Raw genomic sequence first — 86,379 nt, forward strand, 5'->3', positions numbered from 1 at the left:
TTCACCGAGCGATACGGGAACCATCCAGGTGGACAGGCTGAATATCTGCGTGTACCATACGGAAACTTTATGCCTCTCGTCATTCCGGATTCTGTGGAACTAGAAGACGAAGCGCTTTTGTTTATGTCAGATGTACTTCCGACAGCTTACTGGAGCATTGAGAATGCCGGAGTGAAAAAAGGTGATACAGTTGCCGTTCTGGGCTGTGGGCCAATCGGATTAATGGCTCAAAAGTTTGCCTGGATGAAAGGCGCTAAACGTGTAATAGCTGTAGATAATCTTCCATACCGTCTGGAACGCGCCAAAAAAATGAACAATGTCGAGATCTTTAATTTCGAAGAATTTAATGAAATGGGACTTCACATTAAAGAAATAACAAATGGCGGTGTAGATGCAGTTATTGATTGTGTTGGAATGGATGGCAAGAAGTCACTTCCTGAGGAAATTGGGCAAAAGCTTAAACTTCAGGGGGGAACATTGAGTGCAATTGACATCGGCATTGACGCGGTTCGAAAATTTGGAACGATTCAATTAACCGGGGTCTATGGATCAAAATACAACGGATTCCCGCTTGGCAACATTTTTGAACGAAATGTTGAGCTCAAAATGGGACAGGCACCTGTTATTCACTACATGCCTAAATTATTTGAAATGATCAAGGCAGGCGAGTTTGATCCTACAGAGATTGTATCTCACAAAATGAGTTTAGATCAGGCAAGTGAAGCGTATAAAATATTTAATGATCACGAAGATGAATGCGTTAAAGTGGTCTTAAAACCTTGATAACAAATTAGCATGAGAATGAGCGGAAGGCGGCGAGTTAAGCATCAGCAGAGTTTGAAGACGAGCTGAGAATTTCGATAGCACCAGGCCTCAGATAAAATTAAGCGCCATCTTTGAGGAGCTCCGCCTTAATAGCAATGAGCCGGTCTAAGGGCCTGAGACACTTTTGTCTCAGGCCCTTTTTAAATGGTGCCACACAGTAGAAGTAGTTGCTGGTAAGTCTTAAGTAAATGGGAGAAGTGTATTCAACGGTCCAGTGTCTGTAATTAGATCCTTTATATCCCAAATTGGAATAGGGAAATAGGGAAATCCGGCTACGTAGGGAGAAATTTCATATTGCTGAAAGTAAATGACAAGACTGTGATCTGCAAGATAAAAATCCTGATCTCTTCGAATGGATGTAAAATCGCCTATTAAAGGAATGTCCCATTTCTTGATTTTTTCGCTAATTATATCGGACAGTCTTTCCACAAAAGGAGCCCCCGGTTTAAACAATTCATAAAGTAAATACATTTTCCCAGTGTCAGCATTGAACGTGAGCGATTTAATCAGAGTTAAACCATGCGCACCCCCGGTATACGAATACACAATTAATGATAAGCTCAATATTCTACGTTCATTTGTTTTTATTTCATAATAGCCAATCATCTCCTGCAGGTTAGGATCGTGATACCCTAAATCCAGCAGCATTCTATTTAACGTTTCTACGATTTTAACGTTGATATTCATTTGTACAGAAGGATTGTACAGCTCTGTTACTTCAGGATACAGTATCTTTATGTTTAGTGCAGGATTGTTGAGAGATTTCGTTTTTATGGTGACTGGAAGGTCCATTGGTGCCATCATCCTCTCACATACAGATAGTAGTACTCTATGTCAGCGGGATGTGAAATATAGCTGTAAAATAAAAAAAGCTTTTCACTCTGCGGGAGCGAAAAACTTTTTTTGCTATCTAAAATAAATAACCTTGATGTTATCGTTGTAATATCTTATATTGCAGGTAATATTTATCTCTTTTTCTTTATGCCGGATTCTGACTTCCTGGTAACCCTGGAGCTCCCTTGAAAGAACGGAGCGCTCAAGTTCTGCAAGAATTTCTGCGATATCCTGCCGTTGGTTCCCATTGGCAATGGTAAGCTTGTCATCAAAAGTTGGAATAGACTTGTACATAATGGTTAAACTTTTAATTTGCTCATTAATTGATTTATATCTTCTGTCAAAAAGTTCCGAGCGGTTAAATACAACGTTTGAATCAATTTGATTTGAATACAGCTCTTGACGGTTCATTTGATCTTTTATTGAACTTTCAGGTAACCCAAGGATGGAGGCAGCAGCTTCAATTCCGTAGACATAGTTATGAACTTGATTTGTCATAACGGATCCCTCCTAACTACTTAACCTAAATTGTAGCATAAAACCGCAAAAAAATCCAGAGCGCCTATTAAAAGAACACATATTTGAGGTGATTGTCTGCTTTAGGTAAAATAAACAGCATATATAAACAGGAGGATTGGTTTTCGTTATGAGTCGAATCATCATTATAGGTGCGGGTATACTCGGGGCATCTGCTGCTTATCACTTATCTAAAAAAGGAGAAGACGTACTAATCATCGACAGAAAAGATAAGGGGCAGGCAACGGATGCTGCTGCAGGTATTGTCTGTCCGTGGCTTTCACAGAGAAGAAATAAGGCCTGGTATGAACTTGCAAAAAACGGGGCGAAGTATTATGAATCCCTTATTCCAATGCTTGAAGAGGATGGAGAGAGTGAGACAGGCTATAAAAAAGTAGGGGCCCTTAGTCTGCATCGTGATGAGGATAAGCTAAATAAAATGGAAGTCCGTGCAAAAGAGAAAAGAGCAGCAGCACCTGAAATCGGGGAAATCAGAAAATTGCAGGCAAGACAGGCGAGGGAATACTTTCCCGAATTATCAAGCGATTATCAAGCGCTTTTCGTTGCAGGCGCTGCACGGGTTGATGGAAGAGCACTTCGAGATGCCCTGCTGAACGGAGCCCGCAATAATGGAGCGACACTTGTTGAAGGAAGTGCGAGTCTGCTTTATGAAGGAAAAAAAGTTACGGGGGCAGCAGTGAATGACCGGAAAATTGCGGGTGAAAAAGTGATCATTACTGCTGGTGCATGGGCAGCAGATCTTTTAAAGCCGCTTGGGATAAATCTCACTGTCAGTTCCCAAAAAGCTCAAATCATTCATCTTGAAAGAGAGCATGCAAATAATTGCGATGATCAACCTGTCATTATGCCGCCTAATGATCAATACATTGTCCCGAGTTCGACAACAAGAGTTATTATAGGAGCTACTCATGAAAATGATGCTGGTATAGACTTTCGGGTAACAGCAGGAGGAATGGCAGAAATTTTAGATAAAGCACTGAAAACAGCTCCAGGCCTGACAAATTATGAAATAAAGGAAACCAGAGTAGGGTTTCGTCCATTTACTCCCGGCTTTCTCCCTGTAATAGGAGAAGTACCGAACGTTACGGGTGTATACATTGCAAATGGCTTGGGTGCTTCCGGCCTTACGACGGGGCCTTATCTGGGGTACCAATTATCTAAACTGCTTTGTGGGGAAAAAACAGACATTGATTTAGCTCAATACCCAGTTTCTGGTGCAATTACTGAATAGTAAGATCAAAAAAACTGCCGGGATTAACCCGGCAGTTTAAAATAGTATCCCATTGTGATACTATTTTATGCAAAATAACGAATGGTTTTATACGTCATGATCCTGATCTTTGACAAACACCTCATTTACATGAAAATGATTTGACAAATAAATAGTCCGATGATCGTCCAAAGCCCTCACCCCGTTTGGAGTATTTCGTTCCTTGCCTTAGTTAGAATGCTCATTAAGTAAAAAAAAATTCAAGGTAAAATATCCCATAAGTAAAAAAATACCTGCACTAAAATATCGGCTTTTTCTCATACTAAGAGTGCACGGTTTTAACGTGTAAAATTAAGTTGGGGGAATGGACTATGGGAAAAGGAAGCAAATCAAAGCGATTTACTCAGCAAGGCAAAAATGCTGTAACTCAGCACGATCAGCGCATCCCTTACCACTCTACGTATGCTGAAACCGCTAATGGGCGTTCAGCTGCAGATCCCGATGCAATAAAAGATCCGACACTTGGCGGTTTTTGAGCATGAAAAACCAGCTATATCAGCAAGCAAGGGAATTTGTCAGTCAGGCGCAATTTTCAAAAAAGCCAGAGGATATCGCGAAGGCTAAAAACGGTCTCTCCTCTGCTTTTGCGAATTCTACATTGGCCGAACAGGAACAGCTGAGAGGAATGCAGGAACAGATCAGTCATCTTGAGGATACCCTGTAATAAAACCGAAAGAAAGCGGTTTTTCCAGCTTTCTTTCGGTTTATACATAAAGTACTTTACGGAATTTATAGCCTAATTCTCAGGAGTATGATACGATAAATTCTTATATTAGATGAGGACGTGAAACGATGATTACAATTGAAATGCCAGCGATAGATGTCAGCATTACCGAAAGAAAGCAATCATTTTCAGAAGGAGAACCTGCAATAAAATCCATATACGGTTTTATTGACTTCCATGAAATCCCCCGCGATAAAGGCGGCATATTCATGTTTTACAATGTAAATGATGAACTGTTATTTGTAGGGAAGGCACGAAAACTGCGTCAGCGGATTAAAAAACACTTTGAAGATCAAGTTTCGCCCGTAAAAAACCACCGGGATGAAATTTACCGGATAGACGTAAGTGTTGTTGACCATCCAATGGAACGTGATATTTACGAAACCTTTATTATCAATGAGTTTCAGTCGAAATACAATATCGAAAAAGTATTTTATAAATAATCTGTCGTATGATTGCGGATCTTTTTTATTGCATTTGCGAAGGGGTTATTATATGATTTATCAACAGGCTGCGTTGTTCGTACTAACTAAGTAAGTTTTAACCTTTAAGCTGTAATAGGGAGTTTTAAATAAAAACGGAATTGGCAAGCCTCCGTCTATAAGACAAGGAGGACATACATGAATGTTTTTGCGAACACCCACTTTGAGGAGTGGTGGTTTAAAACTTTCTTAATCCATACGGCAAAGGCGGCCGACAAAGTAAAAAAGCCGGATCCATTTATGGAACGGCTTTTTTGCTATTTTAAAAAAGTGCTGTCAGCCTTAAAGATTTGTTCGCAGTTCCCATAATTCCGGGAAAAAACGCTGATCCAGTACTTTTTTTAAATAGTGAACCCCGGAGGAACCCCCTGTTCCTTGTTTAAACCCGATAATTCTCTCCACGGTTTTCATATGTCTGAATTTCCACTGCTGCATTCCATCTTCAATGTCTACCAGTTTTTCTGCCAGCTGATATAGATCCCAATTTTCCTCTTTATTCTTGTATACAGAAAGCCATGCCTGCAGGACAGATTTATTTTCAGTATATGGTTCAGTCATATTGCGGGCTAAGACGTTGTGGTCAATTGGAAAGCCAGCCCGGCTTAGTGCCTGAATAGCTGAATCATATAGACTAGGGGCATGCAGTGCTTCGTGCAAGGTCTGTGAAAGCTTTTGATCTTTTTCATATATTTTAAGTATATGAGCTGTTTTATATCCAAGAGCAAACTCAATCATACGGTACTGAAATGACTGGAAGCCGCTGGCATTTCCCAGCGATTCCCTGAACTCACTGTATTCAGCAGGAGTAAGAGTAGAGAGTACATCCCATGCCTGGATAATTTGAGCCTGAATTCTGGACACGCGAGCCAGTTTTTTAAAAGAAGCATCCAGTTGATTATTTTGGACCGCTTTAATAGAGGCAGTTAATTCATGTAAAATTAATTTCATCCAAAGCTCATTTACTTGATGAATAACGATAAAGAGCATTTCGTCGTGATGGTCTGATAATCTGTTTTGAGCATCCAGCAAATGATCAAGACTCAAATATTCACCGTAGGTCATCGCATCCTTAAAATCCATTCGAATGTTTTTTTCGCCGTGTTTTGACCGATCATGATCTAGTGTCATGTTTTCCCCCTTATTTACACATCAAAATTTGTCACATCCCCGTTTATCGTTTATTGTAACGTGATAAATATATGATAAACAATACTAGCCGGCTAAAGTAAACAAGCAGCGTGGCATTAAGAAGAGGTGCAATAATGAGGTTTGGTTATGCCTGCATTAATTTAACGATCCCCACTAAATTTAGAACCTGCCGCCTGAAAACGGCAGAAGAAAAAGGAATCGACTATATTAAGGAGCTGACGCTAAGTAATTTCAGTCAGACCCTGGAGGCTGTAAAATGGAACCTTCAGAACGATATTTATTTTTACCGCTTCAGCAGTGATCTGGTGCCATTTGCCACCCATCAAATTAATGACTGGGAGTGGTGGACAGATGAAGATGTATTGGAAATTACAAATGAAATAAAAGCACTCCAGCAAAACTATTCCATGCGTTTCAGCTGTCATCCGGGTCAATACAATGTATTAAACTCAAAAAATCCGGCTGTTGTCACCAATACAATAAACGATTTAACCTACCATGAACGAATGATGAATGCAGTCAATGGCCAGGATATGATCCTGCACATTGGCGGGGTTTACGGTGATAAGGAAGCAGCCATTGAAAGGTTTGCCCAAAATTACAAACGGCTGCCGGATGGGATTAAATCCCTCCTCAGAATTGAAAATGATGATAAATCTTTTACGTTGGAGGATGTGGTAAAGGTGCATCAAAAAACAGGTGCGCCTATATGCTTTGATATTCATCACCACAACTGCAATCCAGGGGAAGAGGAACTAAAGCCTTTACTGAATGAAGTGTGGAAGAGCTGGGGAGACAAAAAGCCAAAATGTCACATCAGCAGCGGAAAAACACACTCAACTGACCGCAGCCATCATGATCTGATTTTAGAAGAAGATCTGGATGCTTTTTTGGGACTGCTGGATGGAGTGGATGCAGATATCATGTTCGAAGCTAAACTAAAGGAACAATCCGTTCTGCCGCATCTTCATAAAGAAAGAGGATAGGCATCAAAAATTGTAATCCCAAAGTATTTTCCATTCTTCATTAAGCTCAGTAATGTACAGGTACTGAACCATTTCCATTTTCCCGTATACACTGTTATATCTGATCGTTGCTTCAACTTGATAAACAGGCAGGGGGGTCGCTTCGTTGGTCATTTGCCAGCTGTCTATCTTTTCAGGAGAGCCCAGGGAATAAGAAAAAGAGTCAGATTGAAAATGCTCATTCAATAATGCTGAACGGTCAATAATATACTGATCCTTTGAAAACCTTTTTTGCAAATCCGGATGAAGATAATCCCAGGAAGAGGATGCTTCACCCTGCTGTTCAAGGGTATAAAATTCTTCTGCAGCTTCTATTACCTGATCTTTTTCAGAAGGAAAAAAGAGGACAATTAAAATGATCACCCCTGCGATCGATAAAAGCAGCACGGGTATAAAGGATAAATTTCTTTTTCTCATCGTACCCCCTCATTTCTTAAAGTGTCTACTTCATACGTATTCAAAAGCGTTTACTATCTTTACCTTTTTGAAAAGATTTGAAAAAAATATATTTTTATTTGCTATCAGAAAGAGCTTGGGACACAAAGTAGCCCGGGCTCTTTCATCTGTTCATTGACCTTCGGATGCTTTCCGCAGGGAAGGCACTGAGCTTTTTACAGGTCCTGCCCTTTAAAATATGAGCTTGCCGTCATATCCTACAGTCACCGCCTTCTGCTTCATTCACCTACATATAAAAAATTTCATTTTAAAACTTTTTTCAGTAGTGACGCAACACCTTCTCTTTTTACTAGGCAACAAAACAACTAAAGAATGATCAGACATTGACTAGAGAAGCTGTTTTCAAAATTGAACACAGATAAATCCTCTATATGTTTTTGTTAAATTCTGAAAATTATATTGACAAAGCATGACGATATTATATAATTACGTTAAAATAACGTCATATAAAAAGGTGGTAGTATGATCAATTTAGAATCGTTAGAGGATAAGAACATCAGGTTTATGGAGCGCATTGAGGCAGGAGAAAAAATTGAAGCAGATGACTGGATGCCGGATGAGTACCGAAATGTTTTGATTAAGCTTATTTCCATGCATGGAATTAGCGAAATCATGGGTGCACTGCCTGAAAAAGAGTGGGTCCCCAAAGCCCCTACACTGAAAAGAAAGCTCGGCATCATGGCAAAAGTACAGGATGAGATGGGTCATGGACAGCTTTTGTTAAGAGTAACGGAAGATCTGATAAAACCATTGGGAAGAACAAGGGAAGACATCATGGAAGATCTTTTCACGGGCAGGTTGAAATTTCACAACGTTTTTCATATGGAAGCGCCAACCTGGGGAGATGCCGGTTTAATTGGCTGGCTCATTGATGGTGCTGCTATTATTACACAAACGAATATGCTGAATGCCTCTTATGGACCATATGCCCGTGCCTTAAAACGGATTTGTGCCGAAGAGGTGTTTCACGCACAGCATGGAGAGGCGATCATACTGGCACTCGCGGAAGGAACCGACGATCAGAAAAAAATGGTGCAGGAGGCAGTCGACCGCTGGTGGGAGCCGCTGCTGATGTTTTTTGGGCCTGGAGATGCCAAAGCTACTGGTTCATCAAAACAGGATGTTACGGCAAAATACAGAATCCGGTCAAAGTCGAATGAGGAGCTGCGTCAGGATTTTTTCACAAAATATGTCCCAAGGATCTTGTCGATTGGTCTGACTATTCCTGATTCAACCATGCTGTATGATCAAAAACAGGATAAGTGGGTGTATCAGCAGCCGGACTGGGAAAAGTTCAAAGAAATTGTGAAGAATAAAGGGCCAAAATCTCAAGAACGCTTAAGATTGAGAGAGCTTTCCTATGAAAACAATGAATGGGTAAGGGAAGCCCTAGCTCAATCAGAGGAAGCAATATAGAAAGGTGGGGCTTATTTGAACTCAAAGACAGCTGGTTTTTTTCAGGAATATGAGGTGTTCAGTAAAAGAACGGCTACTTCACCAATGCAATATCAATTTAGCCTGCTTGCTCCAAACGAAGAAATGGCACTCGTTCTTGCTCAGGAAAATTTTATGAGACGTGAGCCGGTTGCAGATATATGGGTGATGAAACGGTCATCAATAAAAAAAATGACACCGGAAGAAAGACTGTCATTGCTAAGGATTGACAATAAAGATTACAGAAACACAAAAGGATATGGCTATCTTCAAAAAAAATGGCGGCAGTATGAACAGGAAATGCTCGATGAAAAAGAGATTTTTTCGTGGGGAGGGAAATTGAAGAAATGACAGAATTGGGGACGCCATCTTTTAAAAAAACAGTGGTAGAACTTCTCTATCAGCTCGCAGATGATGATTTTATTCTGGCCTGCCGCGGTTCAGAATGGCTTGGTCTTGCTCCTCATATTGAAGAGGACGTTGCTTTTTCTTCCATCAGTCAGGACACAATGGGGCATGCAGCAATGTTCTATGGCCTGCTGGAGCAGCTGGGTGAGGGCAATATGGATGAGCTTTCCCATGCAAGGGAAGGAAGTCAGCGTAAAAATGCGGTTCTGTGCGAGATTCCAAATGGTACAGGTCATTATTTAAAGGAACCTCGCTATGATTGGGCTTTTACAGTGGTCAGGCAATTTTATTACTCTATCGCAAAAAAAATAAAACTGGAATCGTTAAAGCAATCAGCCTACGAACCTTTGGCTCATGCAGCTGTAAAGATAAACATGGAGCTGCACTACCATATTCTGCACTGGACGGTGTGGTTTAAACAGCTGATACTTTCAGGGGGAGAGGCAAAGCAAAGAATGCTTGAAGCCATAATCCGTGTTGAACAGGAATTTGGGGATGTCTGCTCATTAGGTCCTTTATCAGCTGAGATGGCAAACCTCAAGCTAATTGATAAAGAGGATGTATTACTCGAGAGATTTCATAATAGTGTAAAACCGGTATTTCACACATTATCTATTCCCTATAAAGGCAGCTTTGGGTACCGTTCAGGAAGAGGAAGATTTGGTGAACATACACAGGAACTTCAGCATGCACTAACAACTTTAACTGAGGTCTACCGAACAGATCCAGCAGCAGCCTGGTGAAAAAGAAAGGAGGCAGCTTCTTTTGACATGGCATGACGGTTTAAACGTTGAAGAAAAAATCAGAATCAATCAAGTACTTCAGTCAGTAAAAGATCCGGAGATAGATTCAATCAGTATTTTGGAACTGGGTATGGTGGAGCGGGCAGAGTTGCAAGATGGTACGCTGACCCTTTTTCTTCTACCAACCTTTATGGGGTGTCCTGCCCTTGATATTATTAAAACCTCAATTTTGAAAGCGTTTACAAAAGTAAAAGAGGTTAAGCAGATGGATGTTCACTTTATTTATCATCCGCCCTGGACGTCGGACCGGATCAGTGAAGAAGGAAAACTCAGATTGAAAGAGTTTGGAATCGCTCCGCCTATGAAAGAAGCAGGCACCACGGGTGAGTGGCAGGCAGCCTGCCCCTATTGCGATTCTCTTTATACAACTTTAGATAATCTGTTTGGGCCTACAGCCTGCCGCAGCATTTTATACTGCAAAAGCTGTAAAAATCCTTTTGAGGCCATGAAGCCGGTCTCTAACTGGATGTAATCAAGTAATAGAAACAGATTTCCCAAAAACAAAATAGGAGTTGAATTTTACAATGATGAAATTGATCGCACTTTACAAACAGCCGGAAAACAAAAAAGCATTTGATGAGCACTATTTTGGAACCCACGGACCTATTACAGCATCCATTCCAGGACTTCAAAAGATGACGGTAACAAAAATGTCTGGGAGTCCAATGGGAGGAGAAGCTCCCTATTACTTGATGTGTGAAATGGTATACGAGAGTAATGATGCGTTTAAAAAAGCCATGAAAACGGATGAAGCAAAAGCTTCAGGAAAAGATGTCATGTCGTTTGCGGGAGATCTTGTCACATTAATGGTCGGTGAAGAGGTTCATGAATAATCAGTGGTCGCACATTCAGACAGAGATCGTAAAAAACGCAGGAACGATCACGTTAAATCGTCCCGAGGTTCTGAATGCATTGAATACAATGATGGTTTCAGAAATCGTTCAGGCGATGGAGAATTTTGATCAGGACCAAACCGTTAAGGTAATCGTGCTAAAAGGTGCTGGCAGGGCTTTTGCTGCCGGTGCTGATATCGATGAGATGCTCGATAAAAATGCGATCGAATTAGAGCTCCTTAATCAATTCAGTGATTGGGACCGAATTGCCAGAATTAAAAAACCGATTATTGGGGCAGTTCATGGGTTTGTTTTAGGCGGAGGATTCGAGTTAGCGCTATGCTGTGACATTTTACTTGCGAGTCAATACACCGAATTTGGGTTTCCGGAAGCAGGGCTTGGTATTATGCCGGGAGCAGGGGGGACGCAGCGGCTGACAAAGCTGATTGGACATGCGAGGGCAATGAAATGGCTGTTGACCGGTGAGCGCTTTTCGGCTGAAGATGCATGGCAATATGGCATCGTCTCAAGCATCGTTCCCGATCAGCTTCTAGTGGAAGAAACAGAAAAAATGGCAGAAGCTATCGCAAAAAAACCGCCGCTTTCCGTCAGGCTTATTAAAGAGTCCGTACATAAAGCGAATGAGTTATCTCTCGCTGAAGGAATGCAGCAGGAAAGAAAAAATTTCTATTTACTATTTTCTTCCGAGGATCAAAAAGAAGGACTGCGTGCTTTTAAAGAAAAGAGAAAAGCTGATTTTAAAGGCAGATAATCAGGAGGCTGTTTCGATGTTTGAAACCATTTTCTATGAAGAAAATCATGGCGTGGCAACGATCACATTGAATAGGAAAGATAAATTAAATGCCTTTACTGAAGGGATGCACCAGGAACTGATGATTGCGCTTAAAAAAGCAGCGCAAGAACCAACTGTACGCTGCCTCGTGATTACAGGCAGCGGAAAGGCTTTTTCTGCTGGTGAAGATTTGGATGGTGTAACAGAAGAACTGGATCATGGTGAAGTCATCAGAACTCGATATATGCCTGTGATGCTCCAGATAGCATCTCTTAATAAGCCTGTAGTAGCAGCAATAAATGGCGCAGCAGCAGGGTCTGGCTTGAGTTTGGCGCTAGCCTGTGATTTCAGGCTCATGCACGAAAAAGCGAAACTGGTGCAAGCGTTTATCCACGTAGGATTAATTCCTGATTCCGCTAATCTGTTTTATCTGCCTAAATTGATTGGACATGCAAAGGCAATGGAACTTGCTGTTTTTGGAGAAAAGATTACCGCTCAAGAAGCTAAAGAGTCCGGACTCGTAACACGGGTCGTGAATGATGAAAACTGGGAGAAGGAGGTAGCGCAATTTGCCGCAATGCTTGCTCAGAAACCCACAGTGGCAGTCGGCCTTATTAAACGCCTTCTTCAAAAAAGCTGGGGTGAAAATCTTCAATCGTATTTGCTTGAAGAAAGCTATAGTCAGAGAATAGCAGGCAAGTCTCCCGATCACATGGAAGGTCTTGCAGCATTTAAAGAAAAAAGAACCCCGGATTTTAAAGGGGAATAAGAAGGGATGATAAATATGTCAACCATGAAAGAGCAGCCTATGGAGCAGATGGTTATGAAGAGAAGTATTTATCAATTGATTATTAACGGAGAGCGAAGAGAATCGTTAAGCGGAGAAACCTTTACAACGGTCAACCCGGCTACAGGGGAAGAAATAGCCCGTGTTTCAAAGGGAACCATTGAGGATGCAGAACTGGCGGTTGAAGCAGCAAGACAAGCTTTTGATCATGGTAAATGGAGACATTTTCCTGTCAACAAGCGATCTCGGATCCTGAATAAAATTGCTGGAATTATGAGAGCACGCTTTAACGAACTTGTTGAACTGGAAATATTGGACACCGGAAAATCTCTGGCTGCGGCGCAGGGTCAGGTTATGCAGGCGATTGAGGATTTTGAATTTTATGCTGGGGCGATTGTCAGCCACAGAGGAAGTGTAAATGCGATGCCTGGTGCTTTTCAAAACCACACAGAACATGAACCGATAGGGGTTTGTGCACAGATTATTCCATGGAACTATCCGTTGATGATGGCGGCGTGGAAGGTGGCACCGGCTATTGCAGTTGGCTGTTCGATCATTGTTAAGCCTGCTTCCCTGACTCCACTGACAGCTATTGTTCTAGGGGAAATTTGTTTAGAGGCTGGTGTACCTGCTGGTGTGGTCAATATTGTACCCGGCTCCGGTCAGGATGTGGGCAACTATTTAGTGGAACATAAAAAAGTAAACAAGGTTGCCTTCACGGGCTCAACCCCTGTCGGCAGAAAAATTATGGAAAAAGCCTCGAGTACGCTAAAAAGAGTCACATTAGAACTTGGAGGCAAATCACCGAGTCTTGTATTTGCGGACGCGGACTTAGAAGCAGCTGTAGATGGGTCTTTATTTGGAATATTTTATAATTCGGGACAATCCTGTGAAGCTAGATCCAGATTGTATGTGCAGGATAACATCTATGATGACTTTATGAGAATGTTTATAGAGAAAACAAAAAAACTAAAGCTTGGCAACCCATTTCTTAAAGAAACACATGTTGGGGCAATTATTAATGAGGATCAGCTTAACGTCATAGATGGATTTGTAAAATCTGCCTTAAGAGAAGGGGCTACAGTTGAAACGGGCGGACAGAAGGCGGCTGTTTCCGGTTATGAAAATGGCTACTGGTATGAACCTACGATTCTGACAAATGTCACGCAGGATATGGAAGCGGTGAAAGAAGAAATATTTGGTCCCGTAGTGACTGTCATGAAATTTAAGGATGAAAAAGAAGCGATTCGACTTGCCAATGACAGCGAGTACGGATTGGGTTCAGCGATTTGGACAAAAGATCATGCGAGAGCAACAAGGGTGTCCAAACAAATTCAGGCAGGCATTGTCATGGTCAACTGTCCATTTTCAGCTTTTCCAGGGACACCGTTTGGCGGGTACAAGCAGTCAGGTTTTGGCCGGGAGCTCTGTGTTGAAACGCTGGATCTGTATTGTGAAACCAAAAGTATTGTTGCGTATTATGGCAACAAGCCATTAAACCCGCTTGGTGTATAAGGAAAAAATTCATTCACGGAGCATAAACCTCTCCGTGAGTGATTTTGATCAGGGGAGGGTGAATTTCCTATGGAGAGAATTACAGTTGCAGGTGCCGGAGTTATGGGAAGGGAAATTGCTTACATAGCCGGCCTGAATAAACTAAAGGTTACGCTTGCTGACATAAGTCAGGAGCAGCTGAAAAAGGCTGAACAAACGATCAGCGGTCTTTTGCATAAAGGGGTGGAAAAAAATAAGATTGAGCCGGAAGAAGCAGTAAGAGTAAGTGAAAATATCAGCTATACAACGGACCTTCCTGCAGCTTTTAGCCAGGCAGACTTTATTATTGAAGCCGTAACGGAAAAGATGGAAATCAAAAAACAGGTATTTAAACTAATGGATCTTCACTCAGGTGCTGACACCATTTTGTCTACAAACACGTCTACCATGAGTCCAACAGAATTGGGGTCCTGTACAAGCAGACCTGAAAAAGTTGTGGCAATGCATTTTTTTAATCCGGTTCATAAAATGCCATTGATTGAAGTAGTACGTGGACTTGAAACCTCTGAGACAACGGTTGAAAAAACACTGCATCTGGCAAAGCAGTTAAAGAAAGAGACAGTGGTCATTGATGAATCACCAGGTTTTGTAACCAGCCGAATCTCTGCATTAGTCGGAAATGAGGCATTTCATATGCTGCAGGAAGGGATTGGGTCTCCTGAGGAAATTGATAAAGCCATCAAGCTTGGCCTTAATTATCCAATGGGACCATTTGAACTCGGTGATTTAGTGGGATTAGATACTAGACTAAATAATTTAACTTATTTGCACTCCACATTGGGCGAGAGATTCAGACCTGCGCCTTTGCTGGTTAAGTATGTGAAAGCAGGCCGGCTTGGAAGAAAGTCGGGACGGGGTGTATTTACTTACACTTGAAAAAGTTAGGAGCGAAGAAAGCATGATAGAAGCGGTCATAGTGGACGCCATTCGGACACCAATAGGAAAGTATAACGGCATATTAAAAACCATTAGGCCAGATGACTTGGGAGCTGCAGTCATTAAACAGCTGCTTGAGAGAAATCCTTCTGTAGAAACTTCAATGATTGAAGAAGTCGTTTTTGGAAACGCAAACGGAGCAGGCGAAGAAAACCGGAATGTCGCCAGGATGTCGGCGCTGCTCGCTGGCCTGCCTGTTCAAACAGCCGGCGTCACCATAAATCGTCTTTGTGCTTCCGGTCTAGACGCAGTGAACTATGCTGCCCGGGCAATTGCAGCAGGAGAAGGTGATGTTTTTATAGCAGGCGGAACCGAAAGCATGACAAGGGCTCCATATGTCATGCTTAAACATGCAGATCCGTTTGAACGAGGAAATAAGCAATTGATGGACACGACAATTGGCTGGCGCTTTAGCAATCCCGTTATGGAATCGAAATTCGGAACGGACAGCATGCCTCAAACAGCCGAAAATGTAGCCCGTAAGTATAATATATCCAGACAGGAACAGGATCAGTTTGCGCTTTCAAGTCAACTAAGGGCCCAACAAGCGATAAGCGAAAACCGTTTTTCCAATGAAATCATAGCACTGAAGATAAAAGATAAATATGGATATGAAGCAGAAGTTGTCGCGGATGAGCACCCAAGAAAAAATTCATCCATTGAAAAATTAGAGAAACTTAAGCCTCTTTTTGAAAATGGAACCATTACGGCTGGAAACTCCTCCGGGATCAATGACGGGGCATCAGCGCTTCTTTTAATGTCTAAAGAGAAAGCATCAGCACTTAATATAAAACCATTAGCCCGCTATGTATGCTCTGCTGCAGCAGGGGTGGAACCCTCACTAATGGGGATTGGTCCCGTGTATTCAACCAGAAAAGCATTAAAAAGAGCGGGTCTGTCGATTGAAGAAATTGATTTGTTTGAAATAAATGAAGCATTTGCTGCTCAGACACTTGCCTGTATTCAGGAGCTCCGAATTAAGGAAGAAAAGGTGAATGTAAATGGGGGTGCCATCGCCTTTGGACATCCATTGGGAGCTAGCGGTGCACGCATTCTGACCACCCTTGTGCACGAGTTAAACAAACAAAACAAACGATTCGGTGCTGCATCCATGTGTGTCGGAGTCGGGCAGGGACTTACGACGATTATAGAACGCTGCTGAACAGAAGAGGAATCATTCATCCGGACAACATGACTTCTAAAGAAATCGGGCAGGGATCGTGGTAATATTAAACCAGAAGAAATAAACCGATTGAAGTAAAGGATGAAAAACAGAATGAATACACGGTCGATGATTTTTACTTTATATGGTGATTATATCAGGCATTACGGCAATAAAATCTGGGTAGGAAGCTTAATTCGCCTTTTAAATGAATTTGGCCACAATGATCAGGCGGTTCGTGCGGCAATATCCCGAATGAACAAACAGGGATGGGTTCAAGGTGAAAAAAAGGGAAACAAAAGCTTTTATTCGCTTACACAAAGAGGATCTGCCAGGATGGAGGAGGCAGCTAAAAGAATATTTAAACTGAAGCCTGAAGAGTGGGACGGCAAATGGAGAATGCTGATGTATACCATACCGGAAGAGATCCGTTCAGTAAGAGATGAACTTCGTAAGGAGCTGGTATGGAGCGGGTTCGGCTCGCTATCGACCAGCTGCTGGATCTCACCACATAATCTTGAGGAACAGGTAAAAGGGTTGATCGAAAAATATGAGATCGGTGAGTATGTAGATTTTTTCGTTGCAGACTATATCGCACCTCAAACGAATCAAAGTCTGGTAAATAAAAGCTGGGATTTAAATGAAATCAATGCAAAATATAAATGGTTTATCAATGAATACAAACCGAAATACATAACGGATAAAGAACAGATTCTGAATGGAAAAACCTTAGATGCGGAGTGTTTTGTAAAACGGACAGAACTTGTGCATGAATACCGTAAGTTTTTGTTTGTGGACCCCGGACTCCCCCAGGAACTTCTGCCTGAAAAATGGCTGGGAGATGAGGCTGCTTATTTATTCGACGCTTATTATAGTGAACTTGCACAGCCGGCCCTTAGATTTTTTGAATCCGTTTTTGGAGAGGGAAACGAACTGACTTTGAAAAACAGCTCTACTAATGCGATGAACCATCCGTTCATGATCAACTAGGGCTTCTTTTTTAGACCAACTTCGATCAAGCTTTAGAAGCAGCATTTCAGCGCTAAAAGCAGGGAGGAAACGCATGAACAACTTAACCCGGATTCTGGGCATCACTTATCCGATTATTCAAGGCGGCATGGGAAACGTCTCCAATGCTCCACTTGCTGCAGCCGTATCCAATGCAGGTGGGCTTGGCATGATTGGAGCAGGAACAATGGAGCCTGAACAGGTTGAAGACATGATTGTTGACACAAAGAAAAGAACGAGTCTGCCTTTTGGGGTCAATATTGCTCTTTCAGTCAATGATCATGCTGCTGAATTATTGGAGCTTGTGGGAAAACACCAGATTAAAATTGTCTCCTTATCTGCCGGCAATCCGGCGCCGCATATCCCAATGTTAAAGGGGCATCATTGCACAGTTATGACCGTTGCAGGGACTGTTGCTCAGGCAGTTAAAGCAGAAAAAGCAGGAGCTGATATCGTGATTGGCGAGGGGTATGAAGCAGCGGGAATAAATTCTCCCGTTGAAACAACAACTATGGCATTAATCCCTCAAATGTGCCGAGCCATTTCGATACCGGTTGCAGCAGCCGGAGGAATCGGAGATGGCAGGGGTTTAGCTGCGGCACTTGCTCTTGGTGCCTTCGGTGTTCAGATGGGGACAAGATTTATCGCGACAAAAGAATCTGGCGTGCATGCTAATTACATCTCCGCCATTATTTCAAGTCGTGATGATGGCACACTGATCTCTGGCAGGACAGTCGGAAAAGTACGAAGAGTTTTGCCTACACCTTATATAAAAAATGTCTTACAAACAGAAGAAAAGGGTATGACCGTCAACGAATATCTTGATGCAACCTCTGAATTTCATCATATATCGGGAGCCATGGAGGGCAGGCTTGAAGAAGGCTTTTTAAACGGCGGACAAATTTCCGGCCTTATAGAAGACATTCCTTCTGTTGAGGATTTAATCAAAACGATGGTAGCAGAAGCAAAGATCTTCTTAAGCTCTGCTCAAAAAAAACTGCCGATATAAATTGTAATAACTGAATTTTTTCAATATATTGACTATTGATGATACGAAATGATATTATAGCGTTAAAATACCGTCATATGTTTTTTCTAAGTCTGCCTTCAGCATCATGTATATTTATCGCTTAGAGTTAAGGTTGAACTAGTTTAATGGGTCGCTGGATAAGCGCTTTTAATTCAGATAAAAATGTAAGCGTTTTCTTTTAATGAGGAGGAATTACACGTGCATATGTTTGAAAAAATTAAAGGCCATGAACAGGTTGTTTTCTGCAATGATGAAGAAACTGGTCTCAAAGCGATTATCGCAATACATAATACATCTCTTGGACCAGCTCTGGGAGGGTGCAGAATGCAGCCATATGAGAGTGTAGATCATGCACTTGAAGATGTTCTTCGCCTTTCCAGGGGGATGACGTATAAATGTGCGGCAGCGGATGTGGATTTTGGTGGAGGAAAAGCGGTAATTATCGGAGACCCTTCAAAAGACAAAAGCCCTGAGTTATTCAGGTCATTCGGTCAGTTTGTAGAGTCACTGAACGGACGATTTTATACAGGAACCGATATGGGAACAACACCGGAAGATTTTGTACATGCTCTAAAAGAAACCAACTGTATTGTCGGGGTGGATGAGGTGTATGGAGGCAGCGGGGATTCGTCCATCCCGACAGCTCACGGGGTAATCTACGGCTTACAGGCTACGAATCAAGTATTATATGAATCTGATGGATTGCATGACAGGACCTATATTATTCAGGGGTTAGGAAAAGTAGGAGCGAAAGTTGCGGAGCAGTTAATCACTGGAGGAGCAAAAAAACTGGTTGTATCTGATTTGAATCAACTTTCTTTGCTGCATATTCAGGCGCTTGGTGAAAAGATGAATATTGAGGTTGAAGTGGCACAGGGGGATGCAATTTATGATGCTAAAGGGGATATTTTTATTCCTTGTGCAATGGGCGGGATTTTAAATGATCAAACCATTGCACAATTGCAGGTAAAAGCCATCGTGGGCTCAGCTAATAACCAGCTGCTTGAAGAGGAGCATGCGCAGGCTTTAAAGGAAAAAGGCATTCTTTATGCACCGGATTATATCGTTAACGCAGGCGGATTAATACAGGTAGCAGATGAACTTTACGAACCTAATAAAGAAAGAGTCTTGAGACAAACAAAAGGCATCTATACTTCACTCCTTAATATTTACAGAACAGCTGAAGAAAATGGGATGACTACAGTAGAAGCTTCAAATCTTTTCTGTGAGCAGCGAATGCGGTCAAGAGCACGAAGAAACAGTTTTTTCTCTCATATGAAACGACCAAAGTGGGCGGTCAGGATATGACAGTAATTCCTGGAAAAGAGAGGGGAAGAACAATGGAAAAAACGTATCCGATTCAGCAGCTGCTTGACCCGGATGGAAAGTGGACCAGTGAAGAACTGCGTTCACTTTTAACCGAGGAGCGAACGAAAAGCTTTTATATGAATATGGTCAGAATCAGAACGTTTGACCGAAAAGCGATTTCTCTTCAACGGCAGGGGAGGATTGGCACGTACGCCCCGTTTGAAGGGCAGGAAGCATCGCAGGTTGGAAGCGCTCTGTGTTTGTTACAAGACGACTGGATGTTTCCAACGTATCGCGATCATGGAGCTGCCATGACATTCGGACACTCCCTGCGCAATGTTCTATTATTTTGGAACGGGCGGAATGAAGGCAATATTCCCCCGAACGGACTGAAGATTTTCCCCCCTGGAATTCCGATTGCAACTCAAATTCCTCATGCAGCAGGCGCAGCCTTTGCGGAAAAAAGAAAAGGAACGAAAAACGCTGCGATTGCATTTTTTGGAGATGGTGCAACGTCCGAAGGTGATTTTCATGAAGGACTGAATTTTGCAGCTGTTTTCCAGTCACCTGTGATCTTTTTCAATCAAAATAATCAATATGCTATTTCTGTACCGTTAAGCAAACAGATGAAAACAAAGACGATTGCACAAAAAGCACTTGCTTATGATATTCCATCCCTCCGGATCGATGGCAATGATGTTTATGCTGTTTACCATTATGTAACCCAGGCGCTTGAACGGGCACGAGCTGGAAACGGTCCGACTTTAATAGAGGCGGTAACATGGCGGTACGGAGCTCATACAACCGCTGATGACCCTTCAAAATATCGGGACCAGCAGGAAAGCAATTTAAGGCGGGAGCAATTTGATCCAATTTTACGCATTGAAAAATGCTTGAAAATAAACGGGTGGTATGAAGAAGGATGGACTCAGGATATTAAACAGCAAGCTGTTGAAGAAATAGAGCAGGCTGTAATGGAAATGGAAGATTTTCCAGCTCCGGATCCAGCTGTTTTATTTGATCATGTATACAAAAATCCTGTTCCATCTCTCGTTAAACAAAAATCGTATCTAATGGGTCTGTTAGGGGGCAACTCGTGAAAAGCTCAGTTGAAAGAAAACCATTAACATTGGCCGGGGCCATTAATGAGGCTCTTTCCGTCATGCTGGAAGAAGATGAAAGAGTTCTTTTGCTTGGAGAAGATATTGGTCAAAATGGAGGTGTTTTCAGAGTAACCGAAGGCCTTAAGGATGCTTTCGGGGAAGATCGAGTAATAGATACTCCATTGAGCGAAGCGGGTTTTGTAGGAGCTGCAATTGGAATGGCAGCAAATGGGCTGAAGCCGGTAGTGGAAATTCAGTTTCTCGGTTTCATTTATCCTGCATACGAACAATTAATGACTCATGCAGTTCGATTACGATCGAGAACGATGGGACATTTTACTGTTCCCCTCGTCATACGTGCGCCGTATGGAGCGGGAGTGCGTGCTCCGGAGATCCATTGTGACAGCACTGAATCCATTTTTACTCATATGCCGGGTTTGAAGGTTGTATGTCCGTCGAGCCCTTATGATGCTAAAGGGCTAATGATTGCAGCAATAGAAGATCCTGATCCTGTATTATTTCTTGAACCCATGCGTCAGTACCGGTCGAGTGCGGAAGAAGTGCCGGAAGGAAAGTACACGGTTGAAATTGGGAAAGGGAAAACAATGCTGGAGGGAGAGGATGTCACCATTATTGCCTGGGGAGCAATGGTTTCTGTCTCAATGAAAGCGGCTGAATCTCTATTACAGGAGAATGTATCCTGTGAAGTAATCGATTTAAGAACACTTTCTCCTATTGATGAAGATCTGATTGCTTCTTCTGTTCAAAAAACGGGAAGAACCGTCATTGTTCAAGAATCACATCCTCAGAGCAGCGTAGCAAATGATGTTTTATCCATTATTAATGATACCTCCTTTTTGTATCAAAAAGCCCCTGCAGCAAAGGTATCAGGATTTGATATGCCGGTTCCTTATTTTGGCTACGAAGATTTTTACCTTCCAACGCCAGAACGGGTGGTGCAGGCGGTAATGGATGTGGTGAATTTTTAAGTCAAAGGGGGAGATGTCTTGATGGAAATCAAGCTTCATGATATTGGAGAAGGAATGACGCAGGCCGAGCTTATTCATTATTTTGTAAAACCTGGTGACAAAATTAACGCAGATGATCCGCTGGTGGAGGTTCAAACCGATAAAATGACTGCAGAAATACCTTCCCCTGCATCAGGTATTGTAAAAGAACTTATGATCGAACCAGGGGCGACTATTGCGGTGGGAACAACAATTATGCTAATAGAAGCAGTAAATTCGACAAAATCAAGAGAGCCAAATACCCGTGCTGTAAAGGAGTTTGCTACAAAATCATCTGATGTAAAAAAAATAGACACAGAAATAAATAAAACCAAACGCATTCTCGCCTCGCCTTATACCAGGAAAATTGCACGGGATCACCAAATATCTATTGAAATGATCGATGGATCAGGTCCTGGAGGCAGAATTAGCGATGAAGACATCTATTCAGCGATTAAGGCGGAGAAAATCCAGACGAATCAAACTCCTGCACGAACGGAAGAAGTGATAAAAGAGAAACAAAGCAGCATCCCTTACTCCGGAATACGAAGAAAAATTGGAAATAAAGTAACTCAGTCCCTTTTCACAGTACCGCACTGTACTCATTTTGAAGAAGTGGATGTTACCGAACTTCTTCAGTTTAAAGAACAGCTGAAGAAGGAAGGGAAAAACATTTCAGCAACCATCTTTTTTATAAAAGCGCTTGGTGTTTGTCTGAGAGAATTTCCTGTTTTTAATTCATCCCTGGATGAAAAAAATGAGTTGATAGTGCTTCATCCTGCCATTCATATTGGACTTGCTACCGATACAGCTGACGGACTGCTTGTGCCTGTTTTAAAGAATATTTCTCAAAAATCATTCCGTGCCCTTCAGGAGGAGATGAGAGAAATTCAACAAAAAGCTAAAGATAAGGCACTTTCCATGGCTGACCTAACCGGAAGTACATTTACCGTCAGCAATGCAGGTCCGCTTGGAGGAAGTATAGGAGCAACCCCCATTTTGAATTACCCGGAATCAGCCCTAATGGCGTTTCACAAAATTAAAAAAAGACCGATGGTAAATGCAAAAGATGAAATTGTCATACGATCTATGATGAATATTTCAATGACATATGACCATCGGATTATAGACGGAGGAAGTGCTGTTATGTTTACGAATCGATTTGCTGAGCTGATTGAACAGCCCATTTCCATGATGGTTGAGCTTACGTAATGGTCGTAGGGGAAATTGCAGAAGAAAAAGATGTTGTGGTGATCGGAGGAGGTCCGGGTGGGTACCAGGCTGCAATACGGGCCGCTCAGCTGGGAAGAAAAGTGACACTGATTGAAAAAGAAAATGTAGGAGGCGTATGCTTATTTACTGGCTGCATACCTTCTAAACTATTTGCTGAGGCGGGTAAGAAAAGAAGTTCTCTGAACTCTTTATCAAGATTAGGAATAGCGGTACGTGAAGATTCATTTGATTTATCTGTTTTGCAAAGCACAAAGCAGAAAGTGATAGCGCAGCTCCAAAGCGGAATCGAAAAACTGATTCATGAAAACAGGATTGAACGGATAAAAGGCTCTGCATATTTTTTAGCCAATGACAGGATTGGAGTCGAAAGCGGTCATACCTTTTCTATTTTCAGATTCTCATCCGCCATCATTGCAGCAGGCTGCTCAATAGCCGGCACCAAAGAATCGGAAGATCACCGGTTATTAGATTATGAATCTATTTATGCCCTGCAGGAAGTTCCTAAGCATCTTGCGGTCATTGGGGATGATTATCTTGCACTCGAAGCCGCTTCTTCGTTTCAGCAGCTTGGCGCAAAAGTCACGTTAGTAGTGGAAAAGGAAGATTTTCATTTTGAAGCTTCTATTAATAAGGAGTTAAAACGAATTTTCAAAAAAAGAAATATTAAAATGCATTTTAATCAAAAAGTTCAGCAGATAGATTCAAATGAGGAGGAGATTAAGATTGTGTTGGAAGGAGAAGATGGACAAACGTCTTCTCTTCTGGCGTCACACATGGTGAAAGCTGCTTCCCGAGAACCGAATAGCTTTCATCTTGGTGCAGATCGGTTAAAAATGAAGACAGGAAAAAACGGTCATATCCTCATAAACGATGCCTGTCAAACGTCTATAGAGGGGATATATGCAGTAGGGGATATTACAGAAGGTCCTGCGCTCGCCGTTAAAGCCATCAAACAGGGGAAAGTCGCAGCTGAAGTAATTGCAGGCTGCAGCGCTGAATATGACGGCAGATTCTTACCGCTGATCCTTCACACCAATCCGCCTGTTTCAAGCTGTGGTCTGACAGAGGATGAAGCAAAGGAAATGTATAAAAATAGTAGAACCGCTTCGTTTCCTCTGGCTGCACTGGGAATTTCCGCTGTAACAGGAAACAGGGAAGGAATGGTGACAGTCATCATTGATGAAGCCACAGATGTTTTACTGGGACTCCATGCAATTGGTGAAGGGGCCGTGGAGCTTGCCGCATCAAGTGTGCTTGCTCTTGAAATGGCAGGCCGTACAGAAGATCTGACATTTGGACTTTATGCACATCCGAGTGTAAGCGAGGGCTTATTAGAAGCAGTTGAAGCATTAACAGGTAAATCGATTCATCTTGCCGCAGGACAATCCAAAATTAACGTATAGATAGAATAAATAAAATTAACGAGTTGGAGGAATTTAAAATGAAAAAAGAATCCATTTCAATGAATCAGCAGGTTAATGACTTTTTTCCGGTTAAAGATGTTGATTATCTTGAAATCTATACGGGAAATGCAAAACAATCCGCCCACTTTTTTTGTACCGCATTTGGTTTTAAAATGACAGCCTACTCGGGTCTTGAAACAGGCAATCGAGAAACCGTGTCTTATGTATTGCAGCAAAAAAAAGTGCGCCTGGTCATCACCGGATCCTTAACAGACTCATCTGACACAGCCGCCTTTGTCAAAAAACACGGAGACGGCGTACGTGATATTGCGCTTACAATGGATAATGTTGAAAGTGCATACAAAGAAGCGGTCTCAAGAGGGGCAATTCCTATAAAAGAGCCATACGAAGTGGAAGATCAGTATGGAAAAGTAAGGAAAGCGGTTATCGGAACATACGGAGATACCGTTCACACCCTAATTGAGCGCACCGGTTATCAGGGGGTTTTTCTTCCTGGTTTTGAACCGTACGAATCTTCTATCCCGGTGAAAGATGCCGGAATTATTGCCGTAGATCATGTGGTTGGAAACGTGGAGAGAATGCAGGAATGGACCTCTTACTACGAAAAAGTAATGGGCTTTAAGGAAATGCGTCATTTTACAGATGCAGATATCAGCACGGAGTATTCATCTCTAATGTCAAAAGTAATGCACAATGGAGGAAGAATTAAATTTCCAATTAATGAACCGGCAGAGGGCAAGCGGAAATCTCAAATTCAGGAATATCTTGAATTTTTCAATGGTCCAGGCGTTCAGCACCTTGCTATTTTAACGGAAGATATCGTGACAACAGTCGGCATCCTGAAACAAAATGGCGTAGAATTTTTAAATACTCCTGCGTCCTATTATGAAACGCTGAGCGAACGGGTTAAGGACATTGATGAAGAAATTGAAAAACTGAAGGAACTGAATATTTTAGTAGATGGAGATGACGAAGGCTATCTTCTGCAAATTTTCACGAAGCCGATTGTCGACCGTCCTACAGTATTCATCGAAGTCATTCAGCGAAAGGGAGCTAGAGGATTTGGGGAAGGAAATTTTAAAGCTCTATTTGAATCGATTGAGCGGGAACAGGAAAGAAGAGGGAACTTGTAAAGCAGCTGCATGATAGGGAAACCATTAAAAGATCTTTTCTTTTGCAGAATTTATTTCAAAACAACCTCAATTATCGTGAACGAAAGGTGGAGAACCGGATGGATTTTATGCCAAATGAAATGAAGTGGAAAGAGGCCTATAAAGTAATGATTGGCTCCATCCTGCCAAGACCTATTGCTTTTGTATCAAGCATGAATAAAGATGGAATTGCAAACCTGGCACCCTTTAGTTTTTTTACAGCAATCTCCGCGGATCCCATGATGGTCTGTTTTTCTCCGATGCGGAATGGGGAGGACGGATCAAAAAAAGACACGTTGATCAATATAGAGGAAACAGGAGAATTTGTGATAAATATTGTGAGTGAAAGTTTTTCCGAAAAAATGAATCACTGCGCCATTAATTATTTACCGGAGGAAGATGAATTTATTAAAGCAGGTTTGACGAAAAGTTCAAGTCGCTCGGTTCAGCCGCCCCGTGTTAAAGAAAGCCTGATTCATATGGAATGTATAAAGAATCAAATCCTGCACTTCGGTGATCACCCCGGTGCAGGAAGCCTGGTGATAGGCGAAGTAATTACGATTCAGATCGATGATTCTCTCCTGAATGAGGGCAGAATTAATGCTCAGGAGCTAAAGCCGATTGGAAGATTGGCCGGTCAGCTTTATACGAGACCTATGACGGATACTTTTGAACTAATTCGCCAAAAAATTGATAAGAGGTGAAAACATGAAGTGGATAAGTTTTCGCCTCCCCAATGGTATGGTAAAAGCCGGCTGGATTCATCAGGACCAATATGCAATTGATATGAACGAACTCTCAAAAGGTGCCCTCCCATCAACGATCCTGGAGTTTCTTCAGGATCAGGAGCGGTATATGGAATTGGTAGAAAAATGGAGAGATACTCCGATTGAAACTGACGGAGTTTATTCTTTGAGTGAGGTAACGCTTATGGCGCCTCTGCCAAATCCTCTGAGTTTTAGAGACTTTTACTCTTTTGAACAGCATGTAAAACGTTCACGGGAAAGAAGAGGACTCGAGATGATTCCGGAGTGGTACAGGTTTCCTGCATTCTATTTTTCGAACCATTTAGCTATTAAAGGACCAGGTGAAGTCATACTTTTTCCTGAAAGCAGCGAACTGGACTATGAGCTTGAAATTGCATGCGTAATTGGAAAAAAGGGATCTGCTATATCCTCCGATCACGCATCCAATTATATCTTCGGTTTTTGCATTATGAATGACTGGAGCGCACGTGATTTACAGCGGGAGGAGATGAAAGTGGGGCTTGGTCCGGCTAAAGGGAAAGACTTTGCAACATCAATAGGCCCGTATATCGTAACGCTGGATGAAGTGAACGAAATGAAAAACGGTCACATTGAATTAAAAATGGAAGCGTTTGTTAACGGTAAACAGCTGTCCTCAGGGAATACAAGGGATCTCTATTATTCGTTTGGAGATATGATTGAACGGGCCTCTGCAGGTGTGACACTCTATCCCGGAGAAATTATAGGTTCGGGAACGGTAGGAACGGGATGCCTTCTTGAACTTGGCAGGGAGGTTCACCCCTGGTTGAAGGAAGGGGATGAAGTATCTTTGACCATCGAAGGACTTGGAACGCTGACAAACAAAATTGGAAGTGGAAAAGGGTGATTAGATGTTTTACCGTCAACTTGGAAAGATTCCTCATAAACGCCATACGAAATTTACAAAAGAAGATGGTACGCTTTTCCGTGAGCAGGTGATGGGAACAAAGGGGTTCAGCGGAACTCAGTCCATTCTCTATCATCATTTTATGCCGACTGAAGTTTCGAAAACCGAGTTAATAGGATCCTATCTGCCGGAATATGAAGAAATGGGGGTACTAAAACACCGTCATTTTTTAACCTCAAAGCTAAAACAAAAAGGAGATGCATTTTCCGCAAGAGACTACATTCTGGGAAATGATGATCTGCTAATCGGGATTATCCAGACATCTCAAGCGATGGATTCCTATTACAGAAACGGTGACGGAGATGAGATGTTATTTGTTCATTACGGAGAGGGAAAGATTGAAACGATGTTTGGAACGATTTCTTATCGGAAAGGCGATTACATTATTATTCCGATCGGCACAATATATCGGATTCTTCCAACTGAAAAAACGGAATCTAAATTTTTGCTGATTGAATCATTCAGTCAGCTGACAACTCCAAAAAGATATAGAAATGAATATGGCCAGCTGCTTGAGCACAGTCCGTTTTGCGAACGTGATATCCGGGGCCCTGAAGAGTTAGTAACCTTTGAAGAAAAAGGGTCCTATGAAGTAATGACAAAATCAAGAGGACATCTGCATAATCATGTATTAAATCACCATCCCCTGGACGTGGTGGGGTGGGATGGATGTTTGTATCCATGGGTTTTTAATGTGGAAGATTTTGAACCGATTACAGGAAGGGTTCATCAGCCGCCGCCTGTTCACCAGACGTTCGAGGGACATAATTTTGTTGTATGCTCATTTGTTCCAAGACTCTACGATTATCATCCTGAGGCGATTCCTGCCCCGTATTATCACAGCAATGTAAACAGCGATGAGCTCCTTTACTATGTGGAAGGCAATTTTATGAGCAGAAAAGGAGTTGAAATAGGTTCGATCACCCTTCATCCAAGCGGCATACCCCACGGACCTCATCCAGGAAAAACGGAGGCAAGCATCGGAAAAAAAGAAACGATGGAATTAGCTGTAATGATTGATACGTTTAAGCCCTTAAAAGTAGTGAAAAAAGCAAAGCACATAGAGGATCCACAGTACATGTATACATGGGTCGAGTAATCGAAGCAGAGCTGAAAAGCTCTCTTTTTTTTGAATAAATATATAGGACTATAGACTTTTATTTAAAGGGTTGAAAAAAGAAAACTAATTTGCCTTGTGAAATGTGCTATACTTAAATTAATGAGGGTGGGATGATTAGTAAATCTCATTCAGCCAAATTAGACAGAGCGGCTTATCGTACCAGACCGAAGATTAGCCTTATCGTTCAATTGCCCGGCAAATCTTATTAAAAATTGGAGGATGAACGATGAAAACATATAAAAACAAATTTATTGATGGAGAACAAGTACTGCTGAATGAAAAAGTTGTGACAATAAAGCAGTGGTCCTACGTAGCGAATATGAAAAGATATTCTTATATTATACAGGAAGATTCAGCCACCTTTTACTTTGAAGAAGAGCTTAAAAAAATCCAATAATAAAAAACTGCAGCCAACTTTGGACTGCAGTTTTTCTTTTTTAGCACATAGTATCTTTAGGTTTGGGATTTTTGAGACCGAATAATGGCCGAATGAAAAGAGCAAGCGCGGTTCCAAGCAACGCCATGACTGCCCATACCCAGCCATGCAGACTGAAGGATGCAATACCGCCGAAATATGCTCCGATGTTGCATCCAAACGCAAGTCTTGCTCCATAGCCCATTAATAGTCCACCTATAATTGAGCCTGCTGCGATACCTGGTTTAATTTTCTTAGGATTAAATGTTCCGGCAGCAGTCGCCGCAATAAATGCACCGAGGATAATACCAAAATTCATCACGCTCGTTGAGTCTGCTAAAACAGTCTGAGATAACTGAACGGCGTTTGCCCCCTGCCAGTAACCCCAGCTTGAAACATCAACTCCAACCATTTCAAGTGCTTTAGATCCCCATAGCGCAAATGCAGAAGTAATGCCCCATGGATTTCCACGCACCGTCAGCGTTAATGCGTTCAACACTGCCAGTACAATGGCTGCTGTTAGCAGGGGCCATGAACCTCTGAAAACTTTTTTCCAGCCGGTAGTCGTTGGCAATGGTTTCATAGGGGGAGGATTTCTCCGTTTTGCGAACTGTGACAATAAAAAGTAAATGATTCCAAAAAGGACCATTTGTACAGCCCATGCCCCAAAGAAGCCGAGGGAGGTGGATTCAGCCAGTGAAATTGGCGGCAACGCCCACGTTTCCTCCGTCCAAAAAGGAAGATGATAAGCCCCTAATACAGAACCGGCAATAAAAGCGAACAAGGTTAATATCATAGAAGACTGTCCGCCTCCAACCGTATATAAAGTCCCGGAGGCACATCCGCTTCCCAGCTGCATTCCAATACCGAAAATAAATGCACCGAAAAGCACACTGACTCCAACAGGTGAAACGTATCCTGCAGGAGCGACTCCTGTAAAACTAAAACCTGTGCCTAATATAATCGCAAATAATGTAGATGCTACTGCAAGCATAACCATATGCGCCTGCAAGCCCTGTACATTACCTACTGCTGCCAGGCGTCTGAAGACAGAGGTAAACCCGAATCTTGCGTATAATAAAGTAAGGCCCAATGCAATTCCAATTAAAAATAAAACCCCCTGTGTCCCGTTGGTCGTTAAGGTAATAATGGAAAATAAAATAATCGCTGCTACTATACCTAAAAAGACCAAAGGCTTCTGAAGCGGTGGAAGTGAAGATACAATCGTGGTTGAGTGCTTCTTCATTAACTCTGGAGTCTCTGAAGCATGCTGTGTCATATATGTCCCTCATTTCCTAGTGATTTAATCGGTTTTAAATTTACCATACCTGCACATACAAGTCTATTAGAATGAATCCGCTTCTCAAAAAGATATTTTAAACAAAAAAAAGACAGCTCGTCCAGCCAATGGGAGCGCGCCGTCTTCTTTATGTATGCTCTATTTTATTGGAGAAGTTTTTGATCATAGGGCTGTAACAAGTAGTAGAATGGAAGTAAGAATTCCAGTTCCGGCAAGTCCTGTTAAAATATCGGTTCTGTTATACTTAATTTTTTCTTCAAACATGTCGATCGTCCTCCTTTGTTGTATAGTACTCTTTACCTTTTTTACATCATCTATAAACGTTTTTTTCAAGATTTTATACTAGTATTATTGATATTTTTTTCTCCGTTTTAAGTGTCAATAAAGAGGGTAAATGCAAGAATAGTACATAAATATAAGGAGGAATAAAACATGAGTGATAAAAAAGGATTGTCAGATAAAGTTAAAGGTGCCGTAAGCAAGGCTACTGGCGAGGTTAAAGATCAGGTGGGAAATGCTAAAAATGACCGCAGCATGCAGCGTGAAGGGAAAAAAGATAAAACCCAGGGTGATGTCCAGCGCGGTATAGGAAATCTTAAAGACAAATAGTAAAGCAAGGCTGAGACATAACTTAAAAAGTTTATAAATTGAATCAGTCAGCGAGCTTGAGACGTTTTTTCTCAGGCTTTTTTTATGTTCAAAATAAAGAGGCTGGGGAGATTTGTACTCCCCAGCCTTGTTCATACAAATTTATTCTTGCTTATACTGCATGTAAACAACGTGAGTGACTAAAAAGTCTTCCAGACCATGTCTGCCATCTGCTCCGCCGAGCCCGGATTTTCTGACACCGGCATGGTAGCCCTGCAATGCTTCAAAATTTTCACGGTTAACAAATGTCTCACCGAATTTCAAGCCATTTACTACTCTCATAATTTCGTGGTAGTCTTCAGAATAAACAGATGAAGAGAGACCATATTCGGTATCATTGCTCATTTCAATTGCTTCATCCAATGTACTGTAGGTTACCAGAGGAAGAACAGGACCGAAAATCTCTTCTTTTATGATCGTCATATTTTGCTTGGCATTCGTAATTAACGTTGGTTCATAAAAATACCCTTTGCGATCTATTGGTTTGCCTCCGGTTAAAATGTCTGCTCCTTCTTTTTCGGCTTGTTCCACCATGGAATGAACTTCTTCCAGCCGATCCTGACTCACCAATGGGCCGAGGTCTAAATTATTTTCTTCATTTGGGTTGCCGGCTTTTGCGTTCTGCATCGCTTCCTTCAATTTAGAAGTAAAGGCTTCTGCAACATTTTCCTGAACATACACTCTTTCCGCATTTGTACATGCCTGTCCAGAATTCGTTAAACGCGATGCCATAATATGTTTGACAGCAAGATCCAAATCGGCATTTTCTGTAACAATGGCCGGCGCTTTTCCGCCAAGCTCAAGGTTTACCTTCGTGATATTTTCAGCAGCTGCCTGCATTACTTTCGTACCGGCACCGACGCTTCCGGTCATCGTAATGATGGATACTTTCGGGTGCGATGCCAATGCATTACCTAAAGTGGAACCAGTTCCTGTAATAAAATTATAAACACCTTTAGGAAGGCCATCGGTTTTTTCGATTAGCTTTGTGAACTCCGCTGCAGTATTTGGGGTCTGCTGACTCGGCTTTAGCACAATTGAGCAGCCGGCAATTAAAGCTGTGGCTACTTTGCGGGCTAAAATGAATACCGGAAAGTTCCATGGTACGATTCCAGCCACAACGCCTATCGGCTTTTTGTACATCATAATATTTTCATTAGGCCGGTCACTAGGGAGAACTTCACCTGTAATTCTACGTCCCCATTCAGACATATAGTAGAAATATTCAATTGCTGTATCTACTTCATCAGCTGCCTGGTCCTGAGGCTTTCCTTGCTCTTCAATCAGTAATTTAATAAAAGTTTCACGGTTCTCTTTAATCCCATCACCGAGCTTACGTACAATTTTCCCCCGCTCATTGGAAGGAACCTTTTCCCATTCTTTTTGGGCATTAAAAGCTGCTTCTACAGCTTTATTAACATCTTCTTCCGTCCCTTTAGGCGTTCGGGAAATTACTTCTTCAGTCGCAGGATTCACTATATCTATCCACTCATTAGAAGAAGATTCTGTGTAAGAGCCATTAATATAAAGTTTATGTTCGATCATGAATATTCCTCCTTTGATATGCAGAATACTCTCTGTTTTCCACATCATTCAAAAGAAAAACATAATTCAGCCTATCACCATCGAAATTGCCATAAAATTTACCGTATCACTGGATGTACTTCTATAGAGACATTTCCTTTAACAGCTCTAGAGATCATACAGCTTTCGTCTGCTTTAAATACGAGCCGTTCCGTTTTTTTAAAGTCGTTCTGATTTTTGACTCTAACGTATGGGCGATGGATAATTTCTTTATACGTAAAAACTCCGCTGTTGACTTCTACGCGCCCTTCTGACTCTAGAGATAGCTCTGCAACCTCAATATTTGCCCGTTCAAGCATTGCAGCGAGCGTAATGATGTAGCACGTTGAAGCAGCACCTAAAAGCATTTCATCAGGATTAGTGCCCACTCCGGGTCCGTCCATTTCTGCAGGAATGGAGATGCTTGTTTTAAGTTTTTCAGCTTCTATACTGCCAACGCTGTTTCTCCCGCCGGGCCATTTTGCGTGTAAGATAAATGAATGAAGTGCCATTACACTCTTCCTTTCTGAGATTAATCCGTATCTCATCATATCTTAAAACGCAGATCTCTCTTTGTCTAAGATTTGACGTTCAATTTAAAGAGTCATGTGGTAAAATATTTAATTATGTAATTCTTTTTCCAATCCCTCAAACAGGAGAATTATATAGTACACTGTATATTGAGAGAAACTATAATTCAGTGTTAATAAGAGGAGCGTTTGATTTATGGAACTTAAAGATACAAAACAAACAATTGAAGTAATTAAACAGCTTGTTCAAATACCCAGTCCTTCAGGTAATACCGGACGTGTCATAACATTTGTACAAAAGTGGCTCGAAGAAAAAAATATCCCTTCTGTAATTACAAATAAGGGCAGTTTAATTGTAACGGAAGAGGGAAAAGACACGTCTAAACATCGTGTACTCACAGCACATGTAGACACGCTTGGAGCAATGGTTAAAGAGATTAAAAGTGATGGCCGTCTTAAACTGTCAATGATTGGCGGCTTCAGATGGAATGCTGCAGAAGGGGAATACTGCAGCGTGGAAACATCTGACGGGAACATGATTTCCGGAACCATTTTGATGCATCAGGCATCTGTTCACGTTTATAAGGACGCAGGATCTGCTTCCAGAGATGAGCAAAATATAGAAGTCCGGCTTGACGAAGTTGTACATAATGCAGAAGATACGAGGGCACTAGGAATTGAAGTGGGAGATTTTGTTTCATTTGATCCAAGGGTAGAAGTAACTGAAAGCGGATTTATCAAATCAAGGCATCTGGATGACAAAGCCAGCGTGGGAATTTTGATGAGCGTTCTGGAAAAACTGCATACCGCTGGAGAAACACTTCCTTATACCACTCACTTTATTATCGCCAACAATGAAGAAATCGGCTATGGCGGAAATTCTAATATTCCAAAGGAAACGGTTGAATACATTGCCGTTGACATGGGTGCTTTGGGAGATGGTCAGGCTTCAGATGAATATACCGTGTCAATCTGTGCAAAAGACAGCTCTGGACCCTACCATTACGGTTTAAGAAAACAGCTGGTAGAACTTGCACAAAAGTATGATATTGACTATAAAGTCGATATTTATCCTTTTTACGGCTCGGACGCCTCAGCCGCCATGAAAGCAGGATACGACGTTAAGCATGGCCTTATAGGTGCTGGGATCGATTCTTCCCACGCAAATGAACGGACCCATGTGAGCTCCATTTCTCATACTGAAGCGTTGATATACCGCTATATTACAGCATTGATGCCAAAAGAATAAATTTCCAGTAAATAGCTCAACAGAAAAACCTAAGAAATAGATGCTAAGAAAGAGGAATAAAAAATGAAGACTATAGACCTTTTTGATAAATTAAAACTGAAAACAATCATTGGAAAACTGCCTGAGGAAGTGGAATATATTGAGGCAGATTCCAGAGCAGTTAAGCCCGGGGCAGTATTTGTCTGTATTAAAGGGCATACAGCTGATGGACATGATTATGCTCAATTAGCTGTTGAAAAAGGTGCTTCAGTGGTTGTTACTGAAAAAGAACTGGATTTAGGAGCTGGTGAAGCCGCACAGGTAATTGTCAAAAGCACTTCAAGAGCACTGGCCTTTATAGCTAATCAATTTTATTCCTACCCTTCCTATAAATTAAATGTAATTGGAGTAACAGGTACAAATGGAAAAACATCTGTTACCAATTTGATCCATCAGCTGATAAAACGGGGAGGGGAGAGATCTGCATTGTCCGGTACGATTGGCTTTGACCTGGATGGAATTCTTCATGAAAGTGCCAATACCACAAGTGATATTGTTACAACTCAGCGAATGATGGTACAGGCAATGGACCTTGGCATTCCCAATATGATATTTGAGGTTTCATCCCATGGTCTTGTTGAAGGAAGACTCTCGGGTGTTGACTTTGATGTTGTAACATTTACAAACTTAAGCCACGATCATCTGGACTTTCATGGAACGATGGAACATTATGGCTACGCAAAAGGACTGCTGTTTTCCCAGCTAGGTCAAAATCTCCAAAAACCTAAATACGCTGTCATAAATCAGGATGATGAGTGGCATGATATATATTCTCAAATGACACCTTTTGAGGTTATTTCTTACAGTATGAAAGACAAAGCGGATTTCTGGGCTAAAGATATTGTGTATATGGACGACATGACCCGCTTTGAACTTGAATCACCGGAAGGGACGTTTACAGTCGAAACGCAGCTGCTTGGGACATTTAATGTGTCAAATATATTAGCAGCCCTAGCCACCCTTTATGCAAAAGGGGAAAAGGTAGAAAAGCTCGTAGAAATCCTTAAAGAGATTCCGCCTGTTTCCGGAAGGATGGAACGTGTTCATACTGAGGCGCCATTATCAATCTACGTGGATTATGCTCATACTCCGGATGCGATTGAAAAAGCAATTCAATCGGTTATGCCTTTTAAAAAGAATCGTATTCTTTTTCTTGTAGGCACTGGAGGCAACAGGGATAAATCAAAACGTCCCGCCATGGCTGAAAAAGCATCACTTGCCGATTATGTTGTGCTGACCACAGACGATCCAAGGTTTGAAAGCTACGACAGCATTGTGAATGATTTAGGCAAAGGAATGACACACGACCAATATGCGTTGATTGGAGATCGGGAAGAAGCAGTACGTCATCTGATGGAAATAGCCGAGCCTGATGATATAATTATTTTCGCAGGAAAAGGTCACGAAAATTACCAGATTATCGAAAATACCAAATATCCCCACAGTGACAGAGGGATCGCGCTTGAAGTAATAGCTGAACGTTTTTAAATATAAAAAAGGCTGCCCATCGGCAGCCTTTTTTAACGTGAAAATATATTTAATTTAAAAGAACATACCGGCAATTGAAGCAGACAGCAGCGATGCAAGCGCACCGGCGATGACAGCACGTATTCCGAGACGCGCAATATCAGGTCTGCGTTCAGGAGCAAGATTTCCCAATCCGCCAAGAAGGATGGCAAGAGAAGAAATGTTTGCAAAACCGCAAAGCGCAAATGTGATAATCGCTACTGTTTTTTCCGATAATTGATCAATCATAGGAGCAAAACTTGCATAGGCAACAAACTCATTTAAAACAAGTTTTTGGCCAATAAAGTTTCCGGCTTGAATTGCCTCATTCCATGGAATTCCAATGGCAAAGGCAAGAGGGGCGAAGACATAGCCCAAAACTAATTCAATGGATAGGTTGTCGTAGCCGAAAAATCCGCCAATGCCTCCTAAAATTCCATTCAGCATGGCAATTAAAGCAATAAAGGCAATTAGCATAGCTCCAACGTTCAGTACAAGCTGAAGACCGGTACTGGCTCCTTTTGCAGCAGCATCAACTACATTTGCCGCTTCTGCATCTGCTTCCATTTCCAAATCTTCCGGATCCGGCCGGTCGTCTGTTTCAGGTACGAATACTTTTGCCATTACCAGACCAGCTGGTGCCGCCATAAAACTTGCAGCCAATAGATATTCAAGCGGAACTCCAAGCTGGGAATATCCGATCAATACAGAACCAGCGACTGATGCCAGTCCACCTGTCATGACAGCAAATAGCTCTGAGTTCGTCATTCTTGAGATATAAGGTTTCACGACTAAAGGAGCTTCCGTCTGGCCTACAAATATATTTGCTGCTGCAGACATGGATTCTGCTTTTCGTGTGCCGAGCAGCCAGGAAAGACCACCGCCAAGGAATTTAATAATGACTTGCATAATTTTCAGGTGATACAGAACAGAAATAAGTGCTGAGAAAAAGATAATAATACATAACACATTAATCGCAAAAACAATTCGGTCATCCTGATACATAAAGCCGCCTAAAACAAATTCAATTCCTTCATTGGCATACGTAATGATATTGTTGACGCCAAATGTCAGTCTTTCAAGTGCCCATTGGCCAGGACTTGTTTTAAGAACTAGAAATGCAAACGTCAATTGAAGGGCAAGACCTACAAATACAGGGCGCCAGTTGATTGAGCGTCTATTTGATGAAAGTGCAAAGGCAATTCCCAAAACCACGATAATGCCTGCCAGACCCCAGAGAATATTTATCACTGTGTACAACTCCATTCTTTTAGTCATGCTTGTCAAAACACTTCACTCATTTTACAATGCAATTGCAAGCGTTTCAATAATAGTCACAAAAGTGTCAAATTAATGTCAGAGGTCTGACAACTGGAGGAAAAATTACCATGAAAATTAGAAGAAGTATATCTGGTACTAATGAAAGAAAAGTATTTATTCATGAAAATAAGAAAGAGGAAACCATCTTAGTAGCCATTCCCACACTCTCGTGGTCTGCAGAATTTACATATGATGAATTAGGTGAGGAGTTAAATCATAAACTAAAGGGAACCTTGCAAAAAACAACAGACGCTGAGGAGTCAGCAGAAATTGCTCAGCGAATTTCTCAGTGGACTAATGAGATGTAAAGAGAATCCATTTTAGTATGTTGTGCAATTGCAATCCTTACTATACGATTTAGAATAAAATACGCTATTGAAACAAGAAAACCTTCTTCTGTTCATTCCAGAAGAAGGTTGTTAGGATTCAATTAATTTAATACTTTCTTACGAAGTGCTGCAAATGCAATAGCACCGCTCAATACTGCAAGCGTCATAGCATAAGGGAATAACGAATCATTTTGACCGGACGCTCCGCCAAAACCTGCTTCAGGCATTTTACTTGGCATTGTTTCAGCACCAGGAGCTGTCAATACGAGAGCTTCAATGCTGTCAAGTGTGTTGACTGCATAGACACTGTAAGCCATTCCTTCTTCAAGCGCTGTTCCGGAAAGATCAAGTACTTGATCTCCTTCAGGTGTACGTACTTCAAGATCGTAAGTATCTGCTGGAAGCTCAGTGAAATCAGTCACTCCTGGAAATGAAGCTCCGCTAAAGACCGCGTCTCCGCCAACAAGCCCCACATCAACTGTCGGTGCATCTGGAGAAAAATGTCCAGCTCGGATCTTTACCATTCCTTCTTCTATCATAAGATCATCTTGTGTAACATTCAATTCAATGGCTTCTAAGAGGTTAATGGCAGAAGCAGTATAGTAGCTGCCTGCTTCAACAGTTATCGTTTCTGTGATCACGGCAGTTTCCTGAACACCGGCAGGAAAAATTTCCACATCATGTTCACCCGCTGGCAAGGCTAAGTAATCTGTGTAGGCCTTAAATTCAGCGCCTTCAACAACCGCTTCTCCATTGACGTAAACATCTACAGCAGGGGCATCAGGTGAAGCGTGCAGGATTCTTACCCAGCCTTCACCTTCATGATCGTCAGCAAGGGCGGCTCCTCCCATTAGCGCAAGCATCATTACAGCAGCAAAAAAAGAAGCAAAAACCTTTTTCAATCCACTCACTCTCCTCTTAAAGTATTTGTACAACGTGTGTACAATCTATTTATAACTTATGTACAATATTAGATCAACTCTCAATATGCTGAAAATTCAGTGTAAATTTTAAATCAACAAAAAAAACAGTCTTGGCGGAAGGTTGGACCGGCATAAAAAAGCGTAGATAACGGCCATAATTCAACATTTTTAGCAACCGTAGATTCATTTTAAAACTAATAAAATTAAAAAAGCCTTGCAGAAATAAATACACATTTGCAATCCATTGAATGAACCACTATCATTTAATGGATACAGTTTAAAGATCGAGAGGATTAAAAAAATGACTACATTACAAAATGAAGTATTATCAAGACGGACTTTTGCTATTATATCCCACCCGGATGCCGGGAAAACAACCCTGACCGAACAGCTTTTATTATTTGGCGGCGCTATTCGAGCGGCTGGAACAGTAAAAGGAAAAAAAACAGGGAAGTATGCTACATCAGACTGGATGGAAATTGAGAAACAGCGTGGTATTTCCGTAACATCTTCTGTCATGCAGTTTGATTATGATCATAAACGCGTAAATATACTTGATACCCCGGGTCACCAGGACTTCAGTGAAGACACTTATCGAACGTTAATGGCTGTAGACAGTGCCGTCATGATTATCGATGCGGCAAAGGGGATTGAAGCGCAAACGTTAAAGCTGTTTAAGGTATGTAAAATGAGGGGCATTCCAATTTTTACATTTGTAAACAAGCTTGACCGTCAGGGCAGAGAACCGCTTGAAATTATGGAAGAACTTGAAGAAGTTCTTGGCATTGAATCTTATGCTATGAACTGGCCGATCGGAATGGGCAAGGAGTTTCTTGGCATTTATGACCGGCATCATAAAAGAATTGAACAGTTTAGAGTGGAAGATCATGAGAGGTTTTTGCCTTTGAATGATGAAGGAGAACTAGACGGTGATCATTCCATTAAACAATCAGGTCTTTATGATCAGGCACTTGAAGATGTGATGCTTCTTGAAGAAGCAGGAAATGAATTCACTGAAGAACGTCTGGCGAATGGAGAAATTACACCCGTTTTCTTCGGCAGTGCTCTGACCAATTTCGGAGTACAAACCTTTTTGGAAACCTATCTTGAATTCGCTCCTGCACCGCAGCCCAGAGAATCAGATATTGGTCCGATTGCGCCGGCTTCAGAAGAATTTTCAGGATTTGTTTTTAAAATTCAAGCCAATATGAACCCCGCACATAGAGACCGGATTGCATTTTTGCGCATTTGTTCAGGTAAGTTTGAAAGAGGAATGTCCGTACAATTATCCAGAACGGGCAAGACCATTAAACTATCTTCCTCTACTTCCTTTTTAGCAGATGACCGAAATACGGTCGATGTGGCGGTAAGCGGTGATATTATTGGAATTTACGATACGGGTAACTATCAGATCGGCGACACGATTACGGAAAGCAAAAAAAGCTTTCATTTTGAAAAGCTTCCACAGTTCACACCTGAATTATTTATGAGAGTCACCGCTAAAAATGTGATGAAGCAGAAGCATTTTCACAAAGGAATTAATCAGCTCGTACAGGAAGGTGCAATCCAGCTTTATAAAACACTACGGACGGAAGATGTCATTTTAGGGGCTGTCGGCCAGCTGCAATTTGAAGTATTTGAGCACCGCATGAAAAATGAATACAATGTGGATGTCATGATGGAGAATATCGGTTCTAAAATTGCCAGATGGATCGAAAACGAAAATGAAGTAAAGGATTCAATGTCTTCAAGCAGAAGCATGCTTGTTAAAGACCGGCATGACAGGCTGGTATTTCTATTTGAAAATGATTTTGCTATGCGCTGGTTTTCTGATAAACATCCTGATATAAAACTTTACAGTCTGCTTTAGAAAATTTTATCTACTCATGTATAATACAAAATTCATAAATTTCACAAAGAGCGAGCTTGGGACAAAAGTGTCTCAAGCTCTTTGACCGTTTTGGCTGCGCTTTAGGCGGACCCTTTCCTCAGGTACGGCGCTGAGCCCTCCTCAGGCTTTGCCTTTCTTGGTCTCAGCTTGCCGTCATGTCCTGCAGGAGTCGCCACCTTCCGCTCCGCTCACCTACTACTTTTAATAAAATTTCCTCATTTTTTTCACTTATTTTAGTTTTATCCAAGCCACATTCCTTTTAATTTTGACTACTTAATCCTCCTGATCAAGTACTTTTCTAACAATATGACATTACATAAAACTGTCCTGATTATATTTAAAAAACCTAAATAAAAAAATTTACTAAAAAAGGTTTTCATAGTGACTATTTACATATAAAATAAGAATAATACTATTTAACTATAAAAGGGAGTGGGTCGAAAGATGGATTATTCGTGCAGCCAATGCGGGGTGTCAGTTAATTTTAACAAACAAGGAACATTTTTTGTAAAACAAATACAGCTTAGTGAGGCACAAACGATATCCCGTTCGTTTTATCAATCTGACAATTCTGCAGCACTTAATTACACGAATCTTCAAGATATTGAAGAAGCAGCAAAAAAAATATATGCAAGGGGATATCATCATGTGAACTGCGGAGTGGCTCATCAAGGCGGCACAGCATCGTTTATGGACATTCAATTATTCCTTGAAAGAATTCAAAACCGAGAAACGATTGAATTCATTCAAAATGGCAAATTTGTCAGTCATTTGCAGCCAATATTAAAAGTTGATTCAGGAGACGTTTACGCCTACGAATCCTTGCTCCGCTCGAACGATCCATCAAAAAGCATCTCTCCATTTGAATTGTTTAAAGTCGCGAATACTACTGGTTTTCATTCACTTCTTGATCAGCGGGCAAGAGAAGAGGCTATTAAGGCCAAAAAAATGCATATTCAGCATGGAATTAAAAGCTTTATAAATTTTCTTCCTTCAACCATTTACAATCCGGAGTATTGTTTGAAACATACGTTTAATATTGTAAAAAAATATGATATAGACCCTGAAGACCTGGTGTTTGAAGTGGTAGAAACAGAAAAAATCACTGATGTAGATCACCTTAAATCCGTGTTTAATACCTACAAGCGTGAAGGAATTAAAGTAGCACTTGATGATGTGGGGGCAGGATTTTCAACGATCGATATGCTGAAGCTTCTAGAGCCAGATTATGTAAAAATTGATCGATCATTTATTTCCTTCTGCGATACGAGTGCGGAAAAACAAGATTTCTTAAAAGAGGTTCGTGAAACATCCCAAAATTTAGGCATAAAAGTTCTTGCAGAAGGAATTGAGCGTCAAGAAGAATTGGAAATATGCCAGAAGCTCGGGCTTGACCTGTGCCAGGGCTATCTTTTTGGAAAACCATCAGAGTCTGCACAATTGCCGGCAGTAACTGAAGCATTTGTTTCGTAACTGAGAGTAAGAAATCTGATTTCTCAAAAGCCGGTTGACTGTATTGAAATTTATGCTATTATAAGAATGATTCTTTAGCGCTTAAAAGCGTTTAAGTGAAATAGCATAAAGCGACGATCCGGCAGACAGAGTAAAAAATTCATGTGCAGAACATAGAGACTAAGTGGGTGGTGAAAGCTTAGGCAATGAGTTTTTGAATTACACTGCCATTAGTGGATGTACGAAATAAAGCGAACTGTGTACACAGTTTAACAGGGTGGTACCGCGGAGAACTTCTTCGTCCCTAACCAGGGATTAAGACGTTCTCTTTTTTATTTTGGCTATAAAAAGGCTATTAAACGACCCATACTGTTAACAATGAGGAAAGAATCTAAGAACTCTCTTTTAGGAAATACGTTTTGTGATCTATATTGAATAGCCAGGAGGTAATAAATATGAACGAAACTGAGTCTTTTAAAACGTCAAACAGAGAAGCAATTTTCATTCTTTTTACTATAGTAGCGTGTATCAGTGCAAGTATGATCCACTTTCAAACAGTTCCACACATTCCAATCGTCATCAGTATTCTGCTGCTTTTTGGATTTGGTTTATGGAAGAGAGTTTCAATTAAAGAACTGCAGGAAGGGATGACCTCCGGTGCAGCTTCAGGATTAAGCGCCGTCTTTTTATTTTTCTTTATTGGCATGCTGATCAGCAGTTTCATCCTTTCAGGGACCATTCCGACTTTAATGTACAGCGGGCTGCTGATCGCTGACTGGCCATTTTATTTTTCAATTGTTTTTATCGTTACAGCGATGGTTGGAATCTCCATAGGAAGTTCGCTGACTACCACTGCTACATTAGGGGTAGCGTTTATAGGGATGTCTACGTCCCTGGATTATTCCCTTGCAGTAACAGCAGGAGCAATCGTGTCGGGTGCCTTCTTCGGAGATAAGATGTCACCTTTGTCCGATACAACGAATCTTGCTTCTACGGTTGTTGGGGTGGATCTGTTTGATCATATAAGAAATATGACGTGGACAACCCTCCCTGCGTTTATTCTTTCATTACTGGTGTTTGGAATTCTATCACCTGCTAATGAGGAAGCAATCACGGGCGAAAGTCTGGATATTCTACGAAACGGGCTCACCGATACTGGGCTCATCCATTGGTATTCTCTGCTGCCTATCGCAGGACTGCTTATAATGGCGGTAAAAAAGGTGCCAGCCAAGCTTGCTCTTGCAGTAACGATTGTTTTTAGTATTTCATTGTCATACATGCACACATTTACCTCTTATTCAGACTTGGCATCGATTTTAATGGATGGGTATGTTTCTTCCACTGGTATAGAAAACATTGATGAACTCCTTACAAGAGGCGGACTACAGTCCATGCTTTTTACTGTTTCTCTTGTTCTCCTCGCACTTGGTCTGGGAGGACTTCTTTTTAAACTGGGCATCATAAAAGCATTACTTTCCCTGGTCGAAAAGAAGCTGAAAAAATCATCCTCTGCTCTGCTATCTGCGGCTGGAACAGCTTTTGGCATTAATGTCGTTATAGGAGAACAATACTTATCAATCCTTCTGGCCGGAGAATCTTACAAACGGTCCATTGACGACTTAAGTCTTGAAAGAAAAAATTTATCCAGGGTGCTTGAAGATGCAGGAACTGTGGTTAATCCACTCGTGCCATGGGGAGTGTGTGGGGTATTTATCACCAGCGTGCTTGGAGTGCCCACGCTTGAGTACATTCCCTTTGCGCTGTTTTGTCTGCTCTGCCCCGTACTGACCGTGCTGTTTTGCTTAACTGGATGGACCATTACCCACCAAAAAAAGAATAGCTCTATATTGTAAAATAAAATGATAAGTGAGGCTGGGACAGAACTCAAACAAGTTTAAAAAATGAGGATCTATTTATTACTAGTAGTAGGTGAGCGGAGCGGAGGGTGGCGACTCCTGCAGGATATGACGGCAAGCTGAGACCCCTTAAGGCAAAGCCTTTAGGAGGGCTCAGCGCCGTCCCTGCGGAAAGCGTCCACCTGAAGCGAAGTGAACCGGTCGTAGAGCTTGAGACACTTTTGTCCCAAGCTCTTTTTATAAAAATAACGATTTGCCCATAAATTACCTCTATCATAGAAGCACTAATTTAAAAAACATAGAATCTTCAGAGTGAAGAAAAGGCATTTAGAATAATTGGTAATTTTGTTTATATTGTGAACGACCGCTTTAAATATTGAATAACGACACACTAGTCAGTATAGTAAATAGACATAGTATGATAGTTGGACGATGTCAATTTTGTCCGGCGGAGGGAGAGTTTCGGTTGAATATCAGTAATTTCTCAGTAAGAAGACCTGTTTTTACCATTGTCACCATGCTTTTAGTAATTTTACTCGGGACTATTTCTTTAACAAGAATCCCAATTAAACTTATTCCGGATATAAATCCTCCGGTTGCAGTCGTCGTAACCTCGTATCCCGGTGCAAGCCCCACGGAAGTTCTTGAAAAAGTCACTAAGCCGATTGAATCTCAGCTAGCGCTGCTTCCTGGATTGAAAAATGTTCAGTCCACTTCGGAAGAAGGATCTAATCTGGTCTTCCTTGAATTTACTTTTGCAACAGATATAGATGAAGTAGAAGGAGATATCCAGCAGGCTGTTCAGCAGGTGGAAGTGCCTGAAGGTGCAGCTGAGCCAAGGGTTCTGAAATTTGATCCTTCTCAATTTCCAGTCATACAGCTAAGCCTGAGATCGTCTGACGATTCAGCAGATATCCGGGAACTTGCTGAAGAATTAGAACTGGAATTAACCCGAACAGATGGCGTTGCAAGCGTCGATATTTCCAATTCACTATCCGAAGAAGTCCGGATTTTGTTGGATCAGGACCAGCTTGAAGAATATGGACTTACGCAATCAGATGTGCTGAATTCTATTCAGTCCAATAATATCTCATTTCCTGGTGATACCGTTCAGACGGAAGGCAAGGACCTCACTACAAGAATTTTAAGCACCCTTACTTCAGTCGAAGACATTGAGGATCTTGTTATTACCGTTAATCCGGCAGATGGAGAAAATATACTTATCAGTGATCTTGCGGAAGTAACATTAGGGGAGGAAGAGTCTGATGTTATAACACGTGCAAATGAAGAACAAGCGGTTCTGATTAGTGTGCTGCAGGAGTCCGATGCCAATACAGCTGATGTATCCACAGCTTTTCAGGACGAGCTAAACCGTTTGCTTGAGGAAGACCGCTACGAATCCATTACTGCGGATGTGTTATTTGACCAGGGGGATTATATCCAGCTGGCCATTGGAAACATTGGTAATGCCCTGATTATTGGTGGGCTTTTCGCCATGATCGTTTTATTCCTGTTTTTACGTAATGTAAAAAGTCCGATTATTATTGGAGTAGCCATTCCATATTCGGTTATCGTTACATTTGTTTTAATGTTTTTCTCAGACTTCTCCTTAAATATCTTTACGCTGGGTGCTTTGGCACTGGGAATCGGAATGCTTGTGGATAATGCCATTGTAGTACTTGAAAATATATTCAGGCATTTATCCATGAAAAAAGATCCTAAAACAGCCGCTAAAGATGGGGCAAAGGAAGTAGCGGGAGCGATAACCGCTTCTACCTTAACAACGGTAGCTGTGTTTATTCCTGTTATTTTTATTGAAGGATTGATTGGAGACCTTTTTACCGAATTTGCTTTAACCATATCATTCAGTTTATTTGCTTCTTTGGTAGTGGCACTGACAGTTGTACCGATGCTCGCGAGCAGACTGCTTAAAACTCCGCCTAAAAACTTTGAAGCAGAGCGAAAGCAGACATCGTATATGAAGGGCTTTGAAAAAACGATTCGCTGGGCACTTCGCAGACGCTGGGCGCCTATACTGCTGACTTTCCTGCTTCTTGCAGGCGGTGCAGCAGGAATTACCACTGTAGGAACGCAATTTCTACCTGCAACAGATGAAGGGTTCTTTAGTATCCGTGTTTCATTAGAGAATGGTACGGCTCTTGAAGAAACAGACAGAGTAGTAGAAGCGATAGAAGAGGAATTGAAACAAGAAGAAGCAGTTGAGGTGTATGTCAGTCAGGTAGGTGCACTCCAGCAGGGCTCCTTTGATGGGGGATCGGATGGAAGTATAGCTGATATATCAGTGAAGATGATTCCACTTGATGACCGGGATGTTTCTGTCTTTGAATTTATTGAAGATCTTTCTCCAAAAATCGAAGAAGCAGCACTCGAAGTAAATGAAACCGCAGAAGTGTCAGCGGATCTGCAGACAGCCACAGGATCATCACCGCAGACGCTGTCCTTCTCCGTCAGGGATACTGATGAGTCCAGACTGGAGGAAGCTGTTGATGAAATCGAAACAGCTCTTCTGGATCTTGATTCCATTACAGAAGTTGAAACTGACCTTGAAGATACAGTAGAGGAAATACAGCTTACAATTGACCGGGAAAGCGCGCGTGAGTACGGATTTGCGCCTGCTCAAATTGCTCAATCAGTCAACAATGTAACAAGGGGCGCATTAGCTACACAAATCATCTCTGAAAATTCTCAGGTATACAGTGTATTTGTGCAGTATGAAGAAGAAGTGGCTAATACACTTGAAGGATTACGGTCACTTTCATTGCGGGCTCCGAGCGGAAGTTTTGTTGAATTGCAGGAACTGGCTGCTATCGAAACAGCAGAAGGACCTGTATCCATTCAACGTATTGATCAGCAGGCGGCAGTAGGGTTTACAGCTACGTATACCTCTGGAACCAACCTCGGTTCTATATCAACCGAAGTGGATGAAGTAATCGCTGATCTTGAACTCGCGGATGAAACAGAAGTAGTATTTGGCGGAGACAGAGAGCTCTTGGATGATTCTCTTAACGATATGCTCTTAGCCGTTGTACTTGCGATCATTTTGGTTTACTTTGTAATGGCCGCACAATTTGAATCGTTTAAATACCCATTCGTCATTATGTTTACTGTACCGCTAATGGTCATTGGTGTGGCAATTGCACTAGTTGTTACTCAAACCCCGGTCAGTGTGACCGCTATTATTGGTCTGTTAGTACTCTCAGGTATTGTTGTAAACAATGGGATTGTGCTGGTCGATTATATTAACCAGCGAAAAGCGGATGGCATGTCAAGCTATGATGCTATTGTGACTTCCGTCCGGGACCGGCTTCGTCCAATTCTGATGACTGCTTTAACCACGATTCTTGGCCTTCTTCCGCTGGCCTTGGGAATTGGGGAAGGAACGGAAATTAATCAGCCGATGGCAATTACAGTTATAGGAGGACTTATCAGTTCTACATTCCTCACCCTGTATATTGTCCCGATTGTTTACAGCTTCTTAGATCCTGAAACAAGAAAGATGAATCGCAAAAAAAGTAAAAAGAAAATACAAGTGAACGAAAATTAATATGAAGGGGTTCAGCCAAAATGGTTGAACCCCTTATTTAATATCTTTACTATTGAATAAAAAGGGGGAATAAAAGAATGAAAGAAGGTTATTTTATTACAGGTTTTCCCGGTTTTATTAGTGAACAACTTATAAAATTCTGGCTTTCTGAAAGCAGTGAAAAAAAAATCTATGTGCTGGTGCTTCCTGCTATGATGAAAAAAGCCAACGAAACCATTGAAAAGCTGATGCGTGAAGGAATGAATACATCCACCATTCACGTTATAGAGGGAGATATTACAAAAAAAGATCTGGGCTTGCCGCTCCCAACAAAAGAGCATCTTCAGAACAAGATACACTATGTTTGGCATCTCGCAGCAGTATACGATCTTGCTGTTGAAAAATCTCTGGCCTATAAAGTGAATGTTACCGGTACGTATCATGTAAATGAATGGGTAAAGGGTCTACCAAACTTAAAGCGCTACGTCTATTTCAGCACCGCATATGTTGCAGGGAGAAGAGAAGGGGCTATTAGAGCGGATGAACTAATACGTCCATATCAATTTAGAAATTACTATGAAGAAACAAAATACGAAGCGGAAGTATTGGTCCAAAAATGCAAAAAAGAGATTCCAATTACTATTTTCAGGCCTTCTATTGTGAAAGGAGACAAAAAGGGGGCTACCACGAAGTTTGATGGTCCATATTATTTAATGAATATTATGGACAGATTAAGGAAATACGGATCAATCCCTTACATAGGAAAAAGCAGTGCCGAATTAAACGTCGTACCTGTGGATTATGTGATTGCAGCTGCTGACTGGCTGAGCAGATTGGATAACAGTGCAGGAAAGACGTATCACCTGACAGACCCGCAAGCTTACCCTGCGCGGGAAATTTTCCGCTTTATGATGATGGCGCAGATTGGAAAAAAACCAACATACACTGTTCCTTACTCATTAGTTAATAAACTTCTTCGTGTACCTTATATCAGAAAATATTTAGGTGTGGAGAGACAGGCGCTTGACTATTTTCAATATATGGGAAGGTTTGTTCAGGATGAGACAGAAAAAGACCTGGCGGGCTCTACTATCAGCTGCCCCGACTATTTAGACACATTGGGAGCAATGGTGACATATTATGAACAGCATAAAAATAATAAAAACTTACATCCTCCTGTAAACTGAAAAAAATTAAACATATGTGTACAATTTTCCATCAGGTGTTATAATAAAATAAATTAAATATTTCTTTGACATGCTGTCAAGGGGGAGTAGCTATGGTCGCTTTAATCAGGCGGCTAATTACTGGTCGTCATCACATGGAGTCATCATCCATCGGCCTTAATGGCATATACATATGCTTAGCAAGACCTTTGCCTTTTATTAGGTAAAGGTCTTTTTTGCGGTTTTTTGCATAGGCACCCCATGATATTGGTGACAATGAAGTAAAGGAGGAAAATGAATGGATGCAGCTTTACTATTAGAGTACGGATGGGTTTTACTCATCCTTGTGGGGTTAGAAGGTATACTAGCAGCGGATAATGCAGTAGTAATGGCAGTGATGGTAAAGCATCTCCCGCCGGAGCAAAGAAAGAAGGCATTATTTTACGGTCTATTTGGAGCTTTTATCTTCCGTTTTGCATCTTTATTTCTGATTGCAGTCTTAATTGATGTATGGCAGGTGCAGGCGCTTGGAGCTATTTATTTGTTATATATTTCAATCAGCCATATTATAAAGCAGGCCCGTTCTTCTAAAGCTGAACTCACAGACGTAGAAAAAGCAAAAAAAGAAACAGAGGGTTCAGGATTTTGGATGACAGTTCTAAAGGTGGAAATTGCAGATATTGCATTCGCCATCGATTCCATGCTTGCAGCAGTCGCACTGGCTTTGACATTGCCGGCAGTTGGAGCATTCGAAATAGGCGGCATTGATGGAGGCCAATTTATCGTAATCTTCCTGGGTGGCTTGATTGGCTTGATCATCATGAGGTTTGCAGCTCACTGGTTCGTTCGTCTGCTCGGTAAATACCCATTGCTTGAAACAACTGCATTTTTAATTGTCGGATGGGTTGGGGTTAAGCTGGTAGTTCTTACGCTTGGGCATCCGAACCTTGCAATTATCGATACTCACTTCCCGCATTCGACGCCATGGAAAATCATTTTCTGGAGCATATTGGTTATCATCGCAGTGGGAGGCTATATCCTGGCAAGAAAGAAAGGAAGTCAGGAAAATATAGAAGATCTTTCGGTTTAAGGACACAAAACCTTACAATGGGCTTTTTGGGAACTCGCATATTTGTGAGTTTTCAGACAGCCTTTTTGTATGGATTTTGTATGGATTTTGTATGGATTTTGTATGGATATTGAGAATTCATAAAAACATTTTAATTTTTTCAAGTATTGATTAGGAAAATATAGCTCCTTTAGCTAAAAGAAAGTTAGGCAAAAAAAGGGGTATAATAACAATATGATGCAAATTTTTGATGGTTTTTCATTTACTCATTCCTTTTCTGTCGAAAATCAGCTAAGCTATCATTAGACTAAGGCAAGTGAAAGGATTTAACCTATGTGGTCAAAAATTAAAAATAGAATTAGAACATTGAAGCCGTTTCAATTAATTGTTGTGTATTATTTTCTCGCCATCAGCCTTTCGTTTATTTTGCTAAGGCTTCCGGGAGTTCATCAAAATGGTGAATACATATCGTTTATTGATTCGCTCTTTACTGCAGTCAGTGCAGTAAGTGTAACGGGCTTAACCGTTATAAATATTTCAGAAACTTATACTACATTCGGATACTTTATGATGATATTAATTCTGCAGCTTGGCGGAATTGGAATTATGTCTTTGGGAACCTTTGTCTGGCTTCTGGTTGGCAAGCGGATTGGCTTAAGAGAAAGACAATTGATAATGGTTGACCATAATCAATACAATTTATCCGGTGTAGTGAAGCTTATTATTGAAATCATAAAAATCCTTCTTTTAATTGAAGCTGCAGGCGCTCTGCTGCTTGCTGTTTACTTTACACAATTTTACGATTCCATAGGAGAAGCATTGCTTCAGGGAGTATTTGCTTCAGTATCAGCCACTACTAATGGAGGGTTTGATATTACCGGTCAATCTCTTCTGCCCTATGCAGATGATTACTTTGTACAAACAGTAAATATATTACTTATCATTCTGGGGGCAATTGGATTCCCTGTTTTAATTGAGCTAAAACAGTTTTTGTCAAATAAAACAGGAAATTTTCGCTTTTCCCTGTTTACGAAACTGACGACCATAACATATGGTATTTTATTGGTGCTGGGGACGCTTTTTATTTTCCTTTTAGAATTCAACCAGCGCTTTGAGGGAATAAGCTGGCATAAGGCGTTCTTTTATTCTTTGTTTCAGTCTGCTTCCACAAGGTCAGGCGGTCTTGTAACGATTGACGTCAGTACCTTCACGGAGGCTACTCAGATCTTATTAAGTTTACTGATGTTTATCGGGGCCTCACCAAGTTCTGTGGGCGGTGGAATCAGGACGACTACCCTGGCGATAGCGATTTTATTTTTGATTCACTTTTCAAGAGGGAACAATCAAATACAAGTGTTTGGACGAGAGGTCCACTTAATTGATGTTTACCGTTCTTATGCAGTTATTATACTGGCTTCCTTCATGGCCATAACATCCGTTTTATTAATAATGGCTTTCGATGCTCATGACTTTATTTCTGTCGTATTTGAAGTAACTTCAGCGTTCGGAACATCAGGCATGTCCATGGGCATTACACCTGACTTATCCACCCCAAGCAAATTTATTATAATGGTCCTGATGTTCATTGGGAGAGTCGGGCTGATTTCATTTCTATTTATGATCGGCGGAAATAATAAAAAAGCAAAATATCACTATCCAAAAGAGCGGGTTATTATTGGCTGATTATTCTGACCCGAAAGAGTGTGGGACGAACAGTCATATAACAGTAAAAGTTTTATAAATGAATTTGTATGCATAGTACCGATCCTGAGAAAAGCATCCTGTTGAAGAGCGGGGAACCAGTTAAAGGGCCTGAGACACTAAAGTCTCAGGCCCTTTTTATCAAAAAAATGAAGAAAATACCACCCGCTTCAAACGCTTCATTCTTAAGCGGTAAACTCAAAAAGAGTCGGCTTTCCGCTTTTAGGATTGTAATACGCTATCATAAAAATACTTGTGGATGTGCCGTCTGTTCCTTTTATCAGACCTTCTTCAATAAAGGTATGTTTAAAAAGATCTTTTTGTTTTAAATTTAGTGCTGCAAATTCTTCACCAGCAAGAGAGGGATTTGCCAAAAGTTTTTGATAGATTTCCTGTTTTCGGTCTGAATTATCTTCCTGTTCCCACCATGGTTTACGAGGCTTGAATTTTTGATTGAGCATATAGTCTTTTTTCATAAGGGATTCAACGATATCAAGTTCTTTAATGTTTTTTGATTGCAGGAATTGATAAAGTCTTTTAAATAGGTCTTCAAGCTGATGACCGATTCTTGACCAGCCTTGCTGATCCCAGTAAGTCCCAAACTGCTGAAAAAAGTCGAAAGGCGTTTCAAAACAATTTTCAGCTGTGTAATTCACTGTCAAATCCATTCGGTGATCATTCCAGTACTTCTCTAAAACATCTTCCACATGCTTAATACGAATAATGTCATCAAATTTCAGAACGTTATTGCTTAAAATTTCATATGGTGCATGATCCATATACACGTAATCGTGCCGCTCAGCATTAATTCTAAGACCTGTGCCCCGCAGCATTTTCAAAAAGCCCAGCTGAAGTTCTTCAGGCCGCATGTCAAATACATCATTAAAGGTTTTCCGAAAAGAGTTGTAATCTTCTTCAGGAAGGCCTGCTATTAAATCAAGATGCTGGTCAATTTTGCTGCCATCTTTGACCATTGTGACGGTTCGCTTTAATTTTTCCCAATTCTGCTTTCTCATAACTAATTCATTCGTTTCATCATTCGTGGACTGTACCCCGATCTCAAACCGGAATAATCCTTCCGGGGCATGATCGTTCAAATACTGGATTACTTCGGGTCTCATAATATCGCCTGTAATCTCGAATTGAAATACTGTCCCTTCAATATGTTCGCGAATAAGAAATTCGAACATTTCCATCGCATAGCTTCTGCTGATATTAAATGTCCGATCAACAAATTTTATTACTTTAGCCCCGTTCGCCATCAGATAACGAATCTCTTCTTTTATTGCTTCCCGATCAAAGTAGCGAACGCCAACTTCAATTGAAGATAAACAAAATTGACAGCTGAATGGACAGCCTCTGCTTGTTTCGATGTAGACAATCCGCTTTGAGAGGTCCAGTTTGTCCTCAATGAATCTGAAAGGGGAAGGCAGTGTTTTTAAATCCAGCTTGTTGGTCTGAGGATGAATGACAGCTCTGGAATCCTTCTGATACGCAATGCCATTAACTTCTTTTAACTCAATTTTGCCGTGAAGCGCATGAAGGAGCTGTTTAAACGTTTGTTCGCCTTCACCAACAACGATATAATCAATAGTATCAAGCCGCTCAAGCCAATAGGGAACATCGTAAGAAACTTCGGGTCCGCCTAAAATAATCGTGGTCTGAGGGGATATTTTTTTAACTAGATTAATGACTTTAATGGTTTCTTCGATATTCCATATATAACAGCTGAAGCCCAGTACATCGGGCTTTTTAGCGTAGAGCTCAGCTACTATATTCATTTCGGGATCTTTGATGGTAAATTCCTGAATCTGAACGGAATAATCCGGCTCTGCATATGCCTTAAGACATCTTAGAGCTAAGTTCGTATGAATAAATTTTGCATTGAGTGTAGATAAAACGATATTCATTATTAAAACTCCTTCTTCGGGTCTAACTTTTACTCATTTTACATGAGGCGGGGGAAAGACACAATATAGGCTCTTTTAATACCCGGTAGTACTTGGTTATCTTTCACTATTTTATAGGAGGATTGGTCCTGATTAAGAGTAGAATAGCTGTTCTCAATAATGAATAAAAATAGAAAAACAGTTTCTTTATTCCTTATTAAATGCTAAAATTGGGAAAAGAAAAACAGTCCGGCATAAGGACTGTTTCTAAGTTTAAAACAATTTTAAAGCAGTGTTTTATAGTGCAAATCTCAGCTGACTCCGCTTCTGTTCAATTAAAGAAAAACGAGCAGCAGTAAAGCTTTCAGCAACTTTCACCGTCTTTTTAACCGGCTGGCTTTTAATTCGATTAATGGCTGTGTGAAAGCAGTTACCCAGTTTGTTGATAGTAAGATGGTCAGCAGCCATGAACTGATCATGATTAATAATAAAGATACATACGGATTAATAAAGACCCCAAAGTCAGCTTCCCTGTAGAACTGAATAATAAAACCGTGCAGCAAATATACGTAAAGCGTATTTTTCCCCCATTTAGTATAAAAGTGGTTTTCCTCCGGGGTTAAAGCAAAAAACGAAGCAACCAGCCAGATGTTAATCGTGTAAATGATGATTCTGATAAGCGGGCTGATTTCGGTTTGAACCCCTGAGTTTTCATAGGAATGTGATCCTAATAGCCAGTTATTGCTCCATTCAGGAACAAGTATCATAAATAGAAATGCACTGGTTAATGAAAATATAGCCGCCAGTCTCAATGGCTTTTTTTTCAATGCATAAAACCAGCTTCGATCAGCAAAATAGCCTATTAGAAAAAAAGGAAAAAATACAAAAGTTCGTGAAATACTGAGAATGGTAGAATAATCACCAACAAAACCTACCAGCAAGCCTAGAGCAACACTTATCGGAAGCGCCGCCTTTAAACTGAGTTTAAATACGTGTACAAACAGCAGGAGCAGCAAACTCCAGAAAAACATACTGACTAAAAACCATAATGACCATTGAGGATTAAATGGATCTACCGTTAAAGACTGCTCATCCCTGAGAAAATAATAATACAGTGTATAAATCAGCTGGAAAATTAAATAAGGTATAATCAGTTTTTTTATGAGCTTTGTAAAATGACCTTTTTTATAAATCCCTTTAGCAAAGTATCCGGCAACAAGTATAAAGGCCGGCATGTGGAAAAAATAAATCGTTTTGTATAAAGAGAGCAGCAGTGGGTCTGTTTCGATAAGAGATTGAATAGCATGACCAAACACCACGAGGAATATAAGCAAAAATTTAGCATTATCAAAATAAAAATCACGTTTCGTCATAGTGGCACCAACTTTTCTTAAAGATCTTTATTGCTTTTACCCGTTTTCACAGAAATGAAATCTGGTTAAATGGTTTTGTTTTATACGGGCAGTCTTAACAGGATGCTTACTCATGGAAGTTGAGGTGATGACTTTGCAAAAATTTGGAAAGTTACAGGAAAACTGGTCTATTAAAGATACTCTTCAACCCGTGGTGATGGAAGAAGTCGCGCTGCAAGTTTTAATGAATATGAGTGAAGGCGTTCTATTATTTAATGATAAGGGCAAAATCCTGCTTTATAACTCTACTGCAAGTCAATTTCTGCAGCTGGAATCATCATCCCGTTTAGCAGAAAGCATAACGGATCTGATGCCTCAGGAAGATCATGCCGGCTTTTACCGTCTTTTGCTGTCCTTAATAAAAGAAAAAAGAATGACGGATCATTTTGTATTTAAATCCGGCGGAATACATCTTAAGTGTAAATGTGATCTTATTTTGATTGAGCGTGATTCGGTTGTGCTGCTTATTATCAGAGACTTTACAGAAATTAAACCTTCTCCTGAAGAAGAAGTTTATCAACAGGTTTTTACTAAATCTATGCATGGACTTCTTCTTTCTGACCTGGATGGAAATATCGTTACAATGAATCAGCAGGCAGCTGCTTTTTTATCGATTGATTCTGCTTTATGTTCAAATTATACAATGAAAATTTTTAAAGACCACGAGATTACCTTGTCATTAGACAATGATTTTCAAAAAAAGTTATCACCCTATCTTCATTCCGATAACCTCCAGACTTCCATATGTCAATTTGAGGACCGTTTTTATGAAGTGGTTACAGAGCGTGGTATTACTGAACAGTACACCCTGACTGTCTTAAGAGATGTAACGGAAATGGTGCAGATGATGGAGCAGATGAATAAGCATGATACATTAAAAATTGTAGGTCAGCTTGCTGCCGGCATCGCTCATGAAATAAGAAATCCAATGACTGCACTAAAAGGGTTTATTCAGCTGCTTGAGTCCAGTGTAAAAGAGGATCACAGCATGTATTTCGGTGTCATCATGTCTGAATTACACCGAATTGAGACGATTATGACTGAATTTCTAATGCTGGCAAAGCCAAAAGCCAGTTCGTTAAAAAATGTGAACCTGGCGAATATTATAAGAGAAACAGCTGATTTAATGCAAGCTCAGGCTACATTATATAATATTGAGCTCTCAGTGAAGTCATCAGATCAAGAACTGGAGCTATATGGGGATGCTAACCGCCTGAAACAAGTGTTTATTAATCTTGTTAAAAATGGAATAGAGGCCATTTCCGAGGGCGGGCAGATCTCTCTAAATTATCACACTGACAAGTATGCCCAGTATGTAACGGTAAAGGATTCAGGCTGCGGAATACCAGAAGACCATTTAAAAAAATTAAATCAGCCTTTTTACACGACAAAAGAAAACGGTACAGGGCTTGGGTTAGTTGTAAGCTATAAAATTGTGGAAGAGCATGGAGGCAGAGTTGAAGTGAAGAGCTGGAGAGGGAAGGGTTCTGTCTTTACTGTTATTTTTCCATTTGCAAAGGATGAGGAAAATGTATGAGCGCATAATGAAAAGTCCGATAAATCATTTAAGATTAACTGCCAATGAAGAAGCGCTGATAAAAATTGAATTTATAACAAATAATGATGTAACTCGTACAGAAGTTTCTAACGGTATTTTGGATGAAGCGGAACAGCAGCTTAACGAATATTTTTCCGGGCAGCGGGAAACCTTTGAATTGCCTCTTTATTTTGAAGGGACCGACTTTCAAAAGAAAGTCTGGGCCGGTTTAATGAGCCTCCCATATGGAACGACTTGCTCCTATCAGGATTTAGCAAGACAAATTGGCAGTGAAAAAGCCGTAAGAGCTGTAGGACAGGCTAATCGAAAAAATCCATTGCCGATCGTGATTCCCTGTCATCGGGTTATAGGAAAAAATGGTTCTATGACAGGCTATGCGGGAAGCGAAACATCGAAAAAGGAAACGCTGCTTCAATTGGAGAAGCAGGTCTACTGAAATTTGATTCAATCTAATCTAAAAATGTAATAGGATAGATAACAGAAAATGAATATTGAGAATGAGGTTGGGACAAAATTCGAAAAGTTTACAAACGAAAATATATTTATGAATAGTTCTAAGAGAGTGGAGCGGATAGACGCGACTCCCTGTAGCACAGAGCATGGCCGTGGCTTGAGACTTCGGATAGCTTAGCGCCGTCCCTGCGGAAAGCGTCCGCCTGAAGCGAAGCGAACCGGTCAAAGAGCTTGAGACATTTTGTCCCAAGCTCTTTTTTATTTGTTTTTTTTTCAAATAAGATAGAGAATTAAATTGACACATTCCATATAATTTGATATATATCTAATTAGATAAACATGAAAGGAGATAATTATGCAGCTTGAAAAGCAAGTGCTATTTTTAAAATCAATTGGTGACCCGACGCGCATTAAAATTCTCCATCTACTGGCTGCGAAGCCTTTGCACGGCCAGGCTATCGCAGGTAAATTAGGTCTTACTCCACCTACGATCACTCATCACTTAAACAAATTGAGAGAAAGCGGGGTGATAAATTCAAGAAGAGACAGAAACACCATCTATTTTGAGTTGAATAAAAAAATGATGACACAGCATTTGACAAGTATTTTGGCCATCATGGATCACAACGGGGAGGTGCAGGAAGTGGAAGATAAAGAGAAAATACTTAAGAATTTTCTTTCTAAAGAGGGCAGGCTAAAAACAATCCCTGCCCAACGGAAGAAAAAACTCATTGTACTTGAATATCTGGTAGAAAAATTAGAAGTAGGAAAAAAATATTCGGAAAAAGAAATAAATACATTTATTGAAAAGTACCATGAAGACTATGCAACGCTCAGAAGGGAATTTATTAACCATCAGCTTATGTTCCGGGATAAAGGTATATACGAAGTAAATCCTCGTGAGATGTGGCTTAATTGACCAGGCGATTAAAGGAACGAAGTAATAGAACAATAAAAGTAGTTGGTCCTTTAAGGCAAAAAAGTAATAAGGCTTGTCCCTGCTGAAAGTGTCTGTTTGAATAGAAGTAAACCAGTTAAATAGCCTGAGACAGTTTGATAAGCTCCCCTTTAGGTAGACAGATTAAAAAACAAAAATCTGCTTACTTTGAGGGGAGTTTTTCTATGCCTAAAAAACAGTATTCTAATGAATTTAAAATTGAAGTGGTATTAGCTTATGAAAAAAGAGAATGTACCGCAAGAGAGTTCTGTCTATACTTCAACATTTCGGAGAATTCATTAAGAGAATGGGTGAAACAGTACGAGAAATATGGAGCAGGAAGTTTCCAACGGTCCAGCTGGAAAACCTACTCAAAGGAAGTAAAAGAAGCAGCTGTAAAAGAGTATCTCTCAGGGGGATCCTCTCAGTATGAGCTTGTTGAAAAGTATGAGATCTCAAGTAGAAGTCTTCTTCGAAGGTGGATAAAGAAGTATAATCGTCATAGAGAATTAAAGGATACTCCAAAAGGAAGGACGATCTCTATGACGAAAGGGAGAAAAACGACTTGGGATGAACGCATCCAGATTGTGCTTGATTGTTTAAAGAACGGAAAAGATTATCAAGAAGCAGCGACTACTCATCAGGTTTCTTATCAACAGGTCTATCAATGGGTGAAGAAGTTTGAGGACGGCGGAGAGGAAGCATTGAAGGATAGACGCGGATTTAATAAAGAAGAAGAGGAACTGACGCCAGAAGAGAAAGTCACAATCCTAATGAAAAAGTTAGAAAGAGAAAATGATCGGTTACGTGCAGAGAATTTATTCTTAAAAAAGTTGAAGGAGATCGAAAGGAGGCGAGAATAAGCCAAATCCGATTTGAGGATAAGTACATCGCGATTCAAGAGCTAAACAAGGAAGAAAGAGTAAGCATTTGCTTACTCTGTGATATTGCCGGTATTGCACGATCTGCCTACTATAAGTGGCTAAACCGTATGCCTTCCCCCAGAGAAATACAGAATAAAGAACTCATCAAAGAGATGAAAGCACTCCATGAAAAAGCGGATGAAACATTTGGGTATCGTCAGATGACCCTTCAATTGAAAAGAAAGCTTGAAAAGAAACTGAATCATAAGAGAATCTATCGGTTGATGAAAGTAGCTGGATTACGCTCTGTCATTCGTGTAAAGAAAAAGCAATACAAGCGCTCTACACCTCAACATGTCGCAGAAAACATATTAAACCGTCAATTCACAGCGGAAAAACCATATGAAAAATGGGTTACGGACGTGACAGAATTAAAGTACGGGCAAAAAAAGGCCTATTTAAGCGCCATTCGTGATCTGTATGACGGATCCATTATTAGTTATGTCCTGGGACACGCCAATAATAATCCACTTGTATTTCAGACATTAGCTCAAGCGACGGCCCTTCTGAATGATGAGTGTCCTCTCATCCACAGCGATCGTGGTTTTCAATACACCTCCAAGGTGTATAAACACAAAGTAGAGGCAGCAGGAATGACGCAAAGCATGTCAAGAGTGGGTCGGTGTATTGATAATGCACCGATAGAATCCTTTTTTGGGACGTTGAAATGTGAGAAGTATTATCTACATACTTACAAGACTTTTGAGGAACTTTCTAAAGCAATGGAGGAGTACATCTATTTTTATAATCATGAAAGATATCAAAAACGACTAAACGGCCTTAGCCCTATGGAATATAGAGCGAAAGCCGTTTAAATCATTTTTATTATTTCCACTGTCTACTTGACAGGGGGCAGTTCAGTTTTGTCCCAGGCTAATAAAAGTTACAAGCCGCTTACTGCCAGAAAAACTGCAGAGGGTTTCCCTCATCGGCGCTTTCATCTTAAATAAAACTTTTCCCTCCGGTCATCAAATACCGGTATTTTTAATCTTGTTTGTTTAACCAGTGATAAATCAACATGAGCGGTGATAAGCTCCTCACTTGAAGATCCCTGCACGATAATTTCTCCCCAGGGATCTATGATCAGTGAATTCCCTCCAAAGGAGTTGTTCGGGTCTTGTCCAACACGATTGCATGCAAAGACATAGCTTTGGTTTTCAATGGCCCGTGCCCGAAGAAGAGTGACCCAGTGGTCGGTCCGTGCTTCAGGCCATTCCGCCACAACTGCAATAACCTCTGCACCATCAAGGACTGGTTTTCGGATCCATTCAGGAAAACGGATGTCGTAGCAGATAAATCCTCCAAAATGGATATTGTTCAATGTAAAAGAAGGTGTGTCTTTTCCCGCCGACAGAAACTTATGTTCATCCATCAGTTTAAACAAATGCAGCTTATCGTACAGGTGCACGAGTTCTCCCTGATGATTGACGACGATTAATGTATTGTAAACGGAGTCTTTCTTTCTGTTAGCAACGGAACCGCCTATTATATTTACGCTGTATCGGACTGCCAGACGCTGAAGGAAAGAAATCGATTCTTTCGCTTCCAGGTCTCCTATCTCTTCAAGGCGTGATAAATCATATCCGGTAGTCCATAACTCAGGAAGCATAATCAAATCATATTGCTGATTTTCCAGCTTCTTAAAATGAGTCTCCACATGCTGCCTGTTTATTTCAGGCTCTCCAAATGCTATATCCATCTGCAGTAATCCTATTTTCATCTTTAGCCCTCCCATGGTCGAAAGAATCTTTACATCCAGTTTCATTCGTTATACCATTTGTTACAACGATTTAAAAGAGAAAGAGAGGATGTTTAAATGAAAAAGTTTGAAAAATCAGTTCGTTTGACAGAGCTGCCCGATCAATTTTTTGCTTCGCTTGCAAAAAAAGTAACGAAACGGGTTGCTGAAGGCCATGATGTAATTAATTTAGGACAGGGCAATCCTGATCTTCCTACACCCATACATATTGTTGAAAGATTGCAAAGAGCAGCTGAAAATCCTCTGAATCATAAATATTCACCTTTTAGAGGAATGGACTATTTAAAAGAAGCTGTCGCACGTTTTTACCATAGGGAATATGGGGTGGAAATTGATCCTTTTTCAGAAGTATCAGTGCTTCTGGGGGGTAAGGCTGGTCTTGTGGAACTACCTCAATGCTTAGCAAACCCTGGAGATATCGTATTAGTTCCGGATCCAGGCTATCCGGATTATTGGTCGGGAGTCTCTCTAGCAGAAGCAGTCATGCATAAGATGCCTCTTCTTGAAGAAAACGATTTTAAGCCTGATTTCTCTAAAATACCTGAAGACATTGCCGAAAGGGCCAAATTAATGTTTTTAAACTATCCTAATAACCCTACTGGCGGTATTGCAGATGAAACTTTTTTTAAAGAAGCGATCGAATTTGCAGATAAATATGACATTTTCATTGTACATGATTTTGCATATGGCTCCATCGGCTTTGACGGGATAAGGCCGCCAAGTTTTCTTCAATCAAAAAGATCGATTGATAATGGTCTTGAGATTTATACGCTGTCTAAAACGTTTAATATGGCAGGGTGGCGGATTGGTTTTGCTGTAGGGAATTCCTCAGTTATTGAAAGTTTGAATCTCCTTCAGGACCATCTTCATGTCAGTGTATTTGGTGCTGTACAGGAAGCTGCAGAAGAAGCGTTGTCCTCTTCTTACAAAGCTGCACTTGAATTAAGTGATACATATGAAAGCAGAAGAAATGTACTCGTTCAGGAGCTTCGGGCCATCGGCTGGAATGTGCAAGCTCCAAAAGGATCGTTTTTTGCGTGGTTTAAAGTGCCGGAAGGATTCACCTCTTCTTCTTTTTCAGATTACTTGTTAGAACAAGCTAATGTCGTAATGGCACCAGGCATCGGCTTCGGTGAATATGGAGAAGGATATGTAAGAGTGGGCATGCTTGCCACAGAAGACCGAATCAGGGAAGCAGCCCTAAGAATCAAGAAACTGAATTTGTTTTAATGACTAAGAAAGGCTGATCAGCTGGGATAAAAAAAACCTGCTGGTCAGCCTTTTCCTATATTAACTCAATTAAAGCAACCATAAATAAAATGCCGATAATAAAAGAATAGGTGGAAGGTCGTTCATTTCCGTCTCCATGGCTTTCAGGTATCAATTCTTTGTAAATGATAAATAACATAGCTCCAGCAGCAAAAGCCAAACCATATGGAACTAAAAATTCAACGTAAGAAGTTAAATAAAATCCAAGAAGTCCAGAGACAATTTCAATCGCACCTGTCAATGTAGCAATGATAAACGCTTTCCATTTGTTCATTTTCTGGTTCATTAAAAAGAGAGCCACTAAAAACCCTTCAGGCGCATTTTGCAAACCAATGGCAAAAGCAATCAAGTTGCCGGTATCACCTGTTTCACCCAGTGCATAGCTGACGCCTACTGATAAACCCTCCGGAATATTATGAAGGGTAATGGCCGCAACCACCAGCATGGCTTTTGGATCGATCTCCATATTGCTTTTGCTATGATCCAAATCCATGTGTGGAATGGCTTTTTCCATTGAAGTTAGAGTAAGAACTCCAATAAAAAGGCCTGCTGCCACCGGAATAAGGCCTCCGCTGTTAAGTGATTCTGGAATCAGACTAAGCATAGCGGCAGCCATCATGATCCCTGCTGTAAAAGCAAGAAGCATATCTCTCCATTTATGGGTGAGACTGCCCTGTAAAAATAAAACGAGCAATGCACCTAAGCCAGTAGACATTGCGGAAAGAGTACTGCCTATAAAAACATTGTCCATAGCTGACCAACTTTCTTTTAAAATACTGCGAGACAAAAAATAAACTAAACACTACTTTATCATATATAGGCTAAAGCTAGGATAGTATATGCCTGCAAAAAAGAATTTGCTTCACTTAATAAAGTAAATAGTTGTAAAGATAATGTAAAGTGTAAAAATGTGATATCGCTTTCAAATAAGCTAAATAAAGAATTATTTGTAAATTTTCTGAATTATATTACAAACAAGTTAAAAAAGTAATAGAAATATGTCAATTAGTCCTGTATATTGAGTGTTGCAAGTTGATTACAACTATTTTAGGAGGAAAACACGAATGAAAAAGCTTTACGGATTTATGCTTGTTTTAGTTCTTGGGTTGTCTTTAGCAGCATGCGGTGAAGAAGAGACGTCAGGTAATGAGGGTTCTGATGGGGGAGATCCTGATAACCTTGTTATCGGTTTTGTTCCTTCCCAGGATTCCGATACGATTGCTGACACAGTTGAGCCTTTGGCAGACCGTCTGGGTGAAGAGCTTGGCGTTGAAGTAGAAGGAAGAGTTCTAACAAGTTACAATGCACTGGTTGAAGCTATGGGGGCTAATCAGGTGCAGGTTGGTTTTATACCAGCTTTTGGCTATGTTCTTGCAAATGAGCAATATGATGTAGAGGTTATTTTAAAATCGATCCGTTATGGTTCCGGAACATATAAAGCACAGTATGTCGTTCAAGCAGACTCCGGTATTGAAACACTTGCAGACTTGGAAGGAAAAGTGTGGGCCTATCCGGACGGAGCTTCTACCTCAGGATTCTTATTCCCGGCTTCCCAGTTAATGAACGAGTTTGATCTTGATTCAGTTGAAGCTTTGCAAACAGAGTTTTTCTCCAATTCAACTGCTGCAGGCGGACATGATAATGCTGCAATTGCAGTGTACGAAGGCGATGCAGATGTAGCCACTACTTTTGATGATGCAAGAAGTGAACTTGAAGAAGAATATCCTGATGTAATGGATAAGCTTAAAGTTATTGGTTATACAGACGAAATTCCTAATGATACAATTTCAGTTGTTCCTGAACTGAGTGATGAAATGGTTGCTGAAATCAAAGAAGTTTTCCTTTCTTTTAATGACGATGAAGAAATGATCGAAATTATGAACTCTGTTTATAATTGGGATGCAATTGATGAAGCAACAGATGAAGAATATCAGGTAGTAAAAGATACGTACCAAGAGTTTAAAGATTCAATTTCTCTTGACTAATCATTAAGCAGACTGATTTTAGAGGGGGAGAGGAAACTCTTCCCTTCTTTATTTTCACGTAGTTTTGTTGAATCAATAGGATTGAAATACATTGTATCAACTAAATAATCGAGTTGGATACCGAAATAATCCTATTTAAAAAGCTAATAGTGCGATAAGAAAAGCATAGATAATTTGGGGGTTGAAGAAGGGTGATCGAATTTAAAGATGTATCTCTTGTCTATCCAAACGGGACACAAGGGCTTAAAGATGTAAATGTAAAGATTAAAGAGGGAGAATTTGTTGTGATTGTCGGGTTATCCGGTGCTGGGAAATCGACGTTTATCCGCAGTATAAATCGAATCGTGACTCCTACTTCAGGAGCACTTATGGTTGATGATCAGGATATTTTAACTTTTAAAGGAAAAGATCTTCGCCGGCTTCGTACAAAAATCGGCATGATCTTTCAGAACTATAATCTGGTAAAACGGTCAAATGTGATGAAAAATGTTTTGGCAGGAAGACTGGGCCACACGGGAACGTTCCGATCGATAGTCAATTTATTCAGCAAAGAAGACCGTTCTTTAGCCTATGAAAGCTTGAGAAGAGTGAATATTGAAGAAAAACTCTATAGCCGGGCAGATGAGCTTAGCGGTGGACAGCAGCAGAGGGTCAGTATTGCACGGGTTCTTACTCAGAAGCCTACTTACATATTGGCAGATGAGCCTGTGGCCTCTCTTGATCCGCCTACCTCTCATCAGGTTATGTCTTATTTAAAAAAAATTAATCGTGAAGATAAAATCACCACAATCGTAAATTTGCATTTTATCGATATGGCGATGGAATATGCAGACCGTATTATCGGTATGCGAGCAGGAGAAGTCGTTTTTGACGGTCCAGTTTCTGAAGTCAATGATCAGACATTTGAACAAATATACGGCCGTGCGATTCGTGAAGACGATATGCGCGGAGGTGCTGATCGTGAAGAAGATTGATTATGGGCAGGTGATGGCAGGAAAAACGCCGTCAATCTATACAGCGAAAACCAAGTCCCGTTTACTGCTCATATTTGGTGTGGTACTCGCTTTATATTTATTTAGCACCTACCAAACGAATTCAACACCAGCGGAGCTAGTGATTGGTTTGCCGAATTTATTTGCTTTGCTGGCTAAGTTCTTTCCACCGAACTTTGAAGTTCTCATTGCTTCATCTGTCGTTGCCGCGTTCTCAGAAACGATACAAATGGCTATTATTGCGACCACAGTGGCAGCTGTTTTATGTGTGCCCCTGAGTTTGCTTGGTGCACAAAATATTACCACTAATAAGTATTTATATGGATTTATGAGGTTTTTTCTCAATGTGTTAAGAACGATCCCCGATATCGTGTTAGCGCTCATTTTTGTCGGTATTTTTGGTCTTGGTGTTTTTCCGGGAATCCTGGCTCTAATCATTTTTTCGCTTGGAATCCTGGCCAAACTGATAAGTGAAACGATTGAATCTGTAGATATGAATCCGCTTGAAGCTATGCAGGCTTCGGGTGCCGGAACGATTCAAACCATTTATTATGGATTGGTTCCTCAAGTCCTTCCGCAGTTTTCATCATTAGTATTATATGTGTTTGAGATAAACATCAGGGCATCAGTTGTGCTTGGTCTAGTAGGCGCAGGAGGAGTTGGGCTGGTGCTTGATCAGCAAATAAGACTATACAACCTTGAAAATGCAATGGCAATCATTATAGGAATTTTTGTGCTGGTTGTCATTATCGAGTTTATCAGTAATAAAATCAGGGAGGCGATTGTGTGATGGCTGAGTTGCAGATGCCCCCTAAGAAAAAAAACAGCCCGGTTAAGACAATAAAGAGAAGTATTATCGCAGCTGCTGTAATTGCACTGTATATTTGGACGTTTCTTGGAATCAATATTGATTGGGCAAGAGCATTTGAACGGATGGTTAATAACTTTGAACGGGTTATTCCAAGGCTGTTTAATCCGGATTGGGATGCATTTGATAAAGTGATGGATGCAATGATTGAAACGCTTTACATAGCATTCGCCGGCTCGCTTATGGCGGCTATTCTGGCTATACCATTAGGGTTCTTGGCTGCAAATAATATGACGAACAATCGCTTTTTAACAGGAGTAGGCAAATGGATTTTAAGTGCTGTTCGTGCGTTTCCTGATTTAATTCTTGCCTTATTATTTGTAGTCGCAGTTGGACCGAATCCGTTTGCTGGTGTACTTGCTATTGCGATCGGATCAACCGGCATGCTTGGGAAACTGTATTCTGAAGTGCTTGAGTCAATCGATATGAAGGTTGTTGAAGCGATGGAAGCAAACGGAGCAAATAAGCTGCAGATTTTATTTCACGGTGTCATTCCGCAGGTAATACCTGAGTTCTTATCTTATGCGATCTACCGTTTTGAAGTCGATGTTCGAGCGTCTACCATTTTAGGAGTAGTAGGAGCCGGAGGGATTGGAACGCTTATTTTCTTTGCTTCAAGCAACCGGAATTGGAATGAGATGGGATTAATTATTCTGATCATCATAGTGGTTGTGACAATTATTGACTTTATATCAGCTGCGATTCGAAAAAGGATTGTTTAAACTTGATGAAGCGGCTGTTATACTTAAAATACTAAATCAGCTGAAAATTCAAATAAAAATTTAAGAATAAAGTTAAAGAGGTTGGGACAAAACTTCAAAAAGTTAAAAGAATGAAGAAGTATTTAGTAATAGTAAGAGGAGAGCGGAGCGGAAGGTGGCGACTCCAGCAGAATATGACGGGCGCTTGAGTCTTTACAGGGGTATACAAAAGGCTCAAGCCCCCGTCCCTGCGGAAAGCCGTCCACCTGAAGTGCAGCGAACCGGTAAAAGAGCTTGAGACAGTTATGTCACAAGCTCTTTATTTTTGGTAAGATAACTACAAAGAGAAAGGGTGGATAAGATGGCACTCAATGAAGTATCAATTACCATACTCGAAACCAGTGACATTCATGGACATATTATGCCGCTGCATTACGCTGCCAATAAGGAAACGCCTAATGGTCTTGCGCGTATTTCTTCTTACATAAAAGATATGAGAAAACAGGAGCCGGATCTTTTGCTGATTGATAATGGGGACTGCATTCAGGGCACACCCTTAACTTACCACTATGCGAAATTTCGTGATCATTTGCCAAATCCCGTTATCTCGGTTATGAATCATCTGCAGTACGATTGTGCCGTGATTGGCAATCATGAGTTTAATTATGGCATGTCAATTGTCAGCAGAGCGGTCAGCCAATCCTTTTTTCCATGGCTGTCTGCAAATATCTTACATCGAGATACAAAGGAATCGTATTTCGGATATCCTTACACAGTCAAAGAAGTGAAAGGAGTAAAAATTGTCATAGTCGGCATCACCACACATTACATACCAAATTGGGAAAATCCATCTCATATAAAAGAACTGGCGTTTGAAGATGCCCTCCTGTCTTTAAAAAGATGGGTGCAATTTATTCATGAAACAGAACAACCCGATGTACTTATCGTCAGCTATCATGGCGGGTTTGAGTGCGATCTGGAAACAGGGGACCTTACTGAACAGCAAACGGGTGAAAATCAGGGAGGCCAAATCTTAAAGGAGGTAGCTGGGATTGATCTTCTCCTAACCGGTCATCAGCATAGAATCCTTTCTAAGTCAGTAAATGACACATATATTATCCAGCCCGGTTATAATGGCCAGCATATAGGCAAAGCAGTCATTCATCTTAAAAAAGGAACAAACTCCTGGAGAGTTGAAAATATAGAGGGCGAAGTCGTATCCATGGCGGATCAGCTTCCTGATAAGGATGTATTGGATCTAGTTTATTTCCAGGAAATGGAAACACAAAAATGGCTGGATCAGCCTATTGGGTATATTGATGGTGATATGACAATTCATAATCCTTTGAAAGTCAGAACGCATGAGCATCCGATGATTGAGTGGATAAATAAAGTACAAATGAAAGCTTCGGGGGTCAGCATTTCCGCAACATCTCTATTAAGTAACATCTCAGAGGGTCTTCCTTCAAAAGTGACAATGCGAGAGATCGTTTCCAATTATATTTATCCGAATACATTAACAGTGCTTGAGCTTTCTGAAGCGGATATTAGAAAAGCGCTTGAACAGTCAGCATCTTACTTTACATTGAATGAAGAGGGTCAAATTGATGTTAACCCTGAATTTGTTTTGCCAAAGCCCCAGCATTATAACTACGATATGTGGGAAGGTATTTCTTATACAATAGATGTTTCCAAGCCGATCGGGGAGCGGGTAATTGAACTCGAATTTTATAAGGAAGGACCTCATCATGTCGTTATGAATAATTATAGAGCAGGTGGAGGAGGTAATTTCTCTATGTTTAAAGACAAGCCTGTTGTAAAAGAAATACTCATTGATATGGCAGAGCTTTTAGCTGAGGATCTCCTGGAAAAGAAAACGATAAAAGCCGAAGTTAACAATAATTTTAAAGTAATTAATTCTAATGCTCATAGATGAGAAAGCCTCATTCATATTCGTTTGCTGCTTTGAGTGTTTTTAAATAATTTTAATATAAAGGGGCGCCATGGTGCATGAAATGAGATAAGATCATAGCTAAATGTAAAAGCTGTGTTTGACTTCCATTAAAATATATCGATATACTACTATATAAAAGTGCATAAAAAAGGACTGACTGTAATGAGCGAAACTGTTGACCATGAACAATCCCTGAAATTATTTATTGTACTTTCACGGGCATATAAATCAATGAATGAAATGAGTAATCGTTTCATTCAGCAGCAGGGATTGAATCCTACAGAATTTGCTGTGCTTGAATTGCTCTATCATAAAGGAAAGCAGCCTCTTCAAAAAATTGGCGGAAAGATATTATTAGCAAGCGGCAGTATCACATATGTTGTAGATAAGCTGGAAAAAAAAGGTTTTATTAAGCGAGTTGCCTCTCCACAGGACAGAAGAGTCACTTATGCGGAGACTACAGAGAAAGGCAACGATTTTATGGCTGAAATTTTCCCTAACCACGAAAAAAATCTGCATGGGATGATGTCTGTATTGACATCAGAAGAGCAGAAGCAGGCTATAGAACTTCTAAAAAAACTTGGTTTATCTATTCGGGATCTTTCATACTGAGAAATAGGTTTTCTTATCATTTTTTCGATAGGAAGCAAAATATATTAAGAAACTGCCGTTATTCAGGCAGTTTTTTTACGTTCTTGAAGGAAATTGCTATATGACAATAGAATGTGATAGTAAAAGGGGGATTTAAATTGAAAACATTTGATCAATATGAATACAAGCGGCCGGTGCTTGAAGAAGAAAAAGTTCGGTTTCAGAAGCTGCTGGATTCGTTTGAACATGCAAATTCTGTAGAAGGGCAGACAGAAGCGATCACAGCAATTAATAAATTTAGAAATAAGCTGTCAACTCAATTTAATTTAGCGTATATTCGTGCATCTATTGATACGAATGATGAATTTTATCAAAATGAGAGAGACTTTTTTGATGAAGTGGAGCCGCAATTAACTGAATTGACAAATATGTTTTACCGCGCTCTAGTTGATTCGCCTTTTAAAGAGGAACTCGAAAAAAAATGGGGGTCACAGCTTTTCGATCTGGCAGAATTTTCGATGAAAGCTTTTTCTCCCGAGGTCATTTCATTGCTTCAAAAAGAAAATAAACTGACTTCACAATATTCTAAGCTTGTGGCATCTGCAGAAGTAGAGTTCAATGGAGAGAAATTAACATTGGCACAGTTGTATCCTTATGCTGAATCTACTGATCGGGAAACCAGAAAAAAAGCAACCTTTGCTAATTATGATTTTTATAAGGAACACGAGGATAAATTTGATGATCTGTATGATCAGTTGGTAAAAGTACGTCATGAAATCTCTGTAAAATTAGGGTATAAGAATTTTACTGAGCTTGGCTACATACGGATGCTGAGGATTGACTATGATGCAGACATGGTTGAAAATTTCAGAAATCAAGTTCGTGACTATATTGTACCGCTGGCGACAAAGCTTCGAGGAAGACAGGCAAAGAGAATTGGTGTGGAAAAACTGATGTTCTGGGATGAGCCATTGTCTTTCCTGTCTGGTAATGCTGTGCCAAAAGGGTCACCTGACTGGATTATCGAAAATGGCCAAAAAATGTACCAGGAACTATCGCCTGAAACGGATGAATTTTTTACTTACATGACTTCTCGAAAACTTATGGACCTCGAAGCAAAGAAAGGGAAAGAAGCAGGGGGCTACTGCACATTTATAGAAGATTATCAGTCTCCTTTTATTTTTTCAAACTTTAATGGGACTTCAGGAGACATAGATGTCCTGACTCATGAAGCCGGCCACGCATTTCAGGTATACTCCAGCAGACATATAGATATCCCTGAGTATTTGTGGCCTACGCATGAATCAGCGGAGATTCATTCGATGAGCATGGAATTTTTTACGTGGCCATGGATGGAACGGTTTTTTGAAGATCAAACGGAAAAATATAAATTTTCTCATCTAAGCAGCAGTCTTTTGTTTTTACCGTACGGGGTCGCTGTAGATGAATTTCAACACGCAATATATGAAAACCCTGAAATGACCCCAGCGGAAAGAAAAGCAGCCTGGAGAAAAATTGAAGAAATTTACCTTCCTCACCGGGAATATGGCGGTCATTCTTACTTAGAGGCAGGTGGAGTCTGGCAGCGTCAGGGGCATATTTATGAAGATCCATTCTATTATATTGATTATACATTAGCTCAAATCTGTGCATTTCAATTTTGGAAGAGGTCGCGTGAAGACTTTAATGAAGCATGGAAAGACTATCTGCATTTATGTCAGCTGGGAGGATCTAAGTCCTTTACAGCGCTTGTAAAAGAAGCTAATTTACTTTCTCCATTTGAAGACGGATGTGTGGAATCTGTCATCGGCATCATCGAAGATTGGTTAAATTCAGTAAATGATAAATCTCTTTAAGTTTAAGCAGAATAGAAAATGAGCAAAGAAGTGACTCCTGTTTAATATGCTTGCTTGAGACAATACAGGGCAAGGCCGTGGAATGGCTCACAGTCGTCCCTGCGAAAGAGTCCTAATGAAACGTCAAAGAGCCTGAGACATTTTTTTGTCTCAGGCTCCATTACTATTCTCAATAGATTCATTTTTTACTTTTGTTTTAATGTAATGGTTCCTTCTTCTAAAACTGCTTGTACATTCTTAATTTCAGGATACTCAAACATAAAGTCTGTAATAGCATCTTCTAAGTGCTCCTGAATGACTCTTCTTAATGGGCGGGCGCCAAAGGCAGGGTGATAGCCCAATTCAGAAAGTTTTTCTTTTACATCATGATCAACTGACAGCTTCATTTCCTGTTCAGCCAGTGTTTTGTCAAGATCTGCAAGCATAAGATCAATAATTTGAAGCAGATCTTCTTTTCCTAGAGAAGCAAATTCAATTATGCTGTCAAACCGGTTTAAAAATTCCGGTTTAAAAAAGTCGCTTAATGAATCTAAAAGATTTGCTTCATTTAATGCTGCATTTGAGCCAAACCCAACTGCCTGTTTTTTCACACCTACACCTGCATTACTTGTCATGATAATAACCGTATCCTTAAAGTTAACCGTTCGACCCTGGCTATCTGTTAAACGGCCATCCTCCATAATTTGAAGGAACATGTGGAGAACATCTGGGTGCGCTTTTTCAATCTCATCCAGCAGAATGATGCTGTATGGAGATCTGCGTACTTTTTCAGTTAATTGCCCAGCTTCATCATGTCCGATGTATCCAGGTGGTGAGCCGATTAATTTAGCTGTACTGTGTTTTTCCATGTACTCACTCATGTCAAGACGGATCATATGGTCTTTGCTTCCAAATAATTCGGATGCGAGTGTTTTGGAAAGCTCCGTTTTCCCTACACCAGTTGGACCAACAAATAAGAATGAACCTGTTGGACGGTCCTTTGATTTAAGACCTGCCCGGCTTCTGCGGACAGCTTTAGCGACCTTTTTAACCGCTTCCTGCTGACCAATCACTTTTTCATTGAGGCTTTGTTCAATGCGCTTCATTTTTTCCTGCTCATCTTCCTCGAGTTTTCCGACTGGAATACCAGTTTTTTGTTCAATCAACTGTTGAATTGTTTCTTTTGTAACAGTTGGCTGAATGGAAGTGCTGCTGGAATTTAACCGTTCCTCGAGTTGTTCCTCTTCATCCCGAAGTGCGGCGGCGAGTTCATAGTTCTCTTCTTTTAATGCTGCCTGTTTTTCGGCGTGAATCTGAGATAAGCGATGATTGATTGTTTCAGTATCTGCTGCATCCACGGTCAAATTTAATTTTGAGCCTGCTTCATCGAGAAGATCAATCGCTTTGTCCGGTAGAAAACGATCCTGAATATACCGGTGAGAAAGATTAACAGCCGCTTCAAGTGCTTCCTGGTCATAGTTAACTTCGTGGAAATTCTCATAATGTGGAGCAAGTCCATTTAAAATAACCAGTGCTTCTTTAACTGAAGGTTCATTAACTTGAATTGGCTGAAAGCGTCTCTCCAGCGCAGCATCCTTTTCGATTTTACGGTACTCTTTCAGTGTCGTAGCGCCGACAAGCTGCAGTTCGCCTCTGGCAAGGGCAGGTTTAAGAATATTGCCAGCATCCATAGAACCTTCTGCAGAACCGGCACCCACAATTTGATGAATCTCGTCTATGAAGAGGATGACATTTTTTTTAGATTGCAGTTCTGCGATTAATTGCTTCATCCGTTCTTCAAATTGTCCACGGATTCCTGTGTTGGAAACAAGTGAAGCCACATCAAGTAAAATAACCTCTTTTGATTTAAGCTTAGCAGGAACTTTTCCTTCCGAAATCCTTGCAGCAAGACCTTCGGCCACTGCTGTTTTCCCTACACCAGGCTCACCGATAAGAACAGGGTTGTTTTTATTTCTGCGGTTTAATACTTCAATCATCCGGTCTATTTCTTTATCGCGTCCAATTACAGGATCTATTAGGCCGGCTTTAGCAAGGTGGGATATGTTGCGTCCGTACTCTCCTAACAAGCCATCTTTTTGCCCTTGCTGACCTGTTTGATTTTTGGCATTGGGCTGACCCTGATTAAAGGATGATAGAAAATCGTCAATAGGTGATTCATTAGACGGTTTATTTTGTTTGTTCATAGCAGAATGAAGCTTAGCTTTTTCTTCTCTATAGCAATTGGAGCACAAGTTGAAATCCTGCTGCTGACTATTAATTTGAAGACGTAGCTGAACATTCGCTTGATTTGATTGACATTTTTCACAAATCATTGTGACTCCTCCTTATATAAAATCATTATAATTTATTGAATGTTTTGCTATTGTATCGAAAGGGCAATGTCGTGTCTATTGATCTGCTTATTTGACTATTGTTGACCTTATATTCACATTATAATTTGACCTTATCTGACTTTCAAGTATTTTGATTGAGGTATATTTTAATTAGATTTTACAAGGGAATTGTTTTAAGAAATGGACTGATACGAAACTTAAAAAGAAAAAGAATAGGAAGAATTGGCATTAAATCGGAATAAGATTCGATCTTTGTGATCTTTATTTTTTGCATAAAAAAGAATGCCCCTCAATGAGACATTCCTTTTGAGACATTCAATTTTTAAACTTTCGTTTTAACTTTCATCAATCAATATCACGAGTAATTACATAATATGAGCAAACTTTTCTTTAGATAAAAACGACGTAGAAAAATAGTAAGTCGAAGACTAAATGTGAAATGATAATGAATGAAATACTCCTTTTCCAATTATACATAATTCCCCATATGATGGATCCCAGAAAAGCTGCGGCCATCCAGGTCCACTCTCCTGAATATATGAAGACAGAAGCCGACAAGATTGAAGTAATCACTACGCTCGTGACAGGTGATACGATTTCAAGCAGCTTTCTTTGAATAAAGCCACGCCAGAATATTTCTTCAGCAGGTACAATAATCAAAATGAGTGAGAGGAGCTGCCAGACCAGATCCGGTTTCAAGTCATTGTAAAGAGAGGAAATAATCTGGTCAAATTGACCAGGCAGCAGCAAAAATAGCTGGTATGTAAAGTAAAGTATGCAGTACAGGATAACACCGGAGAAAATTCCGTACATAATCGAACGATTTATAGGGTGCCGGCCCTTTTCAATGCCGGATTGTGAGATACTTAAAGCAATCATCACCAACGCTGTACCTGAATACAAATACCAGAATATTTTCTGGTCAAAAAATGTAAAGTACATTAATAGATGAATCACTGCCAGGCCAGCTAGCGGCCATAAAAATTGCTTGAACAAATAATAAACCTCCCGGGTTCGACCCATGAAAAATGAATCTTAAAAATGATAGATTTTAAACTGCAAAATATAATGAACATTTTAGCAGTAATTAATAGAAGAATATAGTGTAATTTTTTTGATTTACCCAAAACGCTGACTTAATGGCTGGTTATCAACTGAATACTAGTTAATAATAAAGTAAAGAAGGGTAGAAGAAAGGAGCAGCAAATGACAGAAGAAAAAATGAAAGAAATGCTGAACGATTTACGGAATGGGGAAATAGCAAAGCTTGAAATTTCAAAGGAGGATTTTCAATCTTTACGAGAGCAGATTGTTGCGCAGCCTGATTTTAAGCATTTCAGAGGAATAGCCCAGCGCAACGGTCATGTAATCTATGAATATCTGAAAGATCCAAGAAGCTGAGGAGGTTTTAGTCTATGGCAAAAAGAGTAGCAGTGGTTACTGGAGCAGCAAAAGGCATAGGTCTTGAAATTGCAAAGACATTTCTGTTGAAGGGGGATGAGGTTCATTTAGTGGACGCAGATGAACAGACTTTGATGGAGGAAGTAAAGCAATTAAAAGAAGACGGCTTTTCAGCTTTTGGCCACTATGCCGATGTCGGAAAAATGGACCATGTTGCAGGAATGATGGAGCAGGTTATCAATGAATCAGGGAAAATTGATATTCTCATTAACAATGCTGGCAAGTCGGAATTTAAAGAGATATGGGATGTTACAGAAGAAGACTGGTTATCGATTATAAACAGCAATTTATCGAGTGTCTTTTATTGTTCAAGAGAAGCAGCCCGTTTTATGAATGGAGGATCCATCGTAAATTTATGTTCTACCCGCGCATTTATGTCTGAAGAGAATACTCAGGCGTACTCAGCATCAAAAGGAGGCATCCATGCTTTAACCCATTCGCTTGCTGTAACATTGAGCGAAAAGAATATCTCTGTCAATGCCATAAGCCCTGGTTGGATTGAAACTGAAAACTATGATGAATTAAGAGATGTCGATCACAATCAGCATCCATCAAACAGAGTGGGAAAAGTGAGCGATATTGCCAGAGCTTGTGTGTTTTTAACGGATAAAGACAATAACTTTATCAATGGTGAAAACCTCATTATTGATGGAGGGATGTCCCGAAAAATGATCTATGAACACTAGGTAAATACATCTATGTATATTTAAGATGTGATATTTCCATCATAAAGTCAAACAAGGAAGTTTCTACAACTGCAAAATCGTTGTTATAGAAGGGTTTACATGTTATTCTTAGTTCTTAAGAAAGTTATAACAAACTCATCGTATTATTTTACATTTAATATTATATTGACTCTGATGTGTTAATTCGTTAATTTAATATGGTGATGTTGTAAATACAAGTTAAAAGGAGAAGATACAATATGGCTCAAAAACAATTTACAGTAACAGCAGAAACAGGGATTCATGCACGTCCGGCTACATTGCTTGTTCAAACAGCAAGCAAATTTGATTCAGATGTACAGCTTGAGTACAAAGGCAAAAAAGTAAACCTTAAATCGATTATGGGTGTTATGTCTCTAGGTGTTGGCAAAAACGCTGAAATCGTTATTCATGCAGAGGGCAGCGATGAGCAGGAAGCTCTTACAAGCCTCGAAGAAACATTGCACAGTGAAGGTTTGGCATAAAAGATGTCTTCTATACTTAAAGGTATTGCAGCTTCAAGCGGAATTGCGATTGCAAAGGCTTACCGTCTGGTAGAGCCGGATTTGTCGTTTGAAGAAAAAAAGGTAGATAATCCGGGGCAGGAAATTGAGCGCTTTCAACAGGCGATGGCGACTTCCCGCTCTGAACTCGAAGTGATTCGGGACCGTGCAAAGACAGAACTTGGGGAAGATAAAGCAGCAATCTTTGAGGCTCATCTCCTTGTTTTAAGTGATCCTGAATTAATTAGTCCTATAGAGGATAAAATTAAGCAGGATTCTGTCAATGCAGAAGCAGCTTTAAAAGAAACAGCTGATATGTTTGTAGCAATGTTTGAACAAATGGATAACGAATATATGCAGGAGCGTGCTGCAGATATTCGTGACGTTACTAAACGCGTGCTTTCTCATCTGCTCGGTGTGAAAGTACTTAATCCAAGCATGATCTCTGAAGAAGTAATTGTAATAGCTGAGGATTTAACACCTTCAGATACAGCGCAGCTTAACCGAGAATTTGTTAAAGGATTTACTACAAATATCGGTGGAAGAACTTCACATTCCGCAATTATGGCACGCTCAATGGAAATTCCTGCAGTAGTAGGAACGAAAGAAGCCACTTCAGAGATTCAAAACGGCGACCTTGTTATTGTGGATGGACTGAATGGAGAAGTTCACATTAACCCGACTGAAGAGATCATCAGCAATTATGAAAGAGAGCAGGACCAGTTTGCTGATCAAAAAGCAGAGTGGGCAAAGCTTGTTAACGAAAAGTCTGTATCAAAAGACGGTCACCATGTGGAGCTGGCTGCGAATATCGGAACTCCTGCAGATCTTGAAGGAGTTCGCAATAACGGCGGCGAAGGAATCGGTCTTTATCGTACTGAGTTTCTTTATATGGGACGAAACGAACTTCCAACTGAAGAAGAGCAATTTGTTTCCTATAAAGAGGTACTTGAGGGAATGGAAGGGAAACCGGTTGTCGTTCGAACATTGGATATTGGCGGAGACAAAGAGCTTCCATACTTGAACCTTCCTCATGAAATGAATCCATTCCTTGGCTTCAGAGCGATCAGGCTCTGCCTGGAAGAAACTGATTTATTTAAGGTTCAATTGCGTGCTCTTCTTCGCGCCAGCGTATATGGCAATCTTAAAATTATGTTTCCGATGATTTCAAATCTTTCAGAGTTCAGAAGTGCGAAAGCGATTCTTCTAGAAGTAAAAGAAGAGCTTCTTGAAGAAGGTGTATCCGTTTCAGATGATATTGAAGTAGGCATCATGGTTGAAATTCCTTCAACTGCTGTCCTGGCTGATCAATTTGCCAAAGAAGTTGACTTCTTCAGTATCGGAACGAATGATTTAATACAATACACTATGGCAGCTGACCGCATGAATGAACGGGTTTCATATTTGTATCAGCCATATAATCCTGCCATTTTAAGATTAATTAAAATGGTCATTGACGCTTCTCATAAAGAAGGCAAGTGGACGGGCATGTGCGGTGAAATGGCTGGAGATGAAATTGCCATTCCGATTTTATTAGGACTTGGTCTTGATGAGTTCTCGATGAGTGCTACTTCAATTCTTCCAGCACGTGCTCAGCTCCTGGGTCTTTCAAGAGATGAGATGAAAAGTCTTGCAGAAGAGGCTCTTTCATTGTCAACAAATGAGGAAGTAATTTCAATCGTAAAAAACGCAGTAAAACTGTAATCAAATTGTTACATTAAAAATGAATAAAGTATTGTGAATCGGGGAAGCATATAAGTAGTACAAGCATACTTTTTCATTCTGATTTCCCTTTTTTGAACCGGATAACCCCCATTATCCGGTTCTTTTTTATTGAAACGGGTTTTTCCATTCCATTAATACTGCACAGTTGCCAGATTCCTCATCATCAATATAGTTGTGAATGAGTTTGACAGGTGTTCTCCCCGCGCCTACTAAAAAGCTGAATACAGGATCTTTCAATTTGCCGGTTGTTAGCTGTTCAAAATATGTCTCAATAGTTAGTTCGTTTTTATGAGCCGAATATCCGGGTATTCTGCATCCCCCTGCAAGTCTGTTGATTCCTAAAAATATGACAGTTTCATACGCGGCATACATAAGCTGTCTTCCCAAACCAAGACCTCTAAATGAAGGATCAATACATATGTCAACAATGTAGAGTGTTGAACCTGTGTCATTATGTTTTTTTATCCATCCTGCATCAGTAATCTCCTCCCACGTATGCGGCTCCTGATCGTTTAAATCAATTCTCATCGCTGTTATCGATCCCGCAAGCACTCCATTTACTTCAAGACATAAAGCACCATCTGGAAATAAAGATACATGCTGGGCGATTTGTTCTTTACTCCAGAGCAATTCTTCAGGAAATGGAGGAGGAAATGCCTTTTTTTGAATCTGAATCAGTCCTTCTGAGTCCTCAACAGTATAGTTTCTAATTTTAACAGGAAGTAATTCTTCCCCCTTATAAATATAAAATGTTTTAATCATGGCATTTCCTCCTAATTATTATTATCTATCATCCTACCATAGCTTTGCTCTTTCTCTTTATATAAGGAATAATAAAAGATAGAAGAAAAAGGAGGGTTATAATGGAACAAATAAAGATTGGTTTTATTGGGACAGGAGTAATGGGCACCGGAATTATTCAGCACTTGCTGACACTGCCGAATGAAATTCACATTTTTAACCGTACAAAAAAGAAAGCCGATTCTCTTATTAAGAAGGGAGCAGTATGGCAGGACTCACCCACTTTTATAGCTCAGAACTGCCAGGTGATTTTTACAATGGTAGGATATCCCAAAGATGTTGAAGAACTATATTTGGGACAGGACGGATTGCTTCATCATGCACTAGCAGACACGATCTTCATTGATTTAACTACGTCTACTCCTTCATTGGCGGTAAAGCTCAATCAGGCTGCTGAGAAACTTGGTTTGTCCCTTTTAGATGCACCGGTTTCGGGGGGAGACGTTGGAGCGAAGAATGGTACTCTGTCCATCATGGCAGGAGGAAGCGAAGAAAAATTTGCCAGAGTTCTCCCGCTATTCAAGACGTTTGGCCAGAATATCGTTTATCACGGTTCTGCTGGAAGCGGTCAGAACGCTAAAATGAGCAATCAGATTGTTATTGCTTCAACCATGATAGGGGTATGTGAATCATTAACATATGCTAAAAACGCAGGTTTAAGCTTAGATCTTGTTCTTAAAAGCATCTCAACTGGCGCAGCAGGCAGCTGGTCTTTATCGAATCTGGCTCCAAGAATGATTGTCGACGATTTTGAACCAGGCTTCTACGTAAAGCATTTTATAAAAGACTTGTCGATTGCTTTAGAAGAAGCTGAACGAATGGAACTAAAGCTGCCGGGGCTCCAATTAGCCCATTCACTATATAATGAAATATCAAACGCAGGGTATGATGACAATGGAACACAGGCGCTGATTTCGTATTACCGACAGGGATAATAAGACTGCCGGATAAGCAAATGGAACATTGTGCTTATCCGGCAGTCTGAATTAAATGTATGGATTACTCTAACTTATTATCTAGAAACTTGCTGATGCGGTGGAATGCCTCATGGATCGAATGTTCAGAACATGCATAAGAAACTCGAATGAACCCTTCTCCGTGGCTTCCAAAGGCAGTGCCTGGGATTACCCCAACCTTTTCCTTTTCTGCAAGCTGAACCGCAAAATCAAACGAAGTCATGGAAGAAGGAATGCCGGCCAGATAATAAAATGCCCCGTCCGGCTCCACTGTTTTAAAGTTGAGACTTTTAAGGTAATCTCCTGTGATCTTACGTCTTTTTCGATATTCATCTCTCATTGGAACAGCATCATTCATTCCTTTAGTAAAAGCAGCAAGGGCCGCTTTTTGAGAGATGGATGAAGCGCATGAAACATTGTATTGATGCACTTTAAGGCACTCTTTTGCCATCCACTCCGGTGCCATCAGCACCCCGATTCGCCAACCCGTCATGGCATGGGATTTGGAAAGACCATTAATCGTGATCGTATGTTCTTTGATTATGCTGCCTATGGATACATGCTCCCGATCGTAGGTGAGCTCGCTATAAATTTCATCAGCCACGATAAGTAAATCATTTTCTTTTACCACTCTGGCAATGGCTTCAAGCTCACTTTCAAGCAGACTTACACCAGTAGGATTAGATGGGTAAGGCAGTATAATACATTTCGTTTTAGGTGTTAAAGCGTTTTGGATTTGATCTGCCGTTAGTTTAAATTCTGAAAAGGTCGTATCAATTAATACAGGCACGGCCCCACATTGCGTGATAATGGGCGTATAACCCGGGTAAACCGGGCTTGGCAGTATCACTTCATCCCCGGGCATCAGAATGGTTCTCAATGCAGTGTCAATCGCCTGTGAAGCTCCGTTCGTAACGATTATTTCATTTTCAGGATGATAGTGCAGATGATACTTCAGTTTCATAAAATCACTGATTGCCTGCCTTAGTTCAATGAACCCTGCGTTATGTGTGTAGGAGGTGAAATTTTCATTTATTGCCCGAATGGCGGCGTTTTTTATATGTCCGGGTGTTTCAAAGTCAGGCTGACCTAAAGTCAGAGAGATCATGTCGTCTATGTGGGAGATTCGGTTGAAGAATTGCCTTATTCCGGATATCTCGAGTTTTTGTACTTGCGGATTTAAATTTATACTCAAAGAGAGTTCCCTCCATTTCGTGTTTCTACGATAGTTTACCATTTCACTAGACAAAAGGCATGTTTCTTAAAAAGCATTTTCACTAATTAGGATTAAACGTTTAATAAAATGGATAAACCTAAGTATCGAGCATGAAAGGAAGAATTAGATGATTCGAACGATCGGCTTTAAAAAGGATGGAACCTGTCAACAAAATGCTTCTCTTGAAGACATTAAGCGGGGCGGATTTGCCTGGTATTGGGTGGATTTTGACCAGCCGGACTCAAAGGAGGAAGAGGAACTCGCAGCCACCTTTGATTTTCATCCGCTTGCAATAGAAGATTGTTTGGAAAAAGGCTACCAACGGCCAAAATTAGATGATTATCATGAGTACATATTTTTTCTGATACACAGTCTGTCAAAAGAGACGTATGATGCACAGGAAGTGAATTTATTTGTTAACGACAATATGCTGGTTACGTTTCATCACGAAAAGCTTGAAGGCATTGAGCAGCTTTGGAAGAAGCTTCAGCAGTGCGCGGACGTGGAAGAATTTGATCCTGTCAGCTTAGTACATGCTATCGTTGACAATATTGTTGATGAATATTTTCCTTATGTTTACGGAATTGAAGACCATTTAAACCATATAGAAGAACGTACGGATGAAAATTCCTCTCATGACTTAATGGACCGGCTGTTTGATGTCAGGCATGATATGCAGAAGCTGAGAAGATCTCTGCTTCCAATGCGTGATCTTCTATACAGATTGCTGAGCACATCGAAAATCTCCATAGATAAAGAACAGCAGCTATATTTTCAGGATATTTATGATCATGTCATAAAACTTGTTGAGATGCTCGAGTCCTACCGTGAATTTTCTTCCGACATTCGGGATAATTACATATCTGTCAGTTCTGACAAAATGAACAATATTATGATGACGCTTACCGTTATTACCACCATTTTTATGCCTTTGACGTTTATTGCAGGACTTTATGGGATGAATTTCGTTCATATACCGGAGCTCGAATACCAAAATGGCTATTTTGTAGTGCTCGCTATTATGGCTTTAATTGCGATGGTAATGTTTCTCGTATTCAGAAGGATTGGCTGGCTCCGTTTTTCAAAATCAAAAAAGAAGAAGAGAAGAAGAATTTTTCTTAAGTAGTTAAGCCGACTGGGACTTGTGCCTGTCAAACCATTTACTAGATATGATGAAACCACAGATGAGGCTGGGACATAACTCATAAAAGTTTAAAAAAAGAGGACATATTTATTACTAGTAGTAGGTGAGCGGAGCGGAAGGTGGCGCCTCCAGCAGGATATGACGGCAAGCTGAGCCTTTACGGGGCAAGGTCCTGAAAAGGCTCAGCGCCGTCCCTGCGAAAAGCGTCCGCCTGAAGCGAAGTGAACCGGTCGTAGAGCTTGAGACACTTATGTCCCAAGCTCATCTTTTTGTTCTCCCTTTATAATGAGAACTGGTAAATGAGTGATCAAAAGAGAATAAAACGTGTTTTTAAAATTCATAAGATACTATTCAGCGAAGAGCTTTCATACTGTAAATGTAAATAATGCGTAAATGAGAAGGAAAATTGCCCCTGTTGCCGGAATTGTATAGAGAGCAGATTGGAGGATATATTTACTATGCAAAAAACACCCATTCAAGTAAGAAACACGCAACCGCCGAGGAAGGGATGGAAGCTTTATTTAACTTTGCCTATTTTGTCATGGGCCTTGTACGATTTTGCCAATACCATCTTTTCTTCAAATATAAACACTGTTTTTTTTCCTTTCTATCTTGATTCTGTGATAGGGAGCAGCGAAGAAATGAGCCAGGTGGCAAGTACATTTATCTCATATGCGAATGCACTGGCAAGTTTTTTTCTTGTTCTATTTTCCCCTCTCTACGGAGTTTGGATCGACCGGACAGGCCAGAAGAAGAAATATATTGTCTGGTTTGCCTCTATTTCAATCATCGGTACGTTCATGATGGGGGTCCTTGCACTTGGGAAATTAGAAGCAGAGTGGTTTGGTCTGCCCGCCGAGTTGTTTTTAGTCGTCATCATGTTCGTCATTGCAAAGTTCTTCTTTAACAGCTCACTTGTCTTCTACGACACGATGATGAGTGACCTGGGAACGAAAGAAGAAATGCCCTTGATATCAGGCTTTGGAGTAGCGGTAGGCTACCTTGGCACGCTGGTTGGTCTGACGGTTTATTTATTTGTGCAGGAGGGAAGTCCGGAACAGGCGTTTATACCAACAGCCATTTTATACCTGCTTTTTTCACTTCCTCTTTTTTTCTTTTTAAAGGATCCGGCTCCCAAATATAAAAGTAAACAATCAAATGTATCGTTTTTGTCAGGATACAAAGAAATCTGGTCGACATTTAAAGAGATGAAATCGTATAAGAATGTCTTTACATTTATGATTGCTTATTTTTTCCTGAATGATGCCATCGCAACGACTATAGCTATTATGGCAATTTACGCTACAGCCGTGGTGGGGTTTAACAGTGGACAATTTATTATTTTGTATTTGGTTTCTACGATCGCGGCCATTATAGGTTCTTTCATGTTTGGATACATAACAAAAAAAATCGGCTCCAGAAATGCGATTGTTGCAGTTGCATGCATACTAATCACTGCACTTGTAATCGCAGCTCTTGCTGTAGCTCAATGGATGTTCTGGTTAGCCGGGAGTCTGGTAGGCATTGCACTCGGCTCAATGTGGGTGACATCTAGAACATTGATCGTGGAATTAACACCAGAAGAGAAGCGGGGGCAATTTTTTGGCTTATTTGCCTTTTCCGGTAAAGTATCCTCTATTATTGGACCGCTTATTTACGGTACCATCACTCTCAGCTTAAGGGAATACGGCGATATCGCAAGTCGTTTTGCTATCTCATCCCTTGCAGTAATGGCGATAATCGGATTGATTATATTATTCAAAGTTAAACAGCCCTCGCATAATGAAACACCATGATTTAAGCGTTTTTCTTGACTGGCAGAGTCCTCATTTCTATAATGGAAAATGTGTTTTTTAATAATTATTTTAATGTGGTGAAAAAAGATAAATCACACCATTTGGTTCAAAAATGAATATGGTGAAGAGAATCTGATCACGCTAATGTCTAAGGAGGCTGTTTTATATGAAATTGCGAGAACAAATGCCCGAACTGCAGGGAGCTACAAAATGGCTGAATGGCCAGGTGTCAAAGAATGATCTGGTGGGAGATAAGCCTACTTTAATACATTTTTGGTCTGTAAGCTGCCATCTTTGTAAAGAAGCAATGCCGGATATTAATGAATTACGTGATGAATATGAAGATGACCTTAATGTGATAGCGGTTCATATGCCAAGATCTGAAGATGACCTTGACTTGGGTGTAATTGAACAAGTGGCAAGAGGCCATGACATTGTTCAGCCGATTTTTGTAGATGGAGATCATAAGCTGACAGAAGCATTTGAAAATCAATATGTACCTGCTTATTATGTATTTGATAAAGAAGGTCAGCTCCGCCATTTTCAAGCAGGCGGAAGCGGCATGAAAATGCTTCGCAAGCGCTTGAATCGTGTGCTTGGAGTCGAAGAAAAGAAGTAGGTCTGCAGAAAGTACAATTTAAAGAAAACTGAGTAAGTATATACATTGTCAGTATAAGGTGAGCGGACCGGAAGGCGGCGACTCCCCGCAGGACATGGCGGTTGCTTGAGACATCCCACAAGGCAAAGCCTGAGGAGGGCTCAGCGCCGTCCCTGCGTAAAGCGTCCGCCTGAAGGGACGTGAACCGATCGCAGAGCTTGAGACACTTTTGTCTCAGGCTCATTTTTTTCGTGCCTTCAATCTTTTATCATGGTATAGTATAGGAAAAAAGATACAGAGGTGGACCCAGTGAAAGAAAATCAGGGCATTCTTCTTGAAAGCGGAACAAATGAACTGGAAATTATTGAATTTGAAATCAATCATAACAGGTATGGAATTAATGTAATTAAAGTTAAAGAAATAATTCAGCCTGCAGCTATTACCCCCATTCCCCATGCCCATCCTTTCGTAATGGGGATTATCCAACTAAGAGGAGAAGTTCTTCCGGTAGTGGATATACGAAAAGTACTTGGCGCCGCCCGGCAGGAAAAAGTGCCCCATCAAAAATTCATTGTATCTGAATTTAATCAGCAGAAGATTGTTTTCCAAGTTGATAATGTTTCCATGATTCACAGAATATCATGGGATCAAATTGAAAAGCCTTCACAAATATACCAAAATGAAGCCTCACAGGTTATTGGCGTAATTAAACGGGAGAACGAGATGCTTTTGCTGCTTGATTTTGAACAAATTTTGCTCGAAATCAATCCGGAGACGGGAATTAACGTAGGCATGGTAAAACAGTTGGGAAAAAGAGAACGTTCCTCCAAAAAACTGCTTATTGCAGAGGATTCTCCAATGCTCCGCAAGCTTTTATTCGATACGTTAAATGAAGCCGGATACGATCAAATTGAGTTTTTTGAGAACGGAAAAGACGCATTTGAATTTTTGACATCTGTAGATGAGGCTGACAGCGAAAAAAGAATTGAAGAATGTATTCAGCTGATCATTACTGATATTGAGATGCCGCAGATGGACGGCCATCATTTTACAAAAAAAGTAAAAGAACACCCTGTTTTTTCTAAGCTGCCGATCATTATTTTTTCTTCTCTTATCACGGAGGATTTGAAACATAAGGGCAACCAGGTAGGAGCGGATGAACAAATAAGCAAGCCTCAAATCAGCGAATTAGTGCAGTCCATTGACAGGCTGGCTCTATAAGCTGACAGCCCTAAAACTTCGCCATTTATTGATTTTTATCTTTTTGAATGGCTCTGTTAAAGTTGAGTGTTGATATTACCTAAAAAAGAGGACTTCCAATTTTATGGAAGTCCTGATTATATATATTTCTTTATTAAACTAAAGCCCCCGATTCCGTAAGACTCGATTTAAAGTTACATTAATTTAAGCACCATCTTTTCATTGGATAACTAAAAATCAAATTTAGAGTATTTATTAATTATGCCCACAATAGTTTTTTTATCCAATCGTCACCTTCCAAAAAATACTTTAATCTAACATGCTGTCTATTTTCATCTGCTTGCCAAAATTCAACCTCATTAGCCCTAACCTTGTAAAGGGCCCAAGAATCACAAGTTCTAACAGGATTATTTTCCAAGTTAGACAGTTGATCTGACAGAGCCTCCTCAAAGTCGCTTTGTTTTTCCAAAATTGAGCTTTGTTTACCTATTAATGAAATAGCACGTGCTACCTTTCCTCGGTTCAAAAAGTCCTTAACATTTGTTTCTCTATCCATTTTCATTGCATTACCACGTATCCTAATTTGCCGACCAATTAAAGACCAATAAAAGTTTAAGGAAACATCAGAATTAGCCCTTAATTGTTTACCTTTTTCACTATTAGTACTAGTAGCAAAGTACCAGCCTTTTTCGTCCACATCTTTAAGTATAAGAACTCTCGAATCAGGCTTACCTTCCTTGTCTACTGTAGAAAGACTCATTGCATGAGGTTCATAAATATCATGATCAAGTGCGACTTGAAACCATTTTAAGAATAGTTCGTAGGGAGAATAAGGAGTCTCTTGAACTTCAAATGATGGGAAAGGTCCTAAGAGTGTTTTACTGTTTTGGATTTTGTGCCTTACGTGATTCATAGTAATAAACAGCTCCTTATTAATTGTTATTTCAAAATCTAGCAAGTCATCTAACATATACCAGCGTAGCTCAAATGAACGTAATAAAATAACAGAAGTCAAGATCAATAGCAACAAAATATCAGTAAGCCATATTAACAGATCACTTAGTTCTTACCTCTGTATAATTACAGTTTATCTCGAAAATGAGTCTTCCACAATTCTGCCCTATACTGGAAGACTCAGTTTCGAGATAAATCCTCTCTTAGGGAACAAGATTCAACAGTTATATCTTGAAAGTCAATCGCTCCATCCCTAACGTCTGCGAAAAGGTTATCTTGTCACGGTCTGTTGCGACAAGTATACATACTTATTCGTTGCTTATGCCGCGTTTCTTTGCGGACCACCCCGTTTGCGAGATTTTCTATCAGCAATCTTCCTTTTCCCTTTTTCTGAGTACAGGAAATAGGTTTCGTCCATTTCAACGATACCTTGGAAATGTGAACTATCCATTTGTTTTAATGCCGATAAGAGCTTATGCCTCCAATAGAACAAAGTGACGTGAGTGACGCCCCCAATCAACTGTGCTGATTTGCGAAGGGAATACCCCTCTATCATACATTCGATAAACTTCATCCAGCGATGGAGATGGCGCGTGCGGTATAAGACGGTATTGGTGAGGTCCGTAAACGTCATACGGCAAGCCTTGCAGCGATAACGCTGTTTCTTCACTTCCTCACCGTCCACGATCGAGTATTTTCCGAATCGAACAATATGTTCGGATTCGCAATCAGGACAACGATAACCTTCCTTATGCTTTCGTTCTGAAATCTCTTGTAGTGGGGTTCCCGTAGGGGATGATGCAGTAAGAGCATCGATTAAATATTCCCGTAACCGATGCTTTTCCGCTGGATTCAGTTTTTGAATGGCTTTAAGGATTTCGGTTGCTCTCACAGTCATCACCTGCTCCTATTTGATGACTCTATTACAGAACATTTGTTCGATTTGAGCGAATATCAATTAAACTTTAACAGAGCCTTTTGATTAAACAATATAAATGAGACCTAATTGAACAAGCCTGGAGAACTGAGCGTAGTCCCTGCTCAAAGCATGTGCATGAAGTACCGTGAAACGTTAAAGAGCCTGAGACTTTATTTTTGGGAACCGACCCCCGAAAGTTAGAGTGAAAAACTAACTTTCGGGGGTATTTTTTATGGCGATATATAGTGAGGAATTCAAACTAAAGCTTATTAGCGAGTATCTGAATGGGGATCTCAGCTACGATTTGTTGGCAAGAAAATATCATATCCCAAG

General features: G+C 40.5%; 78 protein-coding genes, 1 other RNA gene and 1 pseudogene (1 of these 80 cut by a window edge). 61 read left to right on the plus strand and 19 right to left on the minus strand.

The features are described from left to right. Positions 1 to 783: the 3' portion of a zinc-dependent alcohol dehydrogenase gene (locus P6709_RS14835; RefSeq protein ID WP_278241716.1), read on the plus strand. The gene continues 357 nt to the left of window position 1, outside the view; 783 of the gene's 1,140 nt are visible here — the last part of the coding sequence; its start codon lies beyond the left edge, outside the window; it ends in the stop codon at positions 781 to 783. 222 nt (positions 784 to 1,005) lie between these two features. On the opposite strand, the gene P6709_RS14840 is transcribed toward P6709_RS14835, so the two are convergent. Both P6709_RS14840 and P6709_RS14845 read right to left on the minus strand, forming a co-directional pair. Beyond that, entirely contained in the window at positions 1,006 to 1,617 is a 612-nt protein-coding gene (locus P6709_RS14840) for a DUF3298 and DUF4163 domain-containing protein (RefSeq protein WP_278241717.1), read from the minus strand. Positions 1,618 to 1,731: 114 nt separating this feature from the next. Continuing rightward, positions 1,732 to 2,157, minus strand: coding sequence for a hypothetical protein (locus tag P6709_RS14845; protein WP_278241718.1), 426 nt, complete (start codon positions 2,155 to 2,157; stop codon positions 1,732 to 1,734). A 148-nt stretch (positions 2,158 to 2,305) separates the two neighbouring features. Here P6709_RS14845 and P6709_RS14850 point away from each other — a divergent pair, with 148 nt between their 5' ends. The 5 genes from P6709_RS14850 to ssrS all read left to right on the plus strand — a co-directional run bounded on the left by P6709_RS14850 (position 2,306) and on the right by ssrS (position 4,890). Beyond that, complete coding sequence (locus tag P6709_RS14850) at positions 2,306 to 3,427, plus strand: NAD(P)/FAD-dependent oxidoreductase (RefSeq protein WP_278241719.1); 1,122 nt, start codon at positions 2,306 to 2,308, stop codon at positions 3,425 to 3,427. A gap of 350 nt (positions 3,428 to 3,777) precedes the next feature. After that, positions 3,778 to 3,942, plus strand: coding sequence for a hypothetical protein (locus P6709_RS14855; RefSeq protein ID WP_278241720.1), 165 nt, complete (start codon positions 3,778 to 3,780; stop codon positions 3,940 to 3,942). Positions 3,943 to 3,944: 2 nt separating this feature from the next. Beyond that, positions 3,945 to 4,130, plus strand: coding sequence for a DUF3813 domain-containing protein (locus P6709_RS14860; RefSeq protein ID WP_278241721.1), 186 nt, complete (start codon positions 3,945 to 3,947; stop codon positions 4,128 to 4,130). A gap of 128 nt (positions 4,131 to 4,258) precedes the next feature. Next, entirely contained in the window at positions 4,259 to 4,633 is a 375-nt protein-coding gene (locus P6709_RS14865; RefSeq protein ID WP_278241722.1) for a nucleotide excision repair endonuclease, read from the plus strand. Between the two features lie 62 nt (positions 4,634 to 4,695). Further along, positions 4,696 to 4,890, plus strand: a non-coding RNA gene (gene ssrS / locus P6709_RS14870) — 6S RNA. 64 nt (positions 4,891 to 4,954) lie between these two features. Here ssrS and kynA read toward each other — a convergent pair. Next, a complete protein-coding gene (gene kynA, locus P6709_RS14875) occupies positions 4,955 to 5,800 on the minus strand; it encodes a tryptophan 2,3-dioxygenase (RefSeq protein WP_278241723.1) in 846 nt (281 codons plus the stop codon). Between the two features lie 134 nt (positions 5,801 to 5,934). On the opposite strand from kynA, the gene uvsE reads away from it, so the two are divergent. Next, positions 5,935 to 6,807, plus strand: a complete 873-nt coding sequence (gene uvsE, locus P6709_RS14880; protein WP_278241724.1) for a UV DNA damage repair endonuclease UvsE — start codon at positions 5,935 to 5,937, stop codon at positions 6,805 to 6,807. Between the two features lie 3 nt (positions 6,808 to 6,810). Here the strand turns inward: uvsE and P6709_RS14885 are convergent, their stop codons facing one another. Continuing rightward, on the minus strand, positions 6,811 to 7,263 hold the full coding sequence (locus P6709_RS14885) for a hypothetical protein (protein WP_278241725.1): 453 nt from the start codon (positions 7,261 to 7,263) through the stop codon (positions 6,811 to 6,813). 501 nt (positions 7,264 to 7,764) lie between these two features. On the opposite strand from P6709_RS14885, the gene paaA reads away from it, so the two are divergent. The 22 genes from paaA to P6709_RS14995 all read left to right on the plus strand — a co-directional run bounded on the left by paaA (position 7,765) and on the right by P6709_RS14995 (position 28,485). After that, positions 7,765 to 8,718 carry a 1,2-phenylacetyl-CoA epoxidase subunit PaaA gene (gene paaA, locus P6709_RS14890; protein ID WP_278241726.1) on the plus strand — a complete coding sequence of 318 codons (954 nt, stop codon included), beginning with the start codon at positions 7,765 to 7,767 and terminating at the stop codon, positions 8,716 to 8,718. A 15-nt stretch (positions 8,719 to 8,733) separates the two neighbouring features. After that, positions 8,734 to 9,087, plus strand: coding sequence for a 1,2-phenylacetyl-CoA epoxidase subunit PaaB (paaB, locus tag P6709_RS14895; protein ID WP_278241727.1), 354 nt, complete (start codon positions 8,734 to 8,736; stop codon positions 9,085 to 9,087). Next, a complete protein-coding gene (gene paaC / locus P6709_RS14900; protein WP_278241791.1) occupies positions 9,084 to 9,887 on the plus strand; it encodes a 1,2-phenylacetyl-CoA epoxidase subunit PaaC in 804 nt (267 codons plus the stop codon). Before paaB ends, paaC begins: the two co-directional genes overlap by 4 nt. 22 nt (positions 9,888 to 9,909) lie before the next feature. After that, on the plus strand, positions 9,910 to 10,419 hold the full coding sequence (paaD, locus tag P6709_RS14905) for a 1,2-phenylacetyl-CoA epoxidase subunit PaaD (RefSeq protein ID WP_278241728.1): 510 nt from the start codon (positions 9,910 to 9,912) through the stop codon (positions 10,417 to 10,419). 52 nt (positions 10,420 to 10,471) lie between these two features. Then, positions 10,472 to 10,780 carry an EthD family reductase gene (locus P6709_RS14910; RefSeq protein ID WP_278241729.1) on the plus strand — a complete coding sequence of 103 codons (309 nt, stop codon included), beginning with the start codon at positions 10,472 to 10,474 and terminating at the stop codon, positions 10,778 to 10,780. Beyond that, positions 10,773 to 11,552 (plus strand): enoyl-CoA hydratase/isomerase family protein, encoded by a 780-nt coding sequence (locus tag P6709_RS14915; protein WP_278241730.1) that lies wholly within the window; start codon positions 10,773 to 10,775, stop codon positions 11,550 to 11,552. Before P6709_RS14910 ends, P6709_RS14915 begins: the two co-directional genes overlap by 8 nt. 16 nt (positions 11,553 to 11,568) lie before the next feature. Further along, entirely contained in the window at positions 11,569 to 12,342 is a 774-nt protein-coding gene (locus P6709_RS14920) for an enoyl-CoA hydratase-related protein (protein ID WP_278241731.1), read from the plus strand. 15 nt (positions 12,343 to 12,357) lie between these two features. After that, entirely contained in the window at positions 12,358 to 13,875 is a 1,518-nt protein-coding gene (locus P6709_RS14925) for an aldehyde dehydrogenase family protein (protein ID WP_278241732.1), read from the plus strand. A 69-nt stretch (positions 13,876 to 13,944) separates the two neighbouring features. Further along, positions 13,945 to 14,790: a 3-hydroxyacyl-CoA dehydrogenase gene (locus P6709_RS14930; protein ID WP_278241733.1), complete on the plus strand. Its 846-nt coding sequence runs from the start codon at positions 13,945 to 13,947 to the stop codon at positions 14,788 to 14,790. 22 nt (positions 14,791 to 14,812) lie between these two features. Then, positions 14,813 to 16,012 (plus strand): thiolase family protein, encoded by a 1,200-nt coding sequence (locus tag P6709_RS14935; RefSeq protein WP_278241792.1) that lies wholly within the window; start codon positions 14,813 to 14,815, stop codon positions 16,010 to 16,012. A gap of 114 nt (positions 16,013 to 16,126) precedes the next feature. Next, positions 16,127 to 17,002 carry a phenylacetic acid degradation operon negative regulatory protein PaaX gene (gene paaX, locus P6709_RS14940; RefSeq protein ID WP_278241734.1) on the plus strand — a complete coding sequence of 292 codons (876 nt, stop codon included), beginning with the start codon at positions 16,127 to 16,129 and terminating at the stop codon, positions 17,000 to 17,002. Between the two features lie 73 nt (positions 17,003 to 17,075). Continuing rightward, positions 17,076 to 18,029 (plus strand): NAD(P)H-dependent flavin oxidoreductase, encoded by a 954-nt coding sequence (locus tag P6709_RS14945; protein ID WP_278241735.1) that lies wholly within the window; start codon positions 17,076 to 17,078, stop codon positions 18,027 to 18,029. 225 nt (positions 18,030 to 18,254) lie between these two features. Continuing rightward, entirely contained in the window at positions 18,255 to 19,358 is a 1,104-nt protein-coding gene (locus P6709_RS14950) for a Leu/Phe/Val dehydrogenase (RefSeq protein WP_278241793.1), read from the plus strand. Between the two features lie 32 nt (positions 19,359 to 19,390). After that, positions 19,391 to 20,458 carry a pyruvate dehydrogenase (acetyl-transferring) E1 component subunit alpha gene (gene pdhA, locus P6709_RS14955; protein WP_278241736.1) on the plus strand — a complete coding sequence of 356 codons (1,068 nt, stop codon included), beginning with the start codon at positions 19,391 to 19,393 and terminating at the stop codon, positions 20,456 to 20,458. Beyond that, positions 20,455 to 21,450, plus strand: a complete 996-nt coding sequence (locus tag P6709_RS14960; protein ID WP_278241737.1) for an alpha-ketoacid dehydrogenase subunit beta — start codon at positions 20,455 to 20,457, stop codon at positions 21,448 to 21,450. The genes pdhA and P6709_RS14960 overlap by 4 nt, the downstream gene beginning before the upstream one ends. Positions 21,451 to 21,471: 21 nt before the next feature. Further along, the gene (locus P6709_RS14965) at positions 21,472 to 22,680 is read left to right on the plus strand and encodes a dihydrolipoamide acetyltransferase family protein (RefSeq protein WP_278241794.1); all 1,209 of its coding nucleotides are present in this window, start codon (positions 21,472 to 21,474) and stop codon (positions 22,678 to 22,680) included. Beyond that, positions 22,680 to 24,104, plus strand: coding sequence for a dihydrolipoyl dehydrogenase family protein (locus P6709_RS14970; protein ID WP_278241738.1), 1,425 nt, complete (start codon positions 22,680 to 22,682; stop codon positions 24,102 to 24,104). The genes P6709_RS14965 and P6709_RS14970 overlap by 1 nt, the downstream gene beginning before the upstream one ends. Before the next feature lie 38 nt (positions 24,105 to 24,142). Continuing rightward, positions 24,143 to 25,258 carry a 4-hydroxyphenylpyruvate dioxygenase gene (gene hppD, locus P6709_RS14975; RefSeq protein WP_278241739.1) on the plus strand — a complete coding sequence of 372 codons (1,116 nt, stop codon included), beginning with the start codon at positions 24,143 to 24,145 and terminating at the stop codon, positions 25,256 to 25,258. A gap of 98 nt (positions 25,259 to 25,356) precedes the next feature. Continuing rightward, the gene (locus P6709_RS14980; RefSeq protein WP_278241740.1) at positions 25,357 to 25,980 is read left to right on the plus strand and encodes a flavin reductase family protein; all 624 of its coding nucleotides are present in this window, start codon (positions 25,357 to 25,359) and stop codon (positions 25,978 to 25,980) included. 4 nt (positions 25,981 to 25,984) lie between these two features. After that, positions 25,985 to 26,908, plus strand: coding sequence for a fumarylacetoacetate hydrolase family protein (locus tag P6709_RS14985; protein ID WP_278241741.1), 924 nt, complete (start codon positions 25,985 to 25,987; stop codon positions 26,906 to 26,908). A gap of 4 nt (positions 26,909 to 26,912) precedes the next feature. After that, the gene (locus P6709_RS14990; RefSeq protein WP_278241742.1) at positions 26,913 to 28,067 is read left to right on the plus strand and encodes a homogentisate 1,2-dioxygenase; all 1,155 of its coding nucleotides are present in this window, start codon (positions 26,913 to 26,915) and stop codon (positions 28,065 to 28,067) included. 247 nt (positions 28,068 to 28,314) lie between these two features. Beyond that, positions 28,315 to 28,485, plus strand: coding sequence for a hypothetical protein (locus P6709_RS14995; RefSeq protein ID WP_278241743.1), 171 nt, complete (start codon positions 28,315 to 28,317; stop codon positions 28,483 to 28,485). 40 nt (positions 28,486 to 28,525) lie between these two features. Here P6709_RS14995 and P6709_RS15000 read toward each other — a convergent pair whose 3' ends face one another. Further along, entirely contained in the window at positions 28,526 to 29,749 is a 1,224-nt protein-coding gene (locus P6709_RS15000) for a YeeE/YedE family protein (RefSeq protein ID WP_442905346.1), read from the minus strand. Positions 29,750 to 30,235: 486 nt separating this feature from the next. Between P6709_RS15000 and P6709_RS15005 the strand changes: the two genes are divergently transcribed. Further along, positions 30,236 to 30,412 (plus strand): CsbD family protein, encoded by a 177-nt coding sequence (locus P6709_RS15005; protein WP_278241745.1) that lies wholly within the window; start codon positions 30,236 to 30,238, stop codon positions 30,410 to 30,412. A gap of 141 nt (positions 30,413 to 30,553) precedes the next feature. On the opposite strand, the gene aldA is transcribed toward P6709_RS15005, so the two are convergent. Together aldA and P6709_RS15015 are read right to left on the minus strand one after the other, a co-directional pair. Then, positions 30,554 to 31,996 carry an aldehyde dehydrogenase gene (gene aldA / locus P6709_RS15010; RefSeq protein ID WP_278241746.1) on the minus strand — a complete coding sequence of 481 codons (1,443 nt, stop codon included), beginning with the start codon at positions 31,994 to 31,996 and terminating at the stop codon, positions 30,554 to 30,556. A gap of 98 nt (positions 31,997 to 32,094) precedes the next feature. Continuing rightward, entirely contained in the window at positions 32,095 to 32,526 is a 432-nt protein-coding gene (locus P6709_RS15015; RefSeq protein ID WP_278241747.1) for an OsmC family protein, read from the minus strand. Positions 32,527 to 32,740: 214 nt separating this feature from the next. Here P6709_RS15015 and P6709_RS15020 point away from each other — a divergent pair, with 214 nt between their 5' ends. After that, a complete protein-coding gene (locus tag P6709_RS15020) occupies positions 32,741 to 33,793 on the plus strand; it encodes a M42 family metallopeptidase (protein ID WP_278241748.1) in 1,053 nt (350 codons plus the stop codon). Positions 33,794 to 33,856: 63 nt separating this feature from the next. Beyond that, positions 33,857 to 35,320 carry a UDP-N-acetylmuramoyl-L-alanyl-D-glutamate--2,6-diaminopimelate ligase gene (locus P6709_RS15025; protein ID WP_278241749.1) on the plus strand — a complete coding sequence of 488 codons (1,464 nt, stop codon included), beginning with the start codon at positions 33,857 to 33,859 and terminating at the stop codon, positions 35,318 to 35,320. 54 nt (positions 35,321 to 35,374) lie between these two features. Here P6709_RS15025 and P6709_RS15030 read toward each other — a convergent pair whose 3' ends face one another. Beyond that, positions 35,375 to 36,586 carry a NupC/NupG family nucleoside CNT transporter gene (locus P6709_RS15030; RefSeq protein WP_278241795.1) on the minus strand — a complete coding sequence of 404 codons (1,212 nt, stop codon included), beginning with the start codon at positions 36,584 to 36,586 and terminating at the stop codon, positions 35,375 to 35,377. A 140-nt stretch (positions 36,587 to 36,726) separates the two neighbouring features. On the opposite strand from P6709_RS15030, the gene P6709_RS15035 reads away from it, so the two are divergent. Beyond that, complete coding sequence (locus P6709_RS15035) at positions 36,727 to 36,966, plus strand: YueH family protein (RefSeq protein WP_278241750.1); 240 nt, start codon at positions 36,727 to 36,729, stop codon at positions 36,964 to 36,966. 122 nt (positions 36,967 to 37,088) lie between these two features. Here P6709_RS15035 and P6709_RS15040 read toward each other — a convergent pair whose 3' ends face one another. Continuing rightward, positions 37,089 to 37,889 carry a DUF4397 domain-containing protein gene (locus P6709_RS15040; protein WP_278241751.1) on the minus strand — a complete coding sequence of 267 codons (801 nt, stop codon included), beginning with the start codon at positions 37,887 to 37,889 and terminating at the stop codon, positions 37,089 to 37,091. A gap of 322 nt (positions 37,890 to 38,211) precedes the next feature. On the opposite strand from P6709_RS15040, the gene P6709_RS15045 reads away from it, so the two are divergent. The 7 genes from P6709_RS15045 (at position 38,212) to P6709_RS15075 (ending at position 50,571) form a co-directional block, all read left to right on the plus strand. Then, positions 38,212 to 39,780: a peptide chain release factor 3 gene (locus P6709_RS15045; RefSeq protein ID WP_278241752.1), complete on the plus strand. Its 1,569-nt coding sequence runs from the start codon at positions 38,212 to 38,214 to the stop codon at positions 39,778 to 39,780. Between the two features lie 465 nt (positions 39,781 to 40,245). After that, complete coding sequence (locus tag P6709_RS15050; RefSeq protein WP_278241753.1) at positions 40,246 to 41,274, plus strand: EAL domain-containing protein; 1,029 nt, start codon at positions 40,246 to 40,248, stop codon at positions 41,272 to 41,274. Positions 41,275 to 41,708: 434 nt separating this feature from the next. After that, positions 41,709 to 43,106, plus strand: a complete 1,398-nt coding sequence (gene nhaC, locus P6709_RS15055) for a Na+/H+ antiporter NhaC (RefSeq protein ID WP_278241754.1) — start codon at positions 41,709 to 41,711, stop codon at positions 43,104 to 43,106. Between the two features lie 469 nt (positions 43,107 to 43,575). Beyond that, positions 43,576 to 46,674, plus strand: a complete 3,099-nt coding sequence (locus tag P6709_RS15060; protein ID WP_278241755.1) for an efflux RND transporter permease subunit — start codon at positions 43,576 to 43,578, stop codon at positions 46,672 to 46,674. Positions 46,675 to 46,751: 77 nt separating this feature from the next. After that, complete coding sequence (locus tag P6709_RS15065) at positions 46,752 to 47,840, plus strand: SDR family oxidoreductase (protein WP_278241756.1); 1,089 nt, start codon at positions 46,752 to 46,754, stop codon at positions 47,838 to 47,840. Between the two features lie 277 nt (positions 47,841 to 48,117). After that, on the plus strand, positions 48,118 to 48,909 hold the full coding sequence (locus tag P6709_RS15070) for a TerC family protein (RefSeq protein WP_278241757.1): 792 nt from the start codon (positions 48,118 to 48,120) through the stop codon (positions 48,907 to 48,909). A 312-nt stretch (positions 48,910 to 49,221) separates the two neighbouring features. Further along, positions 49,222 to 50,571, plus strand: coding sequence for a TrkH family potassium uptake protein (locus P6709_RS15075; protein WP_278241758.1), 1,350 nt, complete (start codon positions 49,222 to 49,224; stop codon positions 50,569 to 50,571). 203 nt (positions 50,572 to 50,774) lie between these two features. Here the strand turns inward: P6709_RS15075 and P6709_RS15080 are convergent, their stop codons facing one another. Both P6709_RS15080 and P6709_RS15085 read right to left on the minus strand, forming a co-directional pair. Then, positions 50,775 to 52,499, minus strand: coding sequence for a B12-binding domain-containing radical SAM protein (locus P6709_RS15080; RefSeq protein WP_278241759.1), 1,725 nt, complete (start codon positions 52,497 to 52,499; stop codon positions 50,775 to 50,777). A gap of 353 nt (positions 52,500 to 52,852) precedes the next feature. After that, positions 52,853 to 53,851 (minus strand): acyltransferase family protein, encoded by a 999-nt coding sequence (locus tag P6709_RS15085; protein ID WP_278241760.1) that lies wholly within the window; start codon positions 53,849 to 53,851, stop codon positions 52,853 to 52,855. Between the two features lie 112 nt (positions 53,852 to 53,963). Between P6709_RS15085 and P6709_RS15090 the strand changes: the two genes are divergently transcribed. The 4 genes from P6709_RS15090 to P6709_RS20555 all read left to right on the plus strand — a co-directional run bounded on the left by P6709_RS15090 (position 53,964) and on the right by P6709_RS20555 (position 58,576). Next, entirely contained in the window at positions 53,964 to 55,427 is a 1,464-nt protein-coding gene (locus tag P6709_RS15090) for a PAS domain-containing sensor histidine kinase (protein ID WP_278241761.1), read from the plus strand. Continuing rightward, positions 55,420 to 55,884 carry a methylated-DNA--[protein]-cysteine S-methyltransferase gene (locus P6709_RS15095; protein ID WP_278241762.1) on the plus strand — a complete coding sequence of 155 codons (465 nt, stop codon included), beginning with the start codon at positions 55,420 to 55,422 and terminating at the stop codon, positions 55,882 to 55,884. Before P6709_RS15090 ends, P6709_RS15095 begins: the two co-directional genes overlap by 8 nt. A 372-nt stretch (positions 55,885 to 56,256) precedes the next feature. Then, the gene (locus tag P6709_RS15100) at positions 56,257 to 56,820 is read left to right on the plus strand and encodes a DUF2087 domain-containing protein (protein ID WP_278241763.1); all 564 of its coding nucleotides are present in this window, start codon (positions 56,257 to 56,259) and stop codon (positions 56,818 to 56,820) included. A 203-nt stretch (positions 56,821 to 57,023) separates the two neighbouring features. Then, a protein-coding gene (locus tag P6709_RS20555) for an IS3 family transposase (RefSeq protein ID WP_442905343.1) occupies positions 57,024 to 58,576 on the plus strand; the annotation gives its coding sequence in 2 pieces (ribosomal slippage) (positions 57,024 to 57,675 and positions 57,675 to 58,576; 1,554 coding nt in all). A gap of 122 nt (positions 58,577 to 58,698) precedes the next feature. Here P6709_RS20555 and P6709_RS15115 read toward each other — a convergent pair. Further along, on the minus strand, positions 58,699 to 59,481 hold the full coding sequence (locus P6709_RS15115) for a carbon-nitrogen family hydrolase (protein WP_278241765.1): 783 nt from the start codon (positions 59,479 to 59,481) through the stop codon (positions 58,699 to 58,701). A 96-nt stretch (positions 59,482 to 59,577) separates the two neighbouring features. Here P6709_RS15115 and P6709_RS15120 point away from each other — a divergent pair, with 96 nt between their 5' ends. Next, a complete protein-coding gene (locus P6709_RS15120) occupies positions 59,578 to 60,750 on the plus strand; it encodes a pyridoxal phosphate-dependent aminotransferase (RefSeq protein ID WP_278241766.1) in 1,173 nt (390 codons plus the stop codon). 55 nt (positions 60,751 to 60,805) lie between these two features. On the opposite strand, the gene P6709_RS15125 is transcribed toward P6709_RS15120, so the two are convergent. After that, complete coding sequence (locus tag P6709_RS15125; RefSeq protein WP_278241767.1) at positions 60,806 to 61,540, minus strand: ZIP family metal transporter; 735 nt, start codon at positions 61,538 to 61,540, stop codon at positions 60,806 to 60,808. A 313-nt stretch (positions 61,541 to 61,853) separates the two neighbouring features. On the opposite strand from P6709_RS15125, the gene P6709_RS15130 reads away from it, so the two are divergent. The 7 genes from P6709_RS15130 to P6709_RS15160 all read left to right on the plus strand — a co-directional run bounded on the left by P6709_RS15130 (position 61,854) and on the right by P6709_RS15160 (position 69,736). Then, positions 61,854 to 62,774, plus strand: a complete 921-nt coding sequence (locus P6709_RS15130; protein WP_278241768.1) for a phosphate/phosphite/phosphonate ABC transporter substrate-binding protein — start codon at positions 61,854 to 61,856, stop codon at positions 62,772 to 62,774. A gap of 191 nt (positions 62,775 to 62,965) precedes the next feature. After that, entirely contained in the window at positions 62,966 to 63,748 is a 783-nt protein-coding gene (gene phnC, locus P6709_RS15135; RefSeq protein ID WP_278241769.1) for a phosphonate ABC transporter ATP-binding protein, read from the plus strand. A gap of 13 nt (positions 63,749 to 63,761) precedes the next feature. Then, complete coding sequence (gene phnE / locus P6709_RS15140) at positions 63,762 to 64,556, plus strand: phosphonate ABC transporter, permease protein PhnE (protein WP_278241797.1); 795 nt, start codon at positions 63,762 to 63,764, stop codon at positions 64,554 to 64,556. After that, complete coding sequence (gene phnE, locus P6709_RS15145) at positions 64,556 to 65,356, plus strand: phosphonate ABC transporter, permease protein PhnE (RefSeq protein WP_278241770.1); 801 nt, start codon at positions 64,556 to 64,558, stop codon at positions 65,354 to 65,356. Before phnE (P6709_RS15140) ends, phnE (P6709_RS15145) begins: the two co-directional genes overlap by 1 nt. Before the next feature lie 340 nt (positions 65,357 to 65,696). After that, positions 65,697 to 67,271, plus strand: coding sequence for a bifunctional metallophosphatase/5'-nucleotidase (locus tag P6709_RS15150; protein ID WP_278241771.1), 1,575 nt, complete (start codon positions 65,697 to 65,699; stop codon positions 67,269 to 67,271). A 180-nt stretch (positions 67,272 to 67,451) separates the two neighbouring features. Further along, positions 67,452 to 67,901 (plus strand): MarR family winged helix-turn-helix transcriptional regulator, encoded by a 450-nt coding sequence (locus tag P6709_RS15155; protein WP_278241772.1) that lies wholly within the window; start codon positions 67,452 to 67,454, stop codon positions 67,899 to 67,901. Between the two features lie 137 nt (positions 67,902 to 68,038). Beyond that, positions 68,039 to 69,736, plus strand: a complete 1,698-nt coding sequence (locus P6709_RS15160) for a M3 family oligoendopeptidase (RefSeq protein ID WP_278241773.1) — start codon at positions 68,039 to 68,041, stop codon at positions 69,734 to 69,736. Positions 69,737 to 69,921: 185 nt separating this feature from the next. Here P6709_RS15160 and P6709_RS15165 read toward each other — a convergent pair whose 3' ends face one another. Both P6709_RS15165 and P6709_RS15170 read right to left on the minus strand, forming a co-directional pair. Then, on the minus strand, positions 69,922 to 72,048 hold the full coding sequence (locus tag P6709_RS15165; protein ID WP_278241774.1) for an ATP-dependent Clp protease ATP-binding subunit: 2,127 nt from the start codon (positions 72,046 to 72,048) through the stop codon (positions 69,922 to 69,924). Between the two features lie 411 nt (positions 72,049 to 72,459). Further along, complete coding sequence (locus P6709_RS15170; RefSeq protein WP_278241775.1) at positions 72,460 to 73,065, minus strand: CPBP family intramembrane glutamic endopeptidase; 606 nt, start codon at positions 73,063 to 73,065, stop codon at positions 72,460 to 72,462. Between the two features lie 210 nt (positions 73,066 to 73,275). On the opposite strand from P6709_RS15170, the gene P6709_RS15175 reads away from it, so the two are divergent. The 4 genes from P6709_RS15175 to ptsP all read left to right on the plus strand — a co-directional run bounded on the left by P6709_RS15175 (position 73,276) and on the right by ptsP (position 76,441). Continuing rightward, complete coding sequence (locus P6709_RS15175; RefSeq protein ID WP_278241776.1) at positions 73,276 to 73,470, plus strand: hypothetical protein; 195 nt, start codon at positions 73,276 to 73,278, stop codon at positions 73,468 to 73,470. Positions 73,471 to 73,484: 14 nt separating this feature from the next. Further along, complete coding sequence (locus P6709_RS15180; RefSeq protein ID WP_278241777.1) at positions 73,485 to 74,216, plus strand: SDR family NAD(P)-dependent oxidoreductase; 732 nt, start codon at positions 73,485 to 73,487, stop codon at positions 74,214 to 74,216. Positions 74,217 to 74,455: 239 nt separating this feature from the next. Then, positions 74,456 to 74,719 (plus strand): phosphocarrier protein HPr, encoded by a 264-nt coding sequence (locus P6709_RS15185; RefSeq protein ID WP_278241778.1) that lies wholly within the window; start codon positions 74,456 to 74,458, stop codon positions 74,717 to 74,719. A 3-nt stretch (positions 74,720 to 74,722) separates the two neighbouring features. Further along, positions 74,723 to 76,441, plus strand: a complete 1,719-nt coding sequence (gene ptsP, locus P6709_RS15190) for a phosphoenolpyruvate--protein phosphotransferase (RefSeq protein ID WP_278241779.1) — start codon at positions 74,723 to 74,725, stop codon at positions 76,439 to 76,441. A 126-nt stretch (positions 76,442 to 76,567) separates the two neighbouring features. Here the strand turns inward: ptsP and P6709_RS15195 are convergent, their stop codons facing one another. Beyond that, positions 76,568 to 77,224: a GNAT family N-acetyltransferase gene (locus tag P6709_RS15195; RefSeq protein ID WP_278241780.1), complete on the minus strand. Its 657-nt coding sequence runs from the start codon at positions 77,222 to 77,224 to the stop codon at positions 76,568 to 76,570. 101 nt (positions 77,225 to 77,325) lie between these two features. Here P6709_RS15195 and P6709_RS15200 point away from each other — a divergent pair, with 101 nt between their 5' ends. Beyond that, positions 77,326 to 78,198: an NAD(P)-dependent oxidoreductase gene (locus tag P6709_RS15200; RefSeq protein ID WP_278241781.1), complete on the plus strand. Its 873-nt coding sequence runs from the start codon at positions 77,326 to 77,328 to the stop codon at positions 78,196 to 78,198. 64 nt (positions 78,199 to 78,262) lie between these two features. Here the strand turns inward: P6709_RS15200 and P6709_RS15205 are convergent, their stop codons facing one another. Continuing rightward, entirely contained in the window at positions 78,263 to 79,456 is a 1,194-nt protein-coding gene (locus P6709_RS15205; RefSeq protein ID WP_442905347.1) for an aminotransferase class I/II-fold pyridoxal phosphate-dependent enzyme, read from the minus strand. 106 nt (positions 79,457 to 79,562) lie between these two features. Between P6709_RS15205 and corA the strand changes: the two genes are divergently transcribed. From corA to P6709_RS15225, 4 genes are all read left to right on the plus strand, one after another. Next, positions 79,563 to 80,561, plus strand: a complete 999-nt coding sequence (gene corA / locus P6709_RS15210; protein ID WP_278241783.1) for a magnesium/cobalt transporter CorA — start codon at positions 79,563 to 79,565, stop codon at positions 80,559 to 80,561. A gap of 476 nt (positions 80,562 to 81,037) precedes the next feature. Further along, a complete protein-coding gene (locus P6709_RS15215; RefSeq protein WP_278241784.1) occupies positions 81,038 to 82,375 on the plus strand; it encodes an MFS transporter in 1,338 nt (445 codons plus the stop codon). 166 nt (positions 82,376 to 82,541) lie between these two features. Then, positions 82,542 to 82,994, plus strand: coding sequence for a TlpA family protein disulfide reductase (locus tag P6709_RS15220; RefSeq protein WP_278241785.1), 453 nt, complete (start codon positions 82,542 to 82,544; stop codon positions 82,992 to 82,994). Positions 82,995 to 83,282: 288 nt separating this feature from the next. Next, the gene (locus tag P6709_RS15225; protein ID WP_278241786.1) at positions 83,283 to 84,194 is read left to right on the plus strand and encodes a chemotaxis protein; all 912 of its coding nucleotides are present in this window, start codon (positions 83,283 to 83,285) and stop codon (positions 84,192 to 84,194) included. Between the two features lie 238 nt (positions 84,195 to 84,432). Here the strand turns inward: P6709_RS15225 and P6709_RS15230 are convergent, their stop codons facing one another. Beyond that, the gene (locus tag P6709_RS15230) at positions 84,433 to 85,086 is read right to left on the minus strand and encodes a pyridoxine/pyridoxamine 5'-phosphate oxidase (RefSeq protein ID WP_278241787.1); all 654 of its coding nucleotides are present in this window, start codon (positions 85,084 to 85,086) and stop codon (positions 84,433 to 84,435) included. Positions 85,087 to 85,363: 277 nt separating this feature from the next. Then, a pseudogene (locus tag P6709_RS15235) lies at positions 85,364 to 86,025 on the minus strand (IS1595 family transposase); the annotation flags it as partial. Between the last annotated feature and the right edge of the window lie 354 nt (positions 86,026 to 86,379).

Origin of the sequence: Jeotgalibacillus sp. ET6 (assembly GCF_029667115.1) — a bacterium.
In the GTDB taxonomy this organism is placed as follows: Bacteria; Bacillota; Bacilli; order Bacillales; family Jeotgalibacillaceae; genus Jeotgalibacillus.

Bases quoted from the DNA above. Each gene is read 5' to 3' on its own strand.
- P6709_RS14840 (WP_278241717.1), bottom strand. From the start codon at position 1,617: ATGGACCTTCCAGTCACCATAAAAACGAAATCTCTCAACAATCCTGCA.
- P6709_RS14845 (WP_278241718.1), bottom strand. From the start codon at position 2,157: ATGACAAATCAAGTTCATAACTATGTCTACGGAATTGAAGCTGCTGCC.
- P6709_RS14850 (WP_278241719.1), top strand. From the start codon at position 2,306: ATGAGTCGAATCATCATTATAGGTGCGGGTATACTCGGGGCATCTGCT.
- P6709_RS14855 (WP_278241720.1), top strand. From the start codon at position 3,778: ATGGGAAAAGGAAGCAAATCAAAGCGATTTACTCAGCAAGGCAAAAAT.
- P6709_RS14860 (WP_278241721.1), top strand. From the start codon at position 3,945: ATGAAAAACCAGCTATATCAGCAAGCAAGGGAATTTGTCAGTCAGGCG.
- P6709_RS14865 (WP_278241722.1), top strand. From the start codon at position 4,259: ATGATTACAATTGAAATGCCAGCGATAGATGTCAGCATTACCGAAAGA.
- kynA (WP_278241723.1), bottom strand. From the start codon at position 5,800: ATGACACTAGATCATGATCGGTCAAAACACGGCGAAAAAAACATTCGA.
- uvsE (WP_278241724.1), top strand. From the start codon at position 5,935: ATGAGGTTTGGTTATGCCTGCATTAATTTAACGATCCCCACTAAATTT.
- P6709_RS14885 (WP_278241725.1), bottom strand. From the start codon at position 7,263: ATGAGAAAAAGAAATTTATCCTTTATACCCGTGCTGCTTTTATCGATC.
- paaA (WP_278241726.1), top strand. From the start codon at position 7,765: ATGATCAATTTAGAATCGTTAGAGGATAAGAACATCAGGTTTATGGAG.
- paaC (WP_278241791.1), top strand. From the start codon at position 9,084: ATGACAGAATTGGGGACGCCATCTTTTAAAAAAACAGTGGTAGAACTT.
- P6709_RS14910 (WP_278241729.1), top strand. From the start codon at position 10,472: ATGATGAAATTGATCGCACTTTACAAACAGCCGGAAAACAAAAAAGCA.
- P6709_RS14915 (WP_278241730.1), top strand. From the start codon at position 10,773: ATGAATAATCAGTGGTCGCACATTCAGACAGAGATCGTAAAAAACGCA.
- P6709_RS14920 (WP_278241731.1), top strand. From the start codon at position 11,569: ATGTTTGAAACCATTTTCTATGAAGAAAATCATGGCGTGGCAACGATC.
- P6709_RS14925 (WP_278241732.1), top strand. From the start codon at position 12,358: ATGTCAACCATGAAAGAGCAGCCTATGGAGCAGATGGTTATGAAGAGA.
- P6709_RS14930 (WP_278241733.1), top strand. From the start codon at position 13,945: ATGGAGAGAATTACAGTTGCAGGTGCCGGAGTTATGGGAAGGGAAATT.
- P6709_RS14935 (WP_278241792.1), top strand. From the start codon at position 14,813: ATGATAGAAGCGGTCATAGTGGACGCCATTCGGACACCAATAGGAAAG.
- paaX (WP_278241734.1), top strand. From the start codon at position 16,127: ATGAATACACGGTCGATGATTTTTACTTTATATGGTGATTATATCAGG.
- P6709_RS14945 (WP_278241735.1), top strand. From the start codon at position 17,076: ATGAACAACTTAACCCGGATTCTGGGCATCACTTATCCGATTATTCAA.
- P6709_RS14950 (WP_278241793.1), top strand. From the start codon at position 18,255: ATGTTTGAAAAAATTAAAGGCCATGAACAGGTTGTTTTCTGCAATGAT.
- pdhA (WP_278241736.1), top strand. From the start codon at position 19,391: ATGGAAAAAACGTATCCGATTCAGCAGCTGCTTGACCCGGATGGAAAG.
- P6709_RS14965 (WP_278241794.1), top strand. From the start codon at position 21,472: ATGGAAATCAAGCTTCATGATATTGGAGAAGGAATGACGCAGGCCGAG.
- P6709_RS14970 (WP_278241738.1), top strand. From the start codon at position 22,680: ATGGTCGTAGGGGAAATTGCAGAAGAAAAAGATGTTGTGGTGATCGGA.
- hppD (WP_278241739.1), top strand. From the start codon at position 24,143: ATGAAAAAAGAATCCATTTCAATGAATCAGCAGGTTAATGACTTTTTT.
- P6709_RS14980 (WP_278241740.1), top strand. From the start codon at position 25,357: ATGGATTTTATGCCAAATGAAATGAAGTGGAAAGAGGCCTATAAAGTA.
- P6709_RS14985 (WP_278241741.1), top strand. From the start codon at position 25,985: ATGAAGTGGATAAGTTTTCGCCTCCCCAATGGTATGGTAAAAGCCGGC.
- P6709_RS14990 (WP_278241742.1), top strand. From the start codon at position 26,913: ATGTTTTACCGTCAACTTGGAAAGATTCCTCATAAACGCCATACGAAA.
- P6709_RS14995 (WP_278241743.1), top strand. From the start codon at position 28,315: ATGAAAACATATAAAAACAAATTTATTGATGGAGAACAAGTACTGCTG.
- P6709_RS15000 (WP_442905346.1), bottom strand. From the start codon at position 29,749: ATGAAGAAGCACTCAACCACGATTGTATCTTCACTTCCACCGCTTCAG.
- P6709_RS15005 (WP_278241745.1), top strand. From the start codon at position 30,236: ATGAGTGATAAAAAAGGATTGTCAGATAAAGTTAAAGGTGCCGTAAGC.
- aldA (WP_278241746.1), bottom strand. From the start codon at position 31,996: ATGATCGAACATAAACTTTATATTAATGGCTCTTACACAGAATCTTCT.
- P6709_RS15015 (WP_278241747.1), bottom strand. From the start codon at position 32,526: ATGGCACTTCATTCATTTATCTTACACGCAAAATGGCCCGGCGGGAGA.
- P6709_RS15020 (WP_278241748.1), top strand. From the start codon at position 32,741: ATGGAACTTAAAGATACAAAACAAACAATTGAAGTAATTAAACAGCTT.
- P6709_RS15025 (WP_278241749.1), top strand. From the start codon at position 33,857: ATGAAGACTATAGACCTTTTTGATAAATTAAAACTGAAAACAATCATT.
- P6709_RS15035 (WP_278241750.1), top strand. From the start codon at position 36,727: ATGAAAATTAGAAGAAGTATATCTGGTACTAATGAAAGAAAAGTATTT.
- P6709_RS15045 (WP_278241752.1), top strand. From the start codon at position 38,212: ATGACTACATTACAAAATGAAGTATTATCAAGACGGACTTTTGCTATT.
- P6709_RS15050 (WP_278241753.1), top strand. From the start codon at position 40,246: ATGGATTATTCGTGCAGCCAATGCGGGGTGTCAGTTAATTTTAACAAA.
- nhaC (WP_278241754.1), top strand. From the start codon at position 41,709: ATGAACGAAACTGAGTCTTTTAAAACGTCAAACAGAGAAGCAATTTTC.
- P6709_RS15065 (WP_278241756.1), top strand. From the start codon at position 46,752: ATGAAAGAAGGTTATTTTATTACAGGTTTTCCCGGTTTTATTAGTGAA.
- P6709_RS15070 (WP_278241757.1), top strand. From the start codon at position 48,118: ATGGATGCAGCTTTACTATTAGAGTACGGATGGGTTTTACTCATCCTT.
- P6709_RS15075 (WP_278241758.1), top strand. From the start codon at position 49,222: ATGTGGTCAAAAATTAAAAATAGAATTAGAACATTGAAGCCGTTTCAA.
- P6709_RS15080 (WP_278241759.1), bottom strand. From the start codon at position 52,499: ATGAATATCGTTTTATCTACACTCAATGCAAAATTTATTCATACGAAC.
- P6709_RS15085 (WP_278241760.1), bottom strand. From the start codon at position 53,851: ATGACGAAACGTGATTTTTATTTTGATAATGCTAAATTTTTGCTTATA.
- P6709_RS15090 (WP_278241761.1), top strand. From the start codon at position 53,964: ATGGAAGTTGAGGTGATGACTTTGCAAAAATTTGGAAAGTTACAGGAA.
- P6709_RS15095 (WP_278241762.1), top strand. From the start codon at position 55,420: ATGTATGAGCGCATAATGAAAAGTCCGATAAATCATTTAAGATTAACT.
- P6709_RS15100 (WP_278241763.1), top strand. From the start codon at position 56,257: ATGCAGCTTGAAAAGCAAGTGCTATTTTTAAAATCAATTGGTGACCCG.
- P6709_RS15115 (WP_278241765.1), bottom strand. From the start codon at position 59,481: ATGAAAATAGGATTACTGCAGATGGATATAGCATTTGGAGAGCCTGAA.
- P6709_RS15120 (WP_278241766.1), top strand. From the start codon at position 59,578: ATGAAAAAGTTTGAAAAATCAGTTCGTTTGACAGAGCTGCCCGATCAA.
- P6709_RS15125 (WP_278241767.1), bottom strand. From the start codon at position 61,540: ATGGACAATGTTTTTATAGGCAGTACTCTTTCCGCAATGTCTACTGGC.
- P6709_RS15130 (WP_278241768.1), top strand. From the start codon at position 61,854: ATGAAAAAGCTTTACGGATTTATGCTTGTTTTAGTTCTTGGGTTGTCT.
- phnE (WP_278241797.1), top strand. From the start codon at position 63,762: ATGGCAGGAAAAACGCCGTCAATCTATACAGCGAAAACCAAGTCCCGT.
- phnE (WP_278241770.1), top strand. From the start codon at position 64,556: ATGGCTGAGTTGCAGATGCCCCCTAAGAAAAAAAACAGCCCGGTTAAG.
- P6709_RS15150 (WP_278241771.1), top strand. From the start codon at position 65,697: ATGGCACTCAATGAAGTATCAATTACCATACTCGAAACCAGTGACATT.
- P6709_RS15155 (WP_278241772.1), top strand. From the start codon at position 67,452: ATGAGCGAAACTGTTGACCATGAACAATCCCTGAAATTATTTATTGTA.
- P6709_RS15165 (WP_278241774.1), bottom strand. From the start codon at position 72,048: ATGATTTGTGAAAAATGTCAATCAAATCAAGCGAATGTTCAGCTACGT.
- P6709_RS15175 (WP_278241776.1), top strand. From the start codon at position 73,276: ATGACAGAAGAAAAAATGAAAGAAATGCTGAACGATTTACGGAATGGG.
- P6709_RS15180 (WP_278241777.1), top strand. From the start codon at position 73,485: ATGGCAAAAAGAGTAGCAGTGGTTACTGGAGCAGCAAAAGGCATAGGT.
- P6709_RS15185 (WP_278241778.1), top strand. From the start codon at position 74,456: ATGGCTCAAAAACAATTTACAGTAACAGCAGAAACAGGGATTCATGCA.
- ptsP (WP_278241779.1), top strand. From the start codon at position 74,723: ATGTCTTCTATACTTAAAGGTATTGCAGCTTCAAGCGGAATTGCGATT.
- P6709_RS15195 (WP_278241780.1), bottom strand. From the start codon at position 77,224: ATGATTAAAACATTTTATATTTATAAGGGGGAAGAATTACTTCCTGTT.
- P6709_RS15200 (WP_278241781.1), top strand. From the start codon at position 77,326: ATGGAACAAATAAAGATTGGTTTTATTGGGACAGGAGTAATGGGCACC.
- P6709_RS15205 (WP_442905347.1), bottom strand. From the start codon at position 79,456: ATGGTAAACTATCGTAGAAACACGAAATGGAGGGAACTCTCTTTGAGT.
- corA (WP_278241783.1), top strand. From the start codon at position 79,563: ATGATTCGAACGATCGGCTTTAAAAAGGATGGAACCTGTCAACAAAAT.
- P6709_RS15215 (WP_278241784.1), top strand. From the start codon at position 81,038: ATGCAAAAAACACCCATTCAAGTAAGAAACACGCAACCGCCGAGGAAG.
- P6709_RS15220 (WP_278241785.1), top strand. From the start codon at position 82,542: ATGAAATTGCGAGAACAAATGCCCGAACTGCAGGGAGCTACAAAATGG.
- P6709_RS15230 (WP_278241787.1), bottom strand. From the start codon at position 85,086: ATGAATCACGTAAGGCACAAAATCCAAAACAGTAAAACACTCTTAGGA.